The organism is Streptomyces sp. TOM-9 (genome assembly GCF_056858595.1).
Genome location: NZ_JBXEQB010000001.1, coordinates 6599066 through 6712023, shown reverse-complemented (window position 1 = coordinate 6712023; position 112958 = coordinate 6599066). Strand labels below are relative to the sequence as shown.

103 protein-coding genes, 1 pseudogene and 1 riboswitch (1 of these 105 cut by a window edge) are annotated in these 112958 nt (G+C 71.9%); of the genes and pseudogenes, 40 read left to right on the top strand and 64 right to left on the bottom strand.

All coding sequences use genetic code 11. The features are described 5' to 3' along the window. The first annotated feature begins 13 nt into the window (after positions 1-13). Positions 14-892, top strand: a complete 879-nt coding sequence (gene argB / locus AC1VWI_RS31365; protein WP_499514349.1) for an acetylglutamate kinase — start codon at positions 14-16, stop codon at positions 890-892. A gap of 14 nt (positions 893-906) precedes the next feature. Here the strand turns inward: argB and AC1VWI_RS31360 are convergent, their stop codons facing one another. From AC1VWI_RS31360 to eccD, 6 genes are all read right to left on the bottom strand, one after another. Continuing rightward, positions 907-1359: a hypothetical protein gene (locus AC1VWI_RS31360; protein ID WP_499514348.1), complete on the bottom strand. Its 453-nt coding sequence runs from the start codon at positions 1357-1359 to the stop codon at positions 907-909. Positions 1360-1399: 40 nt separating this feature from the next. Next, positions 1400-2152: a 4-hydroxy-tetrahydrodipicolinate reductase gene (gene dapB / locus AC1VWI_RS31355; RefSeq protein ID WP_499514347.1), complete on the bottom strand. Its 753-nt coding sequence runs from the start codon at positions 2150-2152 to the stop codon at positions 1400-1402. A gap of 50 nt (positions 2153-2202) precedes the next feature. After that, positions 2203-3579: a M16 family metallopeptidase gene (locus AC1VWI_RS31350; protein WP_499514346.1), complete on the bottom strand. Its 1377-nt coding sequence runs from the start codon at positions 3577-3579 to the stop codon at positions 2203-2205. Then, a complete protein-coding gene (locus tag AC1VWI_RS31345; protein WP_499514345.1) occupies positions 3576-5801 on the bottom strand; it encodes a polyribonucleotide nucleotidyltransferase in 2226 nt (741 codons plus the stop codon). Before AC1VWI_RS31345 ends, AC1VWI_RS31350 begins: the two co-directional genes overlap by 4 nt. 292 nt (positions 5802-6093) lie before the next feature. Continuing rightward, positions 6094-6381: a 30S ribosomal protein S15 gene (gene rpsO, locus AC1VWI_RS31340; RefSeq protein ID WP_361804583.1), complete on the bottom strand. Its 288-nt coding sequence runs from the start codon at positions 6379-6381 to the stop codon at positions 6094-6096. A 190-nt stretch (positions 6382-6571) separates the two neighbouring features. Continuing rightward, entirely contained in the window at positions 6572-8041 is a 1470-nt protein-coding gene (gene eccD, locus AC1VWI_RS31335; protein ID WP_499514344.1) for a type VII secretion integral membrane protein EccD, read from the bottom strand. Between the two features lie 296 nt (positions 8042-8337). Here eccD and eccCa point away from each other — a divergent pair, with 296 nt between their 5' ends. Continuing rightward, positions 8338-12288 carry a type VII secretion protein EccCa gene (eccCa, locus tag AC1VWI_RS31330; RefSeq protein WP_499514343.1) on the top strand — a complete coding sequence of 1317 codons (3951 nt, stop codon included), beginning with the start codon at positions 8338-8340 and terminating at the stop codon, positions 12286-12288. Positions 12289-12365: 77 nt separating this feature from the next. Here the strand turns inward: eccCa and AC1VWI_RS31325 are convergent, their stop codons facing one another. After that, positions 12366-12788 (bottom strand): hypothetical protein, encoded by a 423-nt coding sequence (locus tag AC1VWI_RS31325; RefSeq protein WP_499514342.1) that lies wholly within the window; start codon positions 12786-12788, stop codon positions 12366-12368. A gap of 235 nt (positions 12789-13023) precedes the next feature. On the opposite strand from AC1VWI_RS31325, the gene AC1VWI_RS31320 reads away from it, so the two are divergent. Beyond that, the gene (locus tag AC1VWI_RS31320) at positions 13024-13533 is read left to right on the top strand and encodes a cupin domain-containing protein (RefSeq protein WP_499514341.1); all 510 of its coding nucleotides are present in this window, start codon (positions 13024-13026) and stop codon (positions 13531-13533) included. Positions 13534-13549: 16 nt separating this feature from the next. On the opposite strand, the gene AC1VWI_RS31315 is transcribed toward AC1VWI_RS31320, so the two are convergent. Then, entirely contained in the window at positions 13550-13930 is a 381-nt protein-coding gene (locus tag AC1VWI_RS31315; protein WP_499514340.1) for a VOC family protein, read from the bottom strand. On the opposite strand from AC1VWI_RS31315, the pseudogene AC1VWI_RS31310 reads away from it, so the two are divergent. After that, a pseudogene (locus AC1VWI_RS31310) lies at positions 13929-14518 on the top strand (GNAT family N-acetyltransferase). The gene AC1VWI_RS31315 and the pseudogene AC1VWI_RS31310 sit on opposite strands and share 2 nt — an antisense overlap. 12 nt (positions 14519-14530) lie before the next feature. Here the strand turns inward: AC1VWI_RS31310 and AC1VWI_RS31305 are convergent. Then, on the bottom strand, positions 14531-15040 hold the full coding sequence (locus AC1VWI_RS31305) for a GNAT family N-acetyltransferase (protein WP_499514339.1): 510 nt from the start codon (positions 15038-15040) through the stop codon (positions 14531-14533). A gap of 135 nt (positions 15041-15175) precedes the next feature. Here AC1VWI_RS31305 and AC1VWI_RS31300 point away from each other — a divergent pair, with 135 nt between their 5' ends. Both AC1VWI_RS31300 and AC1VWI_RS31295 read left to right on the top strand, forming a co-directional pair. Beyond that, on the top strand, positions 15176-15580 hold the full coding sequence (locus tag AC1VWI_RS31300) for an SRPBCC family protein (protein ID WP_499514338.1): 405 nt from the start codon (positions 15176-15178) through the stop codon (positions 15578-15580). A 17-nt stretch (positions 15581-15597) separates the two neighbouring features. Next, positions 15598-16293 (top strand): alpha/beta fold hydrolase, encoded by a 696-nt coding sequence (locus AC1VWI_RS31295; RefSeq protein WP_499514337.1) that lies wholly within the window; start codon positions 15598-15600, stop codon positions 16291-16293. Here the strand turns inward: AC1VWI_RS31295 and AC1VWI_RS31290 are convergent. Genes AC1VWI_RS31290 through AC1VWI_RS31270 form a run of 5 tightly spaced genes read right to left on the bottom strand, consistent with a single transcriptional unit; the run spans position 16278 to position 19750 of the window. Then, on the bottom strand, positions 16278-16634 hold the full coding sequence (locus AC1VWI_RS31290; RefSeq protein ID WP_499514336.1) for a hypothetical protein: 357 nt from the start codon (positions 16632-16634) through the stop codon (positions 16278-16280). The two genes, AC1VWI_RS31295 and AC1VWI_RS31290, sit on opposite strands and share 16 nt — an antisense overlap. After that, positions 16631-17257 (bottom strand): hypothetical protein, encoded by a 627-nt coding sequence (locus tag AC1VWI_RS31285; protein WP_499514335.1) that lies wholly within the window; start codon positions 17255-17257, stop codon positions 16631-16633. Before AC1VWI_RS31285 ends, AC1VWI_RS31290 begins: the two co-directional genes overlap by 4 nt. 32 nt (positions 17258-17289) lie before the next feature. Further along, the gene (locus tag AC1VWI_RS31280; RefSeq protein WP_499514334.1) at positions 17290-17970 is read right to left on the bottom strand and encodes a hypothetical protein; all 681 of its coding nucleotides are present in this window, start codon (positions 17968-17970) and stop codon (positions 17290-17292) included. Then, positions 17970-19394 (bottom strand): putative T7SS-secreted protein, encoded by a 1425-nt coding sequence (locus AC1VWI_RS31275; RefSeq protein ID WP_499514333.1) that lies wholly within the window; start codon positions 19392-19394, stop codon positions 17970-17972. Before AC1VWI_RS31275 ends, AC1VWI_RS31280 begins: the two co-directional genes overlap by 1 nt. A gap of 5 nt (positions 19395-19399) precedes the next feature. Further along, the gene (locus tag AC1VWI_RS31270) at positions 19400-19750 is read right to left on the bottom strand and encodes a WXG100 family type VII secretion target (RefSeq protein ID WP_499514332.1); all 351 of its coding nucleotides are present in this window, start codon (positions 19748-19750) and stop codon (positions 19400-19402) included. A gap of 324 nt (positions 19751-20074) precedes the next feature. Here AC1VWI_RS31270 and AC1VWI_RS31265 point away from each other — a divergent pair, with 324 nt between their 5' ends. From AC1VWI_RS31265 to AC1VWI_RS31250, 4 genes are all read left to right on the top strand, one after another. Further along, on the top strand, positions 20075-20512 hold the full coding sequence (locus AC1VWI_RS31265) for a hypothetical protein (protein ID WP_499514331.1): 438 nt from the start codon (positions 20075-20077) through the stop codon (positions 20510-20512). 95 nt (positions 20513-20607) lie between these two features. Continuing rightward, positions 20608-22881, top strand: coding sequence for a hypothetical protein (locus AC1VWI_RS31260; RefSeq protein WP_499514330.1), 2274 nt, complete (start codon positions 20608-20610; stop codon positions 22879-22881). Then, complete coding sequence (locus tag AC1VWI_RS31255) at positions 22874-23563, top strand: hypothetical protein (protein WP_499514329.1); 690 nt, start codon at positions 22874-22876, stop codon at positions 23561-23563. Before AC1VWI_RS31260 ends, AC1VWI_RS31255 begins: the two co-directional genes overlap by 8 nt. Positions 23564-23686: 123 nt before the next feature. Beyond that, a complete protein-coding gene (locus AC1VWI_RS31250) occupies positions 23687-24748 on the top strand; it encodes a hypothetical protein (RefSeq protein ID WP_499514328.1) in 1062 nt (353 codons plus the stop codon). A gap of 67 nt (positions 24749-24815) precedes the next feature. On the opposite strand, the gene AC1VWI_RS31245 is transcribed toward AC1VWI_RS31250, so the two are convergent. The 7 genes from AC1VWI_RS31245 to eccB form a co-directional block, all read right to left on the bottom strand. Continuing rightward, positions 24816-26177 (bottom strand): S8 family serine peptidase, encoded by a 1362-nt coding sequence (locus AC1VWI_RS31245; RefSeq protein ID WP_499514327.1) that lies wholly within the window; start codon positions 26175-26177, stop codon positions 24816-24818. A gap of 83 nt (positions 26178-26260) precedes the next feature. Continuing rightward, positions 26261-27718 carry a hypothetical protein gene (locus tag AC1VWI_RS31240; RefSeq protein ID WP_499514326.1) on the bottom strand — a complete coding sequence of 486 codons (1458 nt, stop codon included), beginning with the start codon at positions 27716-27718 and terminating at the stop codon, positions 26261-26263. Positions 27719-27793: 75 nt separating this feature from the next. Beyond that, on the bottom strand, positions 27794-28114 hold the full coding sequence (locus tag AC1VWI_RS31235) for a hypothetical protein (protein WP_499514325.1): 321 nt from the start codon (positions 28112-28114) through the stop codon (positions 27794-27796). 22 nt (positions 28115-28136) lie between these two features. Further along, on the bottom strand, positions 28137-29393 hold the full coding sequence (gene mycP, locus AC1VWI_RS31230; RefSeq protein ID WP_499514324.1) for a type VII secretion-associated serine protease mycosin: 1257 nt from the start codon (positions 29391-29393) through the stop codon (positions 28137-28139). 129 nt (positions 29394-29522) lie between these two features. After that, a complete protein-coding gene (locus AC1VWI_RS31225) occupies positions 29523-29813 on the bottom strand; it encodes a WXG100 family type VII secretion target (protein ID WP_499514323.1) in 291 nt (96 codons plus the stop codon). Positions 29814-29887: 74 nt separating this feature from the next. Then, positions 29888-30214, bottom strand: a complete 327-nt coding sequence (locus AC1VWI_RS31220; RefSeq protein ID WP_499514322.1) for a WXG100 family type VII secretion target — start codon at positions 30212-30214, stop codon at positions 29888-29890. 229 nt (positions 30215-30443) lie between these two features. Next, positions 30444-31976 carry a type VII secretion protein EccB gene (gene eccB / locus AC1VWI_RS31215; protein WP_499514321.1) on the bottom strand — a complete coding sequence of 511 codons (1533 nt, stop codon included), beginning with the start codon at positions 31974-31976 and terminating at the stop codon, positions 30444-30446. A 278-nt stretch (positions 31977-32254) separates the two neighbouring features. Between eccB and eccE the strand changes: the two genes are divergently transcribed. From eccE to AC1VWI_RS31200, 3 genes are all read left to right on the top strand, one after another. After that, positions 32255-33592 carry a type VII secretion protein EccE gene (gene eccE / locus AC1VWI_RS31210; protein ID WP_499514320.1) on the top strand — a complete coding sequence of 446 codons (1338 nt, stop codon included), beginning with the start codon at positions 32255-32257 and terminating at the stop codon, positions 33590-33592. Beyond that, a complete protein-coding gene (locus AC1VWI_RS31205; protein ID WP_499514319.1) occupies positions 33592-34437 on the top strand; it encodes a hypothetical protein in 846 nt (281 codons plus the stop codon). The genes eccE and AC1VWI_RS31205 overlap by 1 nt, the downstream gene beginning before the upstream one ends. A gap of 318 nt (positions 34438-34755) precedes the next feature. After that, positions 34756-37218, top strand: coding sequence for an SCO5717 family growth-regulating ATPase (locus tag AC1VWI_RS31200; RefSeq protein ID WP_499514318.1), 2463 nt, complete (start codon positions 34756-34758; stop codon positions 37216-37218). 76 nt (positions 37219-37294) lie between these two features. On the opposite strand, the gene AC1VWI_RS31195 is transcribed toward AC1VWI_RS31200, so the two are convergent. From AC1VWI_RS31195 to rimP, 9 genes are all read right to left on the bottom strand, one after another. Next, positions 37295-38251, bottom strand: coding sequence for a bifunctional riboflavin kinase/FAD synthetase (locus tag AC1VWI_RS31195; protein ID WP_499514317.1), 957 nt, complete (start codon positions 38249-38251; stop codon positions 37295-37297). Positions 38252-38549: 298 nt separating this feature from the next. Next, a complete protein-coding gene (locus AC1VWI_RS31190; protein ID WP_499514316.1) occupies positions 38550-42206 on the bottom strand; it encodes a serine protease in 3657 nt (1218 codons plus the stop codon). Positions 42207-43212: 1006 nt separating this feature from the next. Continuing rightward, positions 43213-44094 (bottom strand): tRNA pseudouridine(55) synthase TruB, encoded by an 882-nt coding sequence (gene truB / locus AC1VWI_RS31185; protein WP_499514315.1) that lies wholly within the window; start codon positions 44092-44094, stop codon positions 43213-43215. Continuing rightward, positions 44091-44546, bottom strand: coding sequence for a 30S ribosome-binding factor RbfA (rbfA, locus tag AC1VWI_RS31180; protein WP_499514314.1), 456 nt, complete (start codon positions 44544-44546; stop codon positions 44091-44093). Before rbfA ends, truB begins: the two co-directional genes overlap by 4 nt. Before the next feature lie 42 nt (positions 44547-44588). Continuing rightward, complete coding sequence (locus tag AC1VWI_RS31175; protein ID WP_018562639.1) at positions 44589-44882, bottom strand: DUF503 domain-containing protein; 294 nt, start codon at positions 44880-44882, stop codon at positions 44589-44591. A 143-nt stretch (positions 44883-45025) separates the two neighbouring features. Continuing rightward, positions 45026-48133: a translation initiation factor IF-2 gene (infB, locus tag AC1VWI_RS31170; protein WP_499514313.1), complete on the bottom strand. Its 3108-nt coding sequence runs from the start codon at positions 48131-48133 to the stop codon at positions 45026-45028. A gap of 159 nt (positions 48134-48292) precedes the next feature. Beyond that, a complete protein-coding gene (locus AC1VWI_RS31165; RefSeq protein ID WP_499514312.1) occupies positions 48293-48577 on the bottom strand; it encodes a YlxR family protein in 285 nt (94 codons plus the stop codon). A 78-nt stretch (positions 48578-48655) separates the two neighbouring features. Continuing rightward, the gene (gene nusA, locus AC1VWI_RS31160; RefSeq protein ID WP_499514311.1) at positions 48656-49642 is read right to left on the bottom strand and encodes a transcription termination factor NusA; all 987 of its coding nucleotides are present in this window, start codon (positions 49640-49642) and stop codon (positions 48656-48658) included. Between the two features lie 2 nt (positions 49643-49644). Beyond that, positions 49645-50169 carry a ribosome maturation factor RimP gene (gene rimP / locus AC1VWI_RS31155; protein ID WP_499514310.1) on the bottom strand — a complete coding sequence of 175 codons (525 nt, stop codon included), beginning with the start codon at positions 50167-50169 and terminating at the stop codon, positions 49645-49647. Between the two features lie 148 nt (positions 50170-50317). On the opposite strand from rimP, the gene AC1VWI_RS31150 reads away from it, so the two are divergent. Genes AC1VWI_RS31150 through AC1VWI_RS31140 form a run of 3 tightly spaced genes read left to right on the top strand, consistent with a single transcriptional unit; the run spans position 50318 to position 52292 of the window. After that, on the top strand, positions 50318-50878 hold the full coding sequence (locus AC1VWI_RS31150) for a hypothetical protein (protein WP_499514309.1): 561 nt from the start codon (positions 50318-50320) through the stop codon (positions 50876-50878). 8 nt (positions 50879-50886) lie between these two features. Continuing rightward, positions 50887-51333: a ferritin-like domain-containing protein gene (locus tag AC1VWI_RS31145; RefSeq protein ID WP_499514308.1), complete on the top strand. Its 447-nt coding sequence runs from the start codon at positions 50887-50889 to the stop codon at positions 51331-51333. A gap of 23 nt (positions 51334-51356) precedes the next feature. After that, a complete protein-coding gene (locus tag AC1VWI_RS31140; RefSeq protein WP_499514307.1) occupies positions 51357-52292 on the top strand; it encodes an aminoglycoside phosphotransferase family protein in 936 nt (311 codons plus the stop codon). 447 nt (positions 52293-52739) lie between these two features. Here AC1VWI_RS31140 and AC1VWI_RS31135 read toward each other — a convergent pair whose 3' ends face one another. The 10 genes from AC1VWI_RS31135 to AC1VWI_RS31090 all read right to left on the bottom strand — a co-directional run bounded on the left by AC1VWI_RS31135 (position 52740) and on the right by AC1VWI_RS31090 (position 68544). Continuing rightward, the gene (locus AC1VWI_RS31135) at positions 52740-54428 is read right to left on the bottom strand and encodes a proline--tRNA ligase (RefSeq protein WP_499514306.1); all 1689 of its coding nucleotides are present in this window, start codon (positions 54426-54428) and stop codon (positions 52740-52742) included. Between the two features lie 70 nt (positions 54429-54498). Next, entirely contained in the window at positions 54499-55032 is a 534-nt protein-coding gene (locus AC1VWI_RS31130) for a GNAT family N-acetyltransferase (protein WP_499514305.1), read from the bottom strand. A 14-nt stretch (positions 55033-55046) separates the two neighbouring features. After that, on the bottom strand, positions 55047-55892 hold the full coding sequence (locus AC1VWI_RS31125) for a GNAT family N-acetyltransferase (RefSeq protein WP_499514304.1): 846 nt from the start codon (positions 55890-55892) through the stop codon (positions 55047-55049). Positions 55893-56024: 132 nt separating this feature from the next. Next, positions 56025-57179, bottom strand: coding sequence for a flavodoxin-dependent (E)-4-hydroxy-3-methylbut-2-enyl-diphosphate synthase (gene ispG, locus AC1VWI_RS31120; RefSeq protein ID WP_360911293.1), 1155 nt, complete (start codon positions 57177-57179; stop codon positions 56025-56027). 101 nt (positions 57180-57280) lie between these two features. Further along, on the bottom strand, positions 57281-58606 hold the full coding sequence (locus AC1VWI_RS31115; RefSeq protein ID WP_499514303.1) for a M50 family metallopeptidase: 1326 nt from the start codon (positions 58604-58606) through the stop codon (positions 57281-57283). Next, positions 58603-59871, bottom strand: coding sequence for a 1-deoxy-D-xylulose-5-phosphate reductoisomerase (gene dxr, locus AC1VWI_RS31110; RefSeq protein ID WP_499514302.1), 1269 nt, complete (start codon positions 59869-59871; stop codon positions 58603-58605). Before dxr ends, AC1VWI_RS31115 begins: the two co-directional genes overlap by 4 nt. A gap of 89 nt (positions 59872-59960) precedes the next feature. Continuing rightward, entirely contained in the window at positions 59961-61898 is a 1938-nt protein-coding gene (locus AC1VWI_RS31105; protein ID WP_499514301.1) for an acyl-CoA dehydrogenase family protein, read from the bottom strand. A 664-nt stretch (positions 61899-62562) separates the two neighbouring features. Beyond that, entirely contained in the window at positions 62563-64008 is a 1446-nt protein-coding gene (locus AC1VWI_RS31100; RefSeq protein ID WP_499514300.1) for an aldehyde dehydrogenase family protein, read from the bottom strand. An 89-nt stretch (positions 64009-64097) separates the two neighbouring features. Continuing rightward, a complete protein-coding gene (locus AC1VWI_RS31095; RefSeq protein WP_499514299.1) occupies positions 64098-65633 on the bottom strand; it encodes a PucR family transcriptional regulator in 1536 nt (511 codons plus the stop codon). 658 nt (positions 65634-66291) lie between these two features. Beyond that, positions 66292-68544: a type IV secretory system conjugative DNA transfer family protein gene (locus AC1VWI_RS31090; protein ID WP_499514298.1), complete on the bottom strand. Its 2253-nt coding sequence runs from the start codon at positions 68542-68544 to the stop codon at positions 66292-66294. A 287-nt stretch (positions 68545-68831) separates the two neighbouring features. Between AC1VWI_RS31090 and gabT the strand changes: the two genes are divergently transcribed. Together gabT and AC1VWI_RS31080 are read left to right on the top strand one after the other, a co-directional pair. Then, positions 68832-70163 (top strand): 4-aminobutyrate--2-oxoglutarate transaminase, encoded by a 1332-nt coding sequence (gene gabT, locus AC1VWI_RS31085; RefSeq protein WP_499514297.1) that lies wholly within the window; start codon positions 68832-68834, stop codon positions 70161-70163. 346 nt (positions 70164-70509) lie between these two features. Continuing rightward, positions 70510-71139 carry a phosphatase PAP2 family protein gene (locus AC1VWI_RS31080; protein WP_499514296.1) on the top strand — a complete coding sequence of 210 codons (630 nt, stop codon included), beginning with the start codon at positions 70510-70512 and terminating at the stop codon, positions 71137-71139. Here the strand turns inward: AC1VWI_RS31080 and AC1VWI_RS31075 are convergent. The 9 genes from AC1VWI_RS31075 to AC1VWI_RS31035 all read right to left on the bottom strand — a co-directional run bounded on the left by AC1VWI_RS31075 (position 71111) and on the right by AC1VWI_RS31035 (position 81374). Further along, complete coding sequence (locus tag AC1VWI_RS31075; protein WP_499514295.1) at positions 71111-72616, bottom strand: CoA-acylating methylmalonate-semialdehyde dehydrogenase; 1506 nt, start codon at positions 72614-72616, stop codon at positions 71111-71113. The genes AC1VWI_RS31080 and AC1VWI_RS31075 overlap by 29 nt on opposite strands. 90 nt (positions 72617-72706) lie before the next feature. Continuing rightward, positions 72707-73399, bottom strand: a complete 693-nt coding sequence (locus tag AC1VWI_RS31070; protein ID WP_499514294.1) for a nucleotidyl transferase AbiEii/AbiGii toxin family protein — start codon at positions 73397-73399, stop codon at positions 72707-72709. 153 nt (positions 73400-73552) lie between these two features. Continuing rightward, complete coding sequence (locus AC1VWI_RS31065) at positions 73553-74023, bottom strand: hypothetical protein (RefSeq protein WP_499514293.1); 471 nt, start codon at positions 74021-74023, stop codon at positions 73553-73555. A 140-nt stretch (positions 74024-74163) separates the two neighbouring features. After that, a complete protein-coding gene (locus tag AC1VWI_RS31060; protein WP_499514292.1) occupies positions 74164-75558 on the bottom strand; it encodes an NAD(P)/FAD-dependent oxidoreductase in 1395 nt (464 codons plus the stop codon). Between the two features lie 34 nt (positions 75559-75592). Continuing rightward, positions 75593-76393, bottom strand: a complete 801-nt coding sequence (locus AC1VWI_RS31055; RefSeq protein ID WP_499514291.1) for an ABC transporter permease — start codon at positions 76391-76393, stop codon at positions 75593-75595. Then, on the bottom strand, positions 76393-77325 hold the full coding sequence (locus AC1VWI_RS31050; protein ID WP_499514290.1) for an ABC transporter permease: 933 nt from the start codon (positions 77323-77325) through the stop codon (positions 76393-76395). Before AC1VWI_RS31050 ends, AC1VWI_RS31055 begins: the two co-directional genes overlap by 1 nt. Beyond that, positions 77325-78506 (bottom strand): ABC transporter ATP-binding protein, encoded by a 1182-nt coding sequence (locus AC1VWI_RS31045; protein WP_499514289.1) that lies wholly within the window; start codon positions 78504-78506, stop codon positions 77325-77327. Before AC1VWI_RS31045 ends, AC1VWI_RS31050 begins: the two co-directional genes overlap by 1 nt. Before the next feature lie 29 nt (positions 78507-78535). Continuing rightward, the gene (locus tag AC1VWI_RS31040; RefSeq protein ID WP_499514288.1) at positions 78536-79765 is read right to left on the bottom strand and encodes an ABC transporter substrate-binding protein; all 1230 of its coding nucleotides are present in this window, start codon (positions 79763-79765) and stop codon (positions 78536-78538) included. A gap of 91 nt (positions 79766-79856) precedes the next feature. Beyond that, complete coding sequence (locus AC1VWI_RS31035) at positions 79857-81374, bottom strand: gamma-aminobutyraldehyde dehydrogenase (protein ID WP_499514287.1); 1518 nt, start codon at positions 81372-81374, stop codon at positions 79857-79859. 282 nt (positions 81375-81656) lie between these two features. Here AC1VWI_RS31035 and AC1VWI_RS31030 point away from each other — a divergent pair, with 282 nt between their 5' ends. Then, entirely contained in the window at positions 81657-83306 is a 1650-nt protein-coding gene (locus AC1VWI_RS31030) for a PucR family transcriptional regulator (protein WP_499514286.1), read from the top strand. Positions 83307-83327: 21 nt separating this feature from the next. Here AC1VWI_RS31030 and AC1VWI_RS31025 read toward each other — a convergent pair whose 3' ends face one another. Then, on the bottom strand, positions 83328-85085 hold the full coding sequence (locus tag AC1VWI_RS31025) for a DUF4190 domain-containing protein (protein WP_499514285.1): 1758 nt from the start codon (positions 85083-85085) through the stop codon (positions 83328-83330). Positions 85086-85199: 114 nt separating this feature from the next. On the opposite strand from AC1VWI_RS31025, the gene AC1VWI_RS31020 reads away from it, so the two are divergent. Continuing rightward, the gene (locus tag AC1VWI_RS31020; protein WP_499514284.1) at positions 85200-86234 is read left to right on the top strand and encodes an adenosine deaminase; all 1035 of its coding nucleotides are present in this window, start codon (positions 85200-85202) and stop codon (positions 86232-86234) included. Further along, the gene (locus tag AC1VWI_RS31015) at positions 86222-86884 is read left to right on the top strand and encodes a glycerophosphodiester phosphodiesterase (RefSeq protein ID WP_499514283.1); all 663 of its coding nucleotides are present in this window, start codon (positions 86222-86224) and stop codon (positions 86882-86884) included. The genes AC1VWI_RS31020 and AC1VWI_RS31015 overlap by 13 nt, the downstream gene beginning before the upstream one ends. A 64-nt stretch (positions 86885-86948) precedes the next feature. Here AC1VWI_RS31015 and AC1VWI_RS31010 read toward each other — a convergent pair whose 3' ends face one another. Next, positions 86949-87449: a hypothetical protein gene (locus AC1VWI_RS31010; protein ID WP_499514282.1), complete on the bottom strand. Its 501-nt coding sequence runs from the start codon at positions 87447-87449 to the stop codon at positions 86949-86951. Positions 87450-87530: 81 nt separating this feature from the next. After that, positions 87531-88967 (bottom strand): gamma-aminobutyraldehyde dehydrogenase, encoded by a 1437-nt coding sequence (locus AC1VWI_RS31005; protein ID WP_499514281.1) that lies wholly within the window; start codon positions 88965-88967, stop codon positions 87531-87533. Between the two features lie 171 nt (positions 88968-89138). On the opposite strand from AC1VWI_RS31005, the gene AC1VWI_RS31000 reads away from it, so the two are divergent. From AC1VWI_RS31000 to AC1VWI_RS30975, 6 genes are all read left to right on the top strand, one after another. Then, entirely contained in the window at positions 89139-89636 is a 498-nt protein-coding gene (locus AC1VWI_RS31000) for an Lrp/AsnC family transcriptional regulator (RefSeq protein WP_499514280.1), read from the top strand. A gap of 2 nt (positions 89637-89638) precedes the next feature. Beyond that, on the top strand, positions 89639-91000 hold the full coding sequence (locus tag AC1VWI_RS30995) for an aspartate aminotransferase family protein (RefSeq protein ID WP_499514279.1): 1362 nt from the start codon (positions 89639-89641) through the stop codon (positions 90998-91000). 318 nt (positions 91001-91318) lie between these two features. Continuing rightward, on the top strand, positions 91319-91450 hold the full coding sequence (locus AC1VWI_RS30990; protein WP_499514278.1) for a hypothetical protein: 132 nt from the start codon (positions 91319-91321) through the stop codon (positions 91448-91450). 381 nt (positions 91451-91831) lie between these two features. Continuing rightward, entirely contained in the window at positions 91832-92557 is a 726-nt protein-coding gene (locus tag AC1VWI_RS30985; RefSeq protein WP_499514277.1) for an ABC transporter ATP-binding protein, read from the top strand. Further along, positions 92539-93693, top strand: coding sequence for a hypothetical protein (locus AC1VWI_RS30980; protein WP_499514276.1), 1155 nt, complete (start codon positions 92539-92541; stop codon positions 93691-93693). Before AC1VWI_RS30985 ends, AC1VWI_RS30980 begins: the two co-directional genes overlap by 19 nt. 46 nt (positions 93694-93739) lie before the next feature. After that, on the top strand, positions 93740-94861 hold the full coding sequence (locus AC1VWI_RS30975) for an LOG family protein (RefSeq protein WP_499514275.1): 1122 nt from the start codon (positions 93740-93742) through the stop codon (positions 94859-94861). A gap of 108 nt (positions 94862-94969) precedes the next feature. On the opposite strand, the gene AC1VWI_RS30970 is transcribed toward AC1VWI_RS30975, so the two are convergent. The 5 genes from AC1VWI_RS30970 to AC1VWI_RS30950 form a co-directional block, all read right to left on the bottom strand. Continuing rightward, positions 94970-95995 (bottom strand): ABC transporter ATP-binding protein, encoded by a 1026-nt coding sequence (locus AC1VWI_RS30970; protein ID WP_499514274.1) that lies wholly within the window; start codon positions 95993-95995, stop codon positions 94970-94972. Then, on the bottom strand, positions 95995-97608 hold the full coding sequence (locus tag AC1VWI_RS30965) for an ABC transporter permease (protein WP_499516965.1): 1614 nt from the start codon (positions 97606-97608) through the stop codon (positions 95995-95997). The genes AC1VWI_RS30970 and AC1VWI_RS30965 overlap by 1 nt, the downstream gene beginning before the upstream one ends. Before the next feature lie 68 nt (positions 97609-97676). Continuing rightward, complete coding sequence (locus tag AC1VWI_RS30960) at positions 97677-98765, bottom strand: thiamine ABC transporter substrate-binding protein (RefSeq protein WP_499514273.1); 1089 nt, start codon at positions 98763-98765, stop codon at positions 97677-97679. Continuing rightward, a riboswitch (TPP riboswitch) is annotated at positions 98757-98861 on the bottom strand. (Overlaps the previous gene by 9 nt.) A 67-nt stretch (positions 98862-98928) precedes the next feature. After that, positions 98929-100035 (bottom strand): dual-specificity RNA methyltransferase RlmN, encoded by a 1107-nt coding sequence (gene rlmN / locus AC1VWI_RS30955; protein ID WP_499514272.1) that lies wholly within the window; start codon positions 100033-100035, stop codon positions 98929-98931. Positions 100036-100132: 97 nt separating this feature from the next. Next, positions 100133-100333: a hypothetical protein gene (locus AC1VWI_RS30950; protein WP_499514271.1), complete on the bottom strand. Its 201-nt coding sequence runs from the start codon at positions 100331-100333 to the stop codon at positions 100133-100135. Between AC1VWI_RS30950 and AC1VWI_RS30945 the strand changes: the two genes are divergently transcribed. After that, a complete protein-coding gene (locus AC1VWI_RS30945; RefSeq protein ID WP_499514270.1) occupies positions 100332-100601 on the top strand; it encodes a hypothetical protein in 270 nt (89 codons plus the stop codon). The two genes, AC1VWI_RS30950 and AC1VWI_RS30945, sit on opposite strands and share 2 nt — an antisense overlap. A 93-nt stretch (positions 100602-100694) precedes the next feature. Continuing rightward, on the top strand, positions 100695-100955 hold the full coding sequence (locus tag AC1VWI_RS30940) for a hypothetical protein (protein ID WP_499514269.1): 261 nt from the start codon (positions 100695-100697) through the stop codon (positions 100953-100955). Positions 100956-101150: 195 nt separating this feature from the next. On the opposite strand, the gene AC1VWI_RS30935 is transcribed toward AC1VWI_RS30940, so the two are convergent. The 4 genes from AC1VWI_RS30935 to AC1VWI_RS30920 form a co-directional block, all read right to left on the bottom strand. After that, positions 101151-101351: a dehydrogenase gene (locus AC1VWI_RS30935; RefSeq protein ID WP_499514268.1), complete on the bottom strand. Its 201-nt coding sequence runs from the start codon at positions 101349-101351 to the stop codon at positions 101151-101153. Between the two features lie 230 nt (positions 101352-101581). Next, positions 101582-101953: an HIT family protein gene (locus AC1VWI_RS30930; RefSeq protein WP_499514267.1), complete on the bottom strand. Its 372-nt coding sequence runs from the start codon at positions 101951-101953 to the stop codon at positions 101582-101584. A gap of 375 nt (positions 101954-102328) precedes the next feature. Further along, a complete protein-coding gene (locus AC1VWI_RS30925; RefSeq protein ID WP_499514266.1) occupies positions 102329-102655 on the bottom strand; it encodes a hypothetical protein in 327 nt (108 codons plus the stop codon). Between the two features lie 60 nt (positions 102656-102715). Further along, positions 102716-103779, bottom strand: a protein-coding gene (locus AC1VWI_RS30920) for an IS630 family transposase (RefSeq protein WP_499514265.1) whose coding sequence is annotated in 2 segments (ribosomal slippage) — positions 102716-103333 and positions 103336-103779 — 1062 coding nt in all. Because the reading frame shifts where the segments join, the coding sequence is not laid out codon by codon here. A 205-nt stretch (positions 103780-103984) separates the two neighbouring features. On the opposite strand from AC1VWI_RS30920, the gene AC1VWI_RS30915 reads away from it, so the two are divergent. After that, positions 103985-104467, top strand: a complete 483-nt coding sequence (locus AC1VWI_RS30915; protein WP_499514264.1) for an RICIN domain-containing protein — start codon at positions 103985-103987, stop codon at positions 104465-104467. 414 nt (positions 104468-104881) lie between these two features. Here AC1VWI_RS30915 and AC1VWI_RS30910 read toward each other — a convergent pair whose 3' ends face one another. Continuing rightward, positions 104882-105370: a hypothetical protein gene (locus tag AC1VWI_RS30910; protein ID WP_499514263.1), complete on the bottom strand. Its 489-nt coding sequence runs from the start codon at positions 105368-105370 to the stop codon at positions 104882-104884. A gap of 437 nt (positions 105371-105807) precedes the next feature. After that, on the bottom strand, positions 105808-106143 hold the full coding sequence (locus AC1VWI_RS30905) for a VOC family protein (RefSeq protein ID WP_499516964.1): 336 nt from the start codon (positions 106141-106143) through the stop codon (positions 105808-105810). 191 nt (positions 106144-106334) lie between these two features. Here AC1VWI_RS30905 and AC1VWI_RS30900 point away from each other — a divergent pair, with 191 nt between their 5' ends. Next, positions 106335-107129, top strand: coding sequence for an NUDIX domain-containing protein (locus AC1VWI_RS30900; RefSeq protein WP_499516963.1), 795 nt, complete (start codon positions 106335-106337; stop codon positions 107127-107129). On the opposite strand, the gene AC1VWI_RS30895 is transcribed toward AC1VWI_RS30900, so the two are convergent. Beyond that, positions 107113-107931, bottom strand: coding sequence for an NsdA family TPR-like regulatory protein (locus AC1VWI_RS30895; protein ID WP_499514262.1), 819 nt, complete (start codon positions 107929-107931; stop codon positions 107113-107115). The genes AC1VWI_RS30900 and AC1VWI_RS30895 overlap by 17 nt on opposite strands. Positions 107932-108584: 653 nt before the next feature. Here AC1VWI_RS30895 and AC1VWI_RS30890 point away from each other — a divergent pair. From AC1VWI_RS30890 to repSA, 9 genes are all read left to right on the top strand, one after another. Continuing rightward, on the top strand, positions 108585-108941 hold the full coding sequence (locus AC1VWI_RS30890; RefSeq protein WP_499514261.1) for an SCO3933 family regulatory protein: 357 nt from the start codon (positions 108585-108587) through the stop codon (positions 108939-108941). Between the two features lie 2 nt (positions 108942-108943). Continuing rightward, positions 108944-110308: an FtsK/SpoIIIE domain-containing protein gene (locus AC1VWI_RS30885; RefSeq protein ID WP_499514260.1), complete on the top strand. Its 1365-nt coding sequence runs from the start codon at positions 108944-108946 to the stop codon at positions 110306-110308. Between the two features lie 85 nt (positions 110309-110393). Then, positions 110394-111068, top strand: a complete 675-nt coding sequence (locus AC1VWI_RS30880) for a DUF2637 domain-containing protein (protein WP_499514259.1) — start codon at positions 110394-110396, stop codon at positions 111066-111068. A 15-nt stretch (positions 111069-111083) separates the two neighbouring features. After that, positions 111084-111263: a hypothetical protein gene (locus AC1VWI_RS30875; protein ID WP_499514258.1), complete on the top strand. Its 180-nt coding sequence runs from the start codon at positions 111084-111086 to the stop codon at positions 111261-111263. A 5-nt stretch (positions 111264-111268) separates the two neighbouring features. Beyond that, the gene (locus AC1VWI_RS30870; protein ID WP_319159126.1) at positions 111269-111460 is read left to right on the top strand and encodes a mobile element transfer protein; all 192 of its coding nucleotides are present in this window, start codon (positions 111269-111271) and stop codon (positions 111458-111460) included. A gap of 12 nt (positions 111461-111472) precedes the next feature. Then, the gene (locus tag AC1VWI_RS30865) at positions 111473-111631 is read left to right on the top strand and encodes a hypothetical protein (protein ID WP_319159123.1); all 159 of its coding nucleotides are present in this window, start codon (positions 111473-111475) and stop codon (positions 111629-111631) included. An 11-nt stretch (positions 111632-111642) separates the two neighbouring features. Further along, the gene (locus AC1VWI_RS30860) at positions 111643-111969 is read left to right on the top strand and encodes a SpdD-like protein (RefSeq protein ID WP_499514257.1); all 327 of its coding nucleotides are present in this window, start codon (positions 111643-111645) and stop codon (positions 111967-111969) included. Positions 111970-112060: 91 nt separating this feature from the next. Then, positions 112061-112252: a hypothetical protein gene (locus AC1VWI_RS30855; RefSeq protein WP_499514256.1), complete on the top strand. Its 192-nt coding sequence runs from the start codon at positions 112061-112063 to the stop codon at positions 112250-112252. Further along, on the top strand, positions 112249-112958 hold the 5' portion of the coding sequence (gene repSA / locus AC1VWI_RS30850; RefSeq protein WP_499514255.1) for a replication initiator protein RepSA. The gene runs 682 nt beyond the window's last position; only the first 710 of its 1392 coding nucleotides appear in the window; its start codon is at positions 112249-112251; its stop codon lies off the right edge, out of view. Before AC1VWI_RS30855 ends, repSA begins: the two co-directional genes overlap by 4 nt.

Below are 112958 nucleotides of genomic sequence, written 5' to 3'. Positions count from 1 at the left end.
CCTGGAGCGACTCTTGCTCGCACCGCCGCATCCGAACACGCTCCTCACGCATCCCGCGCCGCTGCCCGCGCTGGAACCGCTGCGGGGCCGCACCGTCGTCGTGAAGTTCGGCGGGCACGCCATGACCGACGGGGCGTTGCTGCGCGGCTTCGCCGCGGACGTGGTGCTGCTGCGGCGGACCGGGGTGCGGGCCGTGGTGGTGCACGGGGGCGGTCCGCAGATCAGCGCGCAGCTGGACCGGCTGGGCGTACCTGCGCATTTCCTGGGCGGTCAGCGCGTCACCACGCCGGAGACGCTGGACGTCGTGCGGATGGTGCTCGCCGGCAAGGTGCAGCGGGAGCTGGTGCGGCTGTTCAACGAGCACGGCCCGTACGCCGTCGGGCTCACCGGCGAGGACGCGCACACGCTCACCGCGGTGCGCCGCTACGCCGAGGTCGGCGGGGAGCTGATGGACATCGGCCTGGTCGGGGACGTGACGGAGGTCAACACGGCCGCCGTGGACATGCTGCTGGACCACGGGCACATCCCGGTGGTCTCGCCGCTCGGCCGCGGCACGGACGGCGAGGTCTACAACGTCAACGCGGACGCGGCCGCCGGCGCGCTCGCCGCCGCGCTGGGCGCGGAAGCCCTGGTGGTGCTGACGGACGTGCCCGGGCTGTACGCGGACTGGCCGTGCCGGGAGCGGGTGCTGGACCGGCTGACCGCCACCGAGCTGGAACGGATGCTGCCGTCACTCGGGGGCGGCATGGTGCCGAAGATGGAGAGCTGCCTGCGCGCGGTCCGCGCCGGTGTCCGCACCGCACGGGTGCTGGACGGGCGCGCCCCGCACGCCCTGCTGCGCGCGCTGACCGGCGCCCCCGGGGAGGCCGGGACGACCGTCCTGCCGGGCTGAGGCCGGGGCCCCGTTCAGGGGGTCTGCGGCGCCTTCCCGCGCAGGGCGATCGCCCGCTGCATGGCCTTGCGCGCCCGCGGGGTGTCGCGGGCGTCGTGGTAGGCGACCGCGAGCCGGAACCACGTCCGCCAGTCCTCCGGCGCGGCCTCCGTCTCGGCCTTGCGCCGGGCGAAGACCGCGTCGGCGGAGGCGCGGTCGACGCGCCCGCTCGGGGTGCGCACCAGTTCGTCCTCCGGCAGGCCGCCCTCGGCCTCCAGTTCGCGGGCCAGCCGGTCCGCGTTGCGCGCGAACTGCGTCGTACGGACCAGGAACCAGACGCCGACCAGCGGCAGCACGAGCACGGCCACGCCGAGGACCACCGTGACCGGTCGGCCGTCCTGGATCAGCCAGACGCCACGGGCGCCGGCCAGCACGAAGTACACGACCAGGACGGCCGCGAGGACGAAGTAGGTGATCTTTGCGCGCATGGTGGGCGAACCGGCTCTCAGTCTGTCGTCTCTCGGTCGGTCAGTCGAGGTCCATGAAGTGCTCCAGGCCGAAGGTGAGTCCCGGCGTGGAGACGACCCTGCGCACGCCGAGCAGCACGCCCGGCATGAAGGAGCCGCGGTTCATGGAGTCGTGACGGATGGTGAGGACCTCTCCGGCGTCGCCGAAGAGCACCTCCTGGTGGGCGACAAGACCGCGCAGCCGCACCGCGTGCACGGGCACGCCCTCGACGTCGGCGCCGCGCGCGCCGTCCAGGGCGGTGGCGGTGGCGTCCGGCTGCGCGCCGAGCCCGGCCTCGCGGCGGGCGTCGGCGATGAGCTGCGCGGTGCGCACGGCGGTGCCGCTGGGGGCGTCGACCTTGTCCGGGTGGTGGAGTTCGACGATCTCCGCGGACTCGAAGAAGCGGGCCGCCTGGCGGGCGAAGCGCATCGCCAGGACCGCCCCGATGCCGAAGTTCGGGGCGATGAGCACACCGGTGCCCGGCGTGGCGCCGAGCCAGCCGCGCAGGGTGTCCAGGCGCTCGTCGGTCCAGCCGGTCGTGCCGACCACGGCGTGGATGCCGTGCCGCAGGCAGAAGTCGAGGTTGCCCATGACCGAGCCCGGGGTGGTCAGTTCCACCGCGACCTGGGCCTCGTTCTCGGCCAGGGTCTCCAGCTTGTCCTCGCGGCCGATCGCCGCCACGAGCTCCAGGTCGTCCGCGGCCTCGACGGCCTTGACCGCCTCGGCGCCCATCCGGCCGCGGGCCCCGATCACACCCACACGGATCTTGCTCATCGTTCCAGTCCTCCGGTCCAGACGTTCGAGACGGTCGGTACGGCTCAGGCTCAGACGACGGACTCGTGCAGGCGGGCGGCCTGCCGGTCCTTCAGCGGGCCTATGACGGCCAGCGAGGGACGCTGTCCCAGGACGTCGCGGGCGACCGCGCGCACCTCGTCGGGGGTGACCGCGGCGATCCTCTCCAGTGTGGCGTCCACCGACATCTGCTCGCCCCAGCAGAGCTCGCTCTTGCCGATCCGGTTCATGAGCGCGCCGGTGTCCTCCAGGCTGAGCACGGTCGAGCCGGAGAACTGACCGATGGCGCGGTGCAGTTCCTCGTCGCTCAGCCCGTGCTCGGCGACCTGGTCGAGCTCCTCGCGGCAGATCTTCAGGACCTCGTGGACGCGGCGCGGCTGGCAGCCGGCGTACACGCCGAACAGGCCGCAGTCCGCGAAGGACGAGGTGTACGAGTAGACGCTGTAGGCGAGGCCGCGCTTCTCGCGGACCTCCTGGAACAGCCGGGAGCTCATCCCGCCGCCGAGCGCCGTGTTGAGCACGCCCAGCGCCCAGCGCCGGTCGTCGTGCCGGGACAGCCCCGGCATGCCGAGCACGACGTGGGCCTGCTCGGTGCGGCGCTCCAGCAGCTCCACCCGGCCCTGGCCGCGGATCGTGCGGGTGCCGTCGCGCGGTGGGCGGGGCACGGCGTCCGCGTCGCGGAGGGCGCCCGCGTCCTCGAAGGCCTTGCGGACCTGGCGGACGACGGTGGCGTGGTCGATGTTGCCCGCGGCGGCGACGACCAGCCGGGTCGGATCGTAGTGCTTCCGGTAGAAGCGGGCGACCTGGTCGCGGGTGAGGGCGTTGATGGTGTCGACCGTGCCGAGGACGGGGCGGCCCAGCGGGGAGTCGCCCAGCATGGCGGTGGCGAACAGGTCGTGGACCTGGTCCCCGGGGTCGTCCTCGGTCATCGCGATCTCCTCCAGGACCACACCGCGCTCGGCGTCGATGTCCTCCTGGCGGATCAGGGACCCGGTCAGCATGTCGCTGACCACGTCGATGGCGAGCGGCAGGTCGGTGTCGAGGACACGCGCGTAGTAGCACGTGTACTCCTTGGCCGTGAAGGCGTTCATCTCGCCGCCGACGGCGTCGATGGCCGAGGAGATCTCGAGTGCGCTGCGCCGCGCGGTGCCCTTGAAGAGCAGGTGCTCCAGGTAGTGCGTGGCGCCGTTGAGTGCCGGGGTCTCGTCGCGGGAACCGACGCCGACCCAGATGCCGAAGGTCGCGGAGCGCACCGTCGGCAGGGTCTCGGTGACGACGCGCAGTCCCCCGGGGAGGACGCTGCGCCGGACCGTACCGATGCCGTCGGCGCCGGGCAGCAGGGTCTGCGTGCGGACGGCCCGCCCCTTGGTGGAGGGGCGGGCCGTCACGCGTGTGGAGCCGGTGGTCACTTCTCGGACGCGTCCTCGGCCTTGTCGTCGGCCGCGGTCTCTTCGCCCTCGATGACCGGGATCAGCGACAGCTTGCCGCGCTGGTCGATCTCGGCGATCTCGACCTGGACCTTGGAGCCCACGGCGAGGACGTCCTCGACGTTCTCGACGCGCTTGCCGCCGGCCAGCTTGCGGATCTGCGAGATGTGCAGCAGGCCGTCCTTGCCCGGGAGCAGGGAGACGAAGGCACCGAAGGTGGTGGTCTTCACGACCGTGCCCAGGTAGCGCTCGCCGACCTCGGGCATCGTCGGGTTGGCGATGCCGTTGATCGTGGCGCGGGCGGCCTCGGCGGACGGGCCGTCGGCGGCACCGATGTAGATGGTGCCGTCGTCCTCGATGGTGATCTCGGCGCCGGTGTCCTCCTGGATCTGGTTGATCATCTTGCCCTTGGGGCCGATGACCTCACCGATCTTGTCCACCGGGATCTTGACGGTGATGATGCGCGGGGCGTTCGGCGACATCTCGTCCGGGGTGTCGATCGCCTCCATCATCACGTCGAGGATGTGCAGACGGGCGTCGCGGGCCTGCTTGAGGGCCGCGGCCAGGACCGACGCCGGGATGCCGTCGAGCTTGGTGTCCAGCTGCAGCGCCGTGACGAACTGCTTGGTGCCGGCGACCTTGAAGTCCATGTCGCCGAAGGCGTCCTCCGCACCGAGGATGTCGGTGAGGGTGACGTAGTGGGTCTCGCCGTCGATCTCCTGGGAGATCAGGCCCATGGCGATGCCGGCGACGGGGGCCTTCAGCGGCACACCGGCGTTCAGCAGCGACATGGTGGAGGCGCAGACCGAGCCCATCGAGGTGGAGCCGTTGGAGCCGAGCGCCTCGGAGACCTGGCGGATGGCGTACGGGAAGTCCTCGCGGGCCGGCAGGACCGGGAGGATGGCCCGCTCGGCCAGCGCGCCGTGGCCGATCTCGCGGCGCTTGGGGGAGCCCACGCGGCCGGTCTCGCCGACGGAGTACGGCGGGAAGTTGTAGTTGTGCATGTAGCGCTTGCGGGTCTCGGGCGCGAGCGTGTCCAGCTGCTGCTCCATGCGGAGCATGTTGAGGGTGGTGACGCCCAGGATCTGGGTCTCACCGCGCTCGAACAGGGCCGAGCCGTGCACCCGCGGGATGGCCTCGACCTCGGCGGCCAGGGTGCGGATGTCGGTGACACCGCGGCCGTCGATGCGGACCTTGTCCTTGATGACGCGCTCGCGGACCAGCTTCTTGGTCAGCGAGCGGTAGGCCGCGGAGATCTCCTTCTCGCGGCCCTCGAACTGCGGGAGCAGCTTCTCGGCGGCGAGACCCTTGACGCGGTCCAGCTCGGCCTCGCGGGCCTGCTTGCCGGCGATGGTCAGCGCCTGCTTGAGCTCGTCGGAGACGGCGGCCTCGAGCGCCTCGAACACGTCGTCCTGGTAGTCCAGGAAGATCGGGAACTCGGCGGTCTCCTTGGCGGCCTTCGCGGCGAGGTCGGCCTGCGCCTTGCACAGCACCTTGATGAAGGGCTTGGAGGCCTCCAGGCCCGCCGCGACGACCTCCTCGGTCGGCGCCTCGGCGCCGTCCTCGACGAGCTTGATCGTCTTGGTGGTGGCCTCGGCCTCGACCATCATGATCGCGACGTCGCCGTCCTCGAGGGTGCGGCCGGCCACGACCATGTCGAAGACGGCGTCCTCCAGCTCGCTGTGGGTCGGGAAGGCGACCCACTGGCCGCGGATCAGCGCGACGCGGACGCCGCCGACCGGGCCGGAGAACGGCAGACCGGCCAGCTGCGTGGAGCAGGAGGCGGCGTTGATGGCGACCACGTCGTAGAGGTGGTCGGGGTTGAGTGCCATGATCGTCGCCACGACCTGGATCTCGTTGCGCAGGCCCTTCTTGAAGGACGGGCGCAGCGGGCGGTCGATCAGGCGGCAGGTGAGGATCGCGTCCTCGGAGGGACGGCCCTCACGGCGGAAGAAGGAACCGGGGATCCGCCCGGCCGCGTACATGCGCTCCTCGACGTCCACCGTCAGCGGGAAGAAGTCGAGCTGGTCCTTCGGGTGCTTCGAGGCGGTGGTGGCCGACAGCACCATGGTGTCGTCGTCCAGGTAGGCCACGGCCGAGCCGGCGGCCTGACGGGCCAGGCGGCCCGTCTCGAAGCGGATCGTACGGGTGCCGAAGCTGCCGTTGTCGATCACGGCTTCGGCGTAGTGGGTCTCGTTCTCCACTATGGGGATTCTCCTCTTTCGTGCCCCCGGGCGTCTTCCCGGGAGCCGTCGGTGGAGGGGCGTCCCGCCGGGCCGGTCTTCGATCGAAGCCACCGGGACGTACGTGCTGCCCGGGGGCCACTACCGAGGACCGGCTCTGGTGGCGTTTAGGAGGACGCTCCCTCCGCATGCTCTATGGCGTTGTGTATGGGACCAGACTACAAAGCTTCGGTCCCGGTCTCGCGCCCAGCGCGGTCCCGTACGTACGCCAAGGGAGCGGCTCCCGGACGGGAACCGCTCCCTTTACGGCGTCTCAGCGGGCGCCGGCCGCGCCACGGCGGATGCCGAGGCGCTCGACGAGCGCACGGAAGCGCTGGATGTCCTTCTTGGCCAGGTACTGCAGCAGGCGGCGGCGCTGGCCGACCAGGATCAGCAGACCACGACGGGAGTGGTGGTCGTGCTTGTGGGTCTTGAGGTGCTCGGTCAGGTCCGAGATGCGGCGCGAGAGCAGCGCGACCTGGACCTCGGGGGAGCCGGTGTCGCCCTCCTTGGTGCCGAACTCGGCGATGATCTGCTTCTTCGTCGCGACGTCGAGCGACATGCGGTCTCCTTGTGGTGTCGGTGCCTCCGAGCGCCCCTGGTCTGCGTCACAGGAGAAGCTGCGATGACTCGGAAGGCATGACGCGCCGCACATGGGCGGACGCATCGGTCACACAGAGTACCACCCCGGGCCCGGTGCGATCTCTGGGGCCGGGGTGGCGGTGCTGCGGGCGGCTCGCGGGCGTCCCGGCTCAGCCGCTGGTCATGCCGCGGGCCTCGGCGTACAGGTCGAGGACCGCGAGGGCGAGCGGGATGAGGGAGAGCAGCACGGTCGCCTCGGCGAGGTCGAGCATCCGGCCCCAGAAGGGGGTGACGCCCTTGCTCGGGACGACGAGGGCGATCGCGACCAGGAGGGTGGCGCCCAGGGCCACCGCGGCGGACAGCCACACGGTGCGGATGTCGAGCGAGGAGTGGTTGCCGCGCAGCAGGTCGGTGAGGACGTCGGTCGGCAGGTTGAGGGCGAGACCGATGATCAGCAGCCCGATGGTGATCACACCGGCCACCATCAGCGTCACGACCTGCGAGGTGTAGCGGAACAGCCGGGCGCGCATCAGCGTCGCCAGGCCCATCGCGAGGGCGAGCAGCTGCGCCCAGGCGCTGTCGGAGAAGCCGAGCACGACGCCGGCGGAGCCGACGATCGCGGCCGCGCAGCCGCCGACCAGGCCCAGCAGCAGCTCGTGGCCGCGACGGGCCTGGTTGGTGATCCGGTCGAAGTCGACCGGCTCCTCCTCGCCCTGCCGGTCGCCGTCGCCGCGGTGCCGGGCCTGGACCTGGTCGGGCGAGCGGAAACCGATGGGCAGCCGGGCGAAGCGGGCGGACCAGCCGGGCAGGAAGCCGATGACGGCGATCATGACGACGGCGGTGACGGCGGCCGCCTCGCGCGGCGCGGCGTCCGTGAGGATCGCCACGAAGGTGGCCACGGTGCCGACGCCTGCGGTGAAGGAGGCCGCGACGAACGGCGCGTCCCCCTGCGGCAGCATCAGCACAAGGAGCACGGCGGCGACGAGCACCACGACGCAGCCGATGAGGAAGTGCAGCCGGCCGGGTCCCTCGGTCTTGCCGACGCCCATGACCCCGGAGCCGGCGACGAGCAGCAGCGGCAGGGAGGCGAGGCCGAGGGCGACGGCGGAGTGCCGGTCGTCGTACACGCGGGCGCGCACCGAGGCGAGCGCCACCAGCACCAGGCCCGCGGCGCCGGCGAGGATGCCGGGGAGGCCGTGCATGTCGTGCTTGACCGGCTCGGAGAACCAGAGCACGAAGGCCATGAGCGCGAGCAGGATGACGCCCGCGGTCAGGCCCACGCCGCGCATGAGGCCGTCGTTCCAGCTGCGGCGGTCGGTCTGGACCGCGGCGGCGACGGCATCGACGACGTCGTCGAACACGGCGGGCGGCAGCGAGTCCGCGAACGGACGCAGCAGCAGCAACTCGCCGTCGTGGACGCGCTGTTCGGCCAGGGACAGGGTGTCGTCGAGGACACGCCCGTCACGGCGGACCAAGTTGTAGCCGGTGGGGGCGGCTTCGTCGGGCGTCTGGCCCGACAGGCGCAGTATCTCGGGATGGATGTCGGAGAGCGGTACGTCCTCCGGAAGTGCCACATCGATCCGGCTGTTCGGCGCCGCCACCGTGACTCTGCAGAATCCCGTCGCTGAGATCGTGCTCACCTGGAGTGGTCCCCCTCGTCCGGTGATGGATGGGTAGAGGTCGGGTCCACGCGGCCGTCCAGGGTCGGACCCCCGTTCCGCGCTTCGCGATCCGTCACCCTACCGGGTACCCCAAGTCCCTTGTCCCTCACCCGTCCCAGTGCCCTGTGACTGTCATGCCCAGTAGGATCGCCACCTGCCTGTGGTCCAATGCCCGCCCCGTGCGGGGGTGGAGCGCGACCGGGACGTGTCATACGGGGGACCGTCGCCACGGGGGCGGCCCGAAACTGCGATTCGCGTGAAGGACTGGTGCATCGGTGAGCGTGGTCGTCATCAAGCGCCCGCCGCGGGTTTACCCGCCGGAGGTGCCGAATGAGGAGGTACGGCTCGAAGCCCCGCCCGAACTGCCACGCGGCGAGGACCAGGGCCTGCTGATGAATCTGCTGCCGATGCTCGGCATGGGTTCGTCGGCGGCATTCTTCTTCCTGCCGACGGGGTCGGGGACCTCCGGCGGGTTCATGAAGGTCATGGGCGTGCTCATGATGGGCTCCACCGTGGCGATGGTGGTGGCCCAGATCGTGCGCTCCCGCAAGGGGCCGTCGGGGCAGATGGCGGAGGCCCGCCGGGACTACCTGAAGTACCTGGCGCAGATACGCCGCGGGGTGCGCAAGACCGCCCGCAAGCAGCGCGACGCACAGTATTACCTGCACCCCGCGCCCGAACAGCTGTGGGCGCTGGTCGCCGAGGGCTCGCGGGTGTGGGAACGCCGGCTCAGCGACCCGGACTTCGCGCAGGTGCGGGTGGGCCTGGGGCCCCAGCAGCTGTCGACGCCGCTGGTGGCGCCGGAGACCGCCCCGGTGGACGAGCTGGAACCGCTGACCGCGCACTCGATGCAGCAGTTCATCGCGGCGCACGGTTCGCTGGACAACCTGCCGCTGGCCGTGGGCCTGCGCTCCTTCTACCACGTGACGGTCTCCGGGGACCCCGACACCGTCTACGGGCAGACCCGCTCCATCGTGGGCCAGCTGTGCTCCCTGCACTCGCCGGAGGACCTGGTCGTCGCCGTCGTGGCGGCGCCCGGCGCGCAGTCGGAGTGGGAGTGGGTCAAGTGGCTGCCGCACGCGCAGCACAAGGAGCACGACGGCGCGGGCTCGCGCCGTCTGATATGCGGCGACCTGGGTGAGGTCGAGGAGCTGCTGGCGGACGAGCTGGACGGCAGGCCGCGCTTCAACCGCGAGGGCCAGACGGTGCTGGACCAGCCGCACGTGGTGATCGTGCTGGACGGCGGCGGCGTGCCGGCGGACTCCGTGATCGCCTCCGCCGAGGGCCTGCAGGGCGTCACGATCCTGGAGGTCGTCCCCGGCGAGCTGGACGAGGCGCGCGGCTCGCTGTCCATCCAGGTGTGGCGCGACCAGCTGTACCTGGAGGCCGGGGCCGGCACCTTCACCGGCGTCCCCGACGTGCTGTCACCCGTACAGGCCGAGTCGCTGGCGCGGCAGCTCGCGCCGCTGCGGCTGGGCGCCGCCGACGCCGACGAACCGCTGCTGGCGAACCTGGACTTCACCGACCTGATGGGGATCGGCGACGCCTCGTCGGTGGACGTCGCGCGGACCTGGCGGCCGCGGACCCTCCACGAGCGGCTGCGGGTGCCGATCGGCCTGGGCGAGACCGGCGAGCCGGTCATGCTGGACGTCAAGGAGGCCTCCCAGGAGGGCATGGGCCCGCACGGCCTGTGCGTCGGCGCCACCGGTTCCGGCAAGTCCGAGCTGCTGCGCACGCTGGTACTGGGACTGGCCGTGACGCACTCCTCGGAGACCCTCAACTTCGTGCTCGCCGACTTCAAGGGCGGCGCGACCTTCACCGGCATGGGCACGATGCCCCACGTGTCGGCGGTCATCACCAACCTGGCCGACGAGCTCACCCTGGTGGACCGCATGCGCGACTCCATCACCGGTGAGCTGACCCGCCGCCAGGAGCTGCTGCGGCAGTCCGGCAACTACGCCAACATCACGGACTACGAGAAGGCCCGCGCTGCGGGCGCGGCGCTCGACCCGCTGCCCTCGCTGATCCTGATCATCGACGAGTTCTCCGAGCTGCTCGCCGCCAAGCCGGACTTCATCGAGATGTTCATCCAGATCGGCCGCATCGGCCGATCGCTGGGCGTGCACATGCTGCTGGCCTCGCAGCGCCTGGAGGAGGGCAAGCTGCGCGGTCTGGACACCTTCCTGTCGTACCGCATCGGTCTGCGGACCTTCTCCGCCGCCGAGTCGCGCACCGCGATCGGCGTGCCCGACGCGTACCACCTGCCCAACGTCCCCGGCGCGGGCATCCTGAAGTACGGCACCGACACGATGGTGCAGTTCAAGGCCGCGTACGTGTCCGGCACCTACCGGGCGCCGGGCACGCGGACGGCGAGCGGGGCACGCATCGACCGCTCCCCCGTGCTGTTCACCGCCTCGCCCGTGCCCGTGCGCATCGTCACCGAGCCGGAGCCGCAGCCCCGCGCCGGGCAGGTGGACGACGCGCTGGCCGACACCGTGCTCGACGTCATCGTCGGCCGGCTGGAGGGCCAGGGGCCGCCCGCCCACCAGGTGTGGCTGCCGCCGCTGGACGAGCCGTTCAGCGTCGACCAGGTGCTGCCGCCGCTGACGGTGAGCGCCGAGCGGGGTCTGCACGCCGACGGCTACACCGCCACCGGCAAGCTCCAGGTGCCGGTCGGCCTGGTCGACAAGCCCTTCGAGCAGCGCCGTGACGTCATGTACGCGGACCTGTCGAGCTCCGGCGGTCACGCGCTGGTCGTCGGCGGCCCGCAGTCCGGCAAGTCGACGCTGGTGCGCACCCTGATCGCGTCCTTCGCACTCACCCACACCCCGAAGGAAGTGCAGTTCTACGCGCTGGACTTCGGCGGCGGCGGCATGCTGGCCCTGGACGGGCTGGCGCACGTCGGCGGGGTGGCCTCGCGCCTGGACGCGGAGAAGGTCCGCCGTACGGTGGCCGAGGTGCACGGCATCCTCAATGCCCGCGAGGAGTTCTTCCGCACCAACGTCATCGACTCGATGAACACCTTCCGCTCCCGCCGGGCCTCGGGGCACTTCCCCGACCAGCCGTGGGGCGACGTGTTCCTCGTCATCGACGGCTGGAGCACCTTCAAGACCGACTACGAGATGCTCGACCCGGTCATCAACGACATCGCCACCCGCGGTCTGGGCTTCGGCATCCACCTGGTCATCACCGCCACCCGCTACACCGAGATCCGGCCCGCGCTGCGCGACCAGGTCCTCAGCCGGCTGGAGCTGCGGCTCGGCGACCCGATGGAGTCCGAGTTCGACCGCAGGCGCGCCGAGAACGTGCCGGTCGGCAAGCCGGGCCGCGGTCTGTCCCCGGAGAAGCTGGACTACCTGGCGGCGCTGCCCCGCGTCGACGCCTCCTCGAACGTGGAGGACCTCTCCGAGGGCATGGCGCAGTTCGTGGCCACGGTCAACGCCAACTGGTCGGGGCCCACCGCGCCGAAGGTGCGGATGCTGCCGACGATGCTGCCGTCGACCGAGCTGCCCAAGGGCGGCGACTTCTCCGACCGCGGCATCGCGATCGGTGTGGACGAACTCACCCTGTCGCCGGTGTTCGTGGACTTCGAGACCGACCCGCTGTTCGTCATCTACGGCGAGAGCGAGTCCGGCAAGTCCTCGCTGCTGCGGCTGATCGCCAAGCAGGTCAGCGAGCGCTACGAGTCCGGCAAGGCGCTGTTCGTGGTCTCCGACTTCCGCCGGGCGCTGCTCGGCCAGGTGCCGGAGAGCCACGTGTACAAGTACTGCGCCTCCGGCCCGCAGCTGCAGGAGGTCATGGAGTCGCTGGCCGGTTCCATGAGCCGCCGGATGCCCGGCCAGGACGTCACGCCAGAGCAGCTGCGCAACCGCAGCTGGTACAGCGAGCCGGACGCCTGGGTCTTCGTGGACGACTACGACCTGGTGGCCACCTCGATGGGCAACCCGATGCAGGTGCTGATGGAGTACCTGCCGTTCGCCCGTGACCTGGGTCTGCGCATCGTGCTGTCACGCAGCACCTCGGGGGCGTCCCGGTCGTCCTTCGAGCCGTTCCTGACCCGCGTCAAGGAGCTGGGCGCGACCGGTGTGCTGCTCTCCGGCGACCCGGGCGAGGGCCCGGTCTTCGGCAACGTCAAGGCGTCCAGGCTGCCCCCGGGCCGTGCGCAGTTCATCACGCGGCGCCGCGGCAACCAGCTCATCCAGACCGGCTTCCTGCCGGAGAGCTGAGCCCGTTCCGGCGCGCGGCGCCGGGACACGCGAGCGGGGGCGGGCCGGACGGCCCGCCCCCGCTCGCGTGTCCGCGTTCAGTCCCGCGGGGCCGGCGGCCGGTAGGCGGGCGGGACGTCCCGGGGGTCGCGCCGGACGGCGGCCGGGCGGTGGCCGCCGGCCGCCTCGTCCTCCCGGTCGTCCCCGGCTTCCTCCTCGGCCTGCTGCTCGAACCAGCGCCGGGCGCGCTCCTCCTGCGCGGCCCGCTCCTCGGGCGTCAGCCGTTCGTCGGCCCGCTTCAGCTCGGCCATGCGGTCGCCGATCGCACCGAGGTAGGCGCTGGAGCCCAGTGCCTCGCGCATGCCGAGGCGACCGGAGAGCACCTCCCGCGCCATCTCCTTGAGCGTGCCGTCCACGGTGGGGTTGTCGGCGAGCGTCCTGAGCGCCTTGTGCAGTCGGCGGGCCTGTGCGGGGTCGTCCGCGACGTCCGTCAGGTCCGCGTCGCTGATCTCCTTGCTCATCGGTCCGTTCCCCCGGTCGAGAGTGTGGTGACGGGTGTGCTCATGCCATCGTGCCATCAGGGGGACGCCGCAACCACGGTCGGCGGTCGCGGGCGCCGTCGCGGGTGCGCGGGCCGGGCGGCACGGACACGCTTCGTCAACCTTTCGGCCGTCCTTCCCGGAGCGCTGATCGGAGTTCCTCGATCAGATGTGGCACGGTCTGTCTGAACGATGCCGAAGGAGGCGACGAGCGATCATGTCCTACCCCGAGCCCCGTTACCTCGGAGAACAGGGCGAGATCAGCGCGCTGTTCCGCTCCGCCGACACCGCCGCGGACGTGGTCGCGCCTTCGGGCAACCGCACCCACTACCTCGCCACGCACGCGTCGACGGACGGCGGCTTCGGCCTGTACCGGATCGACATGGGCCCGGGCTCCCCCGGCCCCAGCACCCACTTCCACCGGTCCATCTCCGAGTCCTTCTTCGTCCTCTCCGGGGCGGTGCAGCTCTTCGACGGGGAGCGCTGGATCACCGCCCGTCCCGGGGACTTCCTCCACGTGCCGCCCGGAGGACTGCACGCCTTCCAGAACGACTCCGACGAACCCGCGTCGATGCTGCTGCTCTTCGCGCCCGGCGCGCCCCGGGAGGAGTACTTCGAGCGGGCCGGCGAGATGGCGCAGCGCGGGGGTGCGGCGTTCCGGGAGTTCCTGCTCCGCCACGACAGCTTCTTCGTGGACCCGCCGCAGGTCGGGCCGGAACCGCTGTGACGTACGGGGGCGGCGGTCAGCCGACGCTCTTGTCGATGACGCAGAAACGGTTTCCCTCGGGGTCGGCCAGCACGACGAAGTCGGGGTCCGGCGGGTAGAGGTCCCAGTCGACCCGCCCGGCGCCCAGGGCGACCAGCCGCTCCACCTCCGCCGCCTGTCCGGCGGCGTCGTCCGCGTACAGGTCCAGGTGGACCCGGGGGTGCTCCTGCACCGGGGTGTCGCTGGTGCCGAGCGCGAGCCCGGGTCCTGCCGCTCCCGCGGCGGGCACCAGCACCGCCCAGTCGTCCTCCGCCCGCACCTCGCCGTCGCGGGGCACGTAGCCGAGGGCGGCGCCCCAGAAGGCCGCGGCGCGCCGCACGTCCGTCACTCCGAGCACGATCGTCCCGAGGGTCAGCATGCGTCGATTGTGGCAGCCGGCGCCGGACCCGGACGGGCCTGCCAGGATGGGGACATGGCCCGCGTCACCGTCGCCCACACCGCCGACCTGGACTCCGCCGTGCTCGGCGCGGCGCGCTCGCTGCTGGACGCCGCCTTCGAGGGCGGCCTGTCCGACGCCGACTGGGAGCACGCCCTCGGCGGCATGCACGCGCTGGTGTGGGAGGACGGCGGCCTCGTCGGGCACGCCGCCCTCGTCCAGCGCCGCCTGCTGCACGGAGGAAGGGCGCTGCGCGCCGGTTACCTGGAGGCCGTCGGCGTGCGCGCCGACCACCGGGGACGCGGGCACGGCGCCGCGCTGATGGACGCCCTGGAACGGCTGGTGCGCGGCGCCCACGACCTGGGGGCGCTGGCGGCCGCCGACGGAGCCGCCGCCTTCTACACCGCGCGCGGCTGGCGGCCCTGGCGCGGCCCCACCGCGGCGCTGACGCCGGACGGTGTCGTCCGCACCCCCGAGGACGACGACTGCGTGCTCGTGCTGCCCGGGCCCGCCCCGCTCGACCTGTCCGGCCCGCTCATCTGCGACTGGCGCGACGGCGACCTGTGGTGACCGCGGCCGGCCTCACGGGACGTAGAGCTCCAGGCGCCAGTCGTTGCAGCGGATGGGGTGCCCCGGCGGGTACTCGAAGTCGCACTCCTCCACCAGCGTGAAGCCGAGCTTGCGGCAGATCGCGTTCGAGGGGTGGTTGTCGACCTTGGGGAAGGCGTGCAGGAAGCGCGGGCCCTTCTCGGCCGCCGCCCGGGCGATGACGGCCTCCCCGGCGGCCACGGCGACCCCGCGCCCCTGGAACTCGGGCAGGACGCCCCAGCCGGTCTCGTACACCGTCCCGCCCCGCCAGGACTTCTCCCAGTAGCCGATGCTCCCGGCCGGGACACTCTCGGGCAGCAGCACGATGCTGAACATCCCGCCACCACCCTCGCCGCCGCTCGCCAGGTACCGCTCGTGCCGGACGAGCAGTTGCTCCTCGGTCTCGGGGCCGCCGAGGTGCCGCATCATCCCCGGCGCGTTCGCCCGGCGCAGCAGGTCGAGGTCGCCCTCCGCCCACGGCTCGATCCGTACCTGCGCTGCCATCTTCCGCTCCCTCGTCGCTCCTGCCGATCACACCACACGGGTCGGACACCGCCACCGATGAGTTCCGCCGGCCCGGCCGGTCCTACCTCCCGGAGCCGTTCCGCAGTGGCCCGGCCCGACCAGGAAGGCAGCATCATGAACGACATCACCATTACCCGGGTCTTCGACGCCCCGCTCGCCAAGGTGTGGAAGGTGTGGACCGAGCGGGAGTACTTCGCCCAGTGGTTCGGCGCGCCGCTGCCCACCGTCGCCAGCGACGTCCGCCCGGGCGGCGCCTGGCGCGCCACCATCACCACGCCGCAGGGCGAGATGCCGCTGAGCGGGGTGTACCGCGAGGTGGAGGTGCACAAGCGGCTGGTGTGGACGATGGACGTCCCCGGCGCGCCCGAGGTCGTCATGGACGCCACCTTCACCGACCGCGGGGACAGGACCGAGGTCGTCTACCACCAGCCCGGGGTCCCCGAGGAGCACTGCGCCACGGCCGAGGCCGGCGCCAACCACATCCTGGACAGCTTCACCTCCGTCCTGACGAAGTCCTGAAGGGAGGGCGGACGGACGTGACGGAGACGACCTTCGTCCTGGTCCCCGGGGCGGGCGGCGGCACCTGGTACTGGCACCTGCTCGTGCCGGAGCTGCGCCGCCGCGGCCACGCCGCGGTCGCGGTGGACCTGCCCACCGCGGACGACTCCGCGGGCCTGCAGGAGTACGCCGACGCGGCCGTCGCCGCCGCGGGCGACCGCGCGCCGCTGGTGCTGGTCGCCCAGTCGATGGCCGGCTTCAGCGCGCCCCTGGCCTGCCAACCGCTGGGGGACCGGCTCGTCCTGCTCGTCCTGGTCAACGCGATGGTCCCGGTCCCCGGCGAGACCGCCGGGGACTGGTGGGCCGCCACGGGCCAGCCGGAGGCCCGGCGCGCCCTCGACCTCGCCGAGGGACGTCCGGTGGACGGGGAGTTCGACCCCCTGGTCACCTTCTTCCACGACCTTCCGCGCCCCGTGGCGGACGAGGCCCTCGCCCAGGGGAACCGGCAGTCGGACACCCCGTTCGGCGTGCCCTTCCCGCTGCCCGCCTGGCCGCAGGTGCCCACCCGCGTCGTCGTGGGCCGCGACGACCGGCTGTTCCCCGCCGCCTTCCAGCAGAGGGTGGCCCGGGAACGGCTCGGCGTCAAACCGGACGTCCTGCCGGGTGGGCACCTGGTGGCGCTCGCCGACCCGGGCGGGCTGGCGGACCTTCTGGTGGGCTATCTGCCCGGCTGAGGCAGCGGCCGGCGAAGGTGCAGGGCGCCGGGGCTCCACTGGTCCCGCCCCGTGCCGCGTACCTCCGTCGTCCAGCCCTCCGCGGCGGCGACGGCGGAGGCGCGGTCCGGGCCCGCACCACGGAAGAGCCGGGCGGGGACGGTGACGGCGAGCACCGCCCCGCCGTCGGCGTCCCGCGCCCGGTGGGCCGCCGGCCGGCGCTCGGCGGCGGCGATCCGGGCGCGGATCCGCTCGGTCGCGTACGCGTCCCGCAGCGGCAGCCAGAGCCGCTGCAGGACGAACTGCGCGAGCAGCCCGGGCCTGTTCCTGCGCGGGGCGGCGAGGAGGGGCGGGGCGGTCACGCGGTGCCGTGCGAGCGGTGGACCACGGCCTGCGCGTACGCCACCCGTACGTCCAGCCGGTCCGTCCGCACCTTGTACCGCTCGGACATCCCGTAGTACTTCAGCGACGCCGGCGAACCGACCCCCTGCCGCCAGGCCGTACGGACGGGCAGCGACCAGGCGGAGTCACCGGTGCCGCCGACCGCCCAGAACAGGTTGAGGACGAGCCACAGCGGCGACAGCAGCACGAACACCGCCCACGAGGTCGTCGTCCCGCCGTGCCCGGCGAGCACCCGGCCGCCCGGCAGCCTGATCTCCCAGCGCGGCCGCCACCGCGCCCGCTTCGCCGGGGTCCCCAGCTCGCCCAGTTCCTCGCCGCCCGGGCCGAGCACCGACAGCCGCCCGCCGGACGACTGCCCGCCCACCGGCCGTACGACGAAGCCGAGCGTCTCCCGTCCGGCCAGGTCCCGGTACATCGCGAACCGCGGCTTCGCGTCGGCCCCGGAGCCGCCGGCGGGAGCACCGTGCCCGACGTACACGGTCTCGCCGCCCCGCCGGGGGCGGATGACCTTCTGCAGCTTGAACCCGGCCTGCCGGCGCTCCTGTTCGGAGGGCGGCCGTACCTGGAACGAAACGACACTCATCCGATACCCATCCGATCGCGTCCTGTCCTGTGTCACCCGAAGACGGAGCGGACGTCGCCGCCCGTGCCGGGCTGCTCCGGTGGGCCTGCGGGGGTGCCGCCGAAAGTGCCGCGGTCGCGTGCGAAGTGCACGCTCTCCCCGATCTCGGACATCAGCGAGACGTACACGGGCAGGTCCGCCAGGCTCGGGGTGCTGAGCGAGAAGACGACGAGATAGCCGCCGAACGGCGACGGCACGTAGAGCTCGATGTGCAGGAACGCGAAGGGGGCCGCGACCTGTTCGCCGTCGACCTCCGTCGCGTGGAACGACACCACGGCGGGACCGCACTCCAGGTCCACCTGGTGGACGTCCCGGTGCGGCTCCAGCGAGAGCATCTCGTGCAGCGCCGCCGCCGCGATTCCCGGGTCGCCCGGCTCGACCTCCTCGATGCGCACCAGCAGGTTGGCCGTGCTGATCCGGTCGTCCTCGGTGGCGAACAGGCCGAGGGCCGCGTGCAGGACCCCGTCGGCGTCCAGCGATCCGGCGACCTCGCGGTACACCGCGGCGGTGGCCTCCCGCTGGAAGTCGGTGCCGCCCGGCCAGATGCGCGCGGCCAGTTCGGCCACCTGCGCGTCCAGGGCGTCGGGCGGCAGGTGCAGCGGGATCTCGTGGAAGACGTCCGGGGACTCGAACTCGACGAGCACGCCCGGCGCCTCGTGGAGCGACGTGCTCATCAAAGCCTCCCGGCCGCGGGCGTGTCCGAATTGTTGAACATGTTGTAGACGCCGGTCACGATACCGGGGGCCTGCTGCGCGACCTGCGGTCCCTTGGCCCACCACGACATGGGGTCGAGCGTGCCGTCGGCCCGGATGGCCGCGCCGAGGGAGTTCTTGACGCTCTGCGGGGCGAACTTCTCCACCGCCCAGCTCAGCGCCTTCTCCTTGGCGGAGGATCCGACGGTGTCCAGGACGTGGTTGTCCCAGGCCATCTTCATGCGGTTGCCGAAGCCCTCGGCGCTGACCATCTTGCTGCCCGGCAGTGCCTCCCGCCGCAGCAGGCCGACCTTGCCCTCCAGCTTCTCGACCGTGTAGCCGGCGTTCTTCAGCGCCCGGATCTTGGTCACGTGCTCGATGGAGGCGATGGTCCTGCCGTTCACCTTGTAGAGCTTCATCGGGATCTTGACGCCCTTCATCGCGACCTTCCCCAGCTTGCCGATGGGGATGACGCCCAGACCGTCACCGATCAGGTCCATCGCGCTGACGTCCGCGCCGCCCAGTTTCGCCGCCCCGTGCGTGGCCAGGGCGCCCAGCGACAGCGCGCCGCCCGCGAGCGCGAAGGCACCGGACAGCGGCGGGCACCAGAGCGTGAGCAGGGAGAGGACGCCCATCACCGTCGAGGCGATGCTGAGCCAGTCACCGATCTGCTTGAGCAGGTCGGCGTGCTCGACGCACCAGTTCTGGATGCTGTGCCCCAGCTTGGTGAACGCGTCCGCCAGTCCCTCGAAGAACCCCGTGTCGGGCGCCTTGTCGTTGGCCTTGCGCAGCCGGTCCGCGATGCCCCGGGCGTCGGACTGGTGGTGCTCCAGCAGTTCCTCGGCCCGCTTGATGATGTCCTCGAGCTCCTGCTGCGCCTTCTCCAGTTGCTTCCCCGCGGAGTCGAGGTCCTTGCCCGCCTGGTTCAGCCGGTTCGACGCCGCGTCGATCTTCGCCTGGGCGTCGGCGAGTTCGCTCTGCGTCGCGTAGTACTGGCCCGCCAGGCGCAGCGCCGGGTCCGCCGCCGCCTGGTTGTAGGCGGACGTCGCGCGGTCGTAGGTGCCCTGCCCGGCCTTCTCCCGCTCCTTGGCGGCCTTGGCCTGCGCCTCGTACTCCCGGGCCTTGTGCTGGTACTCCGCCAGCTTCGAGCGCCACGACGACAGCTGGAGCGAGGCCTCGCGCAGTGCGTCCCGGCTGTCGCCCACGTAGCGCGGCAGGTCGCCGACCTTCTCGGCGAAGGCGCTCGCGGCCTCGCCCTCCCAGGTCTTGCCGCCCTTGGTGATCCCGGTGAGCGTCGTGTAGGCGTTGTCCAGGCCCGTCGCGGCCCGCGAGAGCTTGGAGGTGAGGTCCTCGACGCTCTCCAGCTTCCCCGGCGCCGGGTCGAAGCCTATGGAGGGGTATTCCACCGCCGTCACCGCGCACCCGCCGTGGGCCGCGCCTGCGGGGACGGGGAGGGCGTGGGCTTCGGCGCCGCGCCCTGCGTCATGGCGTCGCGGATCGCCTGCTCCGTGGCCTCGTAGTTGTCCTTGGTGGCCTTGAGCTTCTCCTCGATCTGCTGCGTGCCGTCCGCGATCTTCCCGATGGCGTTGTCCCAGCTGTCGTGGAACTCGTCGCAGGCGTTGTCCAGCGCCTCGCTGCCGGTGCTCTTCGGACCCACGTCCTTCAGCGCGCCCAGCGCCTTGCGCATGTCGTCCTGGCTGTCGTGCAACTGCTTCAGCAGCCGGTCGAGGTCCTGGACCTCGACCTTGAAGTGGTCACCCAATGTGTGTCCCCCGCGTGGACCGCCCGCCGTGCTTCAGCACCAGGGGCGGTGGTTTCAGCCGACCCACCGAGGCTACCGCTCCCCCACGTGCCGCTTCACCCCCTCCCGGGTGCTCCCCTCAGGATCTCTACGTGCCCTGACGGGGGCACGGTGTGCGCGGGTTCCTCACGGGACGCAGGGTGCCCGGTGCGCCCCGGACGTGATCCGGTATGTTCGGGTGCAATTGGCATGTCCTCGCTTAGGCGATGGCACGGTTCCGGAGTCAGGGGACCGCACGCACGGCGGACGTGCCGGGATCGCAGTCAACGGGGATGGGACAAAGGGATGAGCACTCCCTTCGACGGTTCACAGGGCGGCGGAGCCACGCGGATGCGGCTGAACTCCGTCCCCGCGGATCCAGGAGGCGGCGGTACGTCCGCCGGGACGACGAAGGTCGACACCCAGCGCCTGGACGAGGCCGCCAACGCGCTGGTCGAACTGCGCGGTGACACCGAGAACGTCGACAACAAGGCCGACGAGGACACCCTTGGCGCCGTCACGGGCCTCAACAGGCACACCGCTCCGGGTCCGCCCGACGGGGGCTCCTGGGCCACCGCGGGCTCCCTCATGAGCATGGACATCCGCTGGGGCGACCAGGTCCTCAACCTCAAGCGCATGCTGCAGGACATCAGCGACAAGCTCCACACCAGCACCGGCCACTACACCCGCACCGAGCAGGAGGAGCAGGCCCGCCAGGCCTCGATCCACACCCCCTTCGGCTAGGGCCCGCCCTCCGCCCCGGGACGCCCGGGCCACGGGGCACGGCCGCAACGCACACCCACACCCGTCCGCAGGGACGGACAGGAGCTGACGCACACATGGTGTCCATCCCCTACCTCGACAAGGCCGACCTCGGGCCGCTGTCCGACGCCGCCGCCTCGTGGGGCGCGCTGCCCGCCAAGTACGAGGCCCTCCAGCGAGAGTTCGAGCAGCGCGTGATCAACCACCTCAAAGGCCACTGGGAAGGCGACGCCGCGACCGCGGCCTTCGCCACCATGGACAAGGCCCGCACGGAGTACGAGAACGCCGCCACCGAGGCCGGCCGCGTCGCCAAGCTGCTCAAGGACGCCCACACCGAGTTCGCCGCGTACCAGAAGCAGCTCCACGCCCTGCTCGACGAAGCCCGGACCGACAGCTTCCACGTCTCCGAGGACGGGGCGATCAAGGACGTCGACTCCCGCTGGGACAGCCCGACCGCCTCCGCCTCCCCGGGCTTCGCCACCGAGCGCAAGGAGAAGCTGGACTCGCTCTCCTCACGCCTGACGCGCGTGCTGGAACAGGTCACCGCCGCCGACGAGGCCGCGAGCGCCGCCCTGGAGCGCGACGCAAACGGCGACAGCCGGTCGTTCAACACCGGCGTCTACACCAGCCTCGACGCCGTGGAGATCGACCAGGCCGCCGCCATCGCCGCCAAGGGCGACCAGGCGACGGACGCCGAACTCGACCAGCTGAACCGGATCCTCCACGCCAACAGCAAGGATTCCGAGTTCACCACCGGCTTCTACGACAAGCTCGGTCCGCACAAGACGCTGGACTTCTACGCGAACCTCACCGCCCAGGCCGACGAGGAGCCGGACTCCAAACGCTTCAAGGAGGTCCAGGAACTCCAGAAGAACCTCGGCTACTCCCTGGCCACCGCCACCGACCCGGACAAGCAGCCCCACCTGTCCGACGCGTGGAACGCGGAACTGCGCGCCCAGGGCGCCCAGAAGTTCACGGTCAGCGACAACCCCGGCTACCCGTACCAGCCCTACGGCTACCAGGTCCTGGGCGGCATCCTGCGGTACGGCGACTACGACTCGCACTTCCTCACGCCCATCGCGCAGCACGCGGTCTCCCTGGAGGCCGAGAACCCCGACATCTGGATCGAGAACTCCCCGCGCGGTTCGCTGAACGAGGACATCACGTCCAACCCCTCCGGCAAGGGTGGTGACGGCTTCGACCCCATGACCGGCATCCTGGAGGGACTCGGCCACAGCCCAGGGGCCGCCGAGGACTTCTTCACCGGCGACGTGGTCGCCTACCACCGTGACGGCACCGTCGACCCGGACGGCGACGTCAGGGTGGACCACGGCGACGGGAAGAAGGACGTCGACTCCTACCTGGACTACTTCACCGACCCCGACCGCGACTGGGTGCCGGACACGGCGAGCCGCGACCTCGAGGAGAGCGCCAAGGCCACCCAGTACGGCCCCGACGCCCTGGGCCACGCCCTGGAGGCGGCGACCAGTGGCGTGGCGTACGACTACGAGGGCTCGGACATGCCCAAGCACAGCCAGGCGCAGGCCGGGCTGGTGAACGACATCGTCGAGAAGTTCGGCGGTCAGGGCGGCGGCGAACTCGTCAACGGCAAGGACGGGGCGCCCCTGGAGCCGATGCGCGACAGCCTGGGGCACATCGCCGCCAACTACATGGGGGACGTCCAGCGCGGTGTCTCGGGTGACGACAACCTGCCCGTCCACGGTGCCTCGGCGAATCTGGACCGTGCCGCAACCCAGGCGTTCCTCGCGGAGGTCGGGCAGGACCCCGACGCCTACCAGGCGATCAACGCCTCCCAGCAGGCGTACACCACGGGTCTGGTGGACCGGGCGATGAACGGGGAGACCGACACCCGGGTACCGGTCAGCGACCGTGTCGCCAGCGCCGTCCACCCCGGAGCGACCGTGGCGGGCATCATGAGCGAGGCACGCGCGGACGCCGTCTGGGACACCAAGCGCGCGGAGGACGAGGACTTCAACAAGAACAGCGAAGACGTCGGCAAGTGGGTCGGGCGCGGCGCGGGACTCGCGACCGGCGCGATCAAGGTGCCCGTCGTCGGGGACGTCGCGGGCTGGATGATCGAGGACGTGCAGAGCAGCGTGCTGGAGTCCATCAAGCACGACAGCTCCACGGAGGCGGAGCACGAGGCCGGACGCGGTTACAGCGACGGCCAGGAGCAGGCGGTGCGCTCCGCGAGGGACGCGGTGCGCCAGGCGGGCGCGCACGGCGGGTACGACACGGACACCGTCGGCGATCTGCAGGACACCGCCGGACGCGAGGCCCAGCAGAGCCACGCCGCCGGCGCCAAGGCCGAGGACGCCCGTCATGGCTGACCACAAGGGGACACACCAGGTGAACAAGACCGTCCGTGCCATCGCGGGCATCCTGCTCCTCGCGTCCGGAGGCGTCGCCTGCTCGTCGGGCGACGGGGCCGAAGGAGGCGGCCCTCCCAGTGCGTCGTCACGGGCCGCGCTGCCGGCCGTGCTCTGCGGCACGTCCGTTTCCACGGAGCCGATCACCCGGTTCCACCAGGCACCTGTGTCCGAGGTCGTGGCGGACGAGAGCACGGGAGGCGGCCTGCGGGCGCCTCTCACGGAGCAGTCCGTGGGCGGCGACGAGGGGTACTGCGCCGTCAACGTGGACGGCGAAGTGATCCAGGTCGGATCCGGGCTGCGCAGCGGCCTCGTCGACGAGAAGGACATCGCCCGGCGCGTGAAGGCCGGCGGCAGCGAACTCGACTGGGGCCCGGCCCGCGGATACGTCACCTCCGGCGGCGGCACGGAACTCGCGGTTCTCACCGTCCCCTGCACGCTCGAGGGCGGCAAGTTCGCCGTGGACGTCAGTGTCGCCGCGCCCGCGCTGCGCGGAAGCGAGCAGGAGGTCCTGAAGGCACGTGAGGCCATGGTGGAACTCGCCGCCGACGCCGCGCGCTACGTCGCCGAACACTCCGCGAAATGCCAGGACGCGAGTGGGCTTCCGAGTACGGCCCCCGCCTTGCAACAGCCGACGAGGTGAACGTGGGATCCGAGAGGCCGACCGGTGCCGCGATCTGACGGTCGGTTGCCGCGGCCCGGCAGCACGGGGGACGTGAGGGCGGGGGCAGGGCCGGAACGAGAAGGACGACGGGGGCAGCAGGACGTGACGAGGGAAGGCCGGACATGGCTCCGGAAGAACCGCAAGCGTCGGCTGATCGTCTCCGCGGTGGTCCTCGCCGCACTCGGCGCGGGGTACCACGGGTTCCAGCTGCAGTACCCGGCGGCGCAGACGGGCCGGGCCTGCGGCGGGATGCTGCCGGTCGACCCGGTGCTGGAGCTCGCCGGGAAGTCCCGGATGAGCCTGATCGGCAGGGGCTTCGACGTCGGCAGCCGGCAGTTCGACGTGTCCGACGACGTGAAGGAGCCCGCGGGCCTCGCCGTGCGCTGCGACGTGGGCGGCGCCGGGATATCCATCGAGACCACGGCGGGTGCCCTCAATGCCTACGGCGTCCACACGTTCCAGGATGTGCAGGAGTCGCTCCCCGTGCCCTTGGACGCGGGCTGGCAGGGCTTCATGGTCACGGAGGACGCCGGAGCGACCGCGTCCGTACTGCTGAGCTGTGACAACTGGGAGCCCGAGCAGGGCGGTGGCCTGCTCGTCGCGGCCGAGTCCCCCCACGACATCGAGGTCACCGAGTCCGTGCGCCTCCAACTCGCCCGGACCGTGACCGAGACGGCACGGAAGGCCGCCGAGGCGACCGGGTGTGCGACGAAGCCCGGGGACGCGAAGAGGCTGACGGCCCCGTCGGCGTCCGCCACCACCGTGCCGGCCGCCGAGGCCGAGGGCACCTGCGAGGGGCTGACCTCCGCCACCGAGGTACGCGAAACACCCGCGGAGGCAGCGCCGGTGGAGGAGTGCGTGCTCCCGGGACACCTGCAGCTGGCCGCCGCGTACGGCCCCTTCAACGACAACTCCCAAGCCGTCATGAACGGCGCGTACGGGGGGCACGACAAGCCCTCGGGAGTCGACGGTACGTCGGTGTGGACGTCCGCCACCTGCCCGGGGGCCCTGGGCGTCGGCTACTTCCACGCGTCGCCGGTCGACGGGAGCGACCGGCACTTCACCTCGAAGCCGCTCACCCCCTCCGAGCGGGCCGATCTGCAGCGCTTCGCCGAGCAGTCGGCCGCCCGCCACGGGTGCGACAGCCCCGCGACGCTCTCCTGACGGCCCCGCTTGCTCCCTCTGCGGACAGCGAGAAGGACGGCACGGCGCGGTCGCTTTCAGGCCCCGGCTACTGGTTCGACCACTGCTGCCCCGGGCCCTGCGACTGCTGCTGGTACGGATTGCCACTCTGGCCCGGGTACTGCTGCTGGTGCGGCGGCTGTCCGTACTGCGGCTGGCCGTTGCCACCCCAGCCGTTGGGCGTTCCGGGCCCACCCGGGCCGCCACCGTTGTTGCCCTTGTTGCGGCGCGCCAGCTTCACGATCAGGAACACGACGAGCGCGAGCACCAGCAGACCCACCAGGCCGATCACGCTGAGCGCGATGACCTGCTTGCGGTCGGCCGCCGCCTGTTCGTCGTCGCTCATGCCGCCGCCGCTGGCGTTGGGGGCGGAGGCGGAGGGGTTGTCCGTGGTGCCCTGGCCGTCACCGCTCTGTCCGGCCTGCAGCGACTCCGGCACCTTGAGGGGGCCGTAGGTGGGCCCGGCGGGGATGTCCCGGGTAAGGGCGGCAAGCGGCTGGATGAAGCCGTAGCCATAGTGCTCGTCCGGAAGGGAGAGACCCTTCTCCGACGAGGGGAGACCGGCGGACTTGGTCAGGCGGTTGACGACCTGCCCCGCGGTCAGGTCCGGGAACTTGGCCCTGAGGAGGGCCGCCGCCGCGGCCACGAACGCGCTCGCGTCCGAAGTTCCGGTGCCGGAGCGATAGGCCGCGTTGTCCTTGCCGCCGGCGCTCACGATGAAAGTTCCAGGGCCCGAGAGCAGCAACTGGGGTCCGTGGTTGGACCCTTCCCAGATCTCGGTGTTGTTCTTCACCGCGCCCACCGCGATGGCGCCGGGGTGGCCCGCCGGGTAGCGCACCTCGGAACCCTCGTTGCCCGAGGCCGCGACCACGACGACGTTCTTCTTGAGGGCGTAGGCGACGGCCTCCGCCTCCGCGTCGACCTTGACCGCTCCTCCGGACGAGACGTTGATGACGGTGGCTCCGTGGTCAACGGCATACCGGATCGACCCGGCAAATCCGTCGTCGTGGTGTCCGTCGTCGCGAATGTCGAGGATCTTGGCATCCGGAGCGAGCCCCATGACGCCGTCGGCCCCACCCGGACCGTGACCATGGGCCGCGATGATCGAAGCCATCGCGGTGCCGTGATCGTCGCCGGCCTGAGGAGCGGTGGAGCCACCGTCGATGAAGTCCTTCCCCTCGATCACATTGCCCTTGAGGTCGACGTGACCGGCGTTGACACCGGAGTCGATGACGGCGACGGTGACACCCTTGCCCTTGGAGATCTTCCAGATGGATGCGGCGTCGAAGGCCTTCAGCGGCCACTGGTCTTCTCTCGTCTGGTCCGCTGAAGCGGCCGGTGCAGCAGCGAAGACCAGCGCACCCGCGAGCACAACGCCGCCCACTGAGCGCAGCGTCCGTGTGAAGGCCATCCTTTGTCCTCTCTCAGGCAGTGTGGGGGCCACAGCTTCGCCGGCCGAGCCCCCACACTGTTCTACATGCTGCCGCGTTGCCGCTACTCGATGACCCGAGGAGCGTTGTTGCGCTCGGGCGTCCAGGTCTCCTCGTCCTCGACCAGGTAGTCGGGACGCTCGCCCTCGCGCCGCTCTTCCTCTTCCGTCCGGTCGGTCTGGCCGCGGCCCATCATGCGGTTCGCGCCCTTGCCGACGTTGCCGCCGCTGCCGGCTCCCGCCGCGCCGCGGCTCCTGTGCAGGCCCGAGCCGCCCGGCGTACCGCGGGTGCCCGAACCGGTGCCCTTGGCGGCACCGACGACGCCGCCGCCACGTCGGGCGAGGCTGCCGCCTCGACCGGCGGCCGCGCCTCCCCTGCTGCCCGCACCCGCGCCCGCGCCACCGGCGCCGGGCATACCGCCACGGCCCGCAGCACCTCCGCGACCGGTACCACCTGCCCCGCCCGCCATGCCGCCACGTCCACCGAGGCCGCCGAGGGCGCCCGGGACACCCGCACCGGCTCCGGCACCGGCCGAGCCACCGGCACCCACGCCACCGACACCGCCGACTCCGCCACCGACACCCGCGGTCCCGCCACCGTATCCGCCGGACCCGGTCGTGCCTCCGGCGATGCCGTCGATCGCGGTACCCACCTGCGGCTTGGTGCTCGCCACCGGCTTCTGTACACCACCGGTGATACCGGATTCACGCGGCGACTTCACCTCGCGCGACGGCGTGAGGGTGCCGGTGGTGCCCCCCGTCCTGCCGCGGCCGGAGTCGCTGGGACGGGGGCTGCCGACCTCGGAGGGGACCGGCATCGGTACGGGCGCGACGCCGCCCGGGTCTCCCGGGTAGTCGTCCTTCTCGTCGTAACGCTTGGGCGTCGGCTTCTTCGTCCACGAACCCAGCGTCATGGACTGCGCGTTGTAGCCCGCGCCGAGCTGCTCCATCTTCACAGCCATCTCGAGCTGTGCTTCCTTGCCTGCCGACAGCGAGCCGCGGTTCTTGTCGAGCGCGGACTGCGTGCCCATCCCGTTGCCGAGGTCGGAGTGAAGCTGCGCGTCGCTGCGGTCGAACCCGTCGCCGAGGGCGTCTCCGAAGCTGGACAGGGTGCCCGGCTTCTCCATCGCGTCGACCTGCGGCTTGATCGTCTTCAGGATCGATGCCGCGTTGGTCATCGCCTGCGACGTGTACCGGGCGTACGTCGAGCAGTCGCTGATCATCTTGGTGATGACCTTGGCCTGGGCCTTGAAGCCCTCGGCCGCCGCACCGTCCCAGTGCTGGGTGATGTGCTCGACCGCCGCGTCGAACACTGACTTGGCGCTGCCCGAACCCACCACCAGCTGATCGTGGACCTGCATCCAGCCCTTGGCGCAGGACTCGACCTCGACGTGGTCGGCGTTGGCGAGCATGCCCTTCATCTGGTCCATGTTCTTGCCGCCGGCGAAGTCGGTGGTGTGCTCACCGGCGTAGCACTGGGTCGGGGCGTTGTACTCGTAGTACGTCCCCTCGTTGTCAGTCATGGTGCGTTACCCCCTCCGGCACGACGTTCCTCACTGCCCTCACTGCTGCGGCCTCGACCACGCTCATGGTCCCGCTCACTGACCGGATCCGGACATGCCGCCCTGCGCGTCGTATTCGGCATCCGAATAATGGCCGTGGACCTTCTTCGTCTTGCCGCCGAAATCGTTCATGACATCGTGGATGTACGCGACGACCGACTCGATGTGCGTCTTCATGTCCTCGTGCGCACGCGCCAGTTTCTCGGCCTCGTCGAATCCGGCGCCGAGCGCGCCGGGCGGCAGGTAAGTGTCGTTCTTGGCACAGACGTTGGCCACGCCCAGTTGGCTGATGACGCCGTTGAGCTTGGTGATCGTGTCCTCAAGCTCACTCAGATCGACCTTGTACTGGTCACTCATCGTGTCGCTTCCCCGTTCCTACTCATGTGTTGATCCCTCGCTTGCGACGCCAGTCGCCCAACACCACGCCACCACCCACCAGCAGCGCGACACCGCCGATCGCACCGCCGACCGTGTAGACGGCGTAGCGTTCGGTGCGTTCCTGGGGGCTCTCGCCGAGGATGACGGTCGCCGCCTCGATCTTCTCGTGGGCCCCGGCGTTGACGACGGGGTCCGGCGTCGGGGCGTCCTTCGGGGTGGTGGCGTCGTCGTTGACGGCGGCCACGGGGTCGATGACGCCCCATCCGACGAAGTCGTCGCGGCCCGGCTTGCCGCGGTCCGCGGTCTGCTCGATCTGGGTGATGACCTGGCGGTAGGTCCAGTCGGGGTGCTTGGCCCGGATGAGGGCGGCGACGCCGGAGACGTACGGCGCGGAGAAGCTGGTGCCCTGGTCGATGCAGTGGCCGCCGAAGGGGACGGTGGACACCATGTCGACGCCGGGGGCGGCGATGCCCACGAAGGAGCCGGGCTGTGAGAAGTTGGCGCGGGCGTTGTCGCGGTCGGAGGCGCCGACCGCCAGGACGCCGTCGTAGGAGGCGGGGTAGGTCAGCTTCTCCTGCCCGCCCGCGCCGTCGTTGCCGGCGGAGGCGACGATCAGGGCGTCGCGTTCCTGGGCGTACTTGACGGCCTGCTCCAGGGCGGAGTCGGGCGGCATCGCCGTGGCCGTGTCCTGCGAGATGTTGATGACCTTGGCGCCGGCGTTCGCGGCGTACTTGATCGCCTCGACCATGGTCCTGACCGTGCCGCCGCCCTGGTTGTCGTTCTGGCGGATGGCGAGGATCGACGCGCGCGGGGCGATGCCGACGAAGCCGGTGTCCTTGGAGGGCCGGGCGGCGATGATGCCGGCGACCTTGGTGCCGTGGCCGACCGGGTCCTTGGCGCCGTCGTCCGGGTCCTTGGGCTCGATCAGGTCCTTGCCCACGCCGAACTTGACGGCGGTGGCGAGCTGCCTGTTGTTCTTGTCGACGCCGGTGTCGATGACGGCGACGACCACCCCGAGGCCCTGGGTGTCCTTCCACAACTGCTCGAGGACGATGCGCTGGAGCGACCAGGGCGTGCCCTTGATCACGTCGGACGGGAACGAGCACTGGGTGTCGTCGATCTGGAAGCGCTCGTCGTCGCCGTCGTCGGCGAGGACCGTGCGTACGTCGCCGGCGGACGACGCCGAGGCGACGCCGGCGGCAGGCAGGCCGAAGGCGGCGAGCGCCGCTGCTGCGGCGATGGCGGCGGTGCGCCTCACGGCGTGCGATCCCACTGGTGTTCCGTCCTCCCGTTATGTGCGGTTCGTGGTCAAACCGCCGACGAGGGCGAGCACGTACGTCGCCGTACACGCCCGCCCTCATCACCTGTTACGCGGCCAGGCGCGCGATCAGCCCCAGATCTGCCGGTTCTTGTTCTCGGTGGCCTGGTAGCTCTGCGCGGCCGTGTCGAGGGCACGGGCGATGGCCTCCAGCGTCTGGTGCATGGACGCGGCGCGCTGGTCCCACTCGGTCTGCTTGGTGCGGTAGGCCTCCTGCGCGGAGCCCTCCCACGTGGTCGCGATCTTCTTCACGCCGGCCTCGAGGTCGTCCAGCTGGCGCTTGATGTTGTTGGCCGTCGTACGCACGTCGGTCGCGGCCTGGGAGATGGTCTGGAAATTGACCAGGATCTGCCCGGACATGTGATGTCTCCTCAGATGTTGGATTCGGATGTCTGGACCGGCCGGCGCGGCGTCAGGTCACCGCGCGGGGACGGTCATCCGAACGGGTTGCTTCCCTGCGCCGAGATGCTCTGGATGGACGCGCGCTGCTCCTCCTCGGAGGCGGAGTAGTTCTTGGTGCTCGCGTCCACAGCTTCCTTGATGTCGCCCAGGATCTGGTTGATCTTGTTGGCGTCCTGGTTCACCTGCGACTGCAGGTTGTTGTACGCCGTGGCGGCGGAGCCCTTCCACCCCGAGGTGATCGTGTCGATCACGGTCTGGAGGCGGCGGATCTCGCCCTGGATCGAGGAGTTGACCGTGGAGATGCGGTTGCTGAACGCAACCATCTCCTCCTCGGTCATGGTGAACTGCTGTCCAGCCATGTCTGGAGTCCCCCATGAGACGTAGAAGATCGGATTCGTCGCACATCCGAAGATGTGGTCGGTCTTCAACTCTAGCCAATAGCGGTGACAAGGCGAACAGGTACCCGGTTCCGTATCGGGATCCTGACCTTCATCACCAAACCCTCACGTTGCCACGGGTGTTGATGGCTTGGCCAATGGATTGTCAAATGCTCAATCAATACCCGCGACGGTCCGCGGAAATACCAGTTCAGGAGCCCTGCGCCTGCTTCGCCGCGTTCACGTCGAGCGTCGGCCCGCTCGCGAGGAGGTCCGACCAGATCCGCGGCACCGGCACCGGGGAGTTCTTCGCGTAGCCGAGCTTGGTCTGCACGACGCCGACCGCGTCGTCCTGCTTGGCGGCGCCGCCGCTGTCGCTGTCGCCCGTCGTCGGCACCGAGTAGCGCAGTCCGGTGTCGGTGACCAGGAAGATGGACCCGATGCGCTTGTCGGTACCGTCGTACGCCTTGTAGAAGAGGCCGCTGCCGGGCGAGACGTAGGTGTTCGTACCGCTCTGCGCCACGTCCCGGGGGAACTTCTTCCCGGCCCACATCGTCATCGCCGGCTTCTTGGTCACCTTGTCGTCGACACCGCTGTACACGCTGCACGCGACGCTGCGGCCGTCCTTCTCGTCCTGGGTGTTGGCCTGCGTGACCGCCTTCTCCGGCCAGCCGAGGTCGTCCATGAAGGTCTCGCTCGCCTGGGCCGAGGTGACTTCGCCCACGTTGACGGAGACCGCCTCGGGCGATCCGTCGTACAGCGACCTCGCCTGAGGGCTGTTCAGCAGCAGCTTCGCCATGAAGGCGGTGACACGGACGACCCGGTCCCGCTGCACCACGTACTGGTCGTCGTTGGCCTTCAGCACCAGGCCGACCTTCGCGTGCCCGGCGCTCAGACCCGGCGCGGTGGACGTCTCGCCCATGCCGTCGACCTGCGGGAAGGAGATGGCGGCGCCCGGCACGTTGTTGAGGGTCGACAGGAAGTCGGCGTCGACCTTCTGCGGCTGCGCGGAGGCGCCGAAGATGACCTGGCGCAGGGTGTTGACCAGTTCGGGCTGCTGCTTCCCGGCGGGGCCGCCGAGCAGGTAGGGGAAGCCCCGGTCCGTCACCAGGTACTGGTCGCCGCCGGGCACCTCGATGTACATGGCCTCGTCGTCACGGAGCTGGTTCGCGCCCCCGACCAGGGCCGCCTCCTTGGGCTTCTGCTGGTTGATGACGAGGACCGCCCGCTGGGCCGAGCGGTCCGTGCCGCCGCCCGGGGTCTCGCACAGCGCCCAGGTCTTGGGCTTGCCGGCGTCGTCCTGGCTGGGCAACCGGTCCGGGGCGTAGGGGATGCCGATGGTGCTGCCGAGCGTCATGCCGCTGTTGTCGAGCACCGACTCCTTGACCTTGATGACCTCGAACTTCTCGGGGTCGAGCAGCAGTCGGGCGGAGGCGAGGTTGAGCACGGGGTGCAGCTGCGCCTCGCCGTTGGTCTTCAGCACGACGTAACGGGTGGTGGACGCGTCGCCGACGATGACCTTCTGGGCGGGGGTGTCCCAGCCCTTGGGCGCGGCGGGCTTCAATATGCCCCAGAATCCGAAGCCGACAACGACCAGCAGACCCACGACGAGGCTCGGGGCGACGGTCTTCAGCGGGCGCGGGGCGGCCTCCTCCGAACCGTGCGGGGAGGGCTGGAGAAACGCGGCCACCGTGCGCCTGCGCGCGAACGAGTAGGCGTTCAGCTCATCCCTACGTGTCGCCATCCCTGCGTCAACTCCCCGTATGTCGCTGCTGTGTTGTGGCGTTCCCCGGTCCCGTCTGTCCGCCGCGGTGACGGCTGTGGTGACGGCTGTGATGAGGGGGACCCCTACTATGCCGTGTGACGATCGCACCGTACGGTACGGGGTAGCGCGATCGGCCCGCCAGCGGCACCCGGAGCGTCCCACGCCGGCAGGGCGACGGACGCGAGCGAGCGCTGGACGGCGCCGGACGCCGCCCGCGCGGCACAGGTACCAGCAGAAGCAGAAGGGTTGTACGGGGGATGACCACCGCGACCAGGTCCCGGCGCAGTCCGGGCGACGAGCCACCGCAGCAGTACGCCGGACCACCCGGGAACGGGCACGGCGGCTCCCCCGCGGCGCGGGCCGGGGCGGCGGCCCCGGTGATGACCCGCAGGCCCGGGAGCATAGGCCCCGTGCGGGTGCAGCAACTCGTGCTGATCGAGCTGGCACTCGCACTGCTGCTGGGCGGCTGGCTGATCCACGAGGTGGTCGGGCCCGTCGTGGCCGCGGTCATCGCCGTTCCGCTGCTGCTCTTCGGCCTGCTGCGACGGCGCGGCCGCCCGATGCCGGAGTGGATGGCCACCGCCCGCGCCCTGAAGACCCGTCAGCGGCGCAACGCCGCCGGCGTCCCGCAGGGCACCGACCCCGGTTTCGTGCCGGCCGTGGAGTGCGACCCGGCGCTGCGCACCTACGGGTACACCGACGAGCGCGAGCAGCGCGAGATCGGCATGATCGGCGACGGCACCTTCCTGACGGCCGTCGTCCAGGTGCAGGCGGTCGACGAACCGCTGCGCCCGGCCCGCGGAGTCCGCTCGCTCCCCCTGGAGCTGCTGAACGGCCTGCTGACGGTGGACGACATCCGGCTCGCGTCGGTCCAGGTCGTCCAGCACACCCAGCCCGCCCCCGCCCCGCACCTGCCCGCGCAGGCGCTGGCCGCACGCTCCTACGCACCGCTGCAGGCGCAGAGCCAGACGCCGGGGCTGCGGCTCACCTGGATCGCGATCAAGCTCGATCCCGAACTGTGCCCGGAGGCGGTGCAGGCGCGCGGCGGCGGCATGGCCGGGGCGCGGCGCGCCCTGCTGCGGGCCGCCGACCACCTGGTGAGCCGGCTGGTGGGCACCGGGCTCGAGGCCCGCGTGCTCACCGAGCCCGAGATCATCGCCGCCGTGGCGACGTCGAGTTGCGTGAACCCCCTCGCCACGACGGGCGGCGCCGCCCTCGACGGCAGCCGCCAGGCACGCCGTACCTCCGAGAGCGCGCGGGCGTGGCGGTGCGACGACCGCTGGCACACGACCTACTGGGTCAGCCGCTGGCCGCAACTGGGCACCGGCGCCGCCGCGCTGCCCGACCTGGTCGGCCTGCTGACCTCCTCGCCCGCGCTGGCCAGCACCTTCTCCCTGGTCCTCGCGCCGGGCGGCAGCCGAGCGGCGCTGCTGTCCGGGTACGTACGGCTGACCGGCCGCAGCGAGAACGAACTGGTCGAGGCACGGCACCAGTTGGAACGCCGCGCGACCGCGTCCCGGCTGGGCCTGGTGCGGCTGGACCGCGAGCAGGTGCCCGGCATCCTGGCCACGCTGCCCTTGGGAGGTACCCGCTGATGTCGGCTCCGACCGTTCCCGCCTTCGGCGGACAGCACCCCGGCGCGGGCTCCGGTTTCCCCGGCGGCACCGGGCCCCGCCCCTCGCACCTGCCGCAGGGCGCCGACCCGCGCGGCTCCTCCTTCGCCGGCGCCGGACGGCGCACGCTGCGTGCCGCGTTCGGGCTGCTCGGACCGCGCCGCGACCGGCACACCCTGACACCCGGGCAGTTGTCCGGGCTGTCCCTGCCGATCGGTGACGACGGTGTCGTCATCGGGATCGACGCCGCCAACCAGCCCGCCGTGCTGGCGCTGAGCCGCCCGGCCCGGCTCGACGTGGTGCTGGTCGGCAGCATGTGGCTGGCGCAGGTGCTGTCGCTGCGCGCCGCCGCGACCGGTGCCCGGGTCGCGGTGGAGACCGCCCGCCCCCAGTCGTGGGCGCCGATGGCGCAGGCGGCGGGCGGCGGCCAGCAGTGCGTGACGGTGCACGAGGTCGGGCGGATCGCCCCGCAGGGTCCTTCGGTGCACAGCCCCGTCGTCATCGTCCGTGACTGCGGCGCCCGTCCGCCGCGCAGCCGGGTGGCAGCGCAGTCCTGGCAGTCGGTCGTGACCCTGCTGCCGTACCTGGGGCCGACGGCCCCGCGGTTGCTCGCCGGCGCCGACGTGGTGGGGCTGCAGCGGGTCTCGCCCCAGGAGGCCGAGGTCATCGGCCAGGTGATGGGCCTGTCGGAGGCCGACGTGGCCGCGCTGCCGACGCTCGGCGACAACGTGACGATGTGGTGCACGCGCAAGCGCCGGCAGTTCGTGATGACGCAGCCCACGGACGCGGAGTCCGGCCTTCTCGGCCCGGCCCGGCGCGTGGACTGACCAGGGGCCGCCCGCCGGGGCGTTCCGGACGCACTCGTGCCGCGGCGGTTACCCGGCCGCGGCACGGGGCATGGGCACAAGGGTCCCGGCATCCGCAGCAGCCGTGTCCACGCGTGGACGGCGCGGCCCCATACGCGGCGAACGGTGCATCACGTCGGCGTGCCGGTCGTGATGCCGACGGCGCTTGCCCTACCCACGGGCCGGATGATTAGGCTCTTCCGGTGAGCCGTGGCGGTTGTGCCGCGGGAACTCCGAGACGGGGGAATCGCGTCCGCTCCGACGGACCGGGCGCGTACTTGAGTTGACCAGGAGGCACAAGTGAGCAGCGAGCAGGACGACATCCGCACCGGCGGGGCCGTCCCGGACGGGGATCAGTCCGACGCGGACCTCACGGGCGAGTTCCAGATCGACTACGCGCCGCCGTCCTGGTACACGCAGCAGGCGGGGGGAGGCGCGCCCACGCCCGCTCCCCCGGCCCCGGCCCCGGTTCCCGCGGTGAGCCCGCCGGTGGCGGCCGCGCCCGAGGCGACGTCGCCGCAGGAGCCGCAGGAGCCGCAGAACCCCCGTCCTCCGCAAGCCGGGCAGCCGCCCGCCCCCGCGGAGCCGCAGCCCGCTCCGGCGGTGCCCGACGCCACCCGCGAGGCCGCCGCGGCGGCGGTCTTCGCCGACCCCGAGCCCGCCCGGCCCGTGGAACCGCAACCGGTGGAACCGCAGCTGGTGGAACCGCAGCCGGTGGAGGCGCCCGCGCCGGTGGCCACCGAGGTGACGCCCGCGCCCGCGGAGCCGGACGCAGGGCCACAGCAGCCGCCCATGCCGCAGACCCGGCAAGCGCCCCAGGGAGAGACCGCGGCCACCCCCGAGCAGCAGCCGCAGCAGCAGCCGCCCGCTCCGGCGCCGCAGTCCCAAGTGCCGCCGCTGCCGCCGGAGTACCAGCCGGCCACCCCGCAGGAGGCACCGCAGCAGCCTGCCCCGGTGCAGCCCCCGCAGCAGCAGGGGTACGGCTACCCGCAGCCGCCGCATCAGGGTGCGCCGTGGGGCGACCCCAACTCGCCCGCGCCGCAGCAGCCGTACGGCTACCCCCAGCCCGCCCCGCCGCCGCACGGTTACGGGTACCCGCAGCCGGACCAGGGCGCGCCCTGGGGTGACCCCCACGCGCAGCAGCCGCCGCACCCGCAGCAGGGGTACGGATATCCCCAGCCGGGGCCCGGGCCCTACGCCCAGCCCCAGCCGCCCCAGCCGCCCCAGCCGCCGTACGCCCAGACGCCTCCGCAGCAGCCCCCGGCTCCCGCGCCCGGGCCGCTCCCGCAGCAGGGGCAGCAGCCGATGCCGCCGTACGCCGACGGAGCCAACCCCCCGGCGCCGCCGCACGGTTACGGCTATCCGCAGCCGGGGCCCGGCCCGCACGCCCAGCCCCAGCCGCCCCAGCCCCAGCCCCAGCCGCCGGTGCAGCCCCACCCCCCGGTCCTGCCGCAGCAGCAGCAACAGCCCACCCCGCCCGTGGACCCGCGCACGGCCGTCGGCTGGGGCGGTCCCGGTCCCGGCCAGGAGCAGCAGCAGCGGGTCATGCACGGCGCCCCGCTCGGCTACAACGCGGCCGTGGAGCTCTCCTCGGACCGTCTGCTGCGCCAGCAGCCGAAGGCGCGCAGGAACAACAACCAGGCGTCGCGCTTCAAGATCGGCGCGAAGAAGGAGGAGCAGGAGCGCCAGCGCAGGCTGGACCTGATCCGCACGCCGGTGCTGTCCTGCTACCGGATCGCGGTGATCAGCCTCAAGGGCGGCGTCGGCAAGACGACGACCACCACCGCCCTGGGTGCCACGCTCGCCTCCGAGCGCCAGGACAAGATCCTGGCCATCGACGCCAACCCGGACGCCGGCACGCTCGGCCGCCGCGTGCGCCGGGAGACCGGCGCGACGATCCGGGACCTGGTGCAGGCGCTGCCGCACCTCAACAGCTACATGGACATCCGCCGCTTCACCTCGCAGGCGCCCTCGGGCCTGGAGATCATCGCCAACGACGTGGACCCGGCCGTCTCCACCACCTTCAACGACCAGGACTACCGCCGCGCGGTGGCCCTGCTCGGCCAGCAGTACCCGGTCATCCTCACCGACTCCGGCACCGGTCTGCTCTACAGCGCCATGCGTGGCGTGCTCGACCTGGCCGACCAGCTGATCATCGTCTCCACCCCGTCGGTGGACGGTGCCAGCAGCGCCAGCACGACCCTCGACTGGCTCGGCGCGCACGGTTACGCCGACCTCGTGCAGCGCAGCCTCACCGTGATCTCCGGGGTCCGCGAGACCGGCAAGACGATCAAGGTGGACGACATCGTCGCGCACTTCGAGACCCGCTGCCGCGGAGTCGTCGTGGTGCCCTTCGACGAGCACCTCGCCGCCGGTGCCGAGGTCGACCTCGACATGATGCGGCCGAAGACCCGTGAGGCGTACTTCCACCTGGCGTCGCTGGTCGCCGAGGACTTCGTCCGCGCCCAGCAGGCCCAGGGCGTCTACCCGCCCCAGCAGCAGATGCCGCCGCAGCAGGGCGGCTACCCGCCCCAGCAGGGGCAGCAGCCGTACCCGCCGCAGCAGCCGATGCCCCCGCAGCAGGGGTACGGCCACCCGCAGCAGCCGCCCTACGGGCAGCCGGCCCCGCCTCCTCCGCCCGCGCAGGGCGGCATGCCCCAGGGCTGGACCCAGCAGCCGCCCCCGCCGCCGCAGGAGGCGCAGCCCGGGCAGCAGCCCCCGGCGCAGGGGCAGGTCCCGCCCGGCTGGACCCAGCAGCAGTGACGGGAAGGGCCCGTCCCGCCATCGTGGCGGGACGGGCCCTTCGCGTCGGTCGGTCAGCGGCGCTCCGGCCGCCGGTTCACCCGGCGGCGCCGTAGGCGTCGACCAGCTCCCGGGCGCGCTTGACGTCGTCGGCCATCCGCTCCAGGAGCGCGTCGATCGTGTCGAACTTCTCCATGCCCCGCAGGTAGGTGAGGAAGTCGACGGCGACGTGCAGCCCGTACAGGTCCAGCCCGACACGGTCGATGGCGTACGCCTCGACGGTGCGGTCGGTGCCGTCGAAGGTGGGGTTGGTGCCGACGGAGATCGCGGCGGGCATGGCCTCGCCCTCGACGTGCAGCCAGCCCGCGTAGACCCCGTCCGCGGGGATCGCGGTGTGCGGCAGCGTCTCGACGTTCGCCGTGGGGTATCCGAGGTCCCGGCCGCGCTGCGCGCCGCGGACGACCACGCCCTCGACCCGGTGCGGCCGGCCCAGGATCTCGGCGGCGCCCGCCACGTCGCCCTCGGCGATCAGGCTGCGGGTCATCGTGGAGGAGAACGGCCGGCCGCCGCCCGCCTCGCCCGTCAGGTAGAGGTCGACGACGTCCACCTCGTAGTCGTACTTCAGCCCCATCGCGGACAGGAACTCCACGTCACCGGCGGCCTTGTGCCCGAAGCGGAAGTTCGGGCCCTCGACGACGGCCCGCGCGTGGAGCGCGTCGACCAGCACGGTGCGGACGAAGTCGCCCGGCGAGAGCTGCGAGAACTCGGTCGTGAACGGGAGGATGAGCAGGGCGTCGACGCCCAGCTCCGCCATCAGCTCGGCGCGGCGGTGGTGGGCCGCCAGCAGCGGCGGGTGGCTGCCGGGGCGGACCACCTCGCTGGGGTGCGGGTCGAAGGTGACGACGACGGAGGCGACGCCCAGCTCGCGGGCGCGCTCCACGGCCCTGCCGATGATCAGCTGGTGCCCGCGGTGCACGCCGTCGTAGGAGCCGATGGTGACGACGCTGCGTCCCCAGTCCCCGGGGACGTCCTCCAAGCCTCGCCAGCGCTGCACAGTGACCGCTCCTCGACCGCCGATGGTTCTTCGATGTGCAGGTCCAAGCCTGCCATGCCGGGGGGCCCACCGGCGCAGCGCCCCCGGTGACGCGGCCGTCGCGGACCTGGCGCGCCCCTCGCCCGACCGGTGAGAGCACGCTCTCCGCCCGGAAGGGACGCGGTACGTGGCGGGGCGCGGCGCCGGACGCACGCGGTCCGGGAGTGCCGGCGCGGCACGACGACCGGCCGGAGCATGCGGTGCACGGACCGCAGCGGGCACGTGACGCCGCCGCCGTCGGCGGATGTTCCCCGGCCGGTCAGAGGCCCACCGCCTCCGCCGGCGCCAGCTGGTCGCACATGCGCCGGGCGCTCGGGCCGATCACCGCGTCCCACGCCCCTGGGCCCGCGCCATCGAGGCCGTCCGCGGCCAGCCATCCGCGCACCTGCCGGGCGAACCCGGGCGACCCGCTGACCAGCTGCACCAGCCGCCGGTCGAAAAGGGCCGCGCCCTCGGGCGTACGGCAGAGCAGGAGGCCCACCCGGTGCACCAGGTCGCGGGTCATCGGGGCCGGCCGCCGGGCGCACCCGTCGGCGGCCGCGCCGAGGAGGGCGTCGAGCACGGCCGGGTCGCGTTCCTGGTCCAGGAGGACGTCCAGCAGCTCCTGGCGCAGCGGACGGGAGACGTGGCCGCCCGGTGCGGCCAGCACGGGCGCCAGCACCCTGCGCACCTGCGGCGGGTGCTCCCGCAGCAGTCCGGTGACCAGCGGGAGGAGGACGGCGCGGGCGGCCGGCCCGTGCTCCAGGCGGCGGTCGAGGTAGGCCGCCGCGTGCCGGGCGTCCTCGGGACGGTGGCCGAGGTGGTCCCACACCAGGGCGGCGGCCCGGCGGGCGAGCGCCGGGGTGGACACCTCGGCCAGTTCGCGCAGTACCTCGGCGGCGCCGGGGCCCGGTTCGCGCAGCCGGGAGTGGAACGCGGCGAGCACCTGCTCGGGGTGCGTGGGGAGGGCCGCGGCGAGCGCCGCGGCCGGCAGCAGCGGATCGCCGGCGGCGAAGCCGTCCAGGGCGGCCCTCAGGTGGAGGCACCGGGTCGCCGGGTCCCGCACCAGGAGGCCGAGCGCGGCGCCGTGCAGGGTGCGGTCGGCCGGTCTGGCCAGGATCGCCAGGGCCGCGTAGCGCAGCAGTTCGCGGTCGGCGGCGAGTACGGCGTGCGGGGCGGCGAGCAGGCCGTAGGTGGCCGCGGCGGCGTGCCGCTCCGGCCTTTCCGCGTGCGCCCAGCGGTCGACGGCACGGCACACGGCGGACGGCTCGTCCTCGGCGAGGGCCGCCAGCAGCTCCTTGGCGCGGGGGTGGTCCGTGGCGGCCAGGACCTCGGTGAGGTCGTCCACCGCCTGCCGCCGGTGCGTGTGGAGGAGGGCCTGCGCCGCGGTGGCGACCGTCGGCCGGGGGCCGCAGGGCGCGGACTGCAGCAGCCGTTCGTCGGTGAACCAGCCGCACAGCGCGGGCAGCGACGGCCGCGGCGTCGCGGCCAGCACCTCGCCCGCCGCCGTGAGGAACCGCTCCCGCGTGCGGTCCGCGGCGCGCGGCGGGCCGTCGGCGGGCAGCAGCAGCCTCAGCAGCGCCAGGCGCTCCTCCGGGGGGAGCCGCAGCCGCCGCCAGAACCACGGCCCGAACTCCCCCAGTCCCGCGCCCTCGTGGAAGCCCCCGGCCTCGATCGAACGGACGGTGACACGTTCCGCCAGCAGTCGCAGCACGTCCCGGTACGGCGTCGCGTCCGGCACCCCGAGCAGGGTCTCCCCCAGCAGGTGCGCCGCCCACCACACCGCGTCCGCGCGCCGGGCCGCCGCCCGGGCGGCACCGTCTCCCTCCCCGCGCGGCCGGGGCACCCCGTCGAGCAGTACGGTCCCGCCACCGCGCGACGCGGGTGCGGCGGCGTCGCGGTCGAGCACCTGGACCAGTTGCCGCAGCCTGCGCCCGAGGACGTCCGGCCCCGAACGGCGGGCGGTGAGCAGCAGCGCCTGCACGACCGGTCCGATGCGGTGCCGCGGCACGGGCAGGCAGCGCGGCTCGGAGGGCGGGGCGAGCGGCGGTGCGGGCGGCACCGGCGGCACGGCTTGGTGCCGCGGCTGCGCCCCGGTCCGGGCGGGCAGGCGCACGGGGGCCTCGGCGCAGCCGTCCCGGTCGCCGGCCGACCAGCGGTGGACCAGGGCGTACAGCGCTTCGTCCAGGTCGAGTTGGCCGCCCTGCAGCCAGTCGCCGAACTCCTCGTGCGCGAAGCGGTACCCGGCACCGGCCGGCACCACCAGCCCCTCCGTGAGCACCGCCGCCGCCCAACCGGGGCGCCACGGGAACAGCTCCTCGAAGGACGCCCGGTCCAGTTCGCCCTGACCCGGGCCCAGGCAGCGCCGGGCCGCCTCGTGCGCCTGCCCGGCGACGCGGGCGGCCAGCCGCCGTACCTCCGTTGCCCGCGCGGGGGCCGGGGCGGCCGCGATCCGGTGGGCGATCCGCAGGCACAGCAGGTCCAGGTGAGCCGAGAAGACCTCCGCCCGGCCGGGCCGTCCCGTCAGGCCACCGCCGGCGGCCCGTACCTCCGACAGCAGCCGCAGGGCGAGCGGATGCGCCGCGTCCTGCTCGGCGAGGGCACCGGCGGACAGCCCGTGGCGCTCCCTGGCGAGCCGCGCCTGCTCCTCCGGCAGGCCGCCGAGGCGCAGGCAGGCGGGCAGCGCCCGGGCGCCCGGCGGGGTGCCGGCGTCGTGGAGCAGGCCGGACGGGAACAGGGCTCCGGCCTGCTCCCAGTACTCGGGGCGGCACGCCACGACCAGCCGCGCCCCCGTCGTGCCCAGCCACCGCGCCGTCTCCGCGGACCACGCGGGCAGCGCTTGGGCGAGCAGCGGCGGCATCTCCTCGGGGGCGTCCAGCACGACCAGCAACCGCTGCCCCACGGCGCGCGCCAGGCGGGCGACGGCATCGGGCGAAGCGTCGGCCGGCGCGCGTTCCGGCGCCCTCCCCGCGTGCACGGTGCGCCCCGCTGCGGCCAGCGCCCGCGCCACGGCATCCCTCAACCCGGCGTCGTCCGCACGCAGTTCGGCCCCACGCAGCCACAGCGTGGGCGCCGGGTCCTGGCCCGCGGCACGCCGGGCGGCCAACGCCTCCAGTGCGGTCGTACGGCCGCTGCCGGGGGCGCCGACCAGCCCGAGCACGCAGGCGCCCCCCTCCCCCGTGAAGCCCGCCAGCTCCGCCTCCGTGTCCGGGCGCGCCTCGGCCCCACGCCAGGGCCGTGGCCGGGCCGCGGAAGCGACGGAGGTCGCGGTCAGCTGCAGCGCCCCCGCGATGTTGAGGTGCGGCCCGTACGCGGGCACGGTCGCCGCGTTGCGCGCCAGCGCGTTCGCGAGCGCCCCGCCCTCCGCCGGCGCCCGCAACGGCACCGCGAACCCGCCCGCCCTTCGTCCCGCGTGCAGCGCGGTCACGACGACGCCGTGCACGGCACCGGTCTCCGCGTCGATCACGGGCTCCCCCGAGGCGACGGCACGCAGCGGCTCGTCATCACCGCGCGCACCGGTGAGCTCGTACGCCGCGTCGAGGAGGTGGAAGCGGTCCGTCGCGGTGTACGTCACCGGCGCCGTCCCCGCGATCGTGGCCTCCACCCAGGCCGCGCCGCGCAGCCGCACGGCCCGCCCGTGCCCCGCGGTGCGCGCGAACCCGGCCACCGGCAGCGGTGGTACGTCCAGTCCCTCCGTCGCCACGAGCGCCAGCCCCAGCTCCGGCAGCGGGGTGATCGCGGGCGCCTCGACGAGGGTCGTCTGTTCCCCGTGCGCGTGCAGCACCAGCCGTACGAGGCCGTCCACGGCCTCGTGGCTCGTCACGAGCATCCCCCGTCCGTCCCGCGCCTCGACGAGGAACCCCGTCCCCCGCGGCCGTCCGGCCAGGTCACGGACGCGCACCAGCGCCCGGTCGACATCGGCGGTCAGTACCGCCATCTGCGCACCTCCCCCGCCACAGTGCCCGTTTCGACCGTAGACGTCCGTTGATCGACACAACAGATCCCACGTCGAACGCGCCCCCAAGCGCTCCCTCTCTTCACTCCGAGCGCCTGCCCGTTGGAGTGAATTGATCTTGCGGGGTGGATAGGGACGGGGAGGGAGGGGGATCGTGCAGCGCGGGCCGCGAGGGGGGAGGGCCCGCGCTTCACGGTTGCGCCCCGAAGCGGTCCGGGGTGTCCCGTGTCGCCGCGTGCGCGCCGTTCGTGCGCGGGGTGCCCCTTGCGGCCGGTGGTTGTGTACGGGTTGTTTGCGCCTGCGGCGGGCATCCCCCGCCCGCCCTCCCGATTGCCCGGCGCGGTCAGTGCGGGCCTGCGCTCTGTTGGTGTGGGGTCGGTGCCGCGCCGGCGCACTCCCCCAGCCTTCGGCCGGGGGGACCCCCACAGCGCTCGCGGTTTACGTCCACATCATTCGGCGCCGGGTTCGCCGCTCGTCTCCCCCAGCCTTCGGCCGGGGGGACCCCCATGGGCGCACCCCGCCACACCCCCTCCCGTGTGTTGGGGCGCATGACGGCCGGTGGGGGTCAGAAAGGCACCTGCGGCAACCCCGGACCGCCTTCTGAACCCCCACCGGCCGTTGGTCGCCCGGCGATACGGAGGGGCGGGGGAGGTGGGGGCACCCCCGGCCGAAGGCTGGGGGAGGGTGGGCGTTCTGGACGCTGACGTGTATGTGTTGTGCGGCACAGACGGCACAACCTGGACCGCCCGCCATGCACATAAATATGCGGTCCAGAATGCCCAGCCCCGGAGGCCCCGACCCCGGCCCACCCACGAACCGCGCGAAGCCCGCACCAACCGCGCCGGATGGGGGTCCCCCGGCCGAAGGCTGGGGGAGGGAGGCGGGGAAACCGCCCGCCGCAGGCGCAAACAACCCGCACACAACAACGGGCCGCAAGGGGCACTCCGGGCCGCAAGCACCGCACCGCACCGCACCGCACCGGGCCGCGTCAGGCGAGGTTGGCCAGGATCTTGGCCTGCCCCTCCCGCGCTTCGACCAGGGCCAGAAACTCCCCCTCCGGCCCGAACACCGCCGTGGGCACCGCCCCCAGGGACGGGGGCGCGTCCAGCCGCACGCCGTGGCCGAGCAGCCGCGCCTGCCGGGCGTCCACGTCCCACCGGGGGAACGCCGCCGCCGCGGCCTCCGCGATGGGCAGCACCGCGAACGCCTCCGTGAGCTGCTCCAGCGTGCGGGCGAGCCCGGCGCCGTAGGGCCCGACGCGGGTGCGCCGCAGCGCGGTGAGGTGGCCGCCGACGCCGAGCCCGGCACCCAGGTCGCGGGCGAGGGCCCGGATGTACGTGCCGGAGGAGCACTCGACCGTGACGTCGACGTCGACCGCGTCACCGCCCTCGTGCCGCACGTGCCGGACGTCCCGCACGACGAACGACGACACCGTCACCGGCCGCGCCGCCAGCTCGAAGTCCTCGCCGCCGCGCACACGGGCGTACGACCTGACGCCGCCCACCTTGATGGCGCTCACCTTGGACGGCACCTGCATGATGTCCCCGGTCAGCGGCACGATGCCCGCGTCGATCGCCTCGCGGGTGACCCCGTCCGCGGGGACCGAGGCCGTGACCTCGCCCTCGGCGTCGTCGGTGACCGTGCTCTGGCCGAGCCGGATGGTCGCCTCGTACTCCTTGCGGGTGAGCGCGAGGTGCCCGAGCAGCCGGGTGGCCTTCTCGACGCCGATGACGAGGACGCCGGTGGCCATGGGGTCGAGCGTGCCCGCGTGCCCCACGCGCCGTGTCCCGGCCAGCCTGCGCAGCCGGGCCACGACGTCGTGCGAGGTCATACCGCCCGGCTTGTCGACGATGACAAGCCCGTCCTTCATCGGTCGTCGTCCTCCTCGTCGTCGCCTTCGTCCTCCGCCGGCTTGCGGTAGGGGTCGGCGTCGCCGGCGTAGGTGGCGTCCGTGGCGGTCTTGCGGACCTCCTCGTCGGCCTCGCGGGCCTTGGCGAGCAGGTCCTCGATCGTGCGCGCGTTCTCGGGGACCGCGTCGGCGACGAACGTCAGGGTGGGCGTGAAGCGCACGCCGGTCTGCCGTCCGACCTCCGAGCGGAGGACGCCCTTGGCGCTCTCCAGCGCCGCCGCCGAGGCGGCCCGCTCCTCGTCGTCACCGAAGACCGTGTAGAAGACGGTCGCCTCCCGGAGGTCACCGGTGACCCGGGTGTCCGTGATCGTCACGTAGCCCAGCCGCGGGTCCTTGATCCGCCGCTGGAGCGTCTCCGCGACCACGACCCGGATGCGGTCCGCCAGCTTGCGCGCCCGCGCGGTGTCGGTCATGCGTGCTCTTCTCTCTTCTCATCACGCTTCGGAACGTGAGTGTCAGTCGTCGTCCCCGTGCACCCGCTGCCGCGCCGACAGCAGGTCCACCTCGGGGCGCGAGGCCATCCAGCGCTCGCAGCGTCCGAGGACGTCCTTGATGTGCCCGGGGTCCCCGGACACGACCGCCACGCCGATCTCGGCCCTGCGGTAGAGGTCGTGGTGGTCGACCTCGGCGACGCTCACCGCGAACTTGCGGTGGAGCTCGGCCACGATCGGCCGGATGACGGACCGCTTCTCCTTCAGCGAACGGACGTCGCCGAGAAGCAGGTCGAAGGACAGCGTCCCTACATACATGGGCATCAGGTCAAGCCGACCTGTGGGGCCTCGTCGTGAACGGTGCGAACACCGTGAACAGCAATCACCACAGTAAAGGCAACGGCCGGGGCCGATCGACGGATTTTCCCTCCGCCAACCGGCCCCGGTCAGATGTCCCTCGATCAGACGCGAGGCTTCTCGCGCAGCTCGTAGGTCGCCACGACGTCGTCGATCTTGATGTCGTTGTAGTTGCCGAGGTTGATACCGCCCTCGAAACCTTCACGAATCTCGGTGACGTCGTCCTTGAAGCGCCGCAGACCCTCGATGGTGAGGTTCTCGGCGACGACCTTGCCGTCACGCAGCAGGCGCGCCTTGGCGTTGCGTCGGACCTCGCCGGAGCGGATGAGCACACCGGCGATGTTGCCGAGCTTGGAGGAGCGGAAGACCTCGCGGATCTCGGCGGTGCCGAGCTCCACCTCCTCGTACTCGGGCTTGAGCATGCCCTTGAGCGCCGCCTCGATCTCGTCGATGACCTGGTAGATCACCGAGTAGTAGCGGACGTCGACGCCCTCACGCTCGGCCAGCGACGTGGCGCGGCCCTCGGCCCGCACGTTGAAGCCGATGATGATGGCGTCGGAGCCCGCCGCCAGGGTGACGTCGGTCTCGGTGACCGCACCGACACCCCGGTGGAGGATGCGCAGGTCCACGTCCTCGCCGACGTCGAGCTGGAGCAGCGAGGACTCCAGGGCCTCGACCGAACCGGACGCGTCGCCCTTGATGATGAGGTTGAGCTGCTGGACCTCGCCGGCCTTGAGCACCTTGTCCAGGTCCTCGAGGCTGACCCGGCGACGGGTCTTGGCGAAGGCCGCGTTGCGCTCGCGGGCGGCACGCTTCTCGGCGATCTGACGGGCCGTACGGTCCTCGTCGACCACCAGGAAGTTGTCGCCGGCACCCGGCACGTTCGTCAGACCGAGCACCAGGACCGGGGTCGAGGGGCCCGCCTCGTCGACGGTGTTGCCACTGTCGTCGAGCATCGCGCGGACACGGCCGTACGCGTCGCCGACCACCATGGTGTCGCCGACCCGCAGGGTGCCGCGCTGGACCAGGACGGTCGCCACGGCGCCGCGGCCGCGGTCGAGGTGCGCCTCGATCGCGATGCCCTGTGCGTCCTGCTCCGGGTTGGCCCGCAGGTCGAGCGCGGCGTCCGCGGTGAGGACCACGGCCTCCAGCAGGCTGTCGATGTTCAGGCCCTGCTTGGCGGAGATGTCGACGAACATGGTGTCGCCGCCGTACTCCTCGGCCACCAGACCGAACTCGGTCAGCTGACCGCGCACCTTCGTCGGGTCCGCGCCCTCGACGTCGATCTTGTTGACCGCGACCACGATCGGCACGTCGGCCGCCTTGGCGTGGTTCAGCGCCTCGATCGTCTGGGGCATGACGCCGTCGTTCGCCGCCACCACGAGGATCGCGATGTCGGTGGACTTGGCACCGCGGGCACGCATGGCGGTGAACGCCTCGTGACCCGGGGTGTCGATGAAGGTGATGGCCCGGTGCTCGCCGTTGACCTCGGTGGCCACCTGGTAGGCACCGATGTGCTGGGTGATGCCGCCGGCCTCGCCCGCGACCACGTTGGTCTTGCGGATCGCGTCGAGGAGGCGGGTCTTGCCGTGGTCGACGTGACCCATGACGGTCACGACCGGCGGACGCGCGACGAGCGCTTCCTCGCCGCCCTCGTTCTCGCCGAACTCGATGTCGAAGGACTCGAGAAGCTCGCGGTCCTCCTCCTCCGGGCTGACGATCTGGAGGGTGTAGTTCATCTCGTCGGCGAGCAGCTGCAGCGTGTCGTCGGAGACGGACTGGGTCGCGGTGACCATCTCGCCGAGGTTCAGCATCACCTGGACGAGCGACGCCGGGTTGGCGCCGATCTTCTCGGCGAAGTCGGTCAGCGAGGCACCACGGGAGAGGCGCACGGTGTCGCCGTTGCCGCGGGGCAGCAGCACGCCGCCCACGGACGGGGCCTGCATGGCCTCGTACTCCTGGCGCTTCGCACGCTTCGACTTGCGGCCACGGGCCGGACGGCCACCGGGGCCACGGCCGAAGGCGCCCTGCGTGCCACCGCGGCCACCCGGACCACCGGGACGACCGCCGAAGCCGCCACCACCGGGACGACCGGCGAAGCCGCCGCCGCCACCGCCACCACCGGCGCCGGCAGGACGCGGACCGCCGAAGCCGCCGCCACCACCGGGACGGCCACCGCCGCCACCGCCGCCGGGACGACCGGCGAAGCCGCCGCCACCGCCGCCGGGACGACCGGCACCGCCGCCGGGACGGGCGCCGGGACCGCCGGGACGACCCGGACCGCCCGGACGACCCGGCGCGCCGCCGGCAGCGGGACGCTGCGGCATCATGCCGGGGTTCGGACGGGGGCCGCCGCCCTGCGGACGGGGCATGCCGCCCGGGGTCGGACGCGGACCGCCGGAAGCGGCACCGCCGCCGGGGCGCGGAGCGCCACCCGGACGGGGACCGGAACCACCCGGGGCGCCACCGGGGCGCGGGCCGGACTGGCCGGGGGCACCACCCGGACGCGGCGCCTGCGGGCGCGGCATACCGGTGGAGCCGGAGGTGAAGGGGTTGTTGCCCGGGCGGGGACCCGCCGGACGGGGGGCACCCGGACGCGGCGCCTGGCCACCGGGACGCGCGCCGGGGCCGCCCTGGCCACGGCCGCCGTCACGCTGACCGGGACCGGAAGGACGGGTACCGGGACGCGGGCCGGAGCCACCGGGACGCCCGGCAGCGGGGCGCTCGCCCTGAGCCGGACGCTCCTGGGCCGGGCGCTCCTGGGCGGGACGCTCCGGGGCCGGCGGGGCGGAGAACTCCGCCTGCGGCACCGGGGTGACCGGCGCGGGCTTGGCCGGGGCCGGCTTGGGACCCGGGGTCGGGCGCGGGCCCGGCGTCGGCGCGGGGCCACCGGCGGGCTTGGTAGTGGGGGCTGATCCCGTGGCCGGCTTGGGAGCCGGCGCGGCGGGACGGGCCGGCGCACCCGGAGTGGGTGTGGCCGGCTTTGCGGGCGCGTCCTTGCGCGGCGCCGCGGGCCTGGCAGCCGAGGGCTTCGAGGAGGCGGAACCGCCACCGGAACCCTGCAGTGCGTCGGTCAGCTTGCGAACAACCGGCGCCTCGATCGTCGAGGACGCCGAACGGACGAATTCGCCAAGTTCTTGGAGCTTGGCCATGACGACCTTGCTCTCAACTCCGAACTCCTTGGCGAGTTCGTATACCCGGACCTTAGCCACTTCGCTCCTTCATGAGGTCCGGGGTGGTCGTCCGCCGGACCGTCGCTACTTCATGGGCGTACTCATCGCGTGCTCATCGAGTGCTCATCGCAATCTCGACCTACTTCCAACTCGCGGGGTACCTGGCCGTACGGTCGCCCGTACGGTCTTCCTGCCTACTCACGGTGTGCCTTGTGCCTGCTCCACGTAGCCACGGAGGTCCGCGGTGTCCAGCGGTCCCCGGGCCCGGAAGGCCCGCGGGAACGCCCGGCGGCGGACCGCCAGGTCGAGACAGACGGTGTCGGGATGCACATACGCACCCCGACCGGGCAGCGTACCGCGAAGATCGGGAACACAGAATTCCCCGACCACCGCCACACGCAGCAGATCTCGCTTGGCCGCCCGCTCCCTGCACCCGATGCACGTACGCTCCGGGCGTGCTGGGTCATGCGTCCGGCCAGACATCCTTAGTCTACCTCCCCGCGCCGACCTCACCCCTCCGGGTTATTCGACGCACGGTCGTTCATCGGTTACCCGCCGGTGCTACTGCTCGGCGAGCTCGGTGTCGGGCCGGATGTCGATCCGCCAGCCCGTGAGCCGTGCGGCCAGGCGGGCGTTCTGCCCTTCCTTGCCGATCGCCAGCGACAGCTGGTAGTCCGGCACCGTCACCCGCGCGGAGCGGGCGGCCATGTCGACGATCTCCACCTTGCTCACCCGGGCGGGTGACAGGGCGTTGGCGACCATCTCCGCCGGGTCGTCCGACCAGTCGACGATGTCGATCTTCTCGCCGTTCAGCTCGGCCATCACGGCGCGCACCCGGGCGCCCATCGGGCCGATGCAGGCGCCCTTGGCGTTCAGCCCGGAGCGGCCGGAACGGACCGCGATCTTCGTACGGTGACCGGCCTCGCGGGCGATCGCGGAGATCTCCACGGAACCGTCCGCGATCTCCGGGACCTCCAGCGCGAAGAGCTTCTTCACCAGGTTGGGGTGGGTGCGCGAGAGCGTCACGGACGGACCGCGCACGCCCTTGGCCACCCGGACGACGTACGAGCGAAGGCGCGTGCCGTGCTTGTAGTCCTCACCGGGCACCTGCTCCTGCACGGGCAGGATCGCCTCGAGCTTGCCGATGTCGACCAGCACGTTCTTGGGGTCCTTGCCCTGCTGGACCACGCCGGTGACGATGTCGCCCTCGCGGCCGGCGTACTCGCCGAAGGTGATCTCCTCCTCCGCGTCCCGCAGCCGCTGCAGGATGACCTGCTTGGCCGTGGTCGCGGCGATGCGGCCGAAGCCGCTGGGCGTGTCGTCGAACTCCCGGGGCTCGGCGCCCTCGGGGGTCTCCGACGGGTCCTCCTTGGCCCACACGGTGACGTGCCCGTTCGTGCGGTCGAGCTGCACACGCGCGTTGCGGCGGCTGCCCGGCTCGCGGTGGTACGCGATGAGGAGCGCCGACTCGATCGCCTCGACCAGCAGGTCGAAGGAGATCTCCTTCTCCCGCACCAGACCCCGCAGGGCACTCATGTCGATGTCCACGGCTACGCCTCCTCCATGCTCTCGTCGCCGTCAGTATCGGCACCGGCCGGGTCCTTGCGACTGAATTCGATCTCCACCCGTGCCTTGGCGATCTCGCCGAAGGCGGCACGGGCGGGTTTGGGCTTGCGTCCCTTGACACCCGGGACCTCCAGGTCGAGGCCGTCCTCGTCGACCGCGAGGATCCGCGCGACCAGCTCGTCACCGGCGGTCGTCGTCAACTTGACCAGCCGACCCTCGTTGCGGCGGAAGTGACGCGGCTCGGTGAGCGGGCGGTCCACGCCCGGCGAGGAGACCTCCAGCAGGTACGCCGCCCCGCCCATGGCGTCGGCGTCGTCGAGGACCTGCGAGATCTCCCGGCTCAGCTCCGCGAGCGTGTCCAGCGGCGCACCCTCGTCGGAGTCCACGATCACCTGGAGCTGCCGCCGGTTTCCGGCGGCCGTCACCTTGACCTCTTCCAGTTCGAGCCCCGTCTTCACGACGAGCGGCTCGAGCAGCCCGCGCAGCCTCTCGCTCTGGGTGGTGCTCATCCGGGTGACTCCTCGGCCGCGTGTGCTGTTGTGGTGGAAGGTCGTGTGTCGGGCCAAAGCCTATCGGTTCAGGCCCCGGAACGACGATTCGGCGCAGCGGAGGGCGCCGTCACGGCCCCCGGGCGTCGCGCGGGTACCCTCACGTGAGGTGATCACGGGAAGGGGCACTGTGCCGCTCAGCAACATTCCCCGCCGGCGCGCGGTCCGCGCCGCCCTCGTCCTGCCGGCCGCCGCCGGACTGCTCGGCGGTTGCTCCGACGGGACACGGCCCGAGGGGACGTCCGCGAAGGGTTCGCCGGCCGCCGACGCGACCGCGGCGCTGCGCAAGCGGGCCGCCCGGGACAGCGCGGCACTGCTCGCGCAGTACGACGCCACCGTCGCGGCGCACCCGGACCTGGTGAAGCAACTGCAACCGCTGCGGGCCGAAGTGGCCCGCCACGCCCAGGCGTTCGGCACGTCGGCACGGGCGGCGTCACCGTCCGCCGCGCCTTCGTCGTCGTCCTCGCCGATGTCCTCCCCGTCGCCGTCGGCCTCGCCGTCCGTCCCCGCAGGGGCCGCGGCCGCGTTGTCCGCGCTGGCGGCGGCCGAACGCACGCTCGCCGACGCCCGGGCGACCGCGCTCCTGGACGCACCGCCCGAACTCGCCCGCCTGCTCGCCTCGGTGGCCGCCTGCGGCGCCGGGCACGTCCTGCTGCTCAAGGAGCACTGACCCGACCCATGGCACAGCAAGCGCTGCTCAAGGCCGTCCAGGCCGCACTCTCCGCCGAGCACGCCGCCGTGTACGGCTACGGCATCGTCGGCGCCCGCGTCGGCGGCGAACTCGGCGAGCAGGCCCAGCAGGCGTACGACGCGCACCGCGCCCGCCGCGACTCGCTGCGCCGCACCGTCGGCGACCTCGGCGGCGAACCCGTCGCCGCCGAACCTGCCTACGCCCTGCCGTTCGACGTGCCGGACGGCAAGGCGGCCGTGCGTCTCGCCGCGGAACTGGAGGACCGGGTCGCCGGGGTCTACGCGGACCTCGTGCGCGCCGCCGACGCCGATCTGCGCCGCGGGGCGGCCGACGCGCTGCGCGAGGCGGCGGTCCGCGCCGTGCGCTGGCGCGGAGGGAGCGTAGCCTTCCCGGGGCTGGCCGAACGCGCGCGGACGGCAGCGGAGAAGGTTTAGCACCAGGAGGGACGTACCCACGCATGGCCTCGGCACCACAGCCCCAGCACCTGGAACCGCCCGAGCGGCTGGTCCGCACGGTCAGCGCCTGGGAGGGCGAGGCGGGCCGCACCTGGCTCGCCGGCCTCCCCGAGCGCGTCGCGGACCACCTCGCGCGCTGGGAGCTGAGGCCGGAACGGGTGCTCTCGCCCGGCGGCCAGATCAGCATGGTCGTCCTCGTACGGCAGGCCGACGACACCCCCGCGACCCTCAAGGTCGGCCTCGTCACCGACGAGACCCGGCACGAGCACGCCGCGCTCGCCCGCTGGGACGGCCGCGGCGCGGTCCGCCTGCTGCAGGCCGACCCCGACGCGGGGGCGCTCCTCCTGGAGCGCCTGCACAGCGACGTGTCGCTGCGCTCGCTGCCCGAGCAGAAGGCGATGCTCGAGGCGTGCGCCACCCTGCAGCGGCTCTGGGTCCCCCCGGGCGAGGGGCACCCCTTCGTGCCGGTCGCCGAGCACACGGCGCGGCTGGCGGGACTGCTGAGGGAGCGGCGCGAGCAGCGTTACGTCCCGGAGGAGGCCCGGGCCCTGGTCGACGAGGCCCTCGCGGTCCGCGACGAACTGTGCGCGGGCGCCCCGGGCGAGGCCGTACTGCTGCACGGCGACTACCACCACGGGAACGTGCTCGCCGCGGACCGCGTGCCGTGGCTGGCCATCGACCCCAAGCCGGTCGCGGGCGAACCCGCGTACGACCTGGCCTGGCTCGTCCGCGACCGCCTCGAGACGCTGGTCGCCACGCCGGGGTCGCAGTCCGCGGCCCGGCGGAGGGTCGCCAAGCTCTCCGACTCCCTCGAGGTCGACCGGGACCGCGTCCGCGGGTGGGCCCTGTTCCGGGCCGTCGAGGCGGGCGTGTGGGCGTTCTCCGTGGGCGACCGTCAGGGCGGGGAACTGCTGCTGGAGTTCGCGGCCTGGCTCTAGTTGTTGCCGGGGGTGCGTTCTCTGGGGCCCGGTTGTCGTGTGCGGGTCCGTTGCGCCTGCGGCGGGCATCCCCCGCCCTCCCTCCCGATTGCCCTGGCGCGGTCAGTGACCGCCTCGCTGCGTTCGTTGTGGGTCGGTGCCGCGCCGGCGCACGCCCCCAGCCTTCGGCCGGGGGGGGGACCCCCATGGGCGCACCCCGGCCGAAGGCTGGGGGAGACGAGCGGCGAACCCGGGCGCCGAACGACGCAGGGCCAAACCGCGAGCGCTGTGGGGGTCCCCCCGGCCGAAGGCTGGGGGAGTGCGCCGCCGCGGCCCCGACCCAGGCACACGGTGCGAGACCCGCACTGACCGCGCCGGGCAATCGGGCGGGCGGGCGGGGGATGCCCGCCGCAGGCGCAACGGAGCCGCACACAGCAACGGGCCGCACGGGGCACCCCCGCGTATCCGCTACGCGGATACGCGGGAGACCGCGTCCGCCACCGACAACTCCTCGCGCTCCCCGGTGCGGCGGTCCTTGACCTCGACGACCCCGTCCCCCGCGCCGCGCCCCACGACGAGGATCGTCGGCACCCCGAGCAGCTCCGCGTCGGTGAACTTCACGCCCGGCGAGACGCCCGCGCGGTCGTCGACGATGACCCTGACCCCGGCCGCGTGCAGCTTCTCCGCGACCTCGAGGGCCAGTTCCGTCTGGAGCGCCTTGCCCGCCGCCACGACGTGGACGTCCGCCGGGGCGACCTCGCGCGGCCAGCACAGGCCCTGCCCGTCGGCGGTCTGCTCGGCGAGCGCAGCGACGGCGCGGGAGACGCCGATGCCGTAGGAGCCCATGGTGACCCGGACCGGCTTGCCGTTCTGGCCGAGGACGTCGAGCTCGAAGGCGTCGGCGTACTTGCGGCCGAGCTGGAAGATGTGGCCGATCTCGATGGCCCGGTCCAGCTTGAGGCCGGCGCCGCAGCGCGGGCAGGGGTCGCCGGGCTCGACGGTGACGACGTCGAGGTACTCGTCGACCTCGAAGTCGCGGCCGCAGACGACGTTGCGGGCGTGCGTGTCGGGCTTGTTGGCGCCGGTGACCCAGGCGGTGCCGGGGGCGACGCGGGGGTCGGCGAGGTAGCGGACGCCGGTGAGGCCCTGCGGGCCGACGTAGCCGCGGACGAGGTCGGGGCGGCCGGTGAAGTCCTCGGCGGTGACGAGTTCGACCTCGGCGGGGGCGAGGTGCTCGGCGAGCTTGCCGAGGTCGACCTCGCGGTCGCCGGGGACGCCGACGGCGACGATCTCGCCGTCGACCTTGACCAGCAGGTTCTTCAGGGTCGCCGAGGCCGGCACCCCCAGGTGCGCCGCGAGGGTCTCGATGGTGGGGGTGTCGGGGGTGTCCACCTCCTCGAGGGCCGGGTGGTCCGCGCCCTCGACCGGGGGCACCACGGTGGTGACGGCCTCGGTGTTGGCCGCGTAGTCGCACGCGGGGCAGTCCACGAAGGTGTCCTCACCGGCCGCGGCGGGGGCGAGGAACTCCTCGGAGGCCGAGCCCCCCATCGCGCCGGAGACGGCCGAGACGATGCGGAAGTCGAAGCCGAGCCGCGAGAAGATCTTGATGTAGGCCTCGCGGTGCAGCCGGTAGGCCTCGGCCAGGCCCTCGTCGGTGGTGTCGAAGGAGTAGGAGTCCTTCATCTGGAACTCGCGGCCGCGCAGCACGCCGGACCGGGGCCGGGCCTCGTCGCGGTACTTGGTCTGGATCTGGTAGAGGATCACCGGCAGGTCCTTGTAGGACGCGCACTGGTCCTTGACGACCTGGGTGAAGATCTCCTCGTGCGTGGGACCGAGCACGTACTGCGCGCCCTTGCGGTCGCGGAGCTGGAAGAGCAGGTCGCCGTACTCGCCGGCGCGCCCGGTGAGCTCGTAGTTCTCCCGCGGGAGGAGCGCGGGCAGCAGGACCTCCTGGCCGCCGATGGCGTCCATCTCCTCGCGGACGACGCGTGCGACGTTCTCCAGCACCCGCTTGCCGAGCGGCAGCCAGGTCCACACCCCCGCCGATGAGCGGCGGACGTATCCGGCCCGGACCAGGAGCTTGTGGCTCGCGGTCTCGGCGTCGGCCGGGTCGTCGCGCAGCGTCTTGAGCATCAGCCGGGACATGCGCAGGACCATGGGGGCTCTCCAGGGGGTTTCGTACCGTTGTGCCGAGGATATCGAGCCGTGGCGCGCTCCCGGAAACGCGTTATCGCACGAGGGGCAGGCGGGCGCCCATGACGGCGTACGGGCTGGCCGCGCTGGGGAAGTGCACGGGCCGGGCCAGATCGGTGTAGCCGAGGGCGCGGTAGAGCCGCCGGGCCCGGCTCTCGGTGTCGATGGCGGACAGGATGCTGCGGGGCTCGTCGGCGCCGTCGGTGATGGTGGTGATGAGGGCGCGCCCGATGCCGCGGCCCTGGAAGCCGGGGTGGACGTGCAGTTCGGTGATGGTGAAGGAGTCGTCGAGCCACTCGTCGGTGCCGGTGCGCCGCAGGTAGGGCTCGACGACCGTGGACCACCAGTGGATCCGGCTGTTGGGCATGCCGTACACGAAGCCGGCGAGCCGTCCGTCGGGGGTGAGCGCGCCGAGCGCGCGGACACCGGGGAAGCACAGGTGCCGCAGCACGATCTGCCGGCGGATGGCGACCTCCTCCGCGCCCAGCCCGAAGGCGACCGCCTGGACGGCCAGTGCCTCGTCCACCCGTGCCGCCAGGTCGATCGGTTCGACCGCCACGTCCTCCATGGGCGGCGACACTACTAGAACAGGACGCTCATGAAGGCGCCGACCTCGGTGAAGCCCACCCGGCGGTACGCGGCCCGGGCGGGCGCGTTGAAGTCATTGACGTAGAGACTGGCCACGGGGGCCACGTCGCGCAGCGCGTAGTGCAGGACGGCGGCCATGCCGGTCTCGGACAGGCGGCGGCCGCGGTACTCGGGGGCGACCCAGACGCCCTGGATCTGGCAGGCGTGCCGGGTGACGGCGCCGATCTCCGCCTTGAAGACGACCCTGCCGTCCTCGATGCGGGCGAACGCGCGGCCTGCGCCGACGAGTTCGGCGACGCGGGCCTGGTAGAGCAGTCCGCCGTCGCCTGCGAGCGGGGAGACGCCGACCTCCTCGGTGAACATGGCGACGCAGGCCGGCATGATCACGTCCATCTCGTCGCGCCGGACCCGCCGCACGTACGGGTCGGGCTCGACCTGCGCGGGCAGTGCGCGGGTGACCATCAGCGGCTGGTGGGAGCGGACCTCGCGGGCCGGGCCCCAGCTGGGTTCGAGCAGCGACCACAGCGCGGAGGTGGGCGCGGTGGGGCCGACGATGGAGGAGCAGCGGCGTCCGGCGCGCAGCGCCCGCTCGGCGAAGGCGCGCACGGCCTCGGGGCCGGCGCAGATCGGGACGAGGTTGGCGCCGGCGTAGCAGAGCGCTTCGACGCGGCCTCCGGAGTACCAGCCCCACATCTCGCCGCCGAGGCGCCAGGGGTCGAGTCCGGCGACGGCGACCCGGGAGGCGACGAACGCGTTGGACACCGGATCACGGTCGAGCACCGCGAGGGCGGCGTCGAGTTCGCCTGGCTCCATGACCTTGGTCGTCGTGGTCGTCAACACGTGGGGCGCCTCACCGTACGGGCCGCAGCGGTCGGGGGAAGTCCCCGAACCTTACCTCGGGAACGTGTGTTCCGCCCGTGCCCGCCCGTATCCCGGACCGCGGGGGCCCGGGACGCGGGAGGGGATGGTGGGTCAGCTGACGGAGACGGAGGGCTCGCCGGAGGCGATGCCGTCGGCCTCCATCTGCTCGGCGAGCTTCATGGCCTCTTCGATGAGGGTCTCCACGATCTTCGACTCCGGCACGGTCTTGATGACCTCGCCCTTGACGAAGATCTGCCCCTTGCCGTTGCCCGAGGCCACCCCCAAGTCCGCCTCGCGCGCCTCACCCGGACCGTTGACGACACAGCCCATCACCGCGACCCGCAGCGGCACCTCCATGCCCTCCAGGCCCGCCGTCACCTGGTCCGCCAGCTTGTACACGTCCACCTGCGCACGACCGCACGACGGGCACGAGACGATCTCCAGCCGCCGCTGCCGCAGGTTCAGCGACTCCAGGATCTGGATGCCGACCTTGACCTCCTCCGCCGGAGGAGCCGACAGCGAGACCCGGATCGTGTCCCCGATGCCCTCGCTCAGCAGCGCACCGAACGCCACCGCCGACTTGATCGTGCCCTGGAACGCCGGACCCGCCTCGGTCACGCCCAGGTGCAGCGGGTAGTCGCACTGCGCCGCCAGCAGGCGGTACGCGTTGACCATCACCACCGGGTCGTTGTGCTTCACCGAGATCTTGATGTCCCTGAAGCCGTGCTCCTCGAACAGCGAGCACTCCCACAGCGCCGACTCCACCAGCGCCTCCGGGGTGGCCTTGCCGTACTTCTCCAGCAGGCGCCTGTCCAGCGACCCGGCGTTCACCCCGATCCGGATCGGGGTGCCGGCGTCGGAGGCCGCCTTGGCGATCTCCTTGACCTTGTCGTCGAACTGCCGGATGTTGCCCGGGTTCACCCGTACCGCCGCACAGCCCGCGTCGATCGCCGCGAACACGTACTTCGGCTGGAAGTGGATGTCCGCGATCACCGGGATCTGCGACTTCCTCGCGATGGTGGCGAGGGCGTCGGCGTCGTCCTGCGAGGGGCAGGCGACCCGGACGATCTGGCAGCCGGAGGCGGTGAGCTCGGCGATCTGCTGCAGCGTGGCGCCGATGTCGGCCGTGACGGTCGTGGTCATGGACTGGACGGAGACCGGGGCGTCGCCGCCGACCGCGACCGATCCGACCTGGATCTGGCGGCTCTTGCGTCGGTCGGCGAGCTTGATCGGAACGGACGGCATCCCGAGCGAAATCGCGGTCATGTGCGTGGCATCCCCAAAGTACGCGGATCGAGGTCCCGGCGGCGTGGGCGGGCTCCGTTGAACGAGACTACGTCACCCCACCCACGCCTCCGACATCGCGCCTAGGTCAAACGCACCGGATTGATGAGATCCGCGGCCATGACCAGCGCCGTGAAGCAGATGAAGATGCCGGCGACCACGTAGGCGACGGGCATCAGCTTCGCCACGTCGAAGGGTCCGGGGTCGGCCCGGCGGAAGACCTTGGCGATGTTGCGGCGGACGGACTCCCACAGGGCGCCCGCGATGTGCCCGCCGTCGAGCGGGAGCAGCGGGAGCATGTTGAACAGGAAGAGGGCCAGATTGACCCCGGCGAGCAGGCCCACCATCGTGGCGATCTTCTGCGTGGCCGGCAGCGGCAGCGAGAAGATGTCGCCGCCGAGACGGGCCGCGCCGATCATGCCGACCGGGGAGTCGGGCTGGCGCTCGGCGCCGCTGAAGACCGCGTTCCACAGTCCGGGGATCTTGCCCGGGAGCGCCGCGAGGGACCGGACGCCGTCCTCGGCCGTGGTGGCCATGTGGTCGAGCGACTGGTCGAAGTCCAGCTTCACCACGCCGTCCGCCGGTGTGAAACCGAGGAACCCGGCCTGGACGTACTGGTCCTTGACGATGCCGCCGTGCCCGTCGGTCTTGACGACCTTGTTGGCGATCAGGTTCGCGTGCAGGTTGATGGTCTTGCCGTCGCGCACCACGGTGATCGTCGCGGGACCGATGGTCTTGCGGATCTCCTTCTGCAGCACCGTCCACTGGCTGTCGTCGACCTTCACCCCGTTGAAGGCCACGATCCGGTCGCGCTGCTGCAGACCGGCCGCCTTGGCGGGAGCGGCCGGGTAGTCGCCGTGGACGCAGGGGTCCTTGGCCTTGAGGGCCTTGGTGTCGGAAGCGGGGACGACGCATTCCGAGACCGAGCCGACGGTCGTCGTCTGGGTCGGGATGCCGAAGCCCATGAAGAGCGCCAGGAAGAGCCCGAAGGCCAGGATGAGGTTCATGAACGGGCCGGCGAACATGACGATCACGCGCTTCCAGGGCTTGCGCGTGTAGAACATCCGGGTCTCGTCACCCGGCTTCAGCTCCTCGTACGCCGCGGAGCGGGCGTCCTCGATCATCCCGCGGAAGGGCGAGGTGGACCGGGCCGCGATCCGGCCGTCGTCGCCGGGAGGGAACATCCCGATCATGCGGATGTAGCCGCCCAGCGGGATCGCCTTGATGCCGTACTCGGTCTCACCCTTGTGGCGGGACCAGATCGTCGGCCCGAAGCCGACCATGTACTGCGGCACGCGGATCTTGAACAGCTTGGCCGTGGAGAGGTGGCCGAGCTCGTGCCAGGCGATGGAGACCAGGAGGCCGACCGCGAAGACGGCGATCCCCAGTGCCCACATAAGTCCCGTCATACGTGTGCCGCCTCCGTTGTCGCCTGTTCCGCAGCCAGTTCCCGGGCGCGGGCCCGCGCCCACTTCTCCGCCTCGAGGACGTCCTCCACGGTCAGGGAGGTTCCCTCGACGGGAGTGCCGTGCTCCTCGACCACCCGTGCGACGGTGTCCACGATGCCCGTGAAGGGCAGCGTGCCCGCGAGGAACGCGGCCACGCACTCCTCGTTGGCCGCGTTGAACACCGCGGGGGCGGTACCCCCGAGGCTACCGACGTGGCGGGCGAGCGCCACCGCCGGGAACGCCTCGTCGTCCAGCGGGAAGAACGTCCACGTGGCCGCCTTCGTCCAGTCGCACCCGGGCGCGGCGTCGGGCACCCGCTCGGGCCAGCCGAGGCCCAGCGAGATCGGCATCCGCATGTCGGGCGGGCTGACCTGGGCCAGCGTGGAGCCGTCAGTGAATTCCACCATCGAGTGGATATACGACTGCGGGTGGACGACCACCTCAATGCGGTCGAAGGGAATGTCGAAGAGCAGGTGGGCCTCGATGACCTCCAGGCCCTTGTTCACCAGGGTGGCCGAGTTGATCGTCACCACCGGGCCCATGTCCCAGGTGGGGTGGGCCAGCGCCTGCTCGGGGGTGACCCCGGCCAGCTCGCCCTTGTCCCGGCCGCGGAAGGGGCCGCCGGAGGCGGTCACGACGAGCTTGCGGACCTCGGCGCGGGAGCCGCCCATGAGGGCCTGGAAGAGCGCGGAGTGCTCGGAGTCGACGGGCACGATCTGGCCCGGCTTGGCCACGGCCTTCACCAGGGGGCCGCCGACGATCAGCGACTCCTTGTTGGCGAGGATCAGGATCCGCCCCGCCTCCAGGGCGGCCAGCGTCGGGCGCAGCCCGATCGAACCGGTGATGCCGTTGAGGACGGAGTGGCACGGCCGGCCGGCCAGCTCGGTCGCGGCTTCCGGGCCGACCAGGACCTCCGGCAGGGGCTCGGCGCCGTAGCGCTCGGCCAGCGCCTCCCGCAGCGGGCCTTCCGCGTCCGCATCCGCGACGGCGACCGCGGAGACGCCGAGCTGCAGCGCCTGGTCGGCGAGGAGCCCGACGCGGCCGCCGGCGGCGGACAGGGCCACCACGCGGAAGCGGTCGGGGTTGCGCAGGACGACGTCGATGGCCTGGGTGCCGATCGATCCGGTCGAACCCAGGATCACGATGGTGCGGGGGCCGTCGTGGGCGGCGGTGGCCGCGTCCGGTCCGGGCAGCCGCAGATGCGGGTCGGCGAGAGAGTCCGTCATCCCCCCATTGTGTCCGGTCGCCGGCACGGCGCGGGCACCGCCTCCGGGAAGGCGGTGCCCTGTGCGCGGGGGACGCGTCCCCGGTCCGGTCAGCGGATCGGCCGGTGGACGTTCTCCTTGTGCGAGGCGCCCGGGGTGGTGTCGGCGATCCACGGGCCGTCGCTGGAGGGGTCGACGATGCCGGACTCCAGCCAGGTGTAGGCGCCGCCGAGGACCCCGTCGACGACCTTGCGGTCGATGGCGTCGGTGTTCGTCCACAGGCGGCCGAAGAGCTCCTCGACGCGGATCCGCGACTGGCGGCAGAAGGCGTCGGCGAGCTGGTAGGCCTCGCGCCCGTTCTCGCCCCGGGTGCGGAGCATCTCGGCGCGGACGCAGGCGGCGCTCATGGCGAACAGTTCGGCGCCGATGTCGACGACGCGGCCCAGGAAGCCCTGCTTGGTCTCCATCCGGCCCTGCCAGCGCGACATGGCGTAGAAGGTGGAGCGGGCGAGCTTGCGGGCGCCCCGTTCGACGTAGCGCAGGTGGGCGGCGAGGTCGGGGTGGCCCGCCGGGTGGAACGCGGAGTACGCGCCGGGGATCTGGCCGGGACCGGCCACCAGCTTCGGCAGCCAGCGGGCGTAGAAGCCGCCGGCCTTCATGCCGGCCTTGGCCTTGTCGCCGAGCGCCTTGTCGGGGTCGATGAGGTCCCCGGCGACCGACAGGTGGGCGTCGACGGCCTCGCGGGCGATCAGCAGGTGCATGATCTCCGTGGAGCCCTCGAAGATCCGGTTGATCCGCAGGTCGCGCAGCAACTGCTCGGCCGGGACGCCCCGTTCGCCGCGGGCGGCGAGGGACTCGGCCGTCTCGAAGCCGCGGCCGCCGCGGATCTGGACCAGTTCGTCGGCCATGGTCCAGCTCATCTCGGAGGCGATGAGCTTGGCCAGCGCGCCCTCGATGCGGATGTCGTTGCGGTCCTCGTCGGCCATCTGGCTGGACAGCTCCATGACGGCCTCGAGGGCGAAGGTGGTCGCCGCGATGAAGGAGATCTTCGCGCCGACGGCCTCGTGGCGGGCGACCGGCCTGCCCCACTGCTCGCGGGCGGCCGACCACTCACGGGCGATCTTCAGGCACCACTTGCCGGCCGCGACGCAGGACGCGGGCAGCGAGAGGCGGCCGGTGTTGAGGGTGGTGAGGGCGATCTTCAGCCCGGCGCCCTCGGGGCCGATGCGGTTCTCGGCGGGGACGCGTACCCGGTGGAAGCGGGTGACGCCGTTCTCGATGCCGCGCAGCCCCATGAAGGAGTTGCGGTTCTCGACGGTGATGCCCTCGGAGCCGGCTTCGACGACGAAGGCGGTGATGCCGCCCTTGTGGCCCTCGCTCTTGGGCACCCGCGCCATGACGACCAGCAGGTCGGCGACGACGCCGTTGGTCGTCCACAGCTTCACGCCGTCCAGGACGTAGGAGTCCCCGTCGGGCACGGCCGTGGTCGCCAGGCGCGCGGGGTCGGACCCCACGTCGGGCTCGGTGAGCAGGAAGGCCGAGATGTCGGTGCGGGCGCAGCGCGGCAGGAACCGCTCCTTCTGCTCCGGGGTCCCGAACATCTTCAGCGGCTGGGGCACCCCGATCGACTGGTGCGCGGAGAGCAGCACGCCGATGGCGGGGCTGGCGGAGCCGACGAGGGCCAGCGCCTTGTTGTAGTACACCTGGGTGAGGCCGAGGCCGCCGTACTTGGGGTCGATCTTCATGCCGAGGGCACCGAGCTCCTTCAGCCCGGTGATGACCTCGTCGGGGATCCTCGCCTCACGCTCGATCAGTGCCCCGTCCACCTTCGTCTCGACGAAGTCGCGCAGCTTGGCCAGGAACTCCTCGCCGCGCTGGACCTGCTCGGTCGACGGTGTGGGGTGGGGATGGATCAGGTCGAGCCGGAAGCGGCCCAGGAACAGTTCCTTGGCGAAGCTCGGCTTTCGCCATTCCTGTTCGCGGGCGGCCTCTGCGACCTGGCGCGCTTCGCGTTCGGAAACGGTGGGGCGGGCGGATGCTGCGGACATGGGGGCGTCACCTCGCGTCGGTTACCGACCGGTGCTACTTGTTCGTTAGTACCCCGGTTCCGGCATGGTCACCAGCCCTCGCGCACGGGGCGCGGCGGGCCGGCGGCCTTTTCGACGGCGTTTCAGGCCGACGCGAGCGGCTTCCGCGGCGGCCCGGTGTCCGGGGCGGGGCCGCCCCCGGGGGACGGGGCCGGTGAGGGCGGCGACGGCCGAGCCGACCTCCGCCCTGCCGCTGCCGTCGGCCGGCACCACCGGACACCCTGACCCCATGTCAGCTCCCGGTGGGCCCCGCCGGATTCGGCGAGCGCGAGGCCGGCGACGCCCGCGTGCAGCGCGCCCCCGGACAACCCCTGCGCCAGCGCCCCGGCCGGCGGCGTCGGGCACGGCCACGACGGTCGGCTCGGTGCCCGCGGCCGACCGTGCGACGGGCAGCGGCGCGGCGTTCTCGGCGGGCACCGGACGCACCGCCGGATCCACGAGGGCGCTCCACTCCACTCGGGTGAACGCCGGGCTCTCGGGGCTGGGGGGCGGGCGGCCCCTCCAGGGTGATCGGCACCTGGTCACCGCATATGGCGTGCCCATGCCCACGCGCGAACGGCGCGGCCGGGGCGCACCGCACATGCGCCCCGGCCGCTGGAAGGGGTGGCTCGTCCTGCCCTGAGGACTACAGAGCGAGACCGGTCAGGACCAGGACCCGCTCGTAGGTGTAGTCGTCCATGGCGTACTTGACGCCCTCGCGGCCCACGCCGGAGTCCTTGACGCCGCCGTAGGGCATCTGGTCGGCCCGGTAGGAGGGGGCGTCGCCGATGATGACGCCGCCCACCTCCAGCTCGCGGTGGGCGCGGAAGGCGATCTGCAGGTCGTGGGTGAACACCCCGCTCTGCAGACCGAACTTGGAGTCGTTGACCGCCGCGAAGGCCTCGTCGGTGCCGTCCACCTTGTGCAGGGACAGGACGGGGCCGAAGACCTCCTCGGTGGCGATGATCGCGTCCGCCGGCAGGTCGGCGAGCACGGTCGGCTCGTAGGCGGCGCCGTCGCGCCGGCCGCCGGTCAGCAGCTTGGCGCCCTTGCCCAGCGCGTCCTCGACCCACGACTCCACGCGCTCGGCGGCCTTCTCGTCGACGAGCGGGCCGACGTCGGTGGCGTCGTCCGAGGGGTCGCCGGTGACCTGGGCGCGGACCTTGGCGACGACCTTCTCCACCAGCCGGTCGTACACGGACGCGTCGGCGATGACCCGCTGGACGGAGATGCAGGACTGGCCGCCCTGGTAGTTGGAGAAGGTGGCGATGCGGTTCGCCGCCCACTCCAGGTCCTCCTCGGAGGACCAGTCGGCCAGGACGACGGCTGCGGCGTTGCCGCCCAGCTCCAGGGTGGTGTGCTTGCGCGGCACCGAGTCCATGATCTGGTAGCCGACCCGGTCGGAGCCGGTGAAGGAGATGACCGGCAGCCGCTCGTCCCGGACGAGGGCGGGCATGCGGTCGTTCGGGACGGTGAGCACGCTCCACGAACCGGCCGGCAGGTCGGTCTCGGCCAGGATCTCGCCCAGGAGGAGCGCGGAGAGCGGGGTCGCCGGGGCCGGCTTCAGGATGATCGGCGTGCCGACCGCTATCGCCGGGGCGACCTTGTGGGCCACCAGGTTCAGCGGGAAGTTGAACGGCGCGATGCCGAGCACGCTGCCGCGCGGGAAGCGCCGGGTCAGCGCGAGGCGGCCCACGCCGCCCGCGTCGGTGTCCAGGCGCTGGGCCTCGCCGCTGTTGAAGCGGCGCGCCTCCTCCGCCGCCCAGCGGAAGACGGACACGGCACGGCCGACCTCGCCGCGGGCCCACTTGACCGGCTTGCCGTTCTCCGCGGTGATCAGCCGGGCGATCTCCTCGGAGCGCTCCGCCAGCCGCTTCGACACGTGGTCCAGGGCCGCGGCCCGCACGTGGGCGGGGGTCGCGGCGAACTCCGCCTCGACCGCCTTGGCGGCGGCGACGGCCTCCTCCACCTGGGCGGGGGTCGGCACGCCGACGGAGGCCACGACGCTGCCGTCGTACGGGTTCACGACATCGAAGGTGTCCTCGCCGGTGGCGGGGCGACCGGCGAGCCAGAAGGCGGTGGAGGTGCTCATGCGGACCACGGTAGGGCGGGCGGCACCCGGCCGGTCTTGTCCAGAGCGTCCTGCGGGTCCCGCCCTGTGCGACGTTTTGGCAGACCGTGTCAGCCGCCGGACTTGAGGGCCAGCCACAGCTCCATGCGGACGTCCGGGTCGTCCAGCGAGCGCCCGAGGATCTCCTCCACGCGCCGCATCCGGTAGCGCAGCGTGTGCCGGTGGACCCCGAGGTCCGCCGCGGCGGCGTCCCACTGCCCGTGCCGGGACAGCCACGCCCGCAGGGACGCGACCAGGTCACCTCGGGCGGTGGCGTCGTGCTCGCGCAGCGGCCGCAACAGGCCGTCGGAGAAGGCCCGTACCGCCTCGTCGCTCAGCAGCGGCAGCACCGAGCCGGAACCGACCTCGTCGTGCTCGACGAGACTGCGGCCCCGCCGCCGGGCGACCGCCAGCGCGCGCTCGGCCTGCTCGTGCGCGCCCGGGACACCCGCGGCACCCACCGCGGCGGACAGCCCGGCCACCAGGTCCTCGCTCCCGTCGACCACCGCCACGCAGGCCGGCATCACCGCGCCGTCCGCGGCCGCGAGCACCGTCAGCCGGTCCTCGTCCCGCACCGCCAGCACGGGCTCCGCGGCCCGCATCCCGGCCGCCTCCACCCGCTCGGCCAGCAGCCCCACGGCGTCCCCCGCGGCCTCCGCACGCTCCGCGACCAGCACGCGCACGGGGGCGTCGAACAGCCCGCCGTACAGCCGGCCGGCCACGGTGCGGGCGTGCTCGGGCTCGCCGGCCAGCAGCATCCGCAGCAGCGCGGCGCCCAGCCGCTGCTCGGTGTCCTGCAGCGCGCGGGACTGCTCCAGCGACAGCGTCAGCAGCGCGACGGCGGCATGCACGAGGTAGCGGTCCGAGGTGTCCAGCCGCTCCTCCGTGCCGACCGCGAGGAAACCGCGGGGGCGCCGGCCTGTGCCCAGTGACTGCAGCTCCACGCGGTCCTCGGTGCCGGCCGGTCCCGCGACCGCCGCACTGGCCGGGGCGGGCCTGCCGCGCAGCCGCTCCACCTCCCCGGCGAGCCGCGCCGCCCGCCGCCCCGCCCACTCCGGCGCCGCGGCCACCACCGCGCCCGACGCGTCGTACAGCGCCGCCCAGCCGTTCAGGTGCGCCGCCAGCCGCGACAGCAGCGCCGTCGTCCCGTCCGGAGCGAGCGCCGCCCGGGTCAGCTCCCGCTGCGCCTCGAACCCCGCGGTCACCGCCTTGTACCGGTCGGCGGCGAGCTCCGCGGAGACGGCCTTGCTGATCGCGATGAACGGGGTCTTGTGCGGCACCTCCAGCAACGGCAGCCGGTGCGCGGCCGCCGCGTCCACGAGCGCCTGCGGCACGGCGTCATGGCTCAGCCCCACGCCGAACCCGAGGCCCACGACGCCGGCGCCGGCCAGGCGCGCCACGTACTGGCCGAGCACCTCGGGCGAGCCGACGTCCAGCTTGAGGCCCGTGGTGAGCAGCAGCTCGCCGCCCTCCAGGTACGGCGCCGGGTCGTCCAGCTCGCTGGTGTGCACCCAGCGGACGGCGGCCTCCCCCAGGCGGTCGCCTCCGGCGAGGACGGCCAGCTTCAGGACGGGGTTCCGCAGCAGCGAGGCGAGCGTGGGGGGCACGGGCTTTTTCTCCATCTCGGAGTGCGTTCACATCCGATTCTGCCTCACCGTATACCTGCGGTGCGGTGCCGTCTTCGTGTGCGGCGCCGCGGTTGTTGCTGTTGCGGTTTCTCCCCCACCCGCCCTCCCGATTGCCCGGCGCGGTCAGTGCGGGCCTGCGCTCCGTTGGTGTGGGGTCGGTGCCGCGCCGAGGTACGCCCCCAGCCTTCGGCCGAGGGGGCACCCCGCCACACCCCCTTCGGTCGTGTAGGCGACTAACGGCCGGACGGGGTGAGAAGGCGGTCCGGGGTTGCCGCAAGTGCCCCACTCACCCCCCACCGGCCGTCATGCGCCCCAACCGGCGTGAGGGGGTGTGGCGGGGTGCGCCCATGGGGGTCCCCCCGGCCGAAAGCTGGGGGAGACGAGCGGAGCACGCGGTGCCCAACGATGTAGGCGTAAACCGCGAGCGCTGTGGGGGTCCCCCCGGCCGAAGGCTGGGGGAGTGCGCCGGCGCGGCACCGACCCAGGCACACGTTGCGCAGGCCTGCACTGACCGCGCCGGGCAATCGGGAGGGAGGGCGGGGGATGCCCGCCGCAGGCGCACCGCACCCGCACACGAACGGCGGGCCGTACCGCGAACCCCGGTCTGCGAAGCGCAACGCACCCGCACAGAAACCGCTCAGGCGCGCAGATCGACCAGCACCGGAGGGGCGTGCTCCCCGTCGACCGCGGTGAGGGAGACGACCGCGTGCCCCGCAGGGACCCCGTGCGCGAGCTCGGACGCGGACCAGCGCTCGCGCTCGACCCGGCGCACCGTCACCGACTCCGCCGTGACCGCCTTCCCGGTCACGAGGCGCCGCACGGCATGCAGCACCCGCGTGAGCGGCTCGTCCGCGACGATCTGGCGGTTCGTGACGTCGTGGACGTCCACCCATTCCTTGCCCCACACCTCGGCGAACCGCGCGCCGTCCCAGGCCGTGAGGCCGGCCAGGGCGGCCCGGCAGCCGACGGCGCCGAGCAGGGCACCCCGGAGCGCTTCGGGGACGTCGTCCAGCGTGCGCAGCGTGAGCACCGCGCCGGCGTTGGCGGAGCGCATGCGCTGCAGGCCGCGCACGGATTCCGCGGTCACCGTGTGGGAGGCGTCGTCGAGGACGAGGCAGGCGAACAGGGAGCGGTCCTGCCGGGCCGTGGCGCACTCGGCGAACTGGGCGAGGACGAGCCGCGCCAGCATCCGGGAGACCTCGGCGTGGCCCCGCTCCGGGAGGTCGATGCGGACCCGGAGCGGGTGCTCGAGGCCCCGCAGCGAGAACGGGTGGCTGCCGCCGGTGGTGTCGAAGAACCCGGCGAACGCGGGCCGGTCGAGCAGCGCGATGCGGTCGGCCAGCAGCGGGCCCGCGTCGCCGGGCCGGGCGGACTGCCGTTCCCGTGCGTCGAGTTCGCGCAGCTGGCCCTGGGCGGCGCCGCCGCGGGCCTGGAGGGCGGAGCGGAGCGCGGCCAGGGCCGAGGGGGTGCCGTCGAGGAGTTCGCGCAGCTCGGGGACGGAGGGGAAGCGGCCGTGGGCGGCGTGGAAGGGCCCGAGGAGCTGGGCGAGGGCGGTGGCGGCGCGGCGGCTGTCGCCGCCGGGCAGCGCCGCGGCGAGGTCGCCGACGAGGGCCTCGGAGAGGAAGCCCGCGGCCTCGTCGGGGTCGGAGGTGCCGCCGTACAGGTCGAGGTCGTACGCGGAGTCGGGATGGCCGATCTTGACGACGACGTCGAAGGACTCGTCCGGTGCGAGCCGTGCCCCCTCGGTGCCGACCACGACCACGGCCGCCCGCCCGGCGAGGGCCTGCAGGCACATGAGCTCCAGCGCGGGCCGCACCAGGCGCACGGTCTTGCCGGAGCCGGGCGGCCCGACGGCCAGCAGGGACGTGCCGAGCACGGACGGGTCGAGGGCGTAGCCGGCGCCGCGGTGGGAGCGGGGGTTGCGCTCGTCGTCGGGCGCGGCGCCGATGCGGACCTGGCCGGCGAGCAGGTCGTGCCGGGCGGCACGGGCGGGCAGGTCGCGGGCGCCGGACGGGTGGGCGCAGGCGGCGGCCCCGTAGCGCAGGACGGTGTCGGTGAAGGCGGTCAGCCGGCCGGGCTCGGAGCGCACGGACTGCCAGGCGCGGGACAGGCGGGCGAAGTCGACGTCGTTCATCAGCCCGGAGCGCGCGTCCTCGGCGAGCCGGTCCGCGGCGTCGGCGGCGCCGCCCTGGCGGAGCGCGGGGAAGGCCGCCGGGTCCTGCGCGGGGTCGGCGGGTTCGCGGCCGGCGGCCGCGGCCTCCTCCTCGCGGGACCGCCGGAGCGGGGTGGTGATGAAGCGGCGCCACAGTTCGGCCCAGCGGCCGATGCGGGCGAAGAAGACCAGCAGGGCGCCGCCGATGAGCGCGTAGTAGAGGTACGAGGCCCACAGGTAGGCGGTCTGGTTGCCGCCCGCCCGGCGCCAGGAGTCGGGGGTCAGGGCGAGCAGCGGCCACAGCCAGTAACTGCCGAGGTAGCCGTTCCACAGCAGGGACCACAGCAGCCAGCCGCCGAGGAAGGAGATCAGGGCGCCGGCGACGAGCTGGCGGCCCGGCACGGAGTCCGGGTCGGCGGCGGGGCGGGGGCGGTGCCCGAGGCGCCACACGCCGGGGGCGGCGGCCGGGCGCGGGGCCCTCAGCCAGGCTAGGAGGCCCGACCCGTCCGGCGTGGCGGCTGGTGCGGACTCCGCCGGGGCGTGCCACGGGGCGCCGCCGGGGCGGACCCCCGGCAGCGGGGGCGCTCCGGGTGGCAACGGGGGCGCGGCCGGGGCGGCGTCCTGGCCGGCGTCGCGCCAGGTGCGGGTGTCCCGCTCGCCGCGTGAGGGGTCGGCGGGGCCCGGCCGGGCACCGGGGACGGGCGGCGGTCCGGCGTGCGCGGGCGGGGCGCCCGGCATCGGCCGGGCACCGGGTACCGGCGGCGTGCCCGGTTGCGGGCCGGGGCCTCCGGGCGGAGACGCCGCGGGCTTCTCGTGCGTACCGTCGCGTTCCATCGCGTGTGCCACCCCTCGCAGGTCCGCACTCAATGTAGTCGAGCGGCCACCGCAGTCTGAAGGATCTTGGCACGCTCATGTCCGTCACGTCGAAGAGGCGTTCCGCAGTGCGCCCTATCGGAGTGTGCGGGGCTCCGCCGTACGGGCTTAGCCTGCGAGAAAAGACCACGGTTCGAAGGAGTACGTCCGCCATGACCGATCTGGCCCAGGAGCGTCGACTCGTCACCCCCATCCCCGGCCCCAAGTCGCAGGAGCTGCTGGCGCGCAAGACGGCGGCGGTCGCGAGCGGTGTCGGCGTGACCCTGCCCGTCTTCGTCACCCGCGCCGGCGGCGGCGTCCTGGAGGACGTGGACGGCAACTCCCTGATCGACTTCGGCTCCGGCATCGCGGTGACCTCGGTCGGCAACAGCGCCGAGGCGGTCGTGCGCCGCGCGTCGGCGCAGCTGGCCGACTTCACCCACACCTGTTTCATGGTGACGCCGTACGAGGGCTACGTGGAGGTCGCCGAGGCCCTCAACGAGCTGACCCCGGGCGACCACGAGAAGCGCACCGCGCTGTTCAACTCCGGTGCCGAGGCCGTCGAGAACGCGGTGAAGATCGCCCGCGCGTACACCAAGCGCCAGGCCGTCGTCGTCTTCGACCACGGCTACCACGGCCGCACCAACCTGACGATGGCGCTGACGGCGAAGAACATGCCGTACAAGCACTCGTTCGGCCCGTTCGCGCCCGAGGTCTACCGCATGCCGCTGGCGTACCCCTACCGCTGGCTGACCGGCGCGGAGAACTGCGCGGAGGAGGCCGCGGCCCAGGCGATCGACATGATCACCAAGCAGGTCGGGGCCGAGAACGTGGCCGCGATCGTGATCGAGCCGATCCAGGGCGAGGGCGGCTTCATCGAGCCGGCCAAGGGCTTCCTGCCGAAGCTGGTGGAGTTCGCGCGGGCGAACGGCATCGTCTTCGTCGCGGACGAGATCCAGACCGGCTTCTGCCGCACCGGCCAGTGGTTCGCCTGCGAGGACGAGGGCATCGTCCCGGACCTGATCACCACAGCCAAGGGCATCGCCGGCGGTCTGCCGCTGGCCGCGGTGACCGGCCGCGCCGAGATCATGGACGCCGCGCACTCCGGCGGTCTGGGCGGCACCTACGGCGGCAACCCGGTGGCGTGCGCCGGTGCGCTCGGCGCCATCGAGACGATGAAGGAGCAGGACCTCAACGCCAAGGCCCGCCGCATCGGCGAGATCATGCTCGGCCGGCTGCGCGGCATGCAGGAGAAGTTCGAGGTCATCGGTGAGGTCCGCGGCCGCGGCGCCATGATCGCGATCGAGCTGGTGGAGCCGGGCGGCAAGAACCCCAACGCCGCGGCGACCGCCGCCGTGGCCAAGGCCTGCCACGCCGAGGGCCTGGTGGTCCTGACCTGTGGCACCTACGGGAACGTGCTGCGCTTCCTGCCGCCGCTGGTCATCGGGGAGGACCTGCTGAACGAGGGCCTGGACATCATCGAGGGCGCTCTCGCCCGGCTGTGACCAGGTGCTTCGCCCGTGACCGAGCGGGTACGACACACAGCGTGAAGAAGGTGTGCGGGCCTGATGGCGGGAGGGTGCAACCCCTGCCGGGCGGCCCCCCGGTGACGTACGGTTTCCGCAGATGGATGAAACACCCCGTCTGCGGAAGTCCGCGGGCGACACTTCGCCGGTGACTCCCCATCACCGGCACAGCAGTGCCCTCGCGCACAGCGCCGAAGCCGAAGGCTCCGGCAATCCTCGCCGATCGGTCGGCCGCTTGCCCCAAACCCCCCGGGGCGGGCGGTACGGCGATCGTTCTGGCCGCCCCGGAACTCTCCCCCCTGTTCCGGGGCGGCCAACTTCTCTGGTGGCCGTGGTGTGCACGGCGCTCTTCGGACTGCTGACCTGGCAGGAAGCACTACGAGGGCGCCTGTTGGCCGTGGACGGGCCGGTGCGTGCCACCCTTGCGGGATCCTCCCCCCACCCCGCGGACCGCTCGGCCGTGGCACGGTTCCTGGCCGACCTGGGCAACTGGCAGGTCGCCGTGCCCGTACTGCTGCTTGCGATGGTCTGCACCACCTGGTGCGCCCACCGGTACCGACTGCCCCGCCCCTGGCTGCCACCGCTGGCGTACGCGCTGGTGATGGTCGTGGCGCCGCTGCTGGTCGCCCTGGTGAAGCCGCTGATCGGCCGGGCCGACCCCGGTTCGCCGACCCTCTCCCCGGGCTATCCCGGGTTCTACCCCTCCGGCCACACGGCCACGGCGGCCGCCGCTTACGGCGGCGCCGTGCTCCTGCTGCTGCCGTGGCTGGTACGCACGGCGGCACGGCGGCTGCTGGTCGCGGCCGCCGTGCTGCTCAACGGTGCGGTGGGGGTCGCCCTGGTCCGCTGCGGCTACCACTGGCCGCTCGACGTGGTGGGGAGCTGGCTGCTGTGCGGCGCCCTGCTCGCGGGCGCCGCCCTGGCGGTCAGTTGTTGGTCGGGAAACCGAGGTTGATGCCGCCGTGGCTCGGGTCGAGCCACCGCTGGGTGACGGCCTTGCCGCGGGTGAAGAAGTGGACGCCGTCCGGGCCGTACGCGTGCGTGTCGCCGAACAGCGAGGCCTTCCAGCCGCCGAAGGAGTAGTACGCCACCGGCACCGGGATCGGCACGTTGATGCCGACCATGCCGACCTCGACGTCGTGCTGGAAGCGCCGGGCGGCGCCGCCGTCGTTGGTGAAGATGGCCGTGCCGTTGCCGTACGGGTTGGTGTTGATCAGCTCCAGGCCCTCGTCGTACGAGCCCACGCGGACCACGGACAGGACCGGGCCGAAGATCTCGTCGTTGTAGACGGACATGCCGGGCTTGACGTCGTCGAAGAGGGTCGGGCCGAGCCAGAAGCCGTCCGTGGTGTCCTCGCCGGTGACGGCGTGCTCACGGCCGTCCACGGCGAGGGTCGCGCCGTCGGCGAGGCCCGCGTCGAGGTAGGACGTCACCTTGTCGCGGTGGGCACCGGTGACCAGCGGGCCCATCTCGGAGGCGGCGTTGCAGCCGGGGCCGACCGTGAGCCCGGCCATCCGCTCCTTGATCTTCTCGACCAGCGTGTCGCCGATCGGGTCGACCGCGACCAGGACGGACACGGCCATGCAACGCTCGCCGGCCGCGCCGAACCCGGCGTTGACGGCGGCGTCGGCGGCGAGGTCCAGGTCCGCGTCCGGCAGCACCAGCATGTGGTTCTTGGCTCCGCCCAGGGCCTGGACGCGCTTGCCGTAGCGAGTGCCGGTCTCGTAGACGTACCGGGCGATCGGGGTGGAGCCGACGAAGGAGACGGACTTGACGTCCGGGTGCTCCAGGAGGCGGTCGACGGCGACCTTGTCGCCGTGCACGACGTTGAAGACGCCGTCCGGCAGCCCGGCCTGCTTCCACAGCCCGGCCAGGAAGTTGGCGGCGGACGGGTCCTTCTCGGAGGGCTTGACGACGACGGTGTTGCCCGCGGCGATGGCGATGGGGAAGAACCACATCGGCACCATGGCCGGGAAGTTGAAGGGCGAGATGATTGCGACCGGGCCGAGCGGCTGGCGGATCGAGTAGACGTCGATGCCGGTCGAGGCCTGCTCGGTGAAGCCTCCCTTGATGAGCTGCGGGATGCCGCAGGCGTACTCGACGACCTCCAGGCCGCGGGCGATCTCGCCGAGGGCGTCGGAGTGCACCTTGCCGTGCTCGGAGACGATGATTGCCGCCAGCTCGTCGCGCTGGGCGTTGAGGAGCTCGCGGAAGGCGAAGAGCACCGAGGTGCGCTTGGCCACCGAGGCGTTCCGCCACTCCTTGAACGCGGCGGCGGCCGCGCCGACGGCCTGGTCGACCTCGGAGATCGACGCGAAGTCCACCCGACCGGTCACGGCCCCGGTGGCGGGGTCGTACACGTCCCCGTGCCGCTCCGCGGTGCCGGTCCACGTCTGTCCGGCGATCCAGTGCGTGATGTGCTTGTCGGTCACGGCGGACCTTCCTCTCCTCGTCTCCTGCCAGTCTCGTCAGCGGGCAGGGCCCCCTCAAGCACCAAGGTGTCGGCGTCGGAGCCGGGAGCTTTACAGGTCGTACAGCTCGTCGGGGTGCTCCATGCCCTCCATGAGGTCCAGCCGGATGTCCTGCGCCCAGTCGAAGGCCCAGCGCTTGGCGGCGGCGACGGCCGCGCCGTCCAGTCCCTGCGCCGCGTACGCCGCGTCGTCGGCCTCGACGAGCTTGTCGAGGCGGTCGGCGAGGAGGCGCGGCTGGAGGTCCTCGTCGAGGTGGACGGCCATCGTCAGCAGCTCCCCCGGTGTGAACCAGGCGGTCAGGGCGTGGACGTCGACCAGGTCGCGCACGGTGGCGCGGTCGGCGACGGCGGCCACCTTCAGGGCGGCGCAGTCCTCCAGCGCCACCACCGGAACGGGCCCGGACAGGCCGAGGCCGACACGGACCGGGGGGCGGGAGAGCGGCTGCTTGGCGACGTGGACCGTATGGCCGGCGTCGCCCGGCGAGGTGACCCCGAGGTGGGCGGCCAGTGGTGTGCCGGGCAGCGCGACCACCTCGTAACCGGCCCCGGTGTACGCGGCCGCGAGCGCGGCACCGATGTCGCCGGCCGGTGTGGAGCTGAAGGTCACCAGGTCGAGGTGGCGGGACGGGCGGCGGTCGAAACCGTGCGCGATCAGCGCGAGGCCGCCCGCCACGGCGAGGCCGTGGCGCCCGCAGACGGGCAGGGCGGTCTCGACGAGGTGCGCGAGGCCGGGCGTGAGGTCCATGTCAGCCCGCCGCGGCGGCAGGCGCGGGAGCGGGCGCGCGCCGTGGCGCGCCCGGGTATCCGGGGCCGCTCCGGGGCCGGCCGCGTTCCGTGCGGATCATGGCACCAGTGTCGCGCACGGGGGCGTACGGGCGGCGGGCCCCCGGGCGCGGGGTCACTCGCCTGGATCACGGCCGCGCCGTCCCGCCAGGTGGGCCGCCGCCTCGTGCATGGCCAGCTCCAGGACGCCGGGGTCCGTGAGGTTGCCGGTGCCGTCCGGCGGCACGAGCCAGCGGACGCCGCCCGTGGCGCGGCCGGGGTAGGGGACCACGATCCAGGTGCCGGGGCCCGCGGTGCGGACCCCGGTGCCGATCCAGCGGGCGGCGGTGCCCGGGGGCACGAAGTAGCCCATGCGGGAGTCGCCGAAGTCGGCCAGGACCGGGCCCGGGCGGTCGACGAGACGGGTGAGGACGTCGAGCGTCGGGTAGCCCAGTTCGCCGGTGAGGATGAGGACGTCCCACAGCCGCCCGGCGGGCAGGAGCGTCACCCCGAGGGGGTGCCGCTCCCATTCCCACCGGGTGGCGTCGGGGTCGGGTGCCACGGAAACCAGCCATTCGACCGCGCCCCGCGCGTCTGTGCCCACCATGCCGGTTCCTCCGTTCCGTGTGTGCGCTGTCGTGCTGTCACGCGGAGAGAGGAGGCCGGGCCCGGATCATTACGCGGGTTTCACCACGCCCGATGGGGTGATGCGGCTCACAGGGTGCGCGGGCGGTGCGGCAGGGGCGGTCAGCTGTCGAAGCCGAGGCCGAGCCGGTCCATCGTCTTCAGCCACAGGTTGCGCCGGCCGGCGTTGCGGTCGGCGCGGTCCAGCGACCACTTGGTGAGGCCGATGCCCGCCCACGCCAGGGGCTCGGGCGGGAAGGGCAGCGGCTTGGTGCGGACCATGCGCAGTGCGGTGCGGTCGGTGCGCTCGCCGGAGAGCAGGTCGAGCATGACGTCCCCGCCGAAGCGGGTGGCGCCGACGCCGAGGCCGGTGTAGCCGGCGGCGTAGGCGACCTTCCCGTCGTGGGCGGTGCCGTAGAAGGCGGAGAAGCGCGAGCAGGTGTCGATCGCGCCGCCCCAGGCATGGCTGAAGCGCACGCCCTCCAGCTGCGGGAAGCAGCGGAAGAAATGCCCGGCGAGCTTCAGGTAGGTCTCCGGGCGTTCGTCGCGTGCGGATTCCAGGCGGCCGCCGTACGGGTAGATGGCGTCGTAGCCGCCCCACAGGACGCGGTTGTCGGCGGTGAGCCGGAAGTAGTGGAACTGGTTGGCGCTGTCGCCGAGCCCCTGGCGCTTCTTCCAGCCGATCGCGCCGAGCTGCTGCGGCGTCAGCGGCTCGGTCACCAGCGCGTAGTCGTACACGGGGACGATGTAGGGACGCACCCGGCGCACCAGCGAGGGGAAGACGTTGGTGCCGAGCGCGACGTGCCGGGCGAAGACCCGCCCGTACGGGGTGCGCACGGCCATGCCGGAGCCGTTGCGGGCGAGCTGGGTGGCGCGGGTGTGCTCGTAGACGCGTACGCCCAGTTCCTCGCAGGCCCGCTTGAGGCCCCAGGCGAGCTTCGCCGGGTGCAGCATGGCGACGCCCCTGCGGTCCCACAGCCCGCCGACGAAGGTCGGCGAGTCGACCTCGGCACGGACCTGGTCACGGTCGAGCAGCTCCAGTTCGACGCCGTGCCGGGCGGCCTCCTCGGCGGAGGCCCGGAGGTCGTCGAGCTGGTAGGGCTCGGTGGCGACGTCGATCTCCCCGGAGCGTTCGAAGTCGCAGTCGATGGAGTAGCGGTCCACCGCCTCCTCGATGCCGTCGAGGTTGCGGTTGCCCAGCTCCTCCAGTCGCCCGAACTCCTCGGGCCAGCGGGCGAGTCCGTTGGCCAGGCCGTGGGTGAGGCTGGCGGCGCAGAAGCCGCCGTTGCGGCCGGACGCCGCCCAGCCCACCTCCTTGCCCTCGATCAGGACGACGTCGCGGCGCGGGTCGCGCTCCTTGGCGAGCAACGCGGTCCACAGCCCGGTGTAGCCGCCGCCGACCACCAGCAGGTCGCAGTGCTCGTCGCCGACGAGGGCGGAGCCGGCCTGCGGCCTGCCGGGGTCCTCCAGCCAGAACGGTGTCGGCTGCGCGTCGGCGAGCGAACGGGCTGGATCCATGGGGTCTCACACCTTTGCGGATGCGGTCGGCGGATTAACTATGGGCTTTCCTGCGGCGGCTGAGCAGCTGTCCGACGACGACGCACAGCACCGCCACGACGAACATCAGCGTGCCGATGACGTTCACCTGGACGGGCAGGCCCTTCTGGGCCGCGCCCCAGACGAACATCGGGAAGGTCACGGTGGCCGGGCCGGCGTTGAACTGCGTGATGATGAAGTCGTCGATGGAGATCGCGAAGCTGAGCAGCGCTCCCGCCGCGATGCCGGGCGCGGCGATCGGGAAGGTGATCCGCCAGAACGTCGACCACGGTGTGGCGTACAGGTCCTGGGCGGCCTGCTCCAGTCGCGGGTCCATGCTCATCACGCGCGCCTTGACCGCCGTCACGACGAAGCTGAGGCAGAACATGATGTGCGCGATGAGGATGGTCCAGAAGCCGAACTGGATGCGCATGTTGAGGAAGAGGGTGCCGAGCGAGGCGCCCATGACGATCTCGGGCATCGCCATCGGCAGCCAGATCAGGCCGGTCACCGGGCCCCGGCCGCGGAAGCGGTAGCGGCCGAGCGCGAAGGCGACCATGGTGCCGAGGATCGTGGCGCCGATGGTGGCGAGCACGGCGATCTCCAGGGACAGCGACACCGAGTCGCACATGTCGCCGACACCGCAGGGGTTGGCCCAGGCGTCGAGCGAGAAGTGGTTCCAGGAGTAGTTGAAGCGGCCCTTGGGCTGGTTGAAGGAGAAGATCAGGACGATCACGTTGGGGATCGTCATGTAGGCGAGCGCGGCCGCGGCGGCGAAGACCACGAGGCGCCGACGCACCCAGTTCAGCACGGGCATCAGACCAGTTCCTCCGTCCCCGCCTTGCGGATGTAGATGGACACGATCACCAGGATCGCGGCCATGAGCATGAAGGACAGTGCGGCGGCGGTCGGGTAGTCGAGCACCGTGAGGAACTTGGACTGGATGACGTTGCCGATCATCTGCTCGCTGGGACTGCCCAGCAACTCGGCGTTGATGTAGTCGCCGGAGGCGGGGATGAAGGTGAGCAGCGTGCCGGCCACGACGCCGGGGAGCGAGATCGGGAAGGTCACCTTGCGGAAGGTGGTGAAGGGCCGGGCGTACAGGTCGCCCGCCGCCTCGTGCAGCCGCGGGTCGATGCGCTCCAGCGAGCTGTAGAGCGGCAGGATCATGAAGGGCAGGAAGTTGTACGTCAGACCGCACACCACCGCCAGCGGGGTGGCGAGCACGCGGTCGTCGGCGGTGATGCCCAGGGACGCGGTGACGCTGAGGATGTGCAGCTTGTCCAGCACGGTGACGACGTAGCCGTCGTCCGCGAGGATCGTCTTCCAGGCCAGGGTGCGGATCAGGAAGCTGGTGAAGAACGGCGCGATGACCATGACCAGCAGCACGTTCCGCCAGCGGCCCGCCTTGAAGGCGATGGTGTACGCCAGCGGGTAGCCGATCGCCAGGCACAGCACGGTGGCGATGCCGGCGTAGGTCAGCGAGCGCAGGTAGAAGACGTCGTATTCCTTGAACGCGTCCCAGTAGGTCGCGAAGTGCCAGGTGACGCGGTAGCCGGTCTCCAGGGAGCCGGTCTGCACCGAGGTCGAGGCCTGGTAGACCATCGGGGCGGCGAAGAAGACCAGCAGCCACAGGATGCCGGGCAGCAGCAGCCAGTAGGGGACGAGTCTGCGCCGCCGGGCGGCGCCGGCCGGGACCGGCGGGGTCTCCTCCGGCGCCCCGGCGGGGGCGGTGGACAGGGCGGCCATTACGCGTTGACCTCCCCGGCCTCGATGTCCTGCGCGGCGTCGAGACCGAAGGTGTGCGCGGGGCTCCAGTGCAGCACCACCTCGGCGCCGGGGGCGAGACGGCCGTCGCGCTCGACGTTCTGCGCGAAGACGGCCAGCTCCGGGCACCAGGGGCTGTTGACGACGTACTGGGTGGAGACGCCGATGAAGCTGGCGTCGACGATCCGCCCGGTGATCTTGTTGCGGCCCTCGGGGACCTCGGCCGCGTCGTCGGCGTGGACGATGGAGATCTTCTCGGGGCGCACCCCGGCGAGGAGCTTGTCGCCCGCCTGCACGGAGGGGACGCACCGTGCGGTGGGCATCGCCAGACGGCCGTCACCGACGCTGAGCAGCAGGTCGTCGCCGCTGGTACCGGCGACCTCGGCCTCGATGAGGTTGGACTGGCCGAGGAAGTTGGCGACGAAGGTGGTGCTGGGGTTCTCGTACAGGTCGGTGGGCGCGCCCAGCTGCTCGATGCGGCCCGCGTTCATCACGGCGATGGTGTCGGCCATGGTCATGGCCTCTTCCTGGTCGTGCGTGACGTGCACGAAGGTGATGCCGACCTCGGTCTGGATGCGCTTGAGCTCCAGCTGCATCTGACGGCGCAGCTTCAGGTCCAGGGCCCCCAGCGGCTCGTCGAGGAGCAGCACCTTGGGGTGGTTGATCAGGGCACGGGCGACGGCGACGCGCTGCTGCTGGCCGCCGGAGAGCTGGTGCGGCTTGCGGCGGGCGAGGTGACCCAGCTCGACGAGGTCGAGCATGTCCCCGACCTGGCCCTTGACGGACTTGATGCCGCGGCGGCGCAGGCCGAAGGCGACGTTCTCGTAGATGTCCAGGTGCGGGAAGAGCGCGTAGTTCTGGAAGACCGTGTTGACCGGGCGCTTGTACGGCGGCAGGCCGGTGACGTCCTGGTCGCCGATGCGGACGGTGCCGCTGCTGGGGTCCTCCAGACCGGCGATCATGCGCAGCGTGGTGGTCTTGCCGCAGCCGGAGGCGCCCAGGAGGGCGAAGAAGGAGCCCTCGGGGATGGTGAGGTCGAGCGGGTGGACGGCCGTGAAGTCGCCGTAGTCCTTGCCGATGCCGGTGAGGGTCACGGCGCCGCCCGCGGAGGCGGGGTCCTTGCCGCCGGCCGGCTCGGTGAGCGGTGCGGTCTGCTGGGTCATGTCGTCAGATCCCTAACTGCGGTGGCCGGTCAGGCGCCGATGAGCTTGGCGAACTTGTCCTCGAAGGCGGTCTCCTCCTTGGAGGAGAGCGACCGGAAGGGATGGGCCTTCGCCTTCATCTCCGCGTTGGGAATGATCAGCGGGTTGTTGGCCACGTCCTTGTCGATCTTGAGGAGTTCCTCGTAGACGCCCGTGCAGGGCGTGATGTAGTTGACCCATGCCGCGAGCTCGGCGGCGATCGCGGGCTGGTAGTACCAGTCCATGAGCCGCTCGGCGTTCTTGCGGTGCTTGGAGCCCGCCGGGACCAGCATGTTGTCGGTGGAGTAGATGTAGCCGGCGGGCGGGATCACGAACTTGATCTCGGGGTTGTCGGCCTGGAGCTGCACCAGGTCGCCGGCCCAGGCGACGCAGGCGGCGATGTTCCCCGAGGCGAGGCCGTCGGTGTACTCGTTGCCGGTGAACTGGCGGATCTGCTTGTTGTCCACGGCCTTCTGGACGCGGGCCACGGCCGCGTCGAAGTCGTCCGCGGTGAAGGACTCCGGCCGCTTGCCCATGTCGAGCAGGGTCATGCCTATGGTGTCGCGCATCTCGCTGAGCATGGCGACGCGGCCCTTGAGGTCGGGGTCGTCCAGCAGCTGGGAGACGCTGCCGACCTTCTTCCCCTTGGTCGCCTTCTCGTTGTAGGCGATGACGGTGGCGATGCCCTGCCAGGGGTAGGAGTGGGCGCGTCCGGGGTCCCAGTCGGGGTTGCGGAAACGTTGCTCCAGGTTGGTGAACGCGTTCGGCAGGTAGGTGGGGTCCAGCGGCTGGGCCCAGCCCAGGCGGATCATCCGGGCGGCCATCCAGTCGGTGAGGACGACCAGGTCGCGGCCGGTGGACTGGCCCGCGGCGAGCTGTGGTTTGATCTTGGCGAAGAACTCGACGTTGTCGGTGATGTCGTCGCTGTACTTGACCTTGATCCCGGTCTTCTTCTCGAAGGCCTCCAGGGTCGGCATGTGCTTCTCGTCGTCGCTCATGTCGATGTAGAGCTGCCAGTTCGAGAAGACCAGCGACTTGTCCTTGTCGGACAGGTCGTCGCTCTTCACACCGCCCTGGTTGTTGGTGGCGGCCGGGATGCCGCACGCGGCCAGCGCCCCGGCGCCCGTGACACCGAGCCCCGCGCCGAGCACCCGGCGCCGGCTGACCGATGCCCTCCCGTTGGTCAGGCTGCGTTCCCACGCTTTGCGTACGGGCTCGGACAGGCCCTCGAACATCTCCATTGCGGTGCGGCCTCCAGGGGCGGTGGTGCGTGGGACGGACGGGCTAGCGGGCCGGTGGGGGGCGGTCCCGGAGGGGCCGGCGGCCGAAGGGTCAGCGGTCGCCGAAGATCGTGCGGTGCCAGTCCTTCCTGGCGACCGCGGTGTTGTCGTACATCACGTGCTTGACCTGCGTGTACTCCTCCAGGGAGTACACCGACATGTCCTTGCCGTACCCGGAGGCCCGGTAGCCCCCGTGCGGCATCTCGCTGATGATCGGGATGTGGTCGTTGACCCAGACGCACCCCGCCTTGATCTCACGGGTGGCACGGCCCGCACGGAAGACGTCACGGGTCCACGCGGACGCGGCCAGACCGTACGGCGTGTCGTTGGCCAGGGCCAGACCTTCATCATCGCTGTCGAACGGCAGCACGACCAGTACCGGCCCGAAGATCTCGGACTGGACGATCTCGCTGTCCTGCGCGGCGCCGGTGACCAGCGTGGGCCGGTAGAAGGCGCCCGCCGACGCGGGGGCCTGCCCGCCGGTGACGACCGTGGCGTAGGAGCGGGCGCGCTCCACGAAGCCGGCGACGCGGTCGCGCTGGGCGTGGGAGATCAGCGGGCCGAGGTCGGTCTTGGCGTCGAAGGGATCGCCCACGCGGATGCCGGAGAAGAGGTCGGCGACCCCGGCGACGAAGGCGTCGTAGAGGGGGCGCTGCACGTAGGCGCGGGTCGCTGCGGTGCAGTCCTGGCCGGTGTTGATCAGGGCACCGGCGACCGCGCCGTGGACGGCCGCCTCCAGGTCGGCGTCGTCGAACACGACGAAGGGCGCCTTGCCGCCGAGTTCCAGGTGGAGCCGCTTGACGGTGGCGGTGGCGATCTCCGCGACGCGCTTGCCCACCGCGGTGGAGCCGGTGAAGGAGGTCATGGCGACGTCCGGGTGCCCCACCAGGTGCTCGCCCGCCTCCTTGCCGGCGCCGGTGACGATGTTGACCACGCCCGCCGGGATGCCCGCCTCGGTCGCCGCCTGGGCGAACATCAGCGAGGTCAGCGGGGTCAGCTCGGCCGGCTTGAGCACGATGGTGTTGCCCGCGGCGATCGCCGGGAGGACCTTCCAGGCGGCCATCTGCAGCGGGTAGTTCCACGGAGCGATGGAGCCCACGACGCCGACGGGCTCGCGCCGCACGTAGGAGGTGTGGTCGCCGGAGTACTCCCCCGCCGCCTTGCCCTCCAGGTGGCGGGCGGCGCCCGCGAAGAAGGCGGTGTTGTCGACGGTGCCCGGGACGTCGAACTCGGTGGTCAGCCGGAGCGGTTTGCCGCACTGCAGCGACTCGGCGTACGCGAACTCGGCGGCCCGCTCGGCGAGGACGCCGGCGAAGCGGTGCATGGCGTCGGAGCGCGCACCGGGGGTGGCGCCGGCCCAGCCGGGCAGCGCCTGCGCTGCGGCGGCGACGGCGGCGTCCACGTCGGCGGTGCCGGCCAGTTCACAGGAGTACACGGTCTCACCGGTGGACGGGTCGACGACGGGGTGCCGCCGGCCCGAGGTGCCGGGGCGCAAGGTTCCGCCGATGTACTGGGCCCCCTCGGCGAAACGCTCCCTCACATCGAACTCGCCGTTCGCGCTGAGGTCCATCGTCTTCTCCTCGCACTCGGCTCGGCGGCGTGGCCAAAGCCTTGATTGGTGGACGATCCTGACAGAGTAGGCTCGCCCCAACAAGTGATTCCGTTGTTGCCTTTTGGTTACGCGACGAATTCTGTGTTCACCTGACGGCCCGCAACAGATCGACACCGTGGACGATGCCGGGCGCCACGTGCACCGGGCAACCGACACATCGCATGCCGTGCGACGGGGGCCTTTACACCCTGGAGCTACGGTGGCACGACGTTCCGCCCCCGTTCCGCCCCGGAGGTCACCGTGTTCCCCACCGTCGCCGAGGTCCTGGAACTGGACGTGCTCAGGCGGGGTTCGCCGCAGGTGGTCGCGGGCTCCGGCGGACTGCAGCGCCCGGTGCGCTGGGTGCACATCAGCGAGCTGGCCGACATCGCGGGGATGCTCCACGGGGGCGAGCTGGTCCTCACCACGGGCGTGATGCTGCCCGACGACAAGGAGTCCCTGGCCCGCTACATCGACGGCCTCGCCGACGTCGGCGCCGCGGGCCTCGTCGTCGAACTGGGCCGGCGCTACGCGGACGCCCTCCCCCGCCCCCTGGTCCGGGCCGCCGAACGGCGCGGACTGCCGTTGGTGGCACTCCGTACCGAGGTGCGCTTCGTGGCGGTGACCGAGGCCGTGCACGCCCACGTCGTCGACGCCCAGCTGACCGAGCTGCGGGCGTCGGAGGCGGTGCACCAGATCTTCAACGAGCTGTCCGTCGAGGGCGCGGAGCCCGAGGAGGTCGTGCGCGAGGTGGCCCGGATGGCGGGCGCGCCCGTGGTGCTGGAGAACCTCTCCCACCAGGTGCTCGCCTTCGACCCGGCCGGCCAGGACCCCGAAGCCCTGCTCGACGGCTGGGAGCGGCGCAGCCGCGGCGTCCACCCGGCCGGGCGCACCGGCCACGACCCGCGCACCGGCTGGCTGGTCACCGGCGTGGGGGCGCGCGGCCGCGACTGGGGCAGGCTGGTGATCGTCGGCGAGCCCGCGCCCGACGAGGAGCCGGAACCGGGCGAACGCCCGCACCGGCACAGCGTGCTGCTGGAGCGGGGGGCGGCCACCCTCGCGCTCAACCGGCTGCTGGAGCGCGACCGGGAGTCCCTGGAACGGCAGACCCACCGCACCCTGCTCTCCGGCATCCTCACCCACGCCCTGACCGTCTCCGACGTGGCGCTGCGCGCCCGCGCCCTGGGCGTGCCGCTGGAGGGCCGGCGGCTGGTCGGCGTCATGCTGCGGCTGCGCGGCGGACCGGCCTCGGCCGCCCTGGAGGCGCAGGCCCGGCTGCGGGACTTCACCGAGACCGCCGCCCAGGCCGTGCGCGAGCGGGGCCTGACCGCGCTCACCGGCACCCTCGACGACGGCGGTGTCGGCGTGCTGGTCTCCCTCGGCCCGTCCGACCACGAGCACACCGCACTGGAGGACTTCGCCGCCGCGCTCACCCGGCTGACCGAGCCCGCCCCCGACGGCGGTCCCGCCTTCGTCATGGCGGCCGGCTCCTCCGTCGGCTCCCTGCGCGACGCCCGGCGCACCCTGCTGGAGGCGGCACAGGTCGCGGACGCCGCGATGCACGGCGGGCGCAAGGCGGGCACCTATTACCGGCTGCCCGACGTCCGGCTGCGCGGCCTGCTGCACCTCCTGCGCGACGACGCGCGGCTGCAGACGTACGTCGAGCGCGAACTCGGCCCGCTGCTCTCGTACGACGCCGAGCACGGCACGGACCTCGTCCGGATCCTCACCGTCTACCTGGACGCCGGCCGCAACAAGTCGGCCGCGGCCGACGCCGCGCACCTGTCGCGGCCCTCCTTCTACGACCGGCTGCACCGGGTCGAGCGCGTCCTCGGCATCGACCTGGACCAGGTCGAGTCCTGCCTCTCGCTGCACGTGGCCCTGCTGGCGCTGGACGCGGTGCGGCGCTGAGGCGACCCCGCGGCGCCCCCGTTACGGGACGTCCAGGTGCCAGTAGGTGTAGTCGTAGTCGAAGCCGGGGGCGACCTCGACCTGGAACGTGCCGTCCTCGTCGTCCTTGGGCACGAGTACGGTGATCTCCCTTGTCGCGCGCTCCCCCGGCGACAGTTCGTCGGGCAGGCCCACACCGGCGGTCAGGTCGGTCAGGCTCTCGTCCTCGAAGTCGTCCGCGTAGGCCGAGACTTCACTCTCGCCCAGGTCGGCGGTCGTGTCGCCGGTGTTCTCCAACTCGACGGAGAAAGTGACGGCGGTGCCGCCGTCGAGCTGGCTCTCCGGGAGGACGATATCCCGGTGGACGTCCGACAGCGTGACGTGGACCCCGTCGTCGTAGAGCGCGGTGCCGTCGACGTCCAGCGGCGCCGCCCAGTCGCCGTTCCGGGAGGTGATGAGGTCGTCGCCGGACCCGTCGAACCAGCCGTCGTCGATCCCGCTGAACACCAGGGCGATCATCGCGACCGACAGGCCGATGGAGACGATCCCGAGGATGAGGCCGGTCAAGGCCTGCGGCCGGTTGGTCGCCTCGCCGCGCCGGGCGATCCGCAGGCCGACGATGCCGCAGACGACGGCCGCGATGCCGAGCGGGAGGCCGAGGAAGGCCCCGAAGCAGGAGACGGCCAGGACGGCGCCCACGATGCCCATGATCATCGCCGTCAGGCCGGCGCCGTTGCGGGCGACGGGCGGCGCCCATCCGCCGTAGGGGCCCACCGCGTAGCCGGGCTGGGCGGGGTAGCCCGGGTGGGCGGGGTGGCCGGGCTGGGCCGGGTAGCCGGGGTACGCGGGGTACTCAGGCTGAGTGGGGTGGCCCGGGTAACCGGGGTAACCGGGGAAACCGGGGTGGTAGCCCGGGTAGCCCGGGTACGTGGCGTGGGGCGGTTGCGGCGGCACGGCCGCCGCAGCGTCCGGGGCCGGCGGGGCCCAGGGATCGCGCGGCTGCTGCTCGGGCCCGGGCGCGGGTGCGTCCACGGGTACCGGGCGCTTGGTCAGCGTCACGTGCTCCTGCGGGGCCTGCGGTACCGGCGGCACGGGCGGCGCCCAGGGGTTGTGCCCGGCCGGCGCACCCGCCTGCCCGTACCCGGGGGCGACCGGCACCGGCGGCGCCCACGGATCCCGCGGCCCGGGCACCTCCGCGGGCGGCGCGCCGGCAGGCGCGTCAGGAGCGACCGGAGCATCCGCCGCACCGACCACGGCATGCGAGCCGTCACCGGGCTCGGCATCGGCGACCGGCGCGTCAGCAGGCGTCGCGCCCTCCGCACGAGTCACGCTTCCCGGCACCCCCGCGCCCTCGACATCGGGAGCCGCCGAGGCATCCCCACCCGGAGCGGCGCCGGGCTCGGCCTCCGCGACCGGCGCGTCAGCGGGAGTCGCGCCCTCCGCGGGCGGCGCGCCGGCAGGCGCGTCCGGGGCGACCGGAGCATCAGCCGCACCGACCACGGCATGCGAGCCGTCACCGGGCTCGGCATCGGCGACCGGCACGTCGGCAGGCGTCACGGCCTCCGCACGAGTCACGCTTCCCGGCGCCCCCGCGCTCTCGACATCGGGAGCCGCCGAGGCATCCCCACCCGGGGCGGCGACGGATGCGGCGTCCGTGGGCGCCGCAGGCGCCGGGGCGGGCAGCTCGAAGTCGGATGCGGGCCGTGCGTCCGCCGGGGCCGCCGAGGACGACGGGGCCGCCGCTTCGGGGGTGTCGCTCGCGGCGTCGCGCGGCGTCGGGTGCTCGGGCTCGTGGGACATCGCTGCCTTCCTGCTGACTACGTCGGGCAATGCTATGGCCTGCGAAGACGCCGGACGGAGGCAATTTCGCGTTTACGATGGCGGTTGCCGCCGACCCCGCAGGAGGATCGCCCCATGTCCGACACCGCGTCAGCCCTCGACGCCTTCATCGCGGGACTCCCGAAGGCCGAGCTCCACGTGCACCACGTCGGCTCGGCCTCACCCCGCATCGTGGCGGAGCTGGCCGCGCGGCACCCGGATTCCAAGGTGCCCACCGACCCCGCCGCCCTCGCCGAGTACTTCAGCTTCCGGGACTTCGCCCACTTCATCGAGGTCTACCTGTCCGTGGTCGACCTGATCCGCGACGCGGAGGACGTGCGTCTGCTGACGTACGAGGTCGCCCGCGACATGGTGCGCCAGAACATCCGTTACGCCGAGCTGACCGTCACCCCGTACAGCTCGGTCCGCCGCGGCATCCCGGACAAGGCGTTCGTGGAGGCCATCGAGGACGCCCGCAAGGCGGCCGAGGCGGAGCTCGGCATCGTGCTGCGCTGGTGCTTCGACATCCCGGGCGAGGCCGGGCTGGCCTCCGCCGAGGAGACCGCGCGCATCGCCACCGAGCTGCAGCCGGACGGGCTGGTCAGCTTCGGCCTCGGCGGGCCGGAGATCGGTGTGCCGCGTCCGCAGTTCAAGCCGTACTTCGACCGCGCCCGCGCCGTCGGCCTGCACAGCGTGCCGCACGCGGGCGAGACCACCGGCCCGCAGACGATCTGGGACGCGCTGAACGAGCTGGGCGCCGAGCGCATCGGCCACGGCACCAGCGCCACCCGGGACCCGCGCCTACTGGACCACCTGGCCGAGCACCGCATCCCGCTGGAGGTCTGCCCGACCTCCAACATCGCCACCCGCGCCGTCGCCACGCTCGACGAGCACCCCGTCAAGGAGATGGTGGCCGCGGGTCTGCTGGTCACCGTCAACAGCGACGACCCGCCGATGTTCGGCACCGACCTCAACACCGAGTACGCGGTGGCCGCGCGGCTGCTGCAGCTCGACGAGGGCGGGCTGGCCCAGCTCGCCAGGAACGCCGTGGAGGCCTCGTTCCTCGACGCCCCGGGCAAGGCGAAGCTCACCGCCGAGATCGACTCCTACCTGGCGGGATGGCAGCGCTAGCGGTCGCCCACCGCGGCGACCCGTACCGCCACCGCGAGAACACCCTGCCCTCGCTGCGCAGCGCGCTGCGCGCGGGGGCGGACGCGGTGGAGATGGACGTACGGCTGAGCCGCGACGGTGTGCCGGTGCTGCTCCACGACCCCACGCTGAAGCGGCTGTGGGGCGTGGACTCCGCCGTCGCCGGCCTCGCGGCGGGCCGGCTGCCGCCGGGCGTGCCGACCCTCCACGAGGCGCTGGCCGCCGTGGACGGCTGCCGGGCCCTGGTCGACCTCACCCTGCCGGAGTCCGCGGGCCCGGTGCTGTCCGCGGTCCGGGACGCGGGCGCCGGGGACCGTACGTACTACTGCGGGGAGGCGGCCGCCGTGCTGGCGGTGCGGGACCACGACCCGGCCGCCGAGATCGCACTGACCTGGAAGACCTCCGCGCCGGTGCCGCCGCTACTGCTGTCGGAGCTGCGTCCGCGCTGGATCAACCTGCGCTTCGGGCTGGTCCGCGCGCCCCTGGTGGAGTGGGCGCACGGCGAGGGCCTGCTGGTCGGCGCGTGGACGGTGGACCTGCGCCGGACGATGCGACGGCTGGAGCGGCTCGGCGTGGACGCCGTCACGAGCAACCGCATCGACGTGCTGCGCGCGGAGTTCGGCAGCCGGTGAGCTTCTCCCACCCGGCCGCGGTCTGCTCGCCGTACGGCCCCGGACCCGGGCGACCGCCGGTCCGTCAGGCGAGGGCCGGCTCGGCCGGCACCGTGCCGGAGCGCTCCAGCCGCTTGATCATCCGCCGCAGGACCAGCAGCGGCACGATGCCGAGGACGCCGAAGGCCATGTCCACGGGCATCCACCACAGCGGCAGGCCGCGCAGCGGGATGCAGATCGCGGCGAGCGGGATGATCCCGACGCAGGCGATCATGGCCCACTCCACGATCCAGATGTTGCGCACCGGATCGCGCCAGACGCCGTAGAAGGCCACCGCGATCACCAGGTGCGCGAAGGCGAGCCAGTCGGTCCCGTACATCATGAACGGGTACTTCGCGTCGGTGGCGTCCAGCCCCTCCCGCACGTGGGAGATCCAGTCACCGACGGCTCCCGGCAGACCCCAGCCGTCCACCCACCGCACCTCGTGCACGAGCGGGAACGCGGTGGCGCCGCTCAGCACCAGGCACACGACGAAGACAACCAGCCATGCGCGTATGCGCTGTTCGAGGGCTCTTCGATACTCCATGGAGCGGAGCGTACGCGCGCATGCCACGGCCCCGGACACGGGGGCCGGTCCGGGGCCATGGCGGGCTCGCGCCCTGTGGCGTCAGCCGTCCAGGGACGTCATGACGTGCTTGATGCGGGTGTAGTCCTCGAAGCCGTAGGCGGACAGGTCCTTGCCGTAGCCGGACTTCTTGAACCCGCCGTGCGGCATCTCGGCGACCAGCGGGATGTGGGTGTTGATCCACACGCAGCCGAAGTCGAGGCGCTTGGACATGCGCATCGCACGGGCGTGGTCCTTGGTCCACACCGAGGAGGCGAGGGCGTACTCGACGCCGTTCGCCCACTCCACGGCCTGGTCCTCGTCGGAGAAGGACTGGACGGTGATGACCGGGCCGAAGACCTCGTTCTGGATGATCTCGTCGTCCTGCTTGAGGCCGGAGACGACGGTCGGGGCGTAGAAGAAGCCCTGCTCGCCGACCCGGTGGCCGCCGGCCTCGACCTTGGCGTGCGCCGGGAGGCGCTCGATGAAGCCGGTGACCTGGGCGAGCTGGTTGGCGTTGTTCAGCGGGCCGTACAGCACGTCCTCGTCGTCCGGGGCGCCGGTCTTGGTGTCGGCGGCAGTCTTGGCGAGCTGGGCCACGAACTCGTCGTGGATCGACTCGTGGACCAGGACGCGGGTCGCGGCGGTGCAGTCCTGGCCGGCGTTGAAGTAGCCGGCGACGGCGATGTCCTCGACCGCCTTGGCGATGTCGGTGTCCTGGAACACCACCACCGGCGCCTTGCCGCCCAGCTCCAGGTGGACCCGCTTGACGTCCTTGGCGGCGCTGGCCGCCACCTGCATGCCGGCCCGGACCGAACCGGTGATGGAGGCCATCGCGGGGGTCTCGTGCTCGACCATCAGGCGGCCCGTCTCGCGGTCGCCGCAGACGACGTTGAAGACGCCCTTGGGCAGGATCCCGCCGATGATCTCGGCGATCAGCACGGTGGAGGCCGGGGTGGTGTCCGAGGGCTTCAGCACGACCGTGTTGCCCGCGGCGATCGCCGGGGCGAACTTCCACACGGCCATCATCATCGGGTAGTTCCACGGGGCGACCTGGGCGCAGACGCCGACCGGCTCACGGCGGATGATCGAGGTCATGCCCTCCATGTACTCGCCGGCCGAGCGGCCCTCGAGCATGCGGGCGGCACCCGCGAAGAAGCGGATCTGGTCGACCATCGGAGGGATCTCCTCGCTGGCCGTCAGCCCGATCGGCTTGCCGGTGTTCTCGCTCTCGACGGCCACGAGCTCGTCCGCCCGCGCCTCGAAGGCGTCGGCGATCTTCAGCAGCGCCTTCTGGCGCTCGGAGGGCGTCGTGTCGCGCCAGGCGGGGAAGGCGGCCGCCGCGGCGGCCATGGCCGCGTCGACATCGGCGGCGGCGGAGAGCGGGGCGGTCGCGTAGACCTCGCCGGTGGCGGGGTTCACCACGTCGGTGGTGCGCCCGTCGGCGGCGTCGCGGAATTCTCCGTTGATGTGGTTGCGCAAGGTACGGAGCTCGCTCACTGCACCTCTCCCTGTTCCTGTCCGATGTGTGAGACGGACCCCAGCCTACCTGCAGCACTGCCGTATTCGACATAGCCGAAACTCCGAAACAATGGATTCCGTGAGTTTCGAGCCCCAAAACCACGGATTTCATCGATCGGGGCTTGCGTGACGGCTGACCTCTCGTGCAGAGTGGGGTGCGTGGCCACTCGTACTCCGGATCACAGGGGCGCCAACGGCGCCTTCGTGATCGATTCCGTCTCCAAGGCGATCATCGAACAGCTCCAGGAGGACGGCAGGCGTCCGTACGCCGCCATCGGCAAGGCCGTGGGCCTGTCGGAGGCGGCCGTACGGCAGCGCGTCCAGAAGCTGCTCGACCAGGGCGTCATGCAGATCGTCGCCGTCACCGACCCGCTCACCGTGGGGTTCCGGCGGCAGGCGATGGTCGGCATCAACGTCGAGGGCGACATCGAACCCGTCGCCGACGCGCTCGCGGAGATGACGGAGGTCGAGTACGTCGTCGTGACCGCGGGCTCCTTCGACCTGCTGATCGAGATCGTCTGCGAGGACGACGACCATCTCCTGGAGACGATCAACAAGCGGATCCGCACGCTGCCCGGCGTGCGGTCCACCGAGAGCTTCGTCTACCTCAAGCTCCGGAAGCAGACCTACACCTGGGGAACCAGATAGCCATGAGCGCGGACCTTTCCAAGACCGCGTACGACCACCTGTGGATGCACTTCACCCGCATGTCGTCGTACGAGAACGCCCCTGTGCCGACCATCGTGCGCGGCGAGGGCACGTACATCTACGACGACAAGGGCAAGCGGTACATCGACGGCCTCGCGGGGCTGTTCGTGGTCAACGCCGGCCACGGCCGCGTGGAGCTCGCCGAGACCGCCTACAAGCAGGCCCAGGAGCTCGCCTTCTTCCCGGTGTGGAGCTACGCCCACCCCAAGGCCGTCGAGCTCGCCGAGCGCCTGGCCGACTACGCCCCCGGGGACCTCAACAAGGTCTTCTTCACCACCGGCGGAGGCGAGGCGGTCGAGACCGCCTGGAAGCTCGCCAAGCAGTACTTCAAGCTCAAGGGCAAGCCGACCAAGTACAAGGTCATCTCACGCGCCGTCGCCTACCACGGCACCCCGCAGGGCGCCCTGTCCATCACCGGCCTGCCGGGACTGAAGGCCCCCTTCGAGCCGCTGGTCCCCGGCGCCCACAAGGTGCCCAACACCAACATCTACCGCACCCCGCTCTTCGGCGACGACCCCGAGGCCTTCGGCCGCTGGGCCGCCGACCAGATCGAGCAGGAGATCCTCTTCGAGGGCCCCGACACCGTCGCGGCCGTCTTCCTCGAGCCGGTGCAGAACGCCGGCGGCTGCTTCCCGCCCCCGCCCGGGTACTTCCAGCGGGTCCGCGAGATCTGCGACCAGTACGACGTGCTGCTCGTCTCCGACGAGGTCATCTGCGCCTTCGGCCGCCTGGGCACCATGTTCGGCTGCGACAAGTTCGGCTACGTCCCGGACATGATCACCTGCGCCAAGGGCATGACCTCCGGCTACTCCCCCATCGGCGCGTGCATCATCTCCGACCGCATCGCCGAGCCCTTCTACAAGGGCGACAACACCTTCCTCCACGGCTACACCTTCGGCGGCCACCCGGTCTCGTCGGCGGTCGCCCTGGCCAACTTCGACATCTTCGAGCGCGAGCAGCTCAACCAGCACGTGCTCGACAACGAGGGCGCCTTCCGCGCCACCCTGGAGAAGCTCCACGACCTGCCGATCGTCGGCGACGTCCGCGGGAACGGCTTCTTCTACGGCATCGAGCTGGTGAAGGACAAGGCCACCAAGGAGACCTTCACCGACGAGGAGACCGAGCGCGTCCTGTACGGCTTCCTCAGCAAGGCGCTCTTCGAGAACGGCCTCTACTGCCGCGCCGACGACCGCGGGGACCCGGTCGTGCAGCTCGCGCCGCCGCTGATCGCCGACCAGTCGACCTTCGACGAGATCGAGGGCGTCCTGCGCACCGTCCTCACGGAGGCCTGGGCCAAGCTCTGACGGTCCCCGCCGGAACACGGGATCCAGCGGCCGGGGTCGCCCTCCGTCGACGGAGGGCGACCCCGGCGGCTCGTCAGGCAACCCTCACTTCAGGGCGACCCGGTCCCCGCCCGCCGCGACGGGCGCGACGGTCGTGGTGCCGGCGAAGGCCCACCGCCAGAAGCCGACCGCCTTGGCGGTCGCGGTGCGGATAGCCGACGAAGGTGGTGGCGGCGTCGGTCGTGGCCCGGGCGAGGCGGCCGGTGACGGTCAGCTTCCCGCCCTTGGCGACCGGCTCGGGGGGACGCGTTGACACTCAGCTTGGCCACCTTGTAGGGGGTGACGCCGTCACCCGCGGAGACCGAGGCGGCCGATGTGCCGCTGCCGGCGAACGACCGCCGCCGGACGCCGGAGGTGCTGACCCCGACCGTCGTCCTCAGCGAGCCCTTGCTGCCCGAAGTGACGCCGTGACGGTCGTGGAGCCGCCTGCCCCCATGACGATGGGCTTGCCGATGTTGATGGTCGTGCCGACGATCGCGATCCCGGCCGCGTGGGCCGGTGGTGCGAGCAGCAGACCACCTGCGACCGCTCCTGCCACGAGCAGGGCGGCATTACGTAGGGATGTCAACGAACCCCCACCGATCTCACACCGTGCCGGAGGCACGGCCGCCGCATCGTGCCACAGCCACACAACGCGCAAGTGAGCGGATGATCTTCCTGACGAACCTCGCTCCCGCTACTCCGCACGGGTGGGCGCGGGCCGGAAACGCGCCCCCGTAACCGTGGTCCCGGGCCGTGGGGCGCGTACGGTGCCGCAGTGACCCGGACTCCCCGCGTTCGTTAGAGGCCAACGTGAACCCACCCGACAACGACGTGCTGTGGGCCCGCGGCCTGCGCCACGCGCACGACCGCTCACCCGCTCTGCTCGGCGTGTCACTCGGCGTACGGGAGGGCGAGATCCTCGGCGTCCTCGGCCCGCACGGCGCCGGGAAGACCACCCTGCTGCGCTGCCTGTCCGGCGAACTGCTTCCCGAGCAGGGCGAGGTGTGGTTCAACAGCTCCCCCGTGCACACCCTGGGCGTGACCGCCCGGGAGCGGCTGCGCCGTGAGCGCTTCGGCTGGATCGACAGCAGCCCGCAGCTGCTCCCCGAGCTGACCGTCCGGGAGAACGCCGCGCTGCCGCTGCTGCTGTGCGGCGTCCCGTACCGCACGGCGCGCGCCGCCGCGCAGGAGTGGCTGGACCGGCTGGACATCGGCGGGGCCGCCCGCAAGCGTCCCGGCCGGCTGCTGCAGGCCGAGCGGCAGCGGGTGGCGATCGCCCGCGCCCTGGTCAACCGGCCCTCCGTGGTCTTCGCCGACGAACCGACCGCGCCGCTGCACCGCGCGGACCGTGCCCAGGTGCTGCGCATGCTGACCAGCGCCGCCCGCTCGCACGGCATCACCGTGGTGCTCGCCTCCAACGAACCCGAGGTCGTCTCCCTCGCGGACCGGGTGGTCACCCTCGTCGACGGGCGCTTCGTGACCGGCATGCCGCACCAGGAACGGGAGGACGCCGACTCGTGCTCAGCCTCCGTGTAGCCCTCGGCTCCCGGCCGGAGGTGCTGCTGCGCCGGCTGCTGGTCGTCGCCGCGGCCGCCGGCACGGGGTTCCTGCTGCTCGCCGTCCTCGGGCACGCCCTCGCGCACCCCGAGGACGCCCCGGACGGCCTGGTCCGGCTGCTCTGGTGCGCCGTGCCGTTCGCCGCCACCGTCCACCTGTCGGTTCTCGTGGCCCGTACGGAGCCGAGCGGACGGCTGCACGCGGGCCTGGCCGCGGCCGGGCTCGGCCGGCACGGGCTGCCCCTGCTGGCCGCGGCGAGCTCCGCCCTGAACTGCGGCCTGGGCGTCCTGATCGCGCTCCTGGGCTTCCTCTTCCTCCGCGGTGAGCTGCCCGGCCCGCACCTCGGCGCTGCCGCCGAGGCGCTGGGCGCGGACCGTGAACTCCCGTTCGCGGGCGCGTTGACCCTGCTGGCCTCACTGCCGCTGGCCGCCGCGGTCTCGGCCGCGGTCGTGCTGCGGCCACGGCGGTCTCGTGGGGACGAGACCACCGCCCGCGACGACGGGGTGCCGTCCGGCCTGCCGTGGGGGGTCGCGCTCGTGGCGATCGGCCTCGCCGTGCAGATCTCCTCGGCCGGGGACGCCGGCGCCCCGGGGCCCGACGGCGCACTCCCGCTGCCCGGCGGTCTCGGCCATGCCGCCCCGGCCGTCGTCGGCGGCTGGCTGCTGACGGCCACGGGCATGGTGCTGGCCATGCCGGGCCTCGTCCACCTGTGCGGACGGCTGCTGGCGGCGTACCGGCCGGGTGCCCTGCGGCTCCTCGCGGGCCGCGCCCTCCAGGAGGAGGCGACGCTCGTGGGCCGTCCGCTGGGCGCGCTGTGCGCGGTGGCCGCCACCGCCCTCGCCGGCAGCGACCGGTTCGGCGCCGTCGCGCACCCCGTCGGACCGCTCACCGTACTGGGCGCCGTCCTCGTCGTCCTGTCGGCGGTCGCGACCGCCCTCACCGCGACCGTGGACGCCAAGCGCGCCCGCCGTCCGGCCACCGCCGCCCTCAGCCGGCTCGGCACGCCGGCCGCGCTGCTGCGCAACGCGGCCGCCGTGCGCGCCGTCGCGGTCCTCGGCGTCGTGCTCCCGCTGACCCTGCTCATCGCCCACCTGGGCACACTGCCGCTGCCGTAGCGCCGTGCGGAGCCCCGCGGCGGCGGCCCCCGCCGCGGGCGCTAGGGTGGCGGGCGTGCTGTCGCCGAATGATCCGAACGATCACGAGATAGAGACCCTCGAGGAGTTCGACCGCGTCGCCGCGTCGGGCTCGCTGCGCGGACACCGCGTCCAGTCGGTCGACCTGACGACCCGTACGCCCGTCCTGATGTCCGCCGACACGACCGAGGCCGTGTTCCTGGGCTGCCCGATGGAGCCGGAGGCGGCCGCCCACGTCCGCGCCGGCGGCGCCATGGTCTTCCCGCCCGTCCCGGACCTGCCCTTCGACCCGTACCGGGGCTCCCTCTACGGCCCCGACGCGCTGTACGAGGGCCTTGACGAAGGCGGCTACGAGGCGACGCCGGACGCCCGCGGCTACCAGTGGTTCCTGCGTACCCGGGGCAGCGGCGACATCTACGCGTCGATGCTCCGCAGCATCCACGACGACGCCGTCTCCGACGCCTTCGACGAACTCGTCTCGGACGCCCGCGTCGTGGGCGTCATGGGCGGTCACGCCATGGAGCGCGGCACCGAGGCGTACGCGGGCGCCGCCCGCCTCGGCCGGGCACTGGCCCGCGAGGGCCTGAGCGTGGCCACGGGCGGCGGGCCCGGCGCGATGGAGGCGGCCAACCTCGGCGCCTACGCCGCACCCTTCGCCGACGCGATGCTCGTCGAGGCCCTGGAGACGGTGGCCAAGGTCCCCTCCTTCCGCCCGTCCATAACGGACTGGGCGCGCACCGCCTTCGACGTCCGCGACCGCTGGCCCGGCGGCGGCGCCTCCATCGGCGTGCCGACGTGGTTCTACGGCCACGAGCCGCCGAACGCCTTCGCCGCGCACATCGCCAAGTACTTCGCCAACGCCACCCGCGAGGACGGCCTGCTGGCCCGCTGCACCGCCGGGGTCGTCTTCCTGCCGGGCGCCGCGGGCACCGTCCAGGAGATCTTCGACAACACCACGCCGAACTACTACGAGTCCAACGGCGCCCCCCGCCCCATGGTGCTGGTCGACCGGGACCACTGGACCCGGCGCCTGCCGGCCTGGCCCCTTCTCCAGGCGCTGGCGGAAGGCCGCTCCATGGAGCGGCGCATCGTGCTCGTCGACTCCGTCGAGGACGCCCCGGAGGCCCTGGCGCGCCTGACGCGCAGTTAGCCCGTACTCCGGAATCCGCACGACCGGGGCAGCCGACCACGGCCCCACCCCGCACCCGCCCACTCGCGCCACGGCTCCGCCCCAAAGGCCCCCGCTGCTCAACGGGGTCTACCCGCCCAGGACCACAACCTCGTCCGCCGTGAAGGAGACGCCGACCGTGTCCCCCTCGGCGGGGGCGTCGCGCAGGGCGCAGCCCGCCTCCAGCGGGGGCCCCTCCTCGGGGCGCAGGAGGAGGGTGACCTGGTCGCCGCGGAAGGTACGCGCGAGCACGTCGCAGCGCAGCCCGTCGGCGGCCGGGACGAGCCGTACGCCGGCGGGCCGGACGAGCAGCCGCCCGGCGCCCTGCGGGGAGCCCGGGGGGACGGGGACCTTGCCCCAGGCGGTGTCGGCGGCGTCGCCGGTGACGGTGGCGGCCACCACGTTGTCGAAGCCGAGGAAGCGGGCGACGAACTCGGAGGCGGGCCGCTGCCACACCTCCAGCGGGGTGCCGGCCTGCTCGACCCGGCCGTCACGCATGACGACGACGCGGTCGGCGAGCGCGAAGGCCTCGCTCTGGTCGTGCGTGACGGCCAGCACCGTGGTGCCCAGCCGCCGGAAGAGCCCGCGCAACTCGACGACCAGGCGCTCGCGCAGGCCCCGGTCGAGCTGGCCGAGCGGCTCGTCGAGCATGAGCAGCCGCGGCCCGGGTGCCAGGGCCCTGGCCAGGGCGACGCGCTGCTGCTCGCCGCCGGACAGGGAGGCAACGGCGCGCCGCTGCGCACCGGGCAGGCCCACGAGCTCCAGCAACTCCTGGACCGTGCGCTCCCGTTCGGCGCGTCCCGCGCCGCGCATGCGCAGACCGAAGTCGACGTTCCCGGCGACGTCGCGCTGCGGGAAGAGCTGGTGGTCCTGGAACATCAGGCCCACGCCACGCCGGTGTGCGGGAACCCCCCGCTGGTCCCGGCCGGCCAGCAGGACGCGCCCGGCGTCCAGCGGCTGCAGCCCGGCGACGACCCGCAGCAGCGTCGACTTCCCGCTGCCGCTGGGCCCGAGCACGCACACCGTCTCGTGCTCGGCGACCTCCAGGCCGACGGCGTCCAGGGCGGTGTGGCCGCCGAAGCGCACGGTGGCGCCGTCCAGTCGCAGCAGGGTCATCAGAACTCCCCGGACCTGTCGATGCGGATACGTTCCAGCGCCAGCAGCGCCCCCGCGCACACCAGCATCAGCACGGTGCTGAGCGCCATCGCCTGGCCGTAGTTGAGCTCCCCGGCCCGCCCAAGGAAGCGGGCGACCGCGACCGGGAGGGTGGGGTTGTCGGGGCGGGCGATGAAGACGGTGGCCCCGAACTCGCCCAGGGACACCGCGAAGGCGAAGCCCGCGGCCACCAGCAGCGCCCGCCGCACCAGCGGGAGGTCGACCTCGCGCCACACCCGCAGCGGGGAGGCGCCGAGCACCGCCGCCGCCTCGCGCAGCCGGTCGTCCACGGCACGCAGCACCGGCAGCATGGTGCGCACCACGAAGGGCACGCCGACCAGTGCCTGCGCGAGCGGCACGAGGATCCACGAGGAGCGCAGGTCCAGCGGCGGCTCGTCGAGGGTGATGAGGAAGCCGAAGCCGATGGTCACCGCCGAGGTGCCGAGCGGCAGCATGAGCAGGGCGTCGAAGCCCCGCACGAGGCGCCCGGCCCGCCGGGTGAGGGCGGCCGCGGCCAGCCCGCCGACGACCAGGGCGATCGCGGTGGCGGCGGCCGCGTACTGCAGCGAGTTCCAGACCGCGGCGACGGGCGCCACCAGGAAGGTCCCGCCGCTGCCGGCCACCGAGCCCAGCGCCCGGTAGGAGCCGAGGCCGTAGCCGTCGGGCCCGTGCAGCGAGCGCTCGGCGAGCACGCCCAGCGGCAGCAGGATCAGCAGCGCGGCCACGCCGAGCGCGCCCGCGAGCAGCCCCCACTCGCCGGCGCCGCGCGGCCGGCGCGCGGTGCGGGCCGGGTCCACCAGCCGCAGCGCGCTCTCCCTGCGCCGTACCGTCCCGGCGTGCACGGCGAGGATCGCCGCGACGGCGGCGAACTGGACGATCGTCAGCACGGCCGCCGTCGGCAGGTCCAGCAACTGCGCGGTCTCACGGTAGATCTCCACCTCCAGGGTGGAGAAGGTGGGACCGCCGAGGATCTGGATCACGCCGAAGGAGGTGAAGGTGAAGAGGAAGACCATCAGCGCGGCCGCGGCGACCGCGGGGGCGAGGGCGGGCAGCGTCACCCTGCGCCACGCCGCGAGGCGTCCCGCGCCGAGGACCCGCGCGGCCTCCTCCTGCCGGGGGTCCAGCTGGGCCCACAGGCCGCCCACGGTCCGTACGACCACGGCGTAGTTGAAGAAGACGTGCGCGAGGAGGATCGCCCAGACCGTGGTGTCCAGGCGCACCCCCCACAGTTCGTCGAGCAGCCCGCCGCGCCCCAGCAGCGCGAGGAAGGCCGAGCCGACGACCACCGTCGGCAGCACGAAGGGCACGGTCACCACCGCGCGCAGCACCTGCTTGCCGGGGAAGTCGAAGCGGGCGAAGACGTACGCGCCGGGCAGCGCGATCGCCAGGGTGAGCGCGGTGGAGGCGGCCGCCTGCCAGCAGGTGAACCACAGCACGTGCAGGATGTCGGGCTCGCCCAGCACCTGCGCGAACCGGCCGAACCGCCACCGCCCGCCCTCGCGGAGCCCGCGGGTGACGATGGCGGCGACCGGGTAGCCGAAGAACAGCCCGAAGAACGCGACCGGCACGGCCATCAGGCCCAGCCGTACGGCGAGCGGCCGGACGGCCGCCGCCCCGGCGCGCGTCCCCTCGGCGGTCTTCGCTACTTCAGCACGAGCGAGGACCACGACTTGACCCACTGCTCCCGGTTCCCGGCGATCTTCTCCGGGGCGACGGTGGCCGGTTCACCGATGACCGGCGCGTACTTGGTGAAGACCTCGGGCAGCTTCGCGTCGTCGCGGACGGGGTTGACGAACATGTTGAGCGGCATGTCCTCCTGGAAGGTGCGGCTCAGCAGGAAGTCGACGAGCGCCTTGCCGCCCTCGGTGTTCTCCGCGCCCTTCAGCAGGCCGGCGAACTCCACCTGCCGGAAGCAGGTGCCGGTCGCGACACCGGTCGGCCCCTGCTCGGGCTGCGTCTTCAGACCGAGCACCTCGGCGGGCGGGCTTGAGGCGTACGAGACGACCAGCGGCTTGTCGCCCTTGCCGCCGCCGGCGCCGGAGAAGGTGTCGTAGTACGCCTGCTCCCAGCCGTCGACGACCTGGACGCCGTTGGCCTTGAGCTTCTTCCAGTAGTCCTCCCAGCCCCCGTCTCCGTACTTCGCGGTGGTGGCGAGGAGGAAGGCGAGACCCGGGGAGGAGGTGGCGGCGTTCTCGGTGACCAGCAGGTCCTTGTACTCGGGCTTGACGAGGTCGTCGAAGCTCTCCGGCACGGGGAGCTTGTGCTCGGTGAAGTACTTCCGGTCGTAGTTGACGCAGACGTCGCCGAAGTCGATCGGGGTGACGCGGTGCTCCGCGGCGTCCAGCTGCAGTGCGGCGGGCACCTTGTCGAGGTCCTTGGCCTCGTACGGCTCGAACAGGTCGTTGTCGAGGGCCCGGGACAGCAGCGTGTTGTCGACGCCGAAGAAGACGTCGCCCTGCGGGTTGCCCTTGGACAGCACGGCCTGGTTGACCGCGGCACCGGCGTCGCCGCCGCGCAGCACCTTGACGGTGTAGCCGGTCTGCTCGGTGAACGCCTTCAGCACGTCCTTCGACGCGGCGAAGGAGTCGTGGCTGACGAGGGTGACGGTCTTGGAGGCGGCGCCCTTGCCCTTGGCGGTGTCCCCGCCGTCGCTGCCGCAGGCGGCGAGCGCGGTCGCGCCGAGCGCGACGACGAGGACGGTGCCGGCCGCACGCCGACGGATGGTGCTCATGTGGTGACTCCCTACGCCGGTATGACCCGGATCAGGTCCGAGGGTCTGCGGCCGTGCCGCACTCTCAGCGCTTTCCGCGCTCCCCTGTCGGATGTTCTTTTGTGTGCTGTGCGTGACGTCGCGGCAAACGGCCGCAAACGACCGTCACCCTAGCAAGCGCGGATCAGCGCTCGGAAGCCGCCAGCTGCCCGCAGGCACCGTCGATCTCCTGCCCCCGGGTGTCCCGGACGGTCACCGGCACGCCGTGCGCCTCCAGCGCCGCGACGAACGCCCGCTCGTCCTTGGGCCGCGAGGCCGTCCACTTCGAGCCGGGGGTCGGGTTGAGCGGGATCAGGTTGACGTGCACGCGGCGACGCTTGAGCAGCCGGCCCAGCAGGTCCGCCCGCCACGCCTGGTCGTTGATGTCCCGGATCAGCGCGTACTCGATCGAGATCCGGCGCCCGGACACGTCCGCGTAGTGCCAAGCGGCGTCCAGCACCTCGCGCACCTTCCAGCGGGTGTTCACCGGCACCAGGGTGTCGCGCAGCTCGTCGTCGGGCGCGTGCAGCGACACCGCGAGCCGGCACTTGAAGCCCTCGTCGGCGAAGCGCAGCATCGCCGGGACCAGGCCCACCGTCGACACGGTGATGCCCCGCTGGGACAGCCCCAGCCCGTCCGGCTCCGGATCGGTCAGCCGGCGGATGGCGCCGACGACACGCTTGTAGTTCGCGAGCGGCTCGCCCATGCCCATGAACACGATGTTCGACAGCCGCGCCGGGCCGCCCGGGATCTCCCCGTCCCGCAGCGAGCGCATGCCCGCCACGATCTGGTGCACGATCTCCCCGGTCGACAGGTTCCGGTCCAGACCGGCCTGGCCGGTGGCACAGAACGGGCAGTTCATGCCGCAGCCCGCCTGCGAGCTGATGCACATCGTCACCCGGTCCGGGTAGCGCATCAGCACCGACTCGACCAGGGTGCCGTCGAACAGTCGCCACAGCGTCTTGCGCGTGGTGTCGTTGTCCGTGCTGCTGTGCCGCACCACCGACATCAGGTCCGGCAGCAGCCCCTCCGCCAGCTTCCCCCGCGCCGCCGCCGGGATGTCCGTCCACGCGGCGGGGTCATCGGCGTAGCGCGCGAAATAGTGCTGCGACAGCTGCTTGGCGCGGAACGGCTTCTCCCCCAGCTCCGCGACCGCCTCCCGGCGCTCCTCGGGCGAAAGATCGGCAAGGTGCCGCGGCGGCTTCTTGACTCCGCGCGGCGCGACGAATGTGAGTTCTCCGGGTGCAGGCATGGTTCAACCAGTGTCGCAGATCCAATAAGCCCGCCCAGCTCAGATGGGTGAGGCTCCCGTCACTCTCAGCTGTCTCCTGTCAACCTTGGCCAACCTTTCACGGCCCACAGACGGCCCAGACGTCGCGGTCCGCGCTGCGGGGGCGGGCGACTGCGAGCAGCGGATACGCCAGTTGGATCTTGGCGTCCACGCCATCGAGCTGCATTTGTCCGGGCGCCGGCCAGGAACGCTCGGGGCTGGCCAACACGCCAGAAATCTCGTCGCACTCCTCGCCCCGACCAAGAACAATTCCGGTCATGGGAACGGACTTATACGGGTTCATAGAGTGCCGCTGGGATCGCTGGCTGGACGAGGACGACCGCATCTGGCACGGGGCCATCAACCTCGCGCACCTCTACAACGGGCGCTCCTACGTTGCCTTCGGGTCCCTGTTCGGTGTCCGCGGTACCACCTCCTTCCACCCACTCGCCGATCACCGTGGCCTTCCTCCTGACGTGTCGCGGGAGACTCTCGCCGACTTCGAGTCCTGGGGCTCGGACGCATCCGGTGCGTCCTGGATCACCTGAGCGGAGCTGGAGGCCGCGGACTGGGACGAGATCGCGAATGAGGTCGACGACTGCGTTCACGAGTACCGCCGGAGCCCCGACGGGACCTGGGAGATGCACGGGCGGAACTCCGGCCTCACCCGCTTCGCCGAGCTCTCCGGTCACACCGACCACCAGACTCTCTACCACGCGGGCAGGATCTACGCCGAGGGCACTGAGTGGCCGGACGGCGACCGCCTCTTCCGCATCGGACGCCTCCGCCGCAGGGATGCCGTGCCGGACAGGGACTGGGCCGCCGTCTGGTCGGTGATGCGCACGCTGGCGAACCTGCACGGCGACGAGGGCGTCCGCCTGGTTGTCTGGTTCGACGGCTAACCCAACCTGGCTTGAGCTTGATGGCCGGCCGCGTCACGAAGTTGGGCTGACTGCGACAAGACTGAGCACCGCTTTACAAGTTCGATCGGGGCCCTGGGGCACCTGCGGGAACTACGTGGTCGCTGGCGGAGTCGGGTTCCCCAGCGGCCGACCTGATCCGGCGCCGTTCGTGGCCGTTGATGTCAGCGTTGGATGTCAGCGGAACAGCTTCGGCCACGGGCAGACCTCCCAAGGCTCGTCCGGCCGGTCTGCCCACTTCCACCAGACGTGCCGGTTGGTGCACTTCCACAGCGACCGGCAGACCCGCCGGCCGTCGTCCTCCCGCGTGAAGAGTGCCAGGCCGCCATCCTTCATGGGCTGGCCGCACTCGGGGCAGACGGGAGCATCGCTGGTCACCACGACACCCTAACTGGGTGGCCTCTTCGTCCCGAAGCAATGCGCGCGACTGCGTGACCTGCGACTGCACTATGCCTGAGCTGCGAGAACGGTCCGCAGACGTCCGTGGTTGTGCGCCTCGGTGCGGGGTCGTTGTAGCGCAGTTAGACACTCAGTGGGACGGCACGCCCTCGTGCGGCTCGGAGACGGCCTGACCAATCGGCCTCACGCCCTGCCTCTGTGGCGCGGCTTCACCCGGAGGCGTCAAGCTCGGCTCGTATGAGAGCACAGATCTCTTCGATTGCTGTCTCGCTTGGCACCCGATTGGCTTGAGACATGGCTAGCTGCAGTACGGGCCCATAGGCGTCGTGCCGTGTCATGTCCTCCCGGCAGGCGGGCTGCACCACGAAGTGAATGTGGCCGGGTACCGCGTCGGCGTGAGACCACAGGCAGACATAGACCTGTTCTGGGTTCATGGCGACGGTCACCGCTGCACTTGCTCGCTGGAGCAGGGGGCCAAGCTCAGCGGATTCGCTGCTTGTCAGGTCGGCCACGTGCACGATGTGCCTGATCGGCATCACCGCCAGCGTGCCGAGACCCAGTGGGCCCTTCGAATGCTGCACGACCCAGTTGGCTGTCCTATGGAGTGTTCCACCTGGGAGCGGCTCATCACCCCGGATAAACCTGCATGCTGCGCAATCGGCGTCTGCCATCTGCCCGCCCTCCCAGTCGCTGTTGGGGCCGGCACTATATCCAGGTTGGCGGAGCGGCTTTGGGCTGGAGTTCAATGACTCAGTCAAGCGCCGCCGCAGCACTCGGATCGTGGAGCGCCAGTTTGGAAGACTGAGGCTGCGGACCGGGCCTCACCTGGGCGGACGCTGACCTGTGGCAACGCGGTCTTGTCACCGCTGTTCCCCGTGGCTCCCCGTTCGGTACCGCCTCACCTGGCACGGTTGTGGCACGCACCGCTCGAAGTGGACTTAGAAGTTCATTCTGACTCAGGTGAGGTCGAAGGTGACGCTTACGGAGCCGTTCCAGTCCGGTGCTTCCACGAGCGTGAGGGCTCCATCCTTTGCCTCGACGACTCGCACTGTGATCCCGCCGCGATCCTCACCGGGAAACGCAACGGAGAAGTGGGGATCCATCTCCATGAGGAAGTCCCAGCCCTCGCGCTGGGTCGTGTCGAGTGAATTGGCATGCCGACCGGTTGCCCGCCACTTGCCGGCCGCGTCGACAGTGACGGTGACGTCGATGTCGTACATCTCAAGGCACGTCGAGTGATTAGCCCACCATTCGAGGCGGGCCCGACCCACGAATCGATCCATGGGGACACTATGCACGGCGCATGAGCCAGACGGGCTACTGACGTTGAATGCGTGATGTCGTCACGGTGGGGCGGGGATGAGTCCGGTCCCGGCAAGGCAGCCGTCAAGGACGTCGTGACGGTATTGGAGCCGACGTAGCCCCTGACGGACTGCGTTGATCAGGTCCTGCGGGTCGGCGAAGGCCCGGTTCGCGGTGGTGGTGCGCCGCAGTATCGACCAGATGCCTTCAACCGGGTTGAGGTCAGGTGCGTAGGGCGGCAGCTGGTAGACGGTGAGCCAGTCCCGGTCTGCGATGTAGCGGCGCATCCCTGCTGTCAGGTGGGTATTGAGGTTGTCCCACACGAGCACGATGGGGCCGCCCAGTTGTTGGTGGGCGGCCTGGATCAGGTCCCGGTAGTCGGTCCAGGCGAAGCTCTTGCGTCCGTCCGGGCGGGCGTCGGTGCTCGGCCGGTAGATCAGCCGGGACGGTTGGCCAGGTTTGTAGCAGGCCAGGGCAGCGACGGATAAGCGGCGGCGGGAGCGGCCGCGGACCCGGATGATCGGGGTGCGGCCGCGTCGGGCCCAGGTGCGGTGGGTGGGCGGCGTCATCGAGAAGCCGGCTTCGTCCTCGAAGACGAGCCAGGCGTCGAGCGCCGCCGCGGTGCTTCCACGCTCGGCCAGGTCTCCTTCACCCAGCCGATCACCGCTGCCTCGTCCCGTTCCACGGCCCTGCGGGCGGGGACCTGGCAGGTCCAGCCGTGCCGCCTCAGCAGGGCCGCGACCCCCTGGATCGTGTATGTCTTGTGGAAGCGTCGGCCGATCAGGGTCTTGATCCTCGACAGAGTCCAGGTCTGGTCCGGCCAGCCGTGCGCGACCGGCCCCTTGTCGAGTTCGGTCTCCAGGACCGCGAACAGCTCATCTCTGAGGAGCGGCAGCGAGGCCGGTCCCTTCGAGGCCAGGGCCCGAGGGCCGCCCGCTGACCAGGCATTCCGCCATCGCTGCACCGAACGCACGCTGACCCGCAGGTCATGTGCGATGAGCGCGTTCTCATCTCCTTGTGCGAACCGGTCGGCCGCCTCCAGCCGAAGCCGTTCCCGGAACGCTCGGCGCTCGGCGGTCAGCCCGCCGCCCTGCGCGTACCTCATACAGACGGCATACCGCAGGGATCACGCCCCGTCAGTCCCCAACGACACCACGCATTCAAGGTCAGTAATGCTAAATCCGGGGCAATCTGGATGGCGCCAGACTGAAACGCAAGGAGCGCGTTGACATTCTCACACCCAGCAGTCTTTCCGTCAGACGGGCAGGCGCATGTAACATCTGGCGACCAAGTTGAAAGACTGCAAGGGAGTGAAGTTGCGCGTTATAAGAGCTCTTGTCACTCTAACCGCCACGATCGGCCTCCTGACCGGAGGGGTGGACTCCGCCACGGCAAAAGCTCCGCAATATCTGAAACTGAAGAACTTCAACTTGTGCGCGGTTCCCTATGGCGGCAGTAACAGTGATGGCGCGTATGTGACGCAATGGAATTGCACTGAGTCCACCAACGACGTTTGGCATTGGAGAGTTAACGACGGAGCGGAAATCGTTCATGAAGGTAGCAATAGCTGCTTGACTCCGCTTGGTGGCGGAATTACGGATGGAACCATCCTCACAATTTGGCCGTGTAATGGCAACCACTCTCAAGTGTGGGATTATGACTCCTCGCGCGGGGCGATAAAGAACATCGTCAGCGGGCTCTACATCACCACCTACGGGGGGAGCCTTAAAGACGGCACGTACCTCACTCTCTTTCATTGGACTGGAGATCTCACGCAACACTGGGAGCTGTGACGATTAACGCAGGAAAGGGCGATGTGGTGGCCCCGGCTGCTTCCGGAAATCGGCTGGGCTGACTGGATCGTGGCATTGTAGTAGGCGAGAGAATTCCGGCGCCAGAATTGTGGATGGAACCGAGGTCTGGGTGCTTGAATTCCCCTTCGGACCGAGATTTCCGTCGGCGGTCCGTTTCGCCTTGTGTCAGGATGACGCAGTGGAGCCGGGCCTAAGCTAGGGCCCGGCTCCACTGACCGATATGACAGTGGGCCGCGTTCGGGCGGCAGAAGCCGCAATTAGTCGTTGCGCTGCCGGTCGTAGTGGGTCAGGCCGCGATTCAGAGCTGCATGGGACAGGCTGGACGGGTCCTCGCCTCAACCAGCTGCGCTCATAGGCCTTCGCCACCTCCGGACCTCATTCTGAAACCATCAGTTAAGGGTGTTGCGGTCGCTGAGGTCCCATGGGGCTGCCATGCGTGCGCATCCCGGTCCGTAGAGCTTCGAGCTCCGTTCGAGGGAACGGGCGGCCCCATTGGGATGCGTAGCCCTCTTCGCCCAGCTCATGAGCGATCCGGTCGAAGGCGCGCACAGCCGCCCGTGCCAGCGTCGTGGCGTCGTGGCGTCCTGACCATAGAACGGTCCCTGAGTTGTCGGGCGCTCGAAGGTCTTTTGCCTCGACCAGTCGGATGTCGACGTAGGACCCGTCTCGGTGGAAGAACCACCGGTAGACCTGAGGTTCCCCCTCGAACTCCGCTCGTGTGTCGTCATCGCCACCCACAAGCCTGCCGATCGCGTACAAGAACTGCTCGGGCCCATCCGTGACGTACGAGGCGAACACCTCAGACTCGCCGTGATCGTCGGCGACCTTAACGAAAGCCCAGCCGTGATGGCGCAGCGTCCAAGTGATCGTGAGAGAAGCCATCCCACCCCCTATGAGGCCAGCACCCTACTGCCTAGGTCGGCGGGAGCGGCTTTGGGCTGGAGCTGCCATGGGGCGAGAGATCGGGGCCCGTAAGCTGCTGGCGACTCGGGCAGTCTGTTGACCTGCCCGCAATGGCCCGATGTGGGCCCCGATCTTCGAGGCTCGCCCCATGGTGGCTGCGTAAAGCCGCGGAGTCGACCGCCCCAGCCACAGCGGGTTTCACCCTCAGCAGCCCCTCGCCGTCTGGCGTGCGGCCGGCGGCGGGCCGGAGCGGGGCGCAGACAGGAGCGTCGGCCCGAGGCGCCGGGCCGCGCGCCGCCGCGCTCTGCGCGGCGGGAGCGCCTTGATGAAGTAGAGAAAGTCTTACCGCGCCACTGTGTGATCGTCTTGATTCGGTACGAGGCGTATCGCAGATCGAGCGCACGCATCTGGGTCGCTCATCCCCGGCTACCGATGCAGAAGGGGTGTCCGGCCGGGTCGAGCATCACCACCAGTCCGCCCGTGCGGTTCGGCTGGTACTCGGCTGTCGTGGCGCCGAAGGCGGTCAACTTCTCCTCAGCTGCAACGATGTCGTCGACGCAGTACTCCACGTGCATCTGCTGCGGTACAGCGCGCGAGGGCCAGGACGGGGCCACGTAGTCCTCGACCCTGCGGAAGATCCACAACGTTCCTGCGATCTTGACCCAAGCCGAGTCGACATCCTCTCGGACGAGTTCACCATCGGCCGCCGCTATATAGAAGTTGGCCATCGGAGCAGGATCTGCGCAGTCCACAGTGATGGCGGCAAGCTCGATTGTTGCAGGCACTGGCTCTCCTCGGCTGGATGGCGATCGTCAGCATGCTGCCAGGGGAGAGAGACAGCCGGAAGCCGAGATCGGTTCAAGCGGGGACCGACCCCGCGTCGGAGCGCGCGGCTACCCTGGAGCAAATCAGCATTGCGGGACGCAAGGAGTTGGCTCACCGGATGGGACCGAAGTCGGAGCGGGTCTACCGCACGATCCGCGAGTGGATCTCGACAGGGAAGTATCTGCCTGGCTCCAAGATCCCATCTGAGCGGACCCTGGCCGAGGAGCTGAGTATCGGCCGGACGGTACTCCGCCAGGTGCTGGCAAAGCTCGTTGCCGAGGGCACCATCGAGGTGCATGGTCGTAGCTCCTACCGGGTGCCTGATCGTTCCGTGGCCACGCAAGCGCCGGCCGATGTGGAGCCGTGGCAGATCCACGGGGAGCGGACGCTCTACGACAACCGATGGGTGAAGCTCAGCCTTGTCGACGTCGAACCGCCCGGAGTCGAGCGCTTTGAACATCACGTCGTGAAGCTTCACCACGTGGCTATCGCCGCGGTCATCGACGACCAAGACCGGGTCTTGATGATGTGGCGCTATCGCTTCGTCCCCGACACCTTTGGCTGGGAGCTTCCGGGTGGCATCGTCGATGAGGGCGAAGGTCCCCTGGAGACGGCGTTGCGGGAGGTCGAAGAAGAGACTGGCTGGCGGCCGGATGCTCTTGAGCACGTGGTCACGTATCAACCCATGGTGGGCATGGTCGACTCACCGCACGAGATCTTCGTGGGCAAGGGCGCCAAGCTCGTCGGGGAGCCGACAGACTTGGAAGAGGCCGGACACATCGCATGGGTGCCCCTCTCCGACGTTCCGGGCCTCATGGCGCGCGGCGAGCTCATGGGCTCGGGCACGCTGGTCGCCCTGCTGCATGTCCTGTATTCGCGCGGTGCCGGCGCTTCCCCTACAACCGCTGCATGAGGTGTTCCACCCTGCGTCGCTGACGTACTGATCCCGTACGGCTCGCTATGAGACGGGCTTGGCGCAGATGGTCCTGGGCGTGGTCGTACTCCTCGCGAGCCATGTGTGCCTGCGCGAGATCGCACCGCAGTCCCGCTGACGCCCGTATGAAGGTGGGGTCCGACGCATCGAGTGCCGAGTAGAGGCTGCTCACCGCCTCGTCGTCCCCTATGAGGGCGAGCACGTTGCCGCGCCAGCGAGCGAGGTGTCCTTCATTCAGGAAGATGCTCAGCATGTCCGGGTCTCGCGCTTCTTCCCCTGGAGGAAGGCACCGCATGGCTCGCTCTAGCGCGCGCTGGCAGTCTTTGGGCATGCCCGCTCGGGCGCAGATCTCGGCCTCGGCCGCGTACAACCAGGCCGCGAGGCGCGGGGACACGGCCTTGCCGCCGACTCGCTGGGCATCGCGTATCAGCTGTACAGCCATGGGTGCGCGTCCCGCGTCGCAGAGAACGTAGGCCTGTTCCGCGGTCGCGTGTGCAAGGTACATCGGCTCTTCGGCCTCTTGGGCAGCCCGCTTGGCTAACTCGTAGTGTCGCCATGCGCGCTCAACGGCTCCCACATCGAGAGCCTGCCAGGCCGCTAGGGTCGCTGCTCCTGCCAGTGCTCGGGCAACCGGGCGCCGGGTTTCTGGAAGTACCGCGAAGGTGAGGGCGTCTTCCAGGGTCGCCAGGTGGGCGGTCATCTGGTCAACCAGGCTGGCGGCGCCCATCTGTCGGTCCATGGTCCGCAGCAGTTCCGTCTGATCCATGAAGGTGTCGACCATGGTCAGGCTGATATTGCGAGCCGAATCGATGCGACATATGAGTTCGTCGTATCCGTCAGCCGCGGCTGGCAGGGCAGGCGCTTCCCTCTCGCCGAGCAATTCATCGTCCGTGACGCCGAGGAGTGCGCGGAGGATCTTCGCGTAGCGAGCAGAGATCTGGCGTCTGCCGTTCTCCCACTCCGAGACGTATACGCGCAGGCTGGCTGTGGATGCGACATCGAGCGCGTGCCGTCGTGCATAGCCCTCAATTTCTCGGATCAGTCGCTCTTGCGATCACTCTCGCGCGTTCCTCGCTGCCTTGAGCCCGTTCGTCACGTCACGCCGTCCTCGTTGGCTTCTAGGTACACCCAACAGCAGCATGCCGGACAACGGCGCAGGTCGGCAGGGGTTAACGCGCCAGGTGTTAACCCCTGTTGGCTACCGAGGCGTTCGCGGGCGCAGTTTTCTAGAACCGTCGCAGGCAGGCGAGTTGAAGGCGCCCGATCCGCGGCAACGCTTGACATCTGGTGCGCACCAGATGCAATCTACTGGTGCGCACCAGTTGGAGGCACGATCTTCCGCAGCTCAGTTGCGGCTTTCTGTCAACCCGCGGAAGCGGCGACCCACCGCCAAGCAAGTACGCCGCTCCCGCCCTCCATCAGAGGAGTTCCATCATGCGTCAGATCCCCGTCGACACCTCCGCGGCCACTGTGATGGTCGCGCAGCCGCCTCAGCCCAAGGTTCGCGACCGCCGTACGGGTGAGATCGCCACCGATACCGAGACCGGCGCGACGATGATGACCGTGGACGTGATGTTCGCGGCGAACGGCGAGGTCGAGATCCTGTCGGTGTCCGTCCCGGAGCCGGGCATCTCCGGTGAGCTGGTGATGGGCACCCCGGTCGCGATCACCGGCCTGGTCGCCCGGCCGTGGGAGAACGAGTTCAACGGCCAGCGCCGCCACGGCATCAGCTTCCGCGCGGTCGCGGTCACCTCGCTCGCCGCCGGCACCGCGAACCCGAAGGCGGCGTGAGCATGACCCGCTTCACGGTCGCCCTGCTGCTGGTCGCCGTCATCGCTCTGGTTCTGCGGTGGCGGCGCCCCGCCTGGTACTGGCTGACCTTCGGCGTCACCCTCGCCGCCTTACGGGTTCTGGTTCGCTACGGGTCGGTGATGGAGGCGTGCGGGCTGACCGTGCCGCCGTCCCGCTGGCGCATGGCCATCGCGCGGGCCACCAACCGCCCAGCCCCCGCCTCTCGGGCTCCGCGCATCCTGCGCCTGCGTCCTACTCGTACGGGCTTGGTGGTGCGGTTAGGTCTGCGCCCGGGTCAGGACGCCTTCGACGTCTCCGCCTCGTGCGACCGGCTGCGGCACTCCTTCGGCATGTACGGCGTCACCTCGCGTGAGCTGCGCTCGGGTGTGGTGGAGCTGCGGATGACCGGCTACGACGTCCTCAAGCGGGTGCAGATGCCCGCGAAGATCGACCGCACCCCGATGCGGGTCCCGGTCGCCCTGCGGGAAGACGGCGCCGTCCACTACCGGGACTACCGCACCGTCCCGCACGCTCTGACCCTCGGCGCCACCAAGTCCGGCAAGTCGGTGTACCAACGGAACCTGGTCGCCGAACTGGCCGCGCAGGATGTCGCGCTGGTCGGTATCGACTGCAAGCAGGGGGTGGAGCTGTTCCCGCTGGCCCGCCGGTTCTCCGCGCTGGCCGACAACCCCGACACCGCCGCCGACCTCCTCGACGCCCTCATCGACCGCATGGAGGCCGTCTACCAGCTCATCCGCGCAGAGCAGCGGATCACCGCCGACGTCCCGGACGCGGAGATCGCCGCCGACATCTGGGACCTGCCCGACCACCTGCGCCCGACCCCGGTCGTGGTCCTGGTCGACGAGGTCGCCGAACTCGCCCTGTTCACCACCAAGGACGAAGAAAAGCGCCGCGACCGCATCATCACCGCATTGGCCCGGCTCGCCCAGCTCGGCCGGGCCGCCGGCATCTACCTGGAGATCTGCGGGCAGCGCTTCGGCTCCGAACTCGGCAAGGGCATCACCATGCTCCGCGCCCAGCTCACCGGCCGCACCGCCCACCGCGTCAACGACGAACCCAGCGCGAACATGGCCTTCGGCGACATCGCCCCCGACGCCGTCCTCGCTGCCATCCAAATTAGCCCGGACACCCCCGGCATCGCCGTGGCCGGCGACTCCACCGGCGGATGGGCCCGCATCCGCACCCCCCACACCACGCTCCGCCAGGCCGTCAACGCCTGCAACCGGCACGCCGACCGCACCCCGGACGTGCCCGAACTCGCCCCCTATCGGCCCGCCCTGGCTGCCCACCTCACCCCAGTAGCTACGCCCGAAGTCGCAGCGAAGACCGCGCCCGCCGCGGCCTGATCCCACTCCGCCCCAACGGCCGGCGTGACCGCCTCGCGCCAAGGTCCCTACCCCTCCTATGCCCGAAGCAGGAAGGAGACCGACGATGCCTAAGCTCCGCGTGGACGCCGTCCTGGTCCAGGCCGTGATCGCCGGTGCCCTGTCCTTCGCCCACCTGCACGACCTCGCTGCCGCTGCCGGACAGAGCGGCTGGAAGGCGTGGGCCTATCCGATCAGCGTCGACCTGCTCCTGGTCGCCGCTTGGCGACGGCTCCGCATCCTCCGCACCGACGGAGCGCCGGTCCGCGCCGCGTGGCTGTGGTTCGCGGTGGCCCTGTCCGCCTCGCTTGGGGCGAACATCGCCACCGCGGGGCTGCTGGACCTGAACCACGTTCCGGACTGGCTGAGCATCCTCGTTGCCGGATGGCCCGCTCTGGCCTTCCTTGGCGGCACACTCCTCGTCCACGCCCCCGGCCACCAGACACCGGCTCCGGCTCCGGCTCCGGAGTCTTCCGAGACAGCCAGCGTCGAACGCGCTCCTGCGCCGGAGCCCACGCCGGACGTGGTGGAGGCAGTCGAGCCTGTTCCGGCCCTGCCCGCCTCACCGTCCGCCCCAGCGCCGATCCTTCCCGCGGTCCCGGCCGCGCTGGTGGCCCACGCCCGGAAGGTCGCCGACGACCACCAGGCCCGCACCGGGACTGCGATCGACGCCGACACCCTGCGCGTCCGGCTCGGCGTCCCCGCCCAGCTGGCCGACGCCATCGCCGCTCAACTCACCTGAACAGGAGGAAACCCAATGCGTCCGCACATCCGCGCCGCCCTGGAACGGTCCGCCGAACTCACCCGGAACAACCGCCTGGTGGACGCCATGCGCCTCGGCGAGGACGCGATCAACCAGGCAACCGACGAGGAACACCCCGAGATCCGGCAGTGGCTCACCGACCACGCCGGCGACTTCACCGGACGAGAGGACTGACCACGATGCCCGCCCGCGACTTCTTCCACTCCGTGATGCGGATCGGCCCGGTGCAGATCGGCACCCACCGCGACCGGCACGGCCAGACCAAGCACGCCGCGGTGTGCACCAACGACCGCTGCGGCTGGTCCGCCGACTACTCCAGCCAGTCAGCCGCCCAATTGGCCGCCCGCACCCACCGCTGCACGGCCCGATAGGAGGCACCGTCCGTGGACGTCCCGCTCTGGTTCGCCCTGATCGTCGTCGGCTACCTCGGCTGCAAACTCATCCGCCCCCCGCTCTGGCTCGTCCTGGTGCTGCTCCTGGGCGGCTACCTCATCGCCGACAGCCTCCTCGCCCCCGTCATCGACACCCTCATCGAGAAGTAGGGAGACCGCTCATGCTCCGCCCGAAGATCCCCACGAACCCCACCCCGACCGGTGCCGTAATGCCGCTGCCTGTCGAGCCGACCACCATCGTGCAGCACGCCCCCGCAGCGGCCCCCGCCCAGACCTCCGCACCTGTGGCTCCGGTGTCGTCCCGGCCCGTTGTGCAGCTCACCCCGGGCGCCCTGATCGCGCTCATCGGCGGCGGCACCGCCGTGGTTCTAGTCGTCGGCACGGTCTTGGTGTCGCTGCTGCTGGCGGTCGCCGTCACCGCCGCCTCGGTGGCTGTCTGCGCCGTCGTCCTGCGCTCGATGATCAACGGCCAGCACCAGCACCGCTGACCGGCCCCCGGGGCGGCCTCAACCGCCAAGTATCGCCCGCCCCGGGAGCCGTGCCCCTGCCCGAATCAGAGATCCGGAAGGAACCCCCATCATGACCCACCCCACGCCCCCTGCGGCACAGATCTGCCCGGCCTGCGACGGCTTCGCCTCCGCCGCCATCACCCTCGGCGGACGCGACCGGCACGGCCACCTGCGCACCCTCACCGTGCACTGCCCGGCCTGCCACGGCACCGGCACCCGCTCCACCCGCACCGTCGCCTCGATCGCCGGGGGCCGCGCGTGACCGACACCGCGACCCTCGCGGGCCTGGACCCGACCACCCTGACCGATCTGCTGCGGGTGGCCGGGTCCCCGGGCTTCCACCGCTGGGAAGACCAGATCCGCCGCACCGGCGGCTGCTCCGACCCCATCCACCTGACCGGCTGGACCCTCACCAAAGACAAGACCAGCGGTGAGACCCTGCACCACTACTCCACCGAGAACGAGCCCGGCGGACGGCTCCGCATCGCCTGCGGCAACCGCCGTGCCTCCCGCTGCCCCTCGTGCGCCTGGACCTACGCAGGTGACACCTACCACCTCATCCGCGCGGGGCTTGCTGGTGATGAACGGCGCGAGATCTCCGGCGCGGTGCGGGATCACCCGAGGGTGTTCGCGACCCTGACCGCCCCCTCGTTCGGCCGGGTGCACAACCGGCCCGACACCGGACGCTGCCGCTGCGGCACCCGACACTCCGCCGATGACGCGGCGTTGGGGACCGCGCTGGACCCGGCCACGTACGACTACGCGGGGGCGGTGCTGTTCAACAACCACGCCGGGCAGCTGTGGCAGCGCTTCACCAACCGGCTCCGCCGCGAGATCGCCGCCCGCGCCGGCCTCACCCAACGGGCAATGGCCGAAGTCCTGCGGGTCTCCTTCGGCAAGGTCGCCGAGTTCCAAAAGCGCGGCGCCGTCCACTTCCACGCCGTCATCCGCCTCGACGGCCCCGAAGG

Coding starts and splice junctions, on each gene's coding strand:
- AC1VWI_RS31360 (WP_499514348.1), bottom strand. CDS start 1,359: ATGCGCGCAAAGATCACCTACTTCGTCCTCGCGGCCGTCCTGGTCGTG.
- dapB (WP_499514347.1), bottom strand. CDS start 2,152: ATGAGCAAGATCCGTGTGGGTGTGATCGGGGCCCGCGGCCGGATGGGC.
- rpsO (WP_361804583.1), bottom strand. CDS start 6,381: ATGTCGCTCGACGTCGCGACGAAGAAGCAGATCATCGCCGAGTTCGGC.
- AC1VWI_RS31325 (WP_499514342.1), bottom strand. CDS start 12,788: ATGAGCAAGGAGATCAGCGACGCGGACCTGACGGACGTCGCGGACGAC.
- AC1VWI_RS31320 (WP_499514341.1), top strand. CDS start 13,024: ATGTCCTACCCCGAGCCCCGTTACCTCGGAGAACAGGGCGAGATCAGC.
- AC1VWI_RS31315 (WP_499514340.1), bottom strand. CDS start 13,930: ATGCTGACCCTCGGGACGATCGTGCTCGGAGTGACGGACGTGCGGCGC.
- AC1VWI_RS31305 (WP_499514339.1), bottom strand. CDS start 15,040: ATGGCAGCGCAGGTACGGATCGAGCCGTGGGCGGAGGGCGACCTCGAC.
- AC1VWI_RS31300 (WP_499514338.1), top strand. CDS start 15,176: ATGAACGACATCACCATTACCCGGGTCTTCGACGCCCCGCTCGCCAAG.
- AC1VWI_RS31285 (WP_499514335.1), bottom strand. CDS start 17,257: ATGAGTGTCGTTTCGTTCCAGGTACGGCCGCCCTCCGAACAGGAGCGC.
- AC1VWI_RS31280 (WP_499514334.1), bottom strand. CDS start 17,970: ATGAGCACGTCGCTCCACGAGGCGCCGGGCGTGCTCGTCGAGTTCGAG.
- AC1VWI_RS31265 (WP_499514331.1), top strand. CDS start 20,075: ATGAGCACTCCCTTCGACGGTTCACAGGGCGGCGGAGCCACGCGGATG.
- AC1VWI_RS31260 (WP_499514330.1), top strand. CDS start 20,608: ATGGTGTCCATCCCCTACCTCGACAAGGCCGACCTCGGGCCGCTGTCC.
- AC1VWI_RS31255 (WP_499514329.1), top strand. CDS start 22,874: ATGGCTGACCACAAGGGGACACACCAGGTGAACAAGACCGTCCGTGCC.
- AC1VWI_RS31245 (WP_499514327.1), bottom strand. CDS start 26,177: ATGGCCTTCACACGGACGCTGCGCTCAGTGGGCGGCGTTGTGCTCGCG.
- AC1VWI_RS31240 (WP_499514326.1), bottom strand. CDS start 27,718: ATGACTGACAACGAGGGGACGTACTACGAGTACAACGCCCCGACCCAG.
- AC1VWI_RS31235 (WP_499514325.1), bottom strand. CDS start 28,114: ATGAGTGACCAGTACAAGGTCGATCTGAGTGAGCTTGAGGACACGATC.
- AC1VWI_RS31225 (WP_499514323.1), bottom strand. CDS start 29,813: ATGTCCGGGCAGATCCTGGTCAATTTCCAGACCATCTCCCAGGCCGCG.
- AC1VWI_RS31220 (WP_499514322.1), bottom strand. CDS start 30,214: ATGGCTGGACAGCAGTTCACCATGACCGAGGAGGAGATGGTTGCGTTC.
- eccB (WP_499514321.1), bottom strand. CDS start 31,976: ATGGCGACACGTAGGGATGAGCTGAACGCCTACTCGTTCGCGCGCAGG.
- eccE (WP_499514320.1), top strand. CDS start 32,255: ATGACCACCGCGACCAGGTCCCGGCGCAGTCCGGGCGACGAGCCACCG.
- AC1VWI_RS31205 (WP_499514319.1), top strand. CDS start 33,592: ATGTCGGCTCCGACCGTTCCCGCCTTCGGCGGACAGCACCCCGGCGCG.
- AC1VWI_RS31190 (WP_499514316.1), bottom strand. CDS start 42,206: ATGGCGGTACTGACCGCCGATGTCGACCGGGCGCTGGTGCGCGTCCGT.
- truB (WP_499514315.1), bottom strand. CDS start 44,094: ATGAAGGACGGGCTTGTCATCGTCGACAAGCCGGGCGGTATGACCTCG.
- rbfA (WP_499514314.1), bottom strand. CDS start 44,546: ATGACCGACACCGCGCGGGCGCGCAAGCTGGCGGACCGCATCCGGGTC.
- AC1VWI_RS31175 (WP_018562639.1), bottom strand. CDS start 44,882: ATGTATGTAGGGACGCTGTCCTTCGACCTGCTTCTCGGCGACGTCCGT.
- AC1VWI_RS31165 (WP_499514312.1), bottom strand. CDS start 48,577: ATGTCTGGCCGGACGCATGACCCAGCACGCCCGGAGCGTACGTGCATC.
- rimP (WP_499514310.1), bottom strand. CDS start 50,169: ATGAGCACCACCCAGAGCGAGAGGCTGCGCGGGCTGCTCGAGCCGCTC.
- AC1VWI_RS31145 (WP_499514308.1), top strand. CDS start 50,887: ATGGCACAGCAAGCGCTGCTCAAGGCCGTCCAGGCCGCACTCTCCGCC.
- AC1VWI_RS31140 (WP_499514307.1), top strand. CDS start 51,357: ATGGCCTCGGCACCACAGCCCCAGCACCTGGAACCGCCCGAGCGGCTG.
- AC1VWI_RS31135 (WP_499514306.1), bottom strand. CDS start 54,428: ATGGTCCTGCGCATGTCCCGGCTGATGCTCAAGACGCTGCGCGACGAC.
- AC1VWI_RS31130 (WP_499514305.1), bottom strand. CDS start 55,032: ATGGAGGACGTGGCGGTCGAACCGATCGACCTGGCGGCACGGGTGGAC.
- ispG (WP_360911293.1), bottom strand. CDS start 57,179: ATGACCGCGATTTCGCTCGGGATGCCGTCCGTTCCGATCAAGCTCGCC.
- AC1VWI_RS31115 (WP_499514303.1), bottom strand. CDS start 58,606: ATGACGGGACTTATGTGGGCACTGGGGATCGCCGTCTTCGCGGTCGGC.
- dxr (WP_499514302.1), bottom strand. CDS start 59,871: ATGACGGACTCTCTCGCCGACCCGCATCTGCGGCTGCCCGGACCGGAC.
- AC1VWI_RS31105 (WP_499514301.1), bottom strand. CDS start 61,898: ATGTCCGCAGCATCCGCCCGCCCCACCGTTTCCGAACGCGAAGCGCGC.
- AC1VWI_RS31100 (WP_499514300.1), bottom strand. CDS start 64,008: ATGAGCACCTCCACCGCCTTCTGGCTCGCCGGTCGCCCCGCCACCGGC.
- AC1VWI_RS31090 (WP_499514298.1), bottom strand. CDS start 68,544: ATGCCGGGCGCCCCGCCCGCGCACGCCGGACCGCCGCCCGTCCCCGGT.
- gabT (WP_499514297.1), top strand. CDS start 68,832: ATGACCGATCTGGCCCAGGAGCGTCGACTCGTCACCCCCATCCCCGGC.
- AC1VWI_RS31070 (WP_499514294.1), bottom strand. CDS start 73,399: ATGGACCTCACGCCCGGCCTCGCGCACCTCGTCGAGACCGCCCTGCCC.
- AC1VWI_RS31065 (WP_499514293.1), bottom strand. CDS start 74,023: ATGGTGGGCACAGACGCGCGGGGCGCGGTCGAATGGCTGGTTTCCGTG.
- AC1VWI_RS31060 (WP_499514292.1), bottom strand. CDS start 75,558: ATGGATCCAGCCCGTTCGCTCGCCGACGCGCAGCCGACACCGTTCTGG.
- AC1VWI_RS31055 (WP_499514291.1), bottom strand. CDS start 76,393: ATGCCCGTGCTGAACTGGGTGCGTCGGCGCCTCGTGGTCTTCGCCGCC.
- AC1VWI_RS31050 (WP_499514290.1), bottom strand. CDS start 77,325: ATGGCCGCCCTGTCCACCGCCCCCGCCGGGGCGCCGGAGGAGACCCCG.
- AC1VWI_RS31045 (WP_499514289.1), bottom strand. CDS start 78,506: ATGACCCAGCAGACCGCACCGCTCACCGAGCCGGCCGGCGGCAAGGAC.
- AC1VWI_RS31040 (WP_499514288.1), bottom strand. CDS start 79,765: ATGGAGATGTTCGAGGGCCTGTCCGAGCCCGTACGCAAAGCGTGGGAA.
- AC1VWI_RS31035 (WP_499514287.1), bottom strand. CDS start 81,374: ATGGACCTCAGCGCGAACGGCGAGTTCGATGTGAGGGAGCGTTTCGCC.
- AC1VWI_RS31025 (WP_499514285.1), bottom strand. CDS start 85,085: ATGTCCCACGAGCCCGAGCACCCGACGCCGCGCGACGCCGCGAGCGAC.
- AC1VWI_RS31020 (WP_499514284.1), top strand. CDS start 85,200: ATGTCCGACACCGCGTCAGCCCTCGACGCCTTCATCGCGGGACTCCCG.
- AC1VWI_RS31015 (WP_499514283.1), top strand. CDS start 86,222: ATGGCAGCGCTAGCGGTCGCCCACCGCGGCGACCCGTACCGCCACCGC.
- AC1VWI_RS31010 (WP_499514282.1), bottom strand. CDS start 87,449: ATGGAGTATCGAAGAGCCCTCGAACAGCGCATACGCGCATGGCTGGTT.
- AC1VWI_RS30995 (WP_499514279.1), top strand. CDS start 89,639: ATGAGCGCGGACCTTTCCAAGACCGCGTACGACCACCTGTGGATGCAC.
- AC1VWI_RS30970 (WP_499514274.1), bottom strand. CDS start 95,995: ATGACCCTGCTGCGACTGGACGGCGCCACCGTGCGCTTCGGCGGCCAC.
- AC1VWI_RS30965 (WP_499516965.1), bottom strand. CDS start 97,608: ATGGCCGTGCCGGTCGCGTTCTTCGGGCTGTTCTTCGGCTACCCGGTC.
- AC1VWI_RS30960 (WP_499514273.1), bottom strand. CDS start 98,765: ATGAGCACCATCCGTCGGCGTGCGGCCGGCACCGTCCTCGTCGTCGCG.
- rlmN (WP_499514272.1), bottom strand. CDS start 100,035: ATGCCTGCACCCGGAGAACTCACATTCGTCGCGCCGCGCGGAGTCAAG.
- AC1VWI_RS30945 (WP_499514270.1), top strand. CDS start 100,332: ATGGGAACGGACTTATACGGGTTCATAGAGTGCCGCTGGGATCGCTGG.
- AC1VWI_RS30950 (WP_499514271.1), bottom strand. CDS start 100,333: ATGACCGGAATTGTTCTTGGTCGGGGCGAGGAGTGCGACGAGATTTCT.
- AC1VWI_RS30940 (WP_499514269.1), top strand. CDS start 100,695: ATGCACGGGCGGAACTCCGGCCTCACCCGCTTCGCCGAGCTCTCCGGT.
- AC1VWI_RS30925 (WP_499514266.1), bottom strand. CDS start 102,655: ATGGATCGATTCGTGGGTCGGGCCCGCCTCGAATGGTGGGCTAATCAC.
- AC1VWI_RS30910 (WP_499514263.1), bottom strand. CDS start 105,370: ATGGCTTCTCTCACGATCACTTGGACGCTGCGCCATCACGGCTGGGCT.
- AC1VWI_RS30900 (WP_499516963.1), top strand. CDS start 106,335: ATGGGACCGAAGTCGGAGCGGGTCTACCGCACGATCCGCGAGTGGATC.
- AC1VWI_RS30895 (WP_499514262.1), bottom strand. CDS start 107,931: ATGGTCGACACCTTCATGGATCAGACGGAACTGCTGCGGACCATGGAC.
- AC1VWI_RS30890 (WP_499514261.1), top strand. CDS start 108,585: ATGCGTCAGATCCCCGTCGACACCTCCGCGGCCACTGTGATGGTCGCG.
- AC1VWI_RS30885 (WP_499514260.1), top strand. CDS start 108,944: ATGACCCGCTTCACGGTCGCCCTGCTGCTGGTCGCCGTCATCGCTCTG.
- AC1VWI_RS30880 (WP_499514259.1), top strand. CDS start 110,394: ATGCCTAAGCTCCGCGTGGACGCCGTCCTGGTCCAGGCCGTGATCGCC.
- AC1VWI_RS30875 (WP_499514258.1), top strand. CDS start 111,084: ATGCGTCCGCACATCCGCGCCGCCCTGGAACGGTCCGCCGAACTCACC.
- AC1VWI_RS30870 (WP_319159126.1), top strand. CDS start 111,269: ATGCCCGCCCGCGACTTCTTCCACTCCGTGATGCGGATCGGCCCGGTG.
- AC1VWI_RS30860 (WP_499514257.1), top strand. CDS start 111,643: ATGCTCCGCCCGAAGATCCCCACGAACCCCACCCCGACCGGTGCCGTA.
- AC1VWI_RS30855 (WP_499514256.1), top strand. CDS start 112,061: ATGACCCACCCCACGCCCCCTGCGGCACAGATCTGCCCGGCCTGCGAC.